117 protein-coding genes and 6 tRNA genes (1 of these 123 running past the window's edge) are annotated in these 115,343 nt (G+C 37.1%); 15 read left to right on the forward strand and 108 right to left on the reverse strand.

Annotation, left to right across the window (positions count from 1 at the left end):
- Positions 1 to 93: 93 nt before the first annotated feature.
- Together EKM64_RS01265 and EKM64_RS01270 are read right to left on the reverse strand one after the other, a co-directional pair.
- Positions 94 to 348, reverse strand: a complete 255-nt coding sequence (locus EKM64_RS01265) for a hypothetical protein (protein WP_125674795.1) — start codon at positions 346 to 348, stop codon at positions 94 to 96.
- Positions 349 to 350: 2 nt separating this feature from the next.
- On the reverse strand, positions 351 to 1,418 hold the full coding sequence (locus tag EKM64_RS01270) for a 2-keto-3-deoxygluconate permease (protein ID WP_125674797.1): 1,068 nt from the start codon (positions 1,416 to 1,418) through the stop codon (positions 351 to 353).
- A 416-nt stretch (positions 1,419 to 1,834) separates the two neighbouring features.
- Between EKM64_RS01270 and EKM64_RS01275 the strand changes: the two genes are divergently transcribed.
- A complete protein-coding gene (locus EKM64_RS01275) occupies positions 1,835 to 3,238 on the forward strand; it encodes an NAD-dependent succinate-semialdehyde dehydrogenase (RefSeq protein WP_125674799.1) in 1,404 nt (467 codons plus the stop codon).
- A gap of 74 nt (positions 3,239 to 3,312) precedes the next feature.
- Positions 3,313 to 4,191: an aldo/keto reductase gene (locus tag EKM64_RS01280; protein ID WP_125674801.1), complete on the forward strand. Its 879-nt coding sequence runs from the start codon at positions 3,313 to 3,315 to the stop codon at positions 4,189 to 4,191.
- A gap of 81 nt (positions 4,192 to 4,272) precedes the next feature.
- Here the strand turns inward: EKM64_RS01280 and phnW are convergent, their stop codons facing one another.
- The 8 genes from phnW to EKM64_RS01320 form a co-directional block, all read right to left on the reverse strand.
- Entirely contained in the window at positions 4,273 to 5,376 is a 1,104-nt protein-coding gene (phnW, locus tag EKM64_RS01285; RefSeq protein WP_125674803.1) for a 2-aminoethylphosphonate--pyruvate transaminase, read from the reverse strand.
- Complete coding sequence (phnX, locus tag EKM64_RS01290; protein WP_125674805.1) at positions 5,366 to 6,169, reverse strand: phosphonoacetaldehyde hydrolase; 804 nt, start codon at positions 6,167 to 6,169, stop codon at positions 5,366 to 5,368. The genes phnW and phnX overlap by 11 nt, the downstream gene beginning before the upstream one ends.
- A 14-nt stretch (positions 6,170 to 6,183) precedes the next feature.
- Positions 6,184 to 7,044: a PhnE/PtxC family ABC transporter permease gene (locus EKM64_RS01295; protein WP_125674808.1), complete on the reverse strand. Its 861-nt coding sequence runs from the start codon at positions 7,042 to 7,044 to the stop codon at positions 6,184 to 6,186.
- A complete protein-coding gene (gene phnE, locus EKM64_RS01300) occupies positions 7,041 to 7,832 on the reverse strand; it encodes a phosphonate ABC transporter, permease protein PhnE (RefSeq protein WP_125674810.1) in 792 nt (263 codons plus the stop codon). Before phnE ends, EKM64_RS01295 begins: the two co-directional genes overlap by 4 nt.
- Positions 7,832 to 8,587 (reverse strand): phosphonate ABC transporter ATP-binding protein, encoded by a 756-nt coding sequence (gene phnC / locus EKM64_RS01305; RefSeq protein ID WP_125674812.1) that lies wholly within the window; start codon positions 8,585 to 8,587, stop codon positions 7,832 to 7,834. The genes phnE and phnC overlap by 1 nt, the downstream gene beginning before the upstream one ends.
- A gap of 10 nt (positions 8,588 to 8,597) precedes the next feature.
- Entirely contained in the window at positions 8,598 to 9,632 is a 1,035-nt protein-coding gene (locus tag EKM64_RS01310) for a phosphate/phosphite/phosphonate ABC transporter substrate-binding protein (RefSeq protein ID WP_125674814.1), read from the reverse strand.
- A gap of 139 nt (positions 9,633 to 9,771) precedes the next feature.
- Entirely contained in the window at positions 9,772 to 11,127 is a 1,356-nt protein-coding gene (locus EKM64_RS01315; RefSeq protein ID WP_125674816.1) for an MFS transporter, read from the reverse strand.
- Positions 11,128 to 11,208: 81 nt separating this feature from the next.
- Positions 11,209 to 13,110 carry an amidase family protein gene (locus EKM64_RS01320; RefSeq protein ID WP_225420920.1) on the reverse strand — a complete coding sequence of 634 codons (1,902 nt, stop codon included), beginning with the start codon at positions 13,108 to 13,110 and terminating at the stop codon, positions 11,209 to 11,211.
- Positions 13,111 to 13,310: 200 nt separating this feature from the next.
- On the opposite strand from EKM64_RS01320, the gene EKM64_RS01325 reads away from it, so the two are divergent.
- A complete protein-coding gene (locus EKM64_RS01325; protein WP_125674818.1) occupies positions 13,311 to 13,973 on the forward strand; it encodes a MarR family winged helix-turn-helix transcriptional regulator in 663 nt (220 codons plus the stop codon).
- 17 nt (positions 13,974 to 13,990) lie between these two features.
- Positions 13,991 to 15,757 carry an ABC transporter ATP-binding protein gene (locus EKM64_RS01330; protein ID WP_125674820.1) on the forward strand — a complete coding sequence of 589 codons (1,767 nt, stop codon included), beginning with the start codon at positions 13,991 to 13,993 and terminating at the stop codon, positions 15,755 to 15,757.
- A 78-nt stretch (positions 15,758 to 15,835) separates the two neighbouring features.
- Here the strand turns inward: EKM64_RS01330 and EKM64_RS01335 are convergent, their stop codons facing one another.
- The 36 genes from EKM64_RS01335 to rpsJ all read right to left on the reverse strand — a co-directional run bounded on the left by EKM64_RS01335 (position 15,836) and on the right by rpsJ (position 34,577).
- Positions 15,836 to 16,417 (reverse strand): SOS response-associated peptidase, encoded by a 582-nt coding sequence (locus tag EKM64_RS01335; RefSeq protein WP_125674822.1) that lies wholly within the window; start codon positions 16,415 to 16,417, stop codon positions 15,836 to 15,838.
- A 106-nt stretch (positions 16,418 to 16,523) separates the two neighbouring features.
- Positions 16,524 to 16,916 carry a 30S ribosomal protein S9 gene (rpsI, locus tag EKM64_RS01340; RefSeq protein ID WP_191988509.1) on the reverse strand — a complete coding sequence of 131 codons (393 nt, stop codon included), beginning with the start codon at positions 16,914 to 16,916 and terminating at the stop codon, positions 16,524 to 16,526.
- A gap of 13 nt (positions 16,917 to 16,929) precedes the next feature.
- Entirely contained in the window at positions 16,930 to 17,373 is a 444-nt protein-coding gene (gene rplM, locus EKM64_RS01345) for a 50S ribosomal protein L13 (protein ID WP_125674826.1), read from the reverse strand.
- 127 nt (positions 17,374 to 17,500) lie between these two features.
- Positions 17,501 to 18,244, reverse strand: coding sequence for a tRNA pseudouridine(38-40) synthase TruA (gene truA, locus EKM64_RS01350; RefSeq protein ID WP_125674828.1), 744 nt, complete (start codon positions 18,242 to 18,244; stop codon positions 17,501 to 17,503).
- On the reverse strand, positions 18,245 to 19,042 hold the full coding sequence (locus EKM64_RS01355) for an energy-coupling factor transporter transmembrane component T family protein (RefSeq protein ID WP_125674830.1): 798 nt from the start codon (positions 19,040 to 19,042) through the stop codon (positions 18,245 to 18,247).
- Positions 19,043 to 19,897, reverse strand: coding sequence for an energy-coupling factor transporter ATPase (locus EKM64_RS01360; RefSeq protein ID WP_125674832.1), 855 nt, complete (start codon positions 19,895 to 19,897; stop codon positions 19,043 to 19,045).
- Positions 19,873 to 20,706, reverse strand: a complete 834-nt coding sequence (locus EKM64_RS01365; RefSeq protein ID WP_125674834.1) for an energy-coupling factor ABC transporter ATP-binding protein — start codon at positions 20,704 to 20,706, stop codon at positions 19,873 to 19,875. Before EKM64_RS01365 ends, EKM64_RS01360 begins: the two co-directional genes overlap by 25 nt.
- Positions 20,707 to 20,894: 188 nt before the next feature.
- Positions 20,895 to 21,275: a 50S ribosomal protein L17 gene (rplQ, locus tag EKM64_RS01370; RefSeq protein WP_125674836.1), complete on the reverse strand. Its 381-nt coding sequence runs from the start codon at positions 21,273 to 21,275 to the stop codon at positions 20,895 to 20,897.
- A 28-nt stretch (positions 21,276 to 21,303) separates the two neighbouring features.
- Complete coding sequence (locus EKM64_RS01375; RefSeq protein ID WP_125674838.1) at positions 21,304 to 22,242, reverse strand: DNA-directed RNA polymerase subunit alpha; 939 nt, start codon at positions 22,240 to 22,242, stop codon at positions 21,304 to 21,306.
- Positions 22,243 to 22,311: 69 nt separating this feature from the next.
- A complete protein-coding gene (rpsK, locus tag EKM64_RS01380; protein ID WP_125674841.1) occupies positions 22,312 to 22,698 on the reverse strand; it encodes a 30S ribosomal protein S11 in 387 nt (128 codons plus the stop codon).
- A gap of 22 nt (positions 22,699 to 22,720) precedes the next feature.
- A complete protein-coding gene (gene rpsM, locus EKM64_RS01385) occupies positions 22,721 to 23,086 on the reverse strand; it encodes a 30S ribosomal protein S13 (protein WP_125674843.1) in 366 nt (121 codons plus the stop codon).
- Positions 23,087 to 23,109: 23 nt separating this feature from the next.
- A complete protein-coding gene (gene rpmJ / locus EKM64_RS01390) occupies positions 23,110 to 23,226 on the reverse strand; it encodes a 50S ribosomal protein L36 (protein ID WP_010018546.1) in 117 nt (38 codons plus the stop codon).
- A gap of 32 nt (positions 23,227 to 23,258) precedes the next feature.
- Positions 23,259 to 23,477, reverse strand: a complete 219-nt coding sequence (infA, locus tag EKM64_RS01395; protein ID WP_010018544.1) for a translation initiation factor IF-1 — start codon at positions 23,475 to 23,477, stop codon at positions 23,259 to 23,261.
- 95 nt (positions 23,478 to 23,572) lie between these two features.
- A complete protein-coding gene (locus EKM64_RS01400; RefSeq protein ID WP_125674845.1) occupies positions 23,573 to 24,226 on the reverse strand; it encodes an adenylate kinase in 654 nt (217 codons plus the stop codon).
- A 14-nt stretch (positions 24,227 to 24,240) separates the two neighbouring features.
- The gene (gene secY / locus EKM64_RS01405; protein WP_125674847.1) at positions 24,241 to 25,536 is read right to left on the reverse strand and encodes a preprotein translocase subunit SecY; all 1,296 of its coding nucleotides are present in this window, start codon (positions 25,534 to 25,536) and stop codon (positions 24,241 to 24,243) included.
- On the reverse strand, positions 25,536 to 25,976 hold the full coding sequence (rplO, locus tag EKM64_RS01410) for a 50S ribosomal protein L15 (RefSeq protein ID WP_125674849.1): 441 nt from the start codon (positions 25,974 to 25,976) through the stop codon (positions 25,536 to 25,538). Before rplO ends, secY begins: the two co-directional genes overlap by 1 nt.
- Before the next feature lie 29 nt (positions 25,977 to 26,005).
- Complete coding sequence (rpmD, locus tag EKM64_RS01415; RefSeq protein ID WP_057766328.1) at positions 26,006 to 26,191, reverse strand: 50S ribosomal protein L30; 186 nt, start codon at positions 26,189 to 26,191, stop codon at positions 26,006 to 26,008.
- 17 nt (positions 26,192 to 26,208) lie between these two features.
- On the reverse strand, positions 26,209 to 26,709 hold the full coding sequence (gene rpsE / locus EKM64_RS01420) for a 30S ribosomal protein S5 (RefSeq protein ID WP_125674851.1): 501 nt from the start codon (positions 26,707 to 26,709) through the stop codon (positions 26,209 to 26,211).
- A gap of 18 nt (positions 26,710 to 26,727) precedes the next feature.
- Complete coding sequence (gene rplR, locus EKM64_RS01425; protein ID WP_125674853.1) at positions 26,728 to 27,084, reverse strand: 50S ribosomal protein L18; 357 nt, start codon at positions 27,082 to 27,084, stop codon at positions 26,728 to 26,730.
- A gap of 26 nt (positions 27,085 to 27,110) precedes the next feature.
- Positions 27,111 to 27,641, reverse strand: coding sequence for a 50S ribosomal protein L6 (gene rplF / locus EKM64_RS01430; protein ID WP_125674855.1), 531 nt, complete (start codon positions 27,639 to 27,641; stop codon positions 27,111 to 27,113).
- Between the two features lie 30 nt (positions 27,642 to 27,671).
- Complete coding sequence (gene rpsH, locus EKM64_RS01435) at positions 27,672 to 28,070, reverse strand: 30S ribosomal protein S8 (RefSeq protein ID WP_125674857.1); 399 nt, start codon at positions 28,068 to 28,070, stop codon at positions 27,672 to 27,674.
- A gap of 25 nt (positions 28,071 to 28,095) precedes the next feature.
- Positions 28,096 to 28,281, reverse strand: coding sequence for a type Z 30S ribosomal protein S14 (locus EKM64_RS01440; RefSeq protein WP_125674859.1), 186 nt, complete (start codon positions 28,279 to 28,281; stop codon positions 28,096 to 28,098).
- Between the two features lie 19 nt (positions 28,282 to 28,300).
- Entirely contained in the window at positions 28,301 to 28,843 is a 543-nt protein-coding gene (gene rplE / locus EKM64_RS01445) for a 50S ribosomal protein L5 (RefSeq protein WP_125674861.1), read from the reverse strand.
- Positions 28,844 to 28,859: 16 nt separating this feature from the next.
- Positions 28,860 to 29,102 (reverse strand): 50S ribosomal protein L24, encoded by a 243-nt coding sequence (gene rplX / locus EKM64_RS01450; protein ID WP_125674863.1) that lies wholly within the window; start codon positions 29,100 to 29,102, stop codon positions 28,860 to 28,862.
- Positions 29,103 to 29,134: 32 nt separating this feature from the next.
- Positions 29,135 to 29,503, reverse strand: coding sequence for a 50S ribosomal protein L14 (gene rplN / locus EKM64_RS01455; RefSeq protein ID WP_057766345.1), 369 nt, complete (start codon positions 29,501 to 29,503; stop codon positions 29,135 to 29,137).
- Between the two features lie 29 nt (positions 29,504 to 29,532).
- On the reverse strand, positions 29,533 to 29,808 hold the full coding sequence (gene rpsQ, locus EKM64_RS01460) for a 30S ribosomal protein S17 (protein WP_125674865.1): 276 nt from the start codon (positions 29,806 to 29,808) through the stop codon (positions 29,533 to 29,535).
- 23 nt (positions 29,809 to 29,831) lie between these two features.
- Positions 29,832 to 30,026, reverse strand: coding sequence for a 50S ribosomal protein L29 (gene rpmC / locus EKM64_RS01465; RefSeq protein ID WP_125674867.1), 195 nt, complete (start codon positions 30,024 to 30,026; stop codon positions 29,832 to 29,834).
- Positions 30,016 to 30,447 (reverse strand): 50S ribosomal protein L16, encoded by a 432-nt coding sequence (gene rplP, locus EKM64_RS01470; protein ID WP_125674869.1) that lies wholly within the window; start codon positions 30,445 to 30,447, stop codon positions 30,016 to 30,018. Before rplP ends, rpmC begins: the two co-directional genes overlap by 11 nt.
- 3 nt (positions 30,448 to 30,450) lie before the next feature.
- On the reverse strand, positions 30,451 to 31,122 hold the full coding sequence (gene rpsC, locus EKM64_RS01475) for a 30S ribosomal protein S3 (protein WP_125674871.1): 672 nt from the start codon (positions 31,120 to 31,122) through the stop codon (positions 30,451 to 30,453).
- Between the two features lie 17 nt (positions 31,123 to 31,139).
- Positions 31,140 to 31,493 carry a 50S ribosomal protein L22 gene (gene rplV / locus EKM64_RS01480; protein ID WP_125674873.1) on the reverse strand — a complete coding sequence of 118 codons (354 nt, stop codon included), beginning with the start codon at positions 31,491 to 31,493 and terminating at the stop codon, positions 31,140 to 31,142.
- Positions 31,494 to 31,513: 20 nt separating this feature from the next.
- Positions 31,514 to 31,792 (reverse strand): 30S ribosomal protein S19, encoded by a 279-nt coding sequence (gene rpsS, locus EKM64_RS01485; RefSeq protein ID WP_125674876.1) that lies wholly within the window; start codon positions 31,790 to 31,792, stop codon positions 31,514 to 31,516.
- Positions 31,793 to 31,826: 34 nt separating this feature from the next.
- A complete protein-coding gene (gene rplB, locus EKM64_RS01490; protein WP_125674878.1) occupies positions 31,827 to 32,660 on the reverse strand; it encodes a 50S ribosomal protein L2 in 834 nt (277 codons plus the stop codon).
- Positions 32,661 to 32,676: 16 nt separating this feature from the next.
- Complete coding sequence (gene rplW, locus EKM64_RS01495) at positions 32,677 to 32,964, reverse strand: 50S ribosomal protein L23 (protein WP_125674880.1); 288 nt, start codon at positions 32,962 to 32,964, stop codon at positions 32,677 to 32,679.
- Entirely contained in the window at positions 32,964 to 33,584 is a 621-nt protein-coding gene (gene rplD, locus EKM64_RS01500; protein WP_125674882.1) for a 50S ribosomal protein L4, read from the reverse strand. The genes rplW and rplD overlap by 1 nt, the downstream gene beginning before the upstream one ends.
- Positions 33,585 to 33,601: 17 nt before the next feature.
- Positions 33,602 to 34,237 (reverse strand): 50S ribosomal protein L3, encoded by a 636-nt coding sequence (gene rplC, locus EKM64_RS01505; protein WP_125593337.1) that lies wholly within the window; start codon positions 34,235 to 34,237, stop codon positions 33,602 to 33,604.
- Between the two features lie 31 nt (positions 34,238 to 34,268).
- Positions 34,269 to 34,577, reverse strand: a complete 309-nt coding sequence (gene rpsJ / locus EKM64_RS01510; protein WP_125593336.1) for a 30S ribosomal protein S10 — start codon at positions 34,575 to 34,577, stop codon at positions 34,269 to 34,271.
- A gap of 289 nt (positions 34,578 to 34,866) precedes the next feature.
- On the opposite strand from rpsJ, the gene EKM64_RS01515 reads away from it, so the two are divergent.
- Positions 34,867 to 36,021, forward strand: coding sequence for a CPBP family intramembrane glutamic endopeptidase (locus EKM64_RS01515; RefSeq protein ID WP_125674884.1), 1,155 nt, complete (start codon positions 34,867 to 34,869; stop codon positions 36,019 to 36,021).
- A gap of 43 nt (positions 36,022 to 36,064) precedes the next feature.
- On the opposite strand, the gene fusA is transcribed toward EKM64_RS01515, so the two are convergent.
- The 3 genes from fusA to rpsL are packed head-to-tail and all read right to left on the reverse strand — an operon-like array spanning position 36,065 to position 39,119.
- On the reverse strand, positions 36,065 to 38,161 hold the full coding sequence (gene fusA, locus EKM64_RS01520; protein ID WP_125674886.1) for an elongation factor G: 2,097 nt from the start codon (positions 38,159 to 38,161) through the stop codon (positions 36,065 to 36,067).
- Positions 38,162 to 38,195: 34 nt separating this feature from the next.
- Positions 38,196 to 38,663 (reverse strand): 30S ribosomal protein S7, encoded by a 468-nt coding sequence (rpsG, locus tag EKM64_RS01525; RefSeq protein ID WP_057766372.1) that lies wholly within the window; start codon positions 38,661 to 38,663, stop codon positions 38,196 to 38,198.
- Between the two features lie 42 nt (positions 38,664 to 38,705).
- Entirely contained in the window at positions 38,706 to 39,119 is a 414-nt protein-coding gene (rpsL, locus tag EKM64_RS01530) for a 30S ribosomal protein S12 (protein ID WP_125593333.1), read from the reverse strand.
- Positions 39,120 to 39,337: 218 nt separating this feature from the next.
- Between rpsL and EKM64_RS11720 the strand changes: the two genes are divergently transcribed.
- Positions 39,338 to 39,997: a prepilin peptidase gene (locus EKM64_RS11720; RefSeq protein WP_125674888.1), complete on the forward strand. Its 660-nt coding sequence runs from the start codon at positions 39,338 to 39,340 to the stop codon at positions 39,995 to 39,997.
- On the opposite strand, the gene EKM64_RS01540 is transcribed toward EKM64_RS11720, so the two are convergent.
- From EKM64_RS01540 to pth, 21 genes are all read right to left on the reverse strand, one after another.
- Complete coding sequence (locus tag EKM64_RS01540; protein WP_125674891.1) at positions 39,983 to 40,801, reverse strand: alpha/beta hydrolase; 819 nt, start codon at positions 40,799 to 40,801, stop codon at positions 39,983 to 39,985. The two genes, EKM64_RS11720 and EKM64_RS01540, sit on opposite strands and share 15 nt — an antisense overlap.
- 78 nt (positions 40,802 to 40,879) lie before the next feature.
- On the reverse strand, positions 40,880 to 44,545 hold the full coding sequence (gene rpoC / locus EKM64_RS01545) for a DNA-directed RNA polymerase subunit beta' (protein WP_125674894.1): 3,666 nt from the start codon (positions 44,543 to 44,545) through the stop codon (positions 40,880 to 40,882).
- Positions 44,546 to 44,598: 53 nt separating this feature from the next.
- Positions 44,599 to 48,177, reverse strand: coding sequence for a DNA-directed RNA polymerase subunit beta (gene rpoB / locus EKM64_RS01550; RefSeq protein WP_125674896.1), 3,579 nt, complete (start codon positions 48,175 to 48,177; stop codon positions 44,599 to 44,601).
- A gap of 245 nt (positions 48,178 to 48,422) precedes the next feature.
- Entirely contained in the window at positions 48,423 to 50,921 is a 2,499-nt protein-coding gene (locus EKM64_RS01555; RefSeq protein WP_125674898.1) for an ATP-dependent Clp protease ATP-binding subunit, read from the reverse strand.
- A 214-nt stretch (positions 50,922 to 51,135) separates the two neighbouring features.
- Positions 51,136 to 51,209 (reverse strand) — tRNA-Pro (locus EKM64_RS01560).
- Between the two features lie 21 nt (positions 51,210 to 51,230).
- Positions 51,231 to 51,302, reverse strand: a tRNA-Gly gene (locus EKM64_RS01565).
- 7 nt (positions 51,303 to 51,309) lie between these two features.
- A tRNA-Thr gene (locus EKM64_RS01570) sits at positions 51,310 to 51,382 on the reverse strand.
- 48 nt (positions 51,383 to 51,430) lie between these two features.
- Positions 51,431 to 51,513: transfer RNA gene (locus EKM64_RS01575), tRNA-Leu, on the reverse strand.
- 30 nt (positions 51,514 to 51,543) lie between these two features.
- Positions 51,544 to 51,616 (reverse strand) — tRNA-Val (locus EKM64_RS01580).
- Between the two features lie 96 nt (positions 51,617 to 51,712).
- A complete protein-coding gene (lysS, locus tag EKM64_RS01585; protein WP_125675234.1) occupies positions 51,713 to 53,203 on the reverse strand; it encodes a lysine--tRNA ligase in 1,491 nt (496 codons plus the stop codon).
- 50 nt (positions 53,204 to 53,253) lie between these two features.
- Complete coding sequence (gene dusB / locus EKM64_RS01590) at positions 53,254 to 54,258, reverse strand: tRNA dihydrouridine synthase DusB (RefSeq protein ID WP_125674900.1); 1,005 nt, start codon at positions 54,256 to 54,258, stop codon at positions 53,254 to 53,256.
- Positions 54,259 to 54,361: 103 nt separating this feature from the next.
- Positions 54,362 to 55,243: an Hsp33 family molecular chaperone HslO gene (hslO, locus tag EKM64_RS01595; protein WP_125674902.1), complete on the reverse strand. Its 882-nt coding sequence runs from the start codon at positions 55,241 to 55,243 to the stop codon at positions 54,362 to 54,364.
- A 53-nt stretch (positions 55,244 to 55,296) separates the two neighbouring features.
- Positions 55,297 to 57,447, reverse strand: coding sequence for an ATP-dependent zinc metalloprotease FtsH (ftsH, locus tag EKM64_RS01600; protein WP_125674904.1), 2,151 nt, complete (start codon positions 57,445 to 57,447; stop codon positions 55,297 to 55,299).
- Positions 57,448 to 57,529: 82 nt separating this feature from the next.
- The gene (hpt, locus tag EKM64_RS01605) at positions 57,530 to 58,075 is read right to left on the reverse strand and encodes a hypoxanthine phosphoribosyltransferase (protein ID WP_125674906.1); all 546 of its coding nucleotides are present in this window, start codon (positions 58,073 to 58,075) and stop codon (positions 57,530 to 57,532) included.
- A 9-nt stretch (positions 58,076 to 58,084) separates the two neighbouring features.
- Entirely contained in the window at positions 58,085 to 59,389 is a 1,305-nt protein-coding gene (gene tilS, locus EKM64_RS01610; protein WP_125674908.1) for a tRNA lysidine(34) synthetase TilS, read from the reverse strand.
- Between the two features lie 68 nt (positions 59,390 to 59,457).
- A complete protein-coding gene (locus tag EKM64_RS01615; protein ID WP_125674910.1) occupies positions 59,458 to 59,856 on the reverse strand; it encodes a S1 domain-containing RNA-binding protein in 399 nt (132 codons plus the stop codon).
- 22 nt (positions 59,857 to 59,878) lie between these two features.
- A complete protein-coding gene (locus tag EKM64_RS01620; RefSeq protein WP_125674912.1) occupies positions 59,879 to 60,271 on the reverse strand; it encodes an FtsB family cell division protein in 393 nt (130 codons plus the stop codon).
- A gap of 93 nt (positions 60,272 to 60,364) precedes the next feature.
- The gene (locus EKM64_RS01625) at positions 60,365 to 60,607 is read right to left on the reverse strand and encodes an RNA-binding S4 domain-containing protein (RefSeq protein ID WP_125674914.1); all 243 of its coding nucleotides are present in this window, start codon (positions 60,605 to 60,607) and stop codon (positions 60,365 to 60,367) included.
- 3 nt (positions 60,608 to 60,610) lie between these two features.
- Positions 60,611 to 62,164, reverse strand: coding sequence for a putative polysaccharide biosynthesis protein (locus tag EKM64_RS01630; protein WP_125674916.1), 1,554 nt, complete (start codon positions 62,162 to 62,164; stop codon positions 60,611 to 60,613).
- On the reverse strand, positions 62,161 to 65,679 hold the full coding sequence (gene mfd / locus EKM64_RS01635) for a transcription-repair coupling factor (RefSeq protein WP_125674918.1): 3,519 nt from the start codon (positions 65,677 to 65,679) through the stop codon (positions 62,161 to 62,163). Before mfd ends, EKM64_RS01630 begins: the two co-directional genes overlap by 4 nt.
- A 205-nt stretch (positions 65,680 to 65,884) precedes the next feature.
- Positions 65,885 to 66,442: an aminoacyl-tRNA hydrolase gene (gene pth, locus EKM64_RS01640; RefSeq protein WP_125674920.1), complete on the reverse strand. Its 558-nt coding sequence runs from the start codon at positions 66,440 to 66,442 to the stop codon at positions 65,885 to 65,887.
- A gap of 143 nt (positions 66,443 to 66,585) precedes the next feature.
- Here pth and EKM64_RS01645 point away from each other — a divergent pair, with 143 nt between their 5' ends.
- Both EKM64_RS01645 and cbpA read left to right on the forward strand, forming a co-directional pair.
- On the forward strand, positions 66,586 to 67,569 hold the full coding sequence (locus EKM64_RS01645; protein ID WP_125674922.1) for an L-lactate dehydrogenase: 984 nt from the start codon (positions 66,586 to 66,588) through the stop codon (positions 67,567 to 67,569).
- A gap of 96 nt (positions 67,570 to 67,665) precedes the next feature.
- Positions 67,666 to 68,328, forward strand: coding sequence for a cyclic di-AMP binding protein CbpA (gene cbpA / locus EKM64_RS01650; protein WP_125674924.1), 663 nt, complete (start codon positions 67,666 to 67,668; stop codon positions 68,326 to 68,328).
- Positions 68,329 to 68,366: 38 nt separating this feature from the next.
- Here the strand turns inward: cbpA and selA are convergent, their stop codons facing one another.
- The 14 genes from selA to prdC form a co-directional block, all read right to left on the reverse strand.
- A complete protein-coding gene (gene selA / locus EKM64_RS01655; RefSeq protein ID WP_125674927.1) occupies positions 68,367 to 69,755 on the reverse strand; it encodes an L-seryl-tRNA(Sec) selenium transferase in 1,389 nt (462 codons plus the stop codon).
- Positions 69,755 to 70,915, reverse strand: a complete 1,161-nt coding sequence (locus EKM64_RS01660) for an aminotransferase class V-fold PLP-dependent enzyme (protein ID WP_125674929.1) — start codon at positions 70,913 to 70,915, stop codon at positions 69,755 to 69,757. The genes selA and EKM64_RS01660 overlap by 1 nt, the downstream gene beginning before the upstream one ends.
- A complete protein-coding gene (selB, locus tag EKM64_RS01665; protein WP_125674931.1) occupies positions 70,915 to 72,825 on the reverse strand; it encodes a selenocysteine-specific translation elongation factor in 1,911 nt (636 codons plus the stop codon). Before selB ends, EKM64_RS01660 begins: the two co-directional genes overlap by 1 nt.
- A gap of 11 nt (positions 72,826 to 72,836) precedes the next feature.
- A complete protein-coding gene (locus tag EKM64_RS01670) occupies positions 72,837 to 73,103 on the reverse strand; it encodes a DUF3343 domain-containing protein (RefSeq protein ID WP_125674933.1) in 267 nt (88 codons plus the stop codon).
- Between the two features lie 13 nt (positions 73,104 to 73,116).
- A complete protein-coding gene (gene yedF / locus EKM64_RS01675) occupies positions 73,117 to 73,710 on the reverse strand; it encodes a sulfurtransferase-like selenium metabolism protein YedF (RefSeq protein WP_125674935.1) in 594 nt (197 codons plus the stop codon).
- A gap of 13 nt (positions 73,711 to 73,723) precedes the next feature.
- Positions 73,724 to 74,746, reverse strand: coding sequence for a selenide, water dikinase SelD (gene selD / locus EKM64_RS01680; RefSeq protein WP_125674937.1), 1,023 nt, complete (start codon positions 74,744 to 74,746; stop codon positions 73,724 to 73,726).
- Positions 74,747 to 74,789: 43 nt separating this feature from the next.
- Positions 74,790 to 75,665 (reverse strand): sulfite exporter TauE/SafE family protein, encoded by an 876-nt coding sequence (locus EKM64_RS01685; protein WP_125674939.1) that lies wholly within the window; start codon positions 75,663 to 75,665, stop codon positions 74,790 to 74,792.
- A 16-nt stretch (positions 75,666 to 75,681) separates the two neighbouring features.
- Positions 75,682 to 76,698 carry a proline racemase family protein gene (locus EKM64_RS01690; protein WP_125674941.1) on the reverse strand — a complete coding sequence of 339 codons (1,017 nt, stop codon included), beginning with the start codon at positions 76,696 to 76,698 and terminating at the stop codon, positions 75,682 to 75,684.
- A gap of 12 nt (positions 76,699 to 76,710) precedes the next feature.
- Entirely contained in the window at positions 76,711 to 77,190 is a 480-nt protein-coding gene (locus EKM64_RS11620) for a glycine/sarcosine/betaine reductase component B subunit (RefSeq protein WP_125674943.1), read from the reverse strand.
- A gap of 11 nt (positions 77,191 to 77,201) precedes the next feature.
- Positions 77,202 to 77,942, reverse strand: coding sequence for a proline reductase cluster protein PrdD (gene prdD, locus EKM64_RS11625; protein ID WP_125674945.1), 741 nt, complete (start codon positions 77,940 to 77,942; stop codon positions 77,202 to 77,204).
- 62 nt (positions 77,943 to 78,004) lie between these two features.
- Complete coding sequence (gene prdB / locus EKM64_RS11630; protein ID WP_125674947.1) at positions 78,005 to 78,730, reverse strand: D-proline reductase (dithiol) protein PrdB; 726 nt, start codon at positions 78,728 to 78,730, stop codon at positions 78,005 to 78,007.
- Positions 78,730 to 79,032: a CBO2463/CBO2479 domain-containing protein gene (locus EKM64_RS01710; protein ID WP_125674949.1), complete on the reverse strand. Its 303-nt coding sequence runs from the start codon at positions 79,030 to 79,032 to the stop codon at positions 78,730 to 78,732. The genes prdB and EKM64_RS01710 overlap by 1 nt, the downstream gene beginning before the upstream one ends.
- Positions 79,033 to 79,051: 19 nt before the next feature.
- The gene (prdA, locus tag EKM64_RS01715) at positions 79,052 to 80,992 is read right to left on the reverse strand and encodes a D-proline reductase (dithiol) proprotein PrdA (protein ID WP_125674951.1); all 1,941 of its coding nucleotides are present in this window, start codon (positions 80,990 to 80,992) and stop codon (positions 79,052 to 79,054) included.
- 23 nt (positions 80,993 to 81,015) lie between these two features.
- A complete protein-coding gene (prdC, locus tag EKM64_RS01720; RefSeq protein WP_191988512.1) occupies positions 81,016 to 82,320 on the reverse strand; it encodes a proline reductase-associated electron transfer protein PrdC in 1,305 nt (434 codons plus the stop codon).
- A 297-nt stretch (positions 82,321 to 82,617) separates the two neighbouring features.
- Here prdC and EKM64_RS11350 point away from each other — a divergent pair.
- Positions 82,618 to 82,714, forward strand: a tRNA-Sec gene (locus EKM64_RS11350).
- A 108-nt stretch (positions 82,715 to 82,822) separates the two neighbouring features.
- Here the strand turns inward: EKM64_RS11350 and alr are convergent.
- The 4 genes from alr to EKM64_RS01740 all read right to left on the reverse strand — a co-directional run bounded on the left by alr (position 82,823) and on the right by EKM64_RS01740 (position 87,397).
- Positions 82,823 to 83,932 carry an alanine racemase gene (alr, locus tag EKM64_RS01725; protein WP_125674952.1) on the reverse strand — a complete coding sequence of 370 codons (1,110 nt, stop codon included), beginning with the start codon at positions 83,930 to 83,932 and terminating at the stop codon, positions 82,823 to 82,825.
- Positions 83,932 to 84,291, reverse strand: coding sequence for a holo-ACP synthase (gene acpS, locus EKM64_RS01730; RefSeq protein ID WP_125674954.1), 360 nt, complete (start codon positions 84,289 to 84,291; stop codon positions 83,932 to 83,934). The genes alr and acpS overlap by 1 nt, the downstream gene beginning before the upstream one ends.
- Positions 84,292 to 84,401: 110 nt before the next feature.
- On the reverse strand, positions 84,402 to 85,952 hold the full coding sequence (locus EKM64_RS01735; protein ID WP_125674956.1) for a DEAD/DEAH box helicase: 1,551 nt from the start codon (positions 85,950 to 85,952) through the stop codon (positions 84,402 to 84,404).
- A gap of 80 nt (positions 85,953 to 86,032) precedes the next feature.
- A complete protein-coding gene (locus EKM64_RS01740; RefSeq protein ID WP_125674958.1) occupies positions 86,033 to 87,397 on the reverse strand; it encodes a UDP-N-acetylmuramoyl-tripeptide--D-alanyl-D-alanine ligase in 1,365 nt (454 codons plus the stop codon).
- Positions 87,398 to 87,485: 88 nt separating this feature from the next.
- Here EKM64_RS01740 and EKM64_RS01745 point away from each other — a divergent pair, with 88 nt between their 5' ends.
- A complete protein-coding gene (locus EKM64_RS01745) occupies positions 87,486 to 88,712 on the forward strand; it encodes a multidrug efflux MFS transporter (RefSeq protein WP_125674960.1) in 1,227 nt (408 codons plus the stop codon).
- Positions 88,713 to 88,738: 26 nt separating this feature from the next.
- Here the strand turns inward: EKM64_RS01745 and EKM64_RS01750 are convergent, their stop codons facing one another.
- From EKM64_RS01750 to EKM64_RS01775, 6 genes are all read right to left on the reverse strand, one after another.
- Positions 88,739 to 88,987, reverse strand: coding sequence for a type B 50S ribosomal protein L31 (locus EKM64_RS01750; RefSeq protein WP_125674962.1), 249 nt, complete (start codon positions 88,985 to 88,987; stop codon positions 88,739 to 88,741).
- A 101-nt stretch (positions 88,988 to 89,088) separates the two neighbouring features.
- Positions 89,089 to 90,582 (reverse strand): ribosomal protection-like ABC-F family protein, encoded by a 1,494-nt coding sequence (gene abc-f, locus EKM64_RS01755; protein ID WP_125674964.1) that lies wholly within the window; start codon positions 90,580 to 90,582, stop codon positions 89,089 to 89,091.
- 240 nt (positions 90,583 to 90,822) lie between these two features.
- Positions 90,823 to 92,097 (reverse strand): UDP-N-acetylglucosamine 1-carboxyvinyltransferase, encoded by a 1,275-nt coding sequence (locus EKM64_RS01760; protein WP_125674966.1) that lies wholly within the window; start codon positions 92,095 to 92,097, stop codon positions 90,823 to 90,825.
- 30 nt (positions 92,098 to 92,127) lie between these two features.
- Complete coding sequence (locus EKM64_RS01765; RefSeq protein WP_125674968.1) at positions 92,128 to 93,741, reverse strand: CTP synthase; 1,614 nt, start codon at positions 93,739 to 93,741, stop codon at positions 92,128 to 92,130.
- Positions 93,742 to 93,907: 166 nt separating this feature from the next.
- On the reverse strand, positions 93,908 to 94,546 hold the full coding sequence (rpoE, locus tag EKM64_RS01770) for a DNA-directed RNA polymerase subunit delta (protein WP_125675238.1): 639 nt from the start codon (positions 94,544 to 94,546) through the stop codon (positions 93,908 to 93,910).
- A 45-nt stretch (positions 94,547 to 94,591) separates the two neighbouring features.
- Complete coding sequence (locus EKM64_RS01775) at positions 94,592 to 95,032, reverse strand: DUF1934 domain-containing protein (protein WP_125674970.1); 441 nt, start codon at positions 95,030 to 95,032, stop codon at positions 94,592 to 94,594.
- 64 nt (positions 95,033 to 95,096) lie between these two features.
- On the opposite strand from EKM64_RS01775, the gene EKM64_RS01780 reads away from it, so the two are divergent.
- From EKM64_RS01780 to mscL, 4 genes are all read left to right on the forward strand, one after another.
- Complete coding sequence (locus EKM64_RS01780) at positions 95,097 to 95,912, forward strand: lipoate--protein ligase family protein (protein ID WP_125674972.1); 816 nt, start codon at positions 95,097 to 95,099, stop codon at positions 95,910 to 95,912.
- Positions 95,909 to 97,243 (forward strand): HD domain-containing protein, encoded by a 1,335-nt coding sequence (locus EKM64_RS01785; RefSeq protein ID WP_225420925.1) that lies wholly within the window; start codon positions 95,909 to 95,911, stop codon positions 97,241 to 97,243. Before EKM64_RS01780 ends, EKM64_RS01785 begins: the two co-directional genes overlap by 4 nt.
- Positions 97,244 to 97,324: 81 nt before the next feature.
- The gene (locus EKM64_RS01790) at positions 97,325 to 99,028 is read left to right on the forward strand and encodes a glycerol-3-phosphate dehydrogenase/oxidase (protein ID WP_125674974.1); all 1,704 of its coding nucleotides are present in this window, start codon (positions 97,325 to 97,327) and stop codon (positions 99,026 to 99,028) included.
- A 116-nt stretch (positions 99,029 to 99,144) separates the two neighbouring features.
- Positions 99,145 to 99,552 carry a large conductance mechanosensitive channel protein MscL gene (mscL, locus tag EKM64_RS01795; protein ID WP_125674976.1) on the forward strand — a complete coding sequence of 136 codons (408 nt, stop codon included), beginning with the start codon at positions 99,145 to 99,147 and terminating at the stop codon, positions 99,550 to 99,552.
- A 171-nt stretch (positions 99,553 to 99,723) separates the two neighbouring features.
- Here the strand turns inward: mscL and gdhA are convergent, their stop codons facing one another.
- From gdhA to EKM64_RS01860, 13 genes are all read right to left on the reverse strand, one after another.
- The gene (gene gdhA, locus EKM64_RS01800; RefSeq protein WP_125674978.1) at positions 99,724 to 101,070 is read right to left on the reverse strand and encodes an NADP-specific glutamate dehydrogenase; all 1,347 of its coding nucleotides are present in this window, start codon (positions 101,068 to 101,070) and stop codon (positions 99,724 to 99,726) included.
- Positions 101,071 to 101,135: 65 nt separating this feature from the next.
- The gene (locus EKM64_RS01805) at positions 101,136 to 102,110 is read right to left on the reverse strand and encodes a ribose-phosphate diphosphokinase (protein WP_125674980.1); all 975 of its coding nucleotides are present in this window, start codon (positions 102,108 to 102,110) and stop codon (positions 101,136 to 101,138) included.
- A 13-nt stretch (positions 102,111 to 102,123) separates the two neighbouring features.
- Positions 102,124 to 103,512 carry a bifunctional UDP-N-acetylglucosamine diphosphorylase/glucosamine-1-phosphate N-acetyltransferase GlmU gene (gene glmU / locus EKM64_RS01810; RefSeq protein ID WP_125674982.1) on the reverse strand — a complete coding sequence of 463 codons (1,389 nt, stop codon included), beginning with the start codon at positions 103,510 to 103,512 and terminating at the stop codon, positions 102,124 to 102,126.
- Positions 103,513 to 103,586: 74 nt separating this feature from the next.
- A complete protein-coding gene (gene purR, locus EKM64_RS01815) occupies positions 103,587 to 104,429 on the reverse strand; it encodes a pur operon repressor (RefSeq protein ID WP_125674984.1) in 843 nt (280 codons plus the stop codon).
- A 168-nt stretch (positions 104,430 to 104,597) separates the two neighbouring features.
- Positions 104,598 to 106,346 (reverse strand): leucine-rich repeat domain-containing protein, encoded by a 1,749-nt coding sequence (locus EKM64_RS01820; protein ID WP_125674986.1) that lies wholly within the window; start codon positions 106,344 to 106,346, stop codon positions 104,598 to 104,600.
- 164 nt (positions 106,347 to 106,510) lie between these two features.
- On the reverse strand, positions 106,511 to 108,268 hold the full coding sequence (locus EKM64_RS01825; protein WP_125674987.1) for an SLAP domain-containing protein: 1,758 nt from the start codon (positions 108,266 to 108,268) through the stop codon (positions 106,511 to 106,513).
- A 191-nt stretch (positions 108,269 to 108,459) separates the two neighbouring features.
- Complete coding sequence (locus tag EKM64_RS01830) at positions 108,460 to 108,729, reverse strand: Veg family protein (protein ID WP_125674989.1); 270 nt, start codon at positions 108,727 to 108,729, stop codon at positions 108,460 to 108,462.
- Between the two features lie 79 nt (positions 108,730 to 108,808).
- On the reverse strand, positions 108,809 to 109,693 hold the full coding sequence (gene rsmA / locus EKM64_RS01835) for a 16S rRNA (adenine(1518)-N(6)/adenine(1519)-N(6))-dimethyltransferase RsmA (protein ID WP_125674991.1): 885 nt from the start codon (positions 109,691 to 109,693) through the stop codon (positions 108,809 to 108,811).
- On the reverse strand, positions 109,680 to 110,252 hold the full coding sequence (gene rnmV / locus EKM64_RS01840) for a ribonuclease M5 (protein WP_125674994.1): 573 nt from the start codon (positions 110,250 to 110,252) through the stop codon (positions 109,680 to 109,682). The genes rsmA and rnmV overlap by 14 nt, the downstream gene beginning before the upstream one ends.
- A 2-nt stretch (positions 110,253 to 110,254) precedes the next feature.
- A complete protein-coding gene (locus tag EKM64_RS01845) occupies positions 110,255 to 111,019 on the reverse strand; it encodes a TatD family hydrolase (protein ID WP_125674996.1) in 765 nt (254 codons plus the stop codon).
- Positions 111,019 to 113,034 (reverse strand): methionine--tRNA ligase, encoded by a 2,016-nt coding sequence (metG, locus tag EKM64_RS01850; RefSeq protein ID WP_125674998.1) that lies wholly within the window; start codon positions 113,032 to 113,034, stop codon positions 111,019 to 111,021. Before metG ends, EKM64_RS01845 begins: the two co-directional genes overlap by 1 nt.
- A gap of 38 nt (positions 113,035 to 113,072) precedes the next feature.
- Positions 113,073 to 113,774 carry an NAD-dependent protein deacylase gene (locus tag EKM64_RS01855; RefSeq protein ID WP_164505274.1) on the reverse strand — a complete coding sequence of 234 codons (702 nt, stop codon included), beginning with the start codon at positions 113,772 to 113,774 and terminating at the stop codon, positions 113,073 to 113,075.
- Between the two features lie 22 nt (positions 113,775 to 113,796).
- Positions 113,797 to 114,753 carry a hypothetical protein gene (locus EKM64_RS01860; protein WP_125675002.1) on the reverse strand — a complete coding sequence of 319 codons (957 nt, stop codon included), beginning with the start codon at positions 114,751 to 114,753 and terminating at the stop codon, positions 113,797 to 113,799.
- A 41-nt stretch (positions 114,754 to 114,794) separates the two neighbouring features.
- Between EKM64_RS01860 and EKM64_RS01865 the strand changes: the two genes are divergently transcribed.
- Positions 114,795 to 115,298: a YbhB/YbcL family Raf kinase inhibitor-like protein gene (locus EKM64_RS01865; protein WP_125675004.1), complete on the forward strand. Its 504-nt coding sequence runs from the start codon at positions 114,795 to 114,797 to the stop codon at positions 115,296 to 115,298.
- Here the strand turns inward: EKM64_RS01865 and EKM64_RS01870 are convergent.
- Positions 115,295 to 115,343, reverse strand: the 3' end of a protein-coding gene (locus EKM64_RS01870; RefSeq protein WP_125675006.1) for a Ppx/GppA phosphatase family protein. 869 nt of this gene lie beyond the right edge of the window; 49 of the gene's 918 nt are visible here — the last part of the coding sequence; its start codon lies beyond the right edge, outside the window; its stop codon occupies positions 115,295 to 115,297. The two genes, EKM64_RS01865 and EKM64_RS01870, sit on opposite strands and share 4 nt — an antisense overlap.

Consider the following 115,343-nt stretch of genomic DNA (forward strand, 5'->3'; position numbering starts at 1 on the left):
TAATTCATCTGTTGAATAATGCTCAATATCCTTAGGACTATGTGTATAATTTGTTTTCATTGAAAATGACATTTGAAATTCCTCCAATATTTTTTAGAAATAAGATAATTCTGATACTTTTTGCATAAGTTCCGACAAGCTCATGTCTTCTACTTTCTTATCTCTTGCTGAATCTAATATATTACCTTCCATACCGTTGAACTTTTCAGCTAAGTAATAAGCAGTTAAATATGCAACCAGCTTATTTTTAGCATTAGCTTCAAATCTTTCTTTGTTGTTTTCAACTGGAATTGAGTCAACAAAATGATAAGCAAATTCTTTTGGATTTAGTATTTGTCTGTCTTCCATAACTAATCTCCTTTTGCAGCTAACTTAGCATCGTCTTTGGCTTTAAGTTCTTCTTCTTCTTTTTTAGCCATAATTGACTCTGCAAATTTACCTTCGTACTTCTTAGGAACAATTGGTAGTCCCTTTCTACGAGCACGTTTTTCCATGTACATTGTTACGATAGGTGTCAAGATCGATGTAACCAAAACACTTGTGGCAACGATGGCTGTAGCTGATGAAGCGGTTGAAGCAAAACTTGGATTTGTTTGAGCAATTGCATATGGAACAGCAACAGCAGCTCCAGCAGTTGAAGAAGCGGCCCATCCAGCAACACCATCTGATCCTGTAAAGAAGCGATCAACAAGTGCCAATACTGAACCTGAAAGAAGAACAACGATAACACCCATGAAAATACCCATGAATCCTGACTTGAAGATCATACCGAAGTTCAAGCTGTAACCCAGTGTAAATGCGAAGAATGGAACCATTGCAGGAACAACTGGTTTGAACATATTTCTAAATGAGTGATCTAGTGAACCTAATGTGATACCAATAGCAAATGGAATCAATGTTGAAACTAATGCTTGCCATGGAAATTGAGCAATCCCGGCAACACCCATTGTAACCATTGTCATAAATGGTCCTGATTCAATACTGATGAATGGGAATCCAGCAGCATCTTCGTCACGGTTAAGTGTTGTCATCAAAGCCATGTACAAACCACCGTTAGTTTCATTAAACGAAGCGATAACAGCCAAAACTGAGAATCCGGCGAATAGTCCTGTGGTAACACCGTGTCTTGGCAAGAAGTGATTAATAATTACACCTAATAATCCGGCTAATAAGACCTTTACAATAAGTAGTGATAAACCTTTTTTAGCAATGTATCCTGTAGACTTCAAGTCAATTGTTGTTCCAACACTAAAGAAGAACATGAACAAGATAACTGAAGTACCTACTAAGAAGTTCCCTGTAAAACCTGGATAGAATTTGTCGATTCCTGGCCATAGAGTATTTGTTAATGTTCCAAGGAATAATGGAACGACCATCATACCACCAGGTATTTTTTCGATGCCTTTTTTGATTTGCATAAAGCTGCCTCCCTCGTGAATTGCTTCACATCTAATTACAAAAAAATATAAGTTTGATAATTTCCAATACAGAAACCGGTTTTCTCTATATCAAATTATATTTATATAGTAACACAGTTTTACATGGTTGCAAGCGTTTACGAAAAATGTAATGTTACAAATAACCTTGTCAGATCAAGGCTGTTCCATAATATGGATACGTACCAATCTACAAATAAGTACTGTTCACTTAATATTGTGATTAGGGTATACCTAATCTAGTTAGTATTTAACTGCTAATTTCACAAATGTAAGAAAAAGACCATTTGCTCAATTATATACAAGCTAAATATCTTGACTTAGAGTACCCTCTAATAGTTAAACTTGTATTTGTAAACGTTTTAAAAGTTTTAAAATTTGAAACTGGAGGAATTACAATGGCTTATCAAACAATCAATCCTTTTACTAATGAGGTTTTAAAAACATATTCTAATGCAACGACCGAAGATATTGAATCTACGTTGACAACAGAACATGCTTTATATAAAAAATGGCGTAACGAACCAGTTGTAAACCGTTCCGCAGTATTGCATAAAATTGCAGATCTTTTGAGAGAAAATGAAGATGAGTTAGGTAAAATAATTGTTGAAGATATGGGGAAACTGTTCAAAGAGGCAGTTGGTGAAGTTGAGTTATGTGCTTTAATTGCTGATTACTTTGCCGATCATTCTGAAGAATTACTTAAACCTACTAAAATTAAATCCGGCGCTGGGGACGCTTGGGTAGAAAAACATTCAACCGGAATCATTATGATGGTTGAACCTTGGAACTTTCCTTACTATCAAATAATGCGCGTATTTGCTCCAAACTTTATGGTTGGGAATCCAATGATTTTAAAACATGCTTCAAACACACCTGGATCAGCCGTTTCGTTTGAAAAAATCATTAATGAAGCTGGCGCTCCTGTCGGTAGTTTAAAGAACTTGTTCCTATCTTATGACCAAGTTTCAGATATCATCGCTGATCCACGCGTTCAAGGTGTTGCTTTGACTGGTTCAGAACGTGGTGGTAAATCGGTTGCCGCAGCAGCTGGACAAAACTTGAAGAAGAATACGATGGAACTTGGTGGTACTGATGCATTTATCGTGCTAGATGATGCTGATTTAAACGAAGTCATGAAAGTCGCACGTAATGTCCGTATCTATAACGCCGGACAAGTATGTACATCTTCTAAACGTTTCATTGTGGCTGATAATCTTTATGATGAATTTGTTGATCGTTTAAGCAAACAATTTGCAGATTTGAAACCAGGAGATCCAATGGATCCTGAAACCACTTTGGCACCAATGTCATCAGCTAGGGCCAAAGAGAAGCTACAAAAACAAGTTGATACTGCAATTGCTGCTGGTGCTAAAGTAGCTTATGGGAATGAACCAATTGATCTACCTGGACAATTCTTCCCTGCAACAATTTTGACTGATATTAAAAAAGATAATCCTGCCTACTCCGAAGAAATGTTTGGACCAGTGGCACATATCTATAAAGTACATAATGATCAAGAAGCAATTGATCTTGCTAATGATTCAAATTACGGACTTGGTGGTATTACATTCTCAGGCAGCAAAGAACATGGTGTAAAAGTTGCCAGTCAAGTTGAAACGGGTATGGAATTCGTTAATACATTTATGTATACATTGCCAGAATTACCATTTGGCGGCGTTAAAAATTCCGGTTATGGACGTGAAATGAGCAATCTAGGATTGGACGCATTTGTTAATGAGCAACTAATTGTTGCCGTAGATAAACCAAACCTAGATAATTTGGCCGGAGGATTATTCTAACAGGACTAGATTTTTTGAAGGCGTTTTCTTTATAATGGAAAGTGCTTTTATAAATTCAGAGGGGGAAACAAAGTATGAGCATTCCGGATATTGAACTAGCTAATGGTGTTAAGATACCTCAAGTAGGTTTGGGTGTATTTCAAATTAGTGACGAAAATGAAGTAGTAAACAGTGTCAAGTGGGCCATTGAGGCCGGCTATCGACATATCGATACTGCAAGTTTTTATGATAATGAAGAAGCAGTTGGTGAAGGAATTATAGCTTCAGGAATAGATCGTTCTAAATTATTTGTTACAACTAAAGTTTGGAACGATATTAGAACATATGACGACACAATGGCCCAATTTCAAAGATCATTAGACAAATTAAAATTAGATTATCTTGATCTTTTATTGATTCACTGGCCAGCTCCTGGTTATGAGGAAACATGGCGTGCTATGGAAGATTTATATAAAGATGGCAAAATTAAAGCCATCGGTGTTTCAAATTTTCAAGACTATCAAATTGAACAATTAATGAAGACAGCAAAAATCAAACCAATGATTGATCAAATTGAGACTCACCCATTTAATCAACAAGATAAAATGCACGAATTCTTAAAGAAAGAAAACATAGTTCATGAAGCATGGAGCCCACTTGGTGGTGGTAAAAACAGTGTTCTTAATAATGAAATAGTTAAGAAAATTGCTGATGTCCACAACAAGTCAGTTGCTCAAGTAGTACTTCGTTGGCATATCCAACGTGGTGAGGTCATTATTCCCAAATCAATCCATCAAAATAGGATTGAACAAAACATCGATATCTTTGATTTTGCATTGACTGATGACGATATGAAAAAAATTGCCACATTAAATGAAGATAAACGTGTTGGTTCAAGTCCTGACAATAAAGAATGGCTTGAAAAATCAAAGGAATTCAATACTCTTGCAGATAGAATCAAAAAAGGACTTTAATTTTTAATTAACATATATACAAAAAGGCGGTCGAAACTCAATTGAGTTTCGACCGCCTTTTATTTAAATCATACTTATTGTTTAAGAAATTTTTTGACTTAAACCTTCAATGACCTTCAAAAGTCTTGTAATATCTTCTGAATAAACTTCACCAATATTTCCAATTCTAAATGTTGGAAGTTCAGATAATTTACCAGGGTAAATTACAAAACCTGATTCCTTTAATTTATCGTAGAAATTTTTGAAATCAAAATCATCATTTGGATATTTAAATGATGTAATGATTGGTGATTGCCATTCCAGGTCAATCAATGGCTTAAAGCCTAACTTCTTCATTCCCTCAGATAATCTTGTTTGATTATCTTGGTAGCGTTCGAAACGTTTTTCAACGCCACCCTCAACTCGTAATTCAATTAATGCTTGTGCAAATGCATGAACTACATGTGTTGGCGAAGTAAATCTCCACTTACCATGATTGGCTTCCATTTCATCATATTGACTAAATAGATCTAATGAAAGAGTTCTTGCAATATCCGCTGTTTCCTTTAATTTTTCTTTATTGGCGATAATAAATGAAAAACCAGGAACACCTTGAATACATTTATTAGTACTACTGATTAAATAGTCTATTTTTAAATCTCCAACAGCGATTGGAATACCACCAAAACTACTCATTGCATCAACAATAGTAATAATTCCTTGCTCGTGAACCCACGGAATAATATCTTCAATTGGATTCAAAATGCCAGTAGTAGTTTCACAATGAATCATTGCAAAATGAGTAATTGCTGGATAACGATTCAACATTTGCTTAACGGATTCAAGAGTAATAGGCTGTTGTTCATCAATTATCAAATCAACATGATCTATCCCATATACATCTGCCATTTGGCCTATTCTCTCACCATACGCACCGTTCATAGCAATCATCAAAACCCCATCATCAGGAATGACTGAACTTATTACTGATTCAACCCCATAAGTCCCGCTACCTTGCATCAAAACAGAAGTATATTTTTCTGAACTAACTTGTGCTATATCAAGTAAAGATCTTCTAATTGTTTGTGTGATACCTTTATAATCTTCATCCCATGTACAATAATCAAATTCCATAGCTCTTTTAACTGTTGAACTAGTGGTCAAAGGACCTGGAGTTAATAATAAATACTTATTTTCATTTTCCATTAGCTATTTTTTCCTCTGATTGATTTAAAAATTTAATTGCTTCTGGTAATTCTGATAGATTATTAATAATAATATCAGCATTTGCGTTAGCAAATTCATTTACAACTCTGTGTCTAATAGCTTCTTTTTCTTCTTCAGATAGAGGATTGAATTCCTGTTCAGAAAGTCCCATCAGGCTACTTCCCTCAACAATTCCAATTGTATTTACACCAGCATTTCTTCCCTCTTCAATGTCGACAAGAGTATCACCAATTTTAATAAGTTCCTTTGGATTACACAACCCAAATTCAGTCATAATCTTCTGGATCATTTTGGCCGAAGGACGACCATCCCCATCAACATCTTCTGAAGTCAAAACTAGTTCCGGACGATAACCCAACTCATAGGCACTATCTTGAACTAATTTCATCATCTCAGGAGTATAACCAGTTGTTGTAGCCACACGAATTTCTTGACCCTTTAAATAATTAAATATCTCAAGTGCATATGGCTTCAATTCTGTTGAATCTCTAACATAATCTAAAAGACACGCTTGAAAATCCTCATATAATTTTCGACGATCTTGAAAATCTGGAAGACGATTATATTCCTTTTCCCACTGTTGAAAAATATCTGGCATTTTTAATAATTTTCCAATATGATCCCACTTAGTGATACCCATATCACGACGGATCTCCTGGTCATTTATTTCAATACCTGCGTCATTGAATGCTGTTTTAAAAGCAATCACTGGTGCCAAACTTCCGTAATCTACGGTAGTTCCAGCCCAATCAAAAACTACTGCTTTAATCATAGTATTTCCTTTCACTACTTAGTTATATACATTTGTCTTAATTTAACGGCAATAAATTCTAGCAATATTGTTACTCCGATAATCAAGTAGACAATAAATCCAACTTCATGGAAATCAAAGCTCATTCCACTAGCCACAAATAATTGATATCCAATTCCACCAGCGCCGGCAGCGGCTCCTACTGCAATCGCATTAGCAAAATTGATCTCTAGTCGAATAAAGGTCCACGATACTAATGATGCAATAATTGTTGGCCAAATTGCTTGGAAAACAATTACCCAAAATTTACTACCTGTTACTTTTAACGCTTCGATAGTCGTTTGATCAATTTCTTCAATACTCTCAGAATATGCCTTTGTCAGATAGGCAATACTGTGAAAACTTAATCCTAAAATTGCGGCATTAGTACCTAAACCACAAACAATAGAGAAAATAAGAACCCACACAATTGTCGGTATTGCCCTAATAATTGCCATAACAACTCTGATAATTGCCCCAAAATAGGCATTAGTTAAATTTCTTGAAGCAATTACTGCAAAAAGGAATCCAATTACCGCACCAATGATTGTTGTCATAATGGCCAGCAATAAACTAATCCCCAATGCTGAAAGTAATGGCATTACACCGTCGCTTCCAGCTCTAGGTTGTAGAAAAATTTGATTCAAAGTCATCATTAATCCATGTATAGCATCGCCAATTTTTACATTAGCAGTATCCAAATGTGTCAAAGTATATCCTGTTACAGAAAGTAGAACAACCATGACTGCATAAATCATTACACGAGACCAATTAAACTTGCGAAGTTTAATCTTTTTCTCTGGTGGTTGTGGCTTTTTATACCCACTAACATTTTGAATATCATCACGGGTTATCATAAAATCACCTTCCGAATCTGGTTGGATAATACTTCTAACACAATAACAACAATTATTATGGCCAAAATTGTCATACCAACGGCATCAAATCGGAAACTTTTGAAATACAGATCAAATATAAATCCGATTCCCGTCCCAGTTAAGATACCAACCAAAGTGGCATCACGAACGTTGTTTTCAATCATATATAATACCCAACTGATTAAACTGGGCATAATTTGTGGTAAAACAGCTTGGAAAATAACTTGGAAATAACTAGCACCGGTAGCTTTTAAAGCCATCATTGTTTCACTAGCCTCATCTTCAATTATTTCCATAAAAGCTCTTATCAAATATCCAACTGTCATCAACAACAGGGCTAGAAAACCTGTAAAATCACTTTGTTTGAAAGAAAAAAGTAAAATCATTGCCCAAGCTACAAGTGGTATATTTCTAAAGAAAGAAGCAATCCCACGTACGATTACATGTACATAATTATTAATTCCAGTGGCTTTGGATCCTAAAATAGCTACAAACAGTGCAATGATAGCTGCCACGACAGTAGAAGAAACGGCCAAGGCGACCGTTTCAATTAACTTTTGCCAGATACGTGGTAAAAGTTCTACTGATTCTGATGTAGGGGAAAAGTTAACACCTAACCAAGTAAAAGCTTTAGGGACAGCGGTAAACCCACTGAAACTATCAAAATTTAAAATCCAACTACTTAATGCATAAATACTTCCAATAACAGCTATTATTACTGTCTGTTTGCGATGTTTTTGAGCCAAAAATTTTATTGGTGAAGACATTATTCAAGCTCCTTTGAAATCGATTGATCATAGAGAGTCTCCAAAATTTCTTCTGAAAGCATACTGGATTCTTCATCAAAAACTAATTTTCCTTGTCGAATACCAACAATACGATCAGCATATTTTTTTGCTAAATTAATTTGATGCAGATTAGCGACGCATATGATATTAAATTCAATCGTAAGTTGTTTCAAAAGGTGCATTACAGTATGTGAAGAAGCTGGATCAAGTGAAGCTATTGGTTCATCACATAAGATAACTTTAGGATGTTGAATCAAAGATCTCGCAATACCAACACGTTGTTTTTGACCACCACTGAGTTCAGAACAACGTTGAAGTGCAAAATCTTTGAGTCCAACTTTATCCAGAAGTTCCAGAGCCTCTTTCTTTTCTTCCTCAGAATAAATTCCGAACATCCCTGCTAATGTTGACTTATATCCTAAACGTCCATGGAGAACATTTTCAATAACAGTCAATCTTTCAACCAAGTTATAGTTTTGAAACACCATTCCGATTTGACGTCGATGCTTACGTAACTGCGATTTATTATCAGATCTAATATCAGATCCATCTAATAAAATTTGACCATCATCATCTTTGATCAATTGATTTAAACTACGTAAAATAGTTGTTTTACCCGCACCTGAAGGACCGATTATGGCCAAGAAGTTACCTGGTTCAACTGAAAAAGAAATATCTGTTAAGGCTGGTTTATCCTTTTGATAACTCTTAGTTAAATGCTTTACTTCTAGCATAGCGTTCCCCTTATTTACCAACCAATTCGTGTGTTGGTTTATACCACTTATCAGTAACCTTTAGAAGGGTTGTTTTAGCACTCTTCTTTTGCCATAGAGTTGCTGTTTTTGAACCTTCTTTACCAAATAACTTATCATTTTCAGTTACGTCTTTTGATGTAAATTTGTCTTCAATAGCCTTACGATCTTTATCACTCATTGCTTTTGTATTAACAACCAATGGACCGTTTTGAACTGGAAGAACTGAGATACTTACTACTTCTTTACCACGGTAATCTGTGAATGGTGCATCAGCATCGGCTTTAACCTTAAATGTTGATCCTACCTTGTCATAACTACCTTCTGAAACATCCATAAATGGTGCTAGATCAATATCATCAAAGGCTGCAACATCAACGTCACCCTTTAATAAGTTAACTGCTGATCCAGGATGTGAATTACCGTAAAGAACTTTATCAAAGAATTTGCCACCTTCAGATAATTCATCTTTGTTCTTCAACTTGAAGTGCTTTTGGATTTCGTCAGTAGGAACTGCAAAACCAGATGTTGAACTTGATGAAACGAATGATATTTTTTCACCCTTGATCTTATCGATGTTAAAGTCACTACCTGACTTGTAAGCATCAACCTTATCCTTAGGAACCATTAGGTAAGAACGGTAACTTGCACCCTTTTCTGTACCATCTTCACCAGATTGGATAAGTAATGGTTGAACTTTAGCATTTTGATGATGTGCTTGAATATATCCATCAGCACCCATGAAAGCTAATTGTGCCTTACCTGAAGAAATTGCTTCAATAGCAACGTTGTAATCCGTTGTCGTTTGGATTTCAACTTTCTTACCAGTTGCTTCATGTAATTGTTTCTTTAATTCCTCACGTGAAGCTGAGAAGTTCTTAGCTGACTCATTTGGATAAAAAACAATTGTTAATTTATCGCTTTTACCGTCAGAGCTAGCGGAGCTTTGGTTTGAGCATCCCGTTACAATTCCAACGAGCAATAACATTAAACCTAAACATACCGTTAATAATCGCCCTTTTTTCATAAATCTAATACCAACTTTCTGTTTCTTTTTAGGAACAGATTAAGGATAACAGGGTCATGTAAATAAATAATTTAGCTTATGTAAAGATTCGTTAAAGTTACAGAAAAAAAGCCAGACATTTTCAGTCTGGCTTTTTTTATTATTTCTTATTATTTGGCAAAAGGAATCCAATACATATTAATGCTAAGATTCCAAAGGCTGCATTGGTCCATAAACCTAACAATGCGCCTAGATTATAATCTTTAAAAGCACTGTATATGCTAGCAGAAATCGATGTTCCAATGGCTCCCCCCAGTGCACTAGCCATTTTATAAATTCCAGCCGCTTCACCTGCCTCAGAATCTGGTGCATTACTCACGGCGGTGTCTGTAGATGGAGTGGCATACAATCCAAATCCCAATCCAAATAATCCATAGCCGATCACTACTAGCATAAAATAATTACTCTCAATCATCGTTAACGACATTAATAAGGCTCCCAAAGTAGAGATTATAGCCCCAAGTATCATGGGCTTCTTGGGCCCGACTTTTTGCAAAAGTTTTTCTCCAACTCGAATCATCAACAAGACTAATACTAAGTAACTGATCGACAAACTTCCCGTTTTAACAGCCGATAATCCTCTGGATTGTTGAACATATGAATTAACAACCAGTAACGTTCCAATCATTGCATTTAGAAGAAAATTTGATATCACGGCTGTTAAATAACTTCTATTAGTAAACAGTTTAAAATCAACAAACTTATTAACAATTTTCTTTTCCAATTTAAAAAATGCTAAACCACTTATTAACAAGACAATTATTAATATTGACCCCATTAAACTGAATTTAAACAACAATCCATTTGAAATCAAAATATTTAGATTCAATACAAAAACTATAAAAACAAACATGCCTAACCAATCAAAAGGCCTTAAATCCCCAGACTCTATTTTTGATTCCGGAGTTTTCCATATTAGAATCCCACTTACAATGGAAAATATAATTGAAATGACAAATACATATTTCCAGCCAAAATTACTATCTACAAACCCACCAAAAAAGGAACATAATCCCGATCCTCCCCATGATCCAATCGACCAATAACTTAGTGCTCGCTGACGAATATCATCATGATAATATTCCTTTATCAAGGCGATTGTTGCCGGCATAATGCATGCGGCTGAGATTCCTTGTAAAATTCGTCCTAAAATAAATAATACTGAGCCATTAGCGATGATCAGTGCTAGTGAACCAATAATATTAAGTACGATTCCCAAATAAGTAGTTCTAACTCTTCCCAATCTATCTGCCAAACCACCGGCTACAACAATAAAAATACCCGAAAAAAGACTAGTAATTGATATCCCCGTATTCAAAATTCCAGATGATATTTGCAGATCAACTTGTACATCCGGTGCCATATTCAATAATGATTGAGCAAAAAGCCAGTAAGTCAATACACTTAAAACTATTCCCAGAAGTAATTTGTTGGTTCCCTGATATTCTTTATCCATTAGTCACCTCAAACATTTCAGATGCAACGTAAGTATACAGAATAATGTAAGCGTGAACAAAGTATATGCAAAAAGAAACCTCTAAAATTCATTTTTCTTAAATTTCAAATATATCACTCCAGAAAAGGCCATAATTCCAACAAAACTTAGGATCGATTTTTTATTACCGGTTTGAGGTAATATTTGATGTTTCATCACAGGTGCTGCAACAGTGGCTCTGTGACTAACTGGTGGAAAGTTTCCCGTCTGATTTTCTTTATTTTGTAGTTTATTTTCTTCAGGAACATTTTTCTTAATAGCCGAAGTTCCGTCATCAACCTGTAATCCAAAAATTGACTCTTTATGTTTTGGTAGTGGCTTATTAATAGGTTTTGGTTTCAAAATAGGTTTAGGACTAGGCTTACTTACAACACTATTATGCGTATTATTTACTACATACTTTTGATTAAATTTATTATTTTTTTCAAATAGATCACCCATTTGCAATAATAATCGATCATTGTTTCTGGCGGCATTGAATTGAATCCCCAATGGTAATCCTGCCGCTGAAACAAACGTTGGCAAACTAATGGCGGGTTCCCCAGTTAAATTTGAGATCTGTGTGAATGGTGAATACGTCAATGCTGGCATCCACTGATCCAATACCAATTTAGTTTTATCCTCCTTGGATAATCCATCCATACTTCTAATGCGTTTTTCTAAACTATCAGTCATCAGCGGATCACCAATTTTTGGTGCCGTTGAAGCTGTGGTAGGAGTAAGGAAAATAGGATATTTTTGATGAAATTGCTGCATTTGCTCTGTCAATTTGTTAACCGAGTCCCAGGCATCCAAAACATCATCTTTACTAATAGACTGACCTAATTGATAAATAGCCCACGTGGTTAAATCAACATCCCCAATTTCCAAGTCTCTTTTCAATTTGTTATTAGCCAAATAATTTATTATTCCTGAAGAACCGGCACCGATAATATCATAATCGTTCATCAATTCCGTTCCATTGATCGGATATTTAACCTCTTCTACTTGATATCCTTGATGCTTCAAGAAATCTACAGCATTTTGGACTGCCCTTTTAGCATCTGCACTAACTGGAGTATTGACTGGGGATTCTGTCGTGTAAGCTATCTTAATTATTTTAGGATCTAATTTAACATCACTAGCTGTTCCATTAGAGAAATCCTCAAATAATTTTTTTGTATCAGACATTGTTTTAGTTTCAGCAAAATGACTTGTTTGATTGTGCTCAGATTTAGAATCAAATTTGGTAACTGCTCGTGATGGCTTAAATCCAATAACTCCATTCCATGAAGCAGGTATTCTAATTGAGCCACCAGAATCACTTCCAGTAGCAACTGGTGCGTATCCTGCTGCGACTCCACTAGCAGAACCACCTGATGAACCACCAGCCTGATATTTAGAATTATATGGGCTACCTGTTGGTCCATATAATTTTGAATCAGTAACATTCTTTATACCCATCTCAGGAAAATTAGTCTGACCAATAACAATAAATCCTTCATCTTGAAACGCCTTAGTTATCCGACTAGTCCCTTGTGTAATAACGTCCTTTTCAAAATACAATCCATTCGTATTACTGCCACCTTTAATCGTATGTCCCAATCCCTTCAATAAAATTGGAACCCCTAAAAATGGTTGTCCAGTATCCTGTATCTCACTCGCCTCTTTTAAGGCATCATCCTTTCTTAAAGTTATCATTGCATGTAAACTACTATCCTGCTTTTCGATCTCTTGATATGCAAATTTAACTAATTGCACACTCGTAACTTTTTTGTTACGAATAGCCTCTGCCAATTGTAATGCTGAGCTGTTCTCATAATCCCTAATAGTAAAACTACTTGTATTTTCGACCGGAGTACTTGTTTGGTCTGCTAGAACAATTTGAGCTGGTGAACCAATGGTGAATAACATCAATAGCAAGATGATTTTTCTTATCTTACTATCCCAAGTATGGTGTTTCATCCTTATACCTCCCTGAATCATATCAACAACATACGTTAGTTAATTTTTATATACAATTCAAAGGCCCTCAAATTGGCGTTTCGACAAACTTACTCAATCTTTTTGAATAAATCGTTTGACAAATGATTCGGTACCGAACTATAATGCTGAGTGAAATAAAGATTCGGTACCGAATCAATTTAAAAAAAGAGGAAACTACAATGAATGAATTAACAAATAGATTAATGAAACAATTAAATTTTGTCAGTCAAGCAGGTAATAACTTTATGCACCAAAATAAACAACGTCTTACTGGACAACAAAGAGTTCTAGCAATTCTACGTTTAGAGGATGGATTAAGTCAAAGCTACTTAGGTGACATTTTAAACCTTCGTCCAAGTTCAATTGCCGAGTTATTGAAAAAGCTTGAACTATCAGACGATATTATTAGAAAAGAGGACGAAAAGGATAAGCGCAATAAGTTAGTTTATTTGACTGAAAAAGGTCAAAAAAAAGCCGACGATAATGCTCATCAAAAGAATGAAGATAGTAACAACGACTTTTTCGCAGGTTTAAATGATGAAGAAAAGGAACAATTTGGAACTTATCTTCAGAAAATATCCGATGGTTGGAGTGAAGAATTTAAACAACAATCATCTCGTTTTGTAGATCCGATGGATCGCATGAAGAATATGCAAAAAGTTCATGCCACCATGATGGAAAAATTTGGTGATGATTGGGAAAACATGTCACCTGATGAAATGCGTAAAGTTATGCACAGAGCTATGCGTGATAGTGAATATTGTGGTCCTCGCGGTGGCCTTATGCCTGGACGTGGAAGAAACTTCCGTCATGATTTTAGACATGGCAAAGAATTTTATTAAAATTTAGAGGTAAAACAATGCACAATCATTCAATGGTAATGGAAGACTTACCAAAGACTAAAGGAAATATGAAAATTAAAGATTTTCTCAAACTTATCAACAGTGTTAATCCTAAAAAAGCCATTTTTATTTTAGGGTTGCTGTTAAGTTTAGTAACTAGTGGTGCAAGTTTAGTCGTACCACAATTGACTAAGGGACTAGTCGATACTAGTAATTTGGCAAAAATAGATGGACGAATGCTTTGGGTTCTAATTTTGGCCTTTGTTGTTCAATTAGGATTTGGAACCATCGGAGGGTTCCTGCTACGTTATGTCGGTGAAAGTGCCGTTAAAACACTTAGAGAAAGACTTTGGAATCATCTTTTAAAATTACCAGTTGGTTATTTTGATGACCACAAATCTGGTGAGAGCAGCTCTCGTTTAGTAAATGATACAACCGTTATAAAAGAGTTGGTGACATCCCAATTCCCTAACTTTATTACTGGCGGAATCCAATTAATCGGATCAATGATTATTCTCTTTTTGATGGATTGGAAAATGGCAGCGATCATGTTCAGTGCCGTGCCAATTTTCGTTTTGATCTTACTTCCTGTTGGACGAATTCTTTCTAAATTAGGTCGTCAATTACAGGCCGCAACTGCTGATTTTAACGCTGATGCTAGTGAGAAACTATCTGAAGTACGCTTGATCAAAGCCAGTAATGGTGAGAATTTTGAGAAATCTACCGGTGGCAACTTTATTAACAAGATATTCACTTTAGGCGTTAAGGATGCCAAAGTTGAAGCTGTATTACAACCTATTATGATGACAGCAATGTTAGGAATATTTGTCGGTATCTTAGGATATGGTGCTGTCAGAGTTTCTGCTGGAACTTTAACAAGTGGCTCATTGGTCGCATTCCTACTGTATCTATTCAACATTATTGCTCCTATAACTAACTTTGCAACCTTCTTCTCACAGGTACAAAAAGCCATGGGATCAACTCAACGTGTTCAAGAAATTCTTAATACTGATCTTGAAACAGTTGAAACTGGTGCAACAATTGATGTTGAAGGTAAATCAATTCAAGCAACTAATCTTTCCTTCAGTTATTCAACTGAACATCCTATTTTAAAAAATGTTTCATTTGAAGCCAAACCCAACACAGTTATCGCTTTTGCAGGGCCTAGTGGTGGCGGTAAATCAACCATTTTCTCCTTACTCGAACGATTCTACGAACCGGATTTTGGAACAATCACTGTTGGTGATACCCAGATTCAAGATATCAACTTAAGTAGTTGGCGTTCTCAAATCGGCTACGTTTCTCAAGACAGTGCTGTTTTTGCCGGCAGTATTCGTGATAATTTACAATACGGTCTTGATGAAAAACTAACTGACGAACAATTATGGCATGGATTGGAACTGGCCTACGCTAATCAGTTTGTCAAAGAATTTCCTGAACAATTAGACACACAAATTGGTGAACGAGGTGTTAAATTGTCAGGTGGTCAAAAGCAACGAATTGCTATTGCACGTGCTTTCTTGCGTGATCCAAAAATTCTAATGCTTGATGAAGCAACAGCTAGTTTGGACTCACAATCGGAAGAAAAAGTTCAACGTGCTTTAGATCAATTAATGGTTGGCAGAACGACTCTTGTAATTGCGCACAGACTATCCACAATTGTTAATGCCGACCAAATCTACTTCATTGAACATGGGAAAGTTACAGGCCATGGAACACACAGTGAATTGATAAATAATCATGAACTATACGCTCAATACGTACAAGAACAAATGGTAAATTAAAAAGTGTACCCAAACATTGTCTGTTTTAAAGTATTAATATAAAAATGACAGTAATCAAAATTGATTACTGTCATTTTTTTAATCTTCAAATTTTGGAAAACCATTTACAGAATTCAATAACGGCATTTGTGATTTCAAAAGATCAAAAGCAAACTTATCATCATATAGCCAAGCTTTTATCTGATTCTTTTTTAAAATCAAAGGCATTCTATCATGAATTTTAACGATAGAATTGTTTGGTTTAGTTGTTAACAGACAACTACAAGGCGACTCATTAAAATAGTCGTAGAAACCAGCAATATACATTGTATCTGGTTTCTTACCATAGTTGAACCAATAACGTTGCTTGTCTGCAGTCCATTCGAAAAACCCCGTTGTAGGATAGACACAGCGGTGTTCCTTAAAGCCTCTAGTAAACATCTGCTTTTGAACAACGGTCTCTGATCTTGCATTAATGATGGATTGCCCAGGTTTAAAACTTGGATATCCCCACTTCATAGCAATGACCTTCACCTGCTGTAATCCTGCGACTATAACTGCTGTTTCATCGGTAGGAAAAATTTCACCAGTTTTAGGATCATATCCCTCTGCCTTGGCCAATTGATAAATTCTTTCTATTTCCGCATTTTCAGTTGGTTGAAACATATAACGCCCACACATAGAAACAGCCTCCTTCATGAATATATTTATACTTTCATTTTACACTTATGAATAAAAAAAACACCCACCAAAAGGTGAGCGTCCAAAGTGTAATATCTGGAATATATTAACGTTTTGAAAATTGTGAAGCTTTACGAGCTTTCTTCAAACCTGGCTTCTTACGTTCCTTCATACGAGGGTCACGTGTTAAGAATCCAGCTGATTTAAGAGTAGGTCTGAAGTCTGGATCAACTTCTAGAAGTGCTCTAGCAATACCATGTCTGATTGCTCCAGCTTGTCCTGAAAAACCACCGCCGTTAACGTTAGCAATAACGTCGTAACTTGCGCCTGTTTCAGTAATATCTAATGGTTGTTTCATATCAGCAATCAAATTGTCAAAAGGAATGTAATCTTTGACATCACGTTTGTTGATAGTAATTTTTCCGTTTCCGGGAACTAATAGAACACGAGCCGTTGAATCTTTACGACGGCCTGTTCCAGCATATGATACTTGTGCCAAAATGTTTTCCTCCTTAAATTAGTTTGTTGATATCCAACTCTTCTGGATTTTGTGCTTGGTTTTTGTGCTCTGGACCTGCATATACATGCAACTTCATGATTTCTTGGCGACCAAGACTGTTCTTAGGTAGCATACCGCGAATTGAGTCTTCAACAAACAACTCAGGTTTTGTTGCTCTCTTTTCGCCGGCACTAATGCTCTTCAAACCACCTGGATGATCTGAGTGAGAATAATAAATTTTTCCCTTGGCTTTTTTACCTGTTAATTTTACTTTATCTGCATTGATGATAATCACATTATCACCTGTATCAACGTTAGGTGTGTAAGTTGGCTTGTTCTTACCTCTAAGAATTGAAGCTACAACTGATGAAAGTCTACCTAAAACGACATCTTCACCATCGATTACATACCATTTACGTTCAACTTCACTTGCTTTTGCTAATGGTGTTGTACGCATAATTTCCTCCAGTTTCTCGTCTGTTTGACACTCAATAAGTTTCCGGGGCTCATCGTGGGGCAAACAATACCAACAACAATAATACTTGGTATTTGCCTATAAGTCAATAATTATCCACAGATAAATTTTAGTAAAATACTTCTTTTAAATAGAGTCCGCTAGCAGGCGCAGTTCCACGTGCCTGTTGACGATCCTTGACTTCGTAAAGTCGCAATAAATCGTGAACATCACGACGTCCATTACCAATCTCTAGCAATGTAGCAACTAAGATCCGGACCATATTATATAGGAAACCATTACCTGTAAATTCAAAGATCAGTTCATTTTGAGATGCATTGTATTGCATACTAGCATTGTAAATAGTTCTAACTTTATTTTCAATCACACCACCAGAAGCCGCGAAACTACTAAAGTCATGTGTTCCTTTCAGATCCTCTAATGCGGACTCGATTCTCTTAAAATCAAGTTTATATGGATAATGTCCTGTGTAAAACCTTTTAAAGGGATCGGTATATTTTCCACAGTCAACACGATATTGATAAGTTTTTCTCTTAACTCCAAAGCGTGCATGGAAAGTTTCATCGACTACTTCAGAGTTTTTAACGATCACATCCAAAGGCATCAACGAATTGATTGCTTTTAACATATTATCGGCTGGAATCTCACCTGGATAGTCAAAGTGGACCACTTGTCCTAGAGCATGTACACCTGCATCGGTACGCCCTGATCCAAAAACATCGATCTGTTTTCCTTTAGTCATTTTAAAAAGAGCCTTTTCCAAGACTCCTTGAACGGTTCTTAATTTAGGTTGTCTTTGAAAGCCATGAAACTTAGCTCCATCATAAGCAACTGTTAATTTATATCTTGTCATCTAATAACTCCGAATAAATAATAGAATAATTGTTATCAACAGCATCACAATAAGCGACATATAATCACGTTTGGACCAGCTAAGGACTCGATACTTACTACGACCCTCACCATCCTTATAACCACGAGACTCCATTGCAATTGCTAAATCATATGCTATCGAAAAGCTGCTGACAAATAGTGGGATCAAAATTGGTACAAACGACTTGATACGTTGCATAATTCCGCCTTCACCAAAGTCCACACCACGAGCTCGTTGTGCATCCATGATTTTCGTTGTTTCATCGATCAATAAAGGAACAAATCTCAAAGCAATCGACAACATCAAAGCCACTTGGGTAACTGGGAATTTAATTACTTTTAATGGCTTTAGGATACTCTCGATCGAATCAGATATTTCAATCGGCGTCGTAGTCAAAGTCAAGAGTGTGGAAATAAATATGATCAGTACAAATCTAATGAAAATATAAGCAGCAATCCTCATACCGTCTGTGGATAAAGTAAAAATTCCCCAATGCCACATTGGATTATCACTAGGCGTAAAGAATAGTTGTAATAAAACTGTGAACAAAATCAGCCACAGCATCGGTCGCAATCCTTTAATAAAGAATCCTAAGTTGATTTTTGAAATATATACTGCAAATAAGACAAATAACAAAAGAAACCCATATGACGCAACGTTATTTGCTAGAAATACAATACCAATAAAATAAAATGTTATTAAAAATTTCCCTCGTGGATCCAGTCGGTAAATTATCGAATCCCCAGGCAAATATCTACCGATTATTAATTTATTCATTTAATCACCATGAACTTGTCGTTTTATTTCAGTTGTTAACTCACTGATTGTAATGGGTAATTGTGGAAAAGAAAAATTCTTTTCAGCTAGTTTCTGTGCAAAAGCAGCACTTCGCGGCAAAGTTAAGATATCATCTGTTAATAAACTTTTATCATTGAAGATATCCTTTGGCTTACCCACAGCTTTAACCTTAGCATCGTGGATAACTACCATTTCTTCCGCATAATTAGCCACATCGTCCATATTATGCGTAATTAGGATAATTGTTCTGCCCTGCTCTTGCAAGTTCTTAAATAGGTCCATAATCTCTTTTCGGCCAACCGGGTCTAATCCGGCTGTTGGTTCATCAAGAATAATGGTTTCCGGTTCACTAGCTAAGACACCAGCAATAGCAACACGACGCATCTGTCCCCCAGATAAGTCAAATGGTGACTTTTCTAAATATTCCTCTCCCAAACCAACTAATTCTATCATTTTATGAGCTGATTTCTTAGCATCAGCCTCTGACATGCCGAAATTCATTGGACCAAACATGATATCTTTTTCCACAGTATCCTCAAATAACTGACTTTCAGGGAACTGAAAAACCATACCAACATTTTTACGCAATGGCTTCAAATTTTTATTGTTTGTTTCCGGAGTAATTTCACGATCGCCAACTAAAATCGTTCCCGAGGTTGGTTTAAGTAACGCATTAATATGACGCACTAAAGTTGACTTACCACTGCCGGTTTTACCAACAATGGCGGTAAACCTCTTATCGTGGATCGTTAACGAGACATCATCCAATCCCAGCCCTTCAAGCGGACTATTTGCTTCATATGATTGAGTTAAATTTTTGAAGATAATTTCCATATGTTTTCAATTAGCTCCTCTTCATTTAAATAGCCCTCAGGCAATTTTAATTCGTCCTTAAGTAAATATGCCACTTGACTTGAAAAAGGCTCCTCTAGTCCATAATTCGTCAATTTATGGCCCATATCGTAAATGGTCTTAGGGGAGGCCTTCTGGACGACTTCTCCGTCCCGTAAAATTACAATTCTTTCGGATAGCTCAGTTTCTTCAATATCGTGAGTAATCGAAATAATAGTCATATTCTGTTCTTCACGTAATTGTTTTACCAAATTTAAGACAGTTTTGCGACCATTAGGATCGAGCATACTTGTCGATTCATCCATAATAATTATCGAAGGCTTGGTCGCTAAAACACCAGCAATCGCAACACGTTGTTTTTGACCACCAGAAAGTGATTGTGGATCACGGGTTTTATAGTCTTGCATATCGACCATTTTAAGTGCTGCATCGACCTCTTTGACCATTTCATCTCTGGGAATACCTTGATTTTCCAATCCAAAGGCAACATCATCTTCAACCGTGGCACCAACAAATTGATGATCTGGATTCTGAAAAACAATTCCAATTTTTGAGCGGATCTCCCAAATATTTTTTTCGTTAACTTCCTGACCATCGACAATAATACTTCCAGTCTCACTTTCGATCAAACCATCGATCAATTTGGCCAAAGTAGATTTTCCACTACCATTTTTGCCAACAATAGATAACCATTCATTACGATAAATATCCAAAGAAAGCCCGTTGATGGCTGGCCTCTTTGCTTCTGGATATGTATATGTAACATCTTTAATTGAGATTATATTTTCCAATTTAGTACCCCTTATAATATGCTAATTCTATCATATCGAAAAAAATACATTTTGGGTAAAAAAAAATCATTCGACAAATTAGTGTCCCTTTTACAAAGGATCTCAGAGATAGACTTGGCATTTGCCATCATCTTAACACTCACTAATTTATCAGAATGACTGATTTTTTATTAATAAACGATTATTAATTAAACTAGTTCAATAATAACCATTGGAGCTGCATCGCCACGGCGAGGTGCAGTCTTCAAAATACGTGTATATCCACCGTTACGATCTTCGTAACGAGGTGCAATATCACTGAACAATTTTTGAAGTGCTGATTGAATAACAACCGCATCATCATCTTCTGTAATATTAGCAACTTCGTTTCTAACGTAAGCAGCAGCTAAACGACGAGCATGTAAGTCGCCACGTTTACCTAAGGTAATCATTTTGTCGGTTGTACGACTGATTTCCTTAGCACGAGTTTCAGTTGTAACAATACGTTCATTAATGATTAAATCAGTAGTTAAATCGCGTAACATTGCTTTTCTTTGAGAACTTGTACGTCCTAATTTACGGTAGCCCATGTCTATACCTCCTGTTTAAATTTAACTTTTAGTCTTCTTGCTTTAATGACAATCCAAGATCAGATAACTTTTCTTTAACTTCAACTAATGACTTACGTCCAAGATTACGAACACGCATCATATCAGCTTCAGATTTTTCAGTAAGCTCTTGCACAGTATTAATACCGGCACGCTTCAAACAATTGTATGAACGAACTGATAGGTCCAATTCTTCAATTGTCATTTCAAGTTTCTTCTCTTTTTGTGTTTCTTCTTTTTCAATCATCATATCAGCGCTCTTAGCTTCTTCTGTAAGGTTCACAAAACTAGTTAAGTGTTCCGTAAGAATTTTAGCAGATAAACTAATAGCTTCTCGTGGTCCAATAGAACCATTTGTCCAGATATCAATGGTCAACTTATCAAAGTCGTTTCTCTTACCCACACGAGTGTTTTCAACCTGGTAGTTAACCTTATCTACTGGAGTAAATATTGAGTCAACTGGTAAAACACCGATAGGTGTTTCGTCGGTTTTATTTTGTTCTGCAGGAGTATATCCACGACCATTTTTAATAGTTAATTGCATTTGGAAATGTCCACCCTCGGAAACAGTACAAATAAATTGTTCTGGGTCAAGGATCTCTAAATCATCATCAGCTTTAATATCTTTAGCTGTAACAGTGGCTGGGCCGACTACGTCAACTTCAGCTTTAAGTCCGTCTTCAGCATGAGATTTCAAGTTTAACTTTTTAACGTTAAGCACAATTTGTGTAACGTCTTCAATTACACCATCAATAGCTGTGAATTCATGCAATACGCCATCTATTTGAATGTCTGATACCGCTGTACCAGGTAATGATGCAAGCAAAACTCTACGTAGAGAGTTTCCAAGTGTTGTACCATATCCTCTTTCCAACGGTTCGATTATATATTTACCATAGTCACTACTCTCTTCGACAGCAGTGATCGTTGGCTTTTCAAATTCGATCATTCGGTTAGTTCCCCTTTCAAAACGAAATGTGTGTAGCTTAGTTCATATGGGTATAAAACCAAAACCATTCTATACACGACGACGCTTTGGAGGACGTGAACCATTATGTGGAACTGGTGTAACGTCACGAATTGCTGTAATTTCCAATCCAGTAGATTGTAATGAACGAATTGCAGCTTCACGACCTGAACCAGGACCTTTAACAGCTACTTCAACTGTTTTCATACCTTGTTCCATTGATTCTTTAGCAGCAGCTTCACCAGCCATTTGTGCAGCAAATGGTGTTGATTTACGGCTTCCTTTGAATCCTAATGCACCAGCTGATGACCATGAAACAGCGTTTCCGTTGACATCAGTGATCATAACTAGAGTGTTATTGAAAGTAGAGTGGATATGTGCAACTCCGGCTTCAATATGTTTCTTAGTACGGCGTTTACGACCTTTGTTTTGTGCCATGAATTAACCTCCTATCTTATAATTACTTCTTCTTACCCGCGATAGATACTTTCTTACCCTTACGAGTTCTTGCATTATTCTTTGTGTTTTGACCTCTAACGGGCAATCCACGTCTGTGTCTCATACCACGATATGAGCCAATTTCTTGTAGTCTCTTGATATTCATGCTTACTTCACGACGTAAGTCACCTTCAACACGTACTTTGTCAACTTCTGCACGGATCTTGTCTTCTTGATCAGGAGTTAAATCTCTTGTACGAACGTCTTCGGAAACGTCAGCATCTTTAAGCACTTTTTGAGCTGTTGTATTACCAATACCAAAAATGTATGTTAAGGCAATAACGATTCTCTTATCACGAGGTAAATCTACACCTGCTATACGAGCCATTAATTGCACCTCCTATATTTATATTATCCTTGTCTTTGTTTGTGTTTTGGATCTGCAGAGCAAATAACCATGACGCGTCCACGTCTCTTGATTACCTTACAATGCTCACACATAGGTTTAACGGATGGTCTTACTTTCATGTTGGAACCTCCATTCCATTAAAAATGAATTATTATCTGTATCTATATGTAATTCTTCCCTTGGTTAAATCATAAGGGGATAATTCCACGGTAACCTTGTCACCGGGCAAAATTCTGATATAGTGCATACGGATTTTACCTGATACATGAGCCAATACTGTTGCCCCATTTTCAAGTTTTACCTTAAACATTGCATTAGGCAATGTTTCTGAAATTGTACCTTCTACTTCAATGACATCTTCTTTTGCCAAAGACATTAACCTCCATCGGGATGAAATTCGCCTGCATATACCGCGAAATTATACAATAATTTTTTAGTTATGTAAACAATTCAAAGTAAAAAGTTTTACAGACTTTGTAAAACTTTCTTCACTTCGTTATAAACTTCATCTATTTCTTGTTCACCATTGACCTTATATAACAAGCTTAACTTGTCATAAAAATCAATTAATGGTGTATTCATTTCAATATTAACTTTTAATCTATTCTTTACAGTTTCTGGTTTATCATCTTCACGTTGATAGAATTCGTGTCCGCCACAGACGTCACATGTTCCTTCAACCTTTGTAGGATTATAAATTTTATGATAAGTTGCTCCACATTTAGAACAAATATATCTTCCAGATAAACGATCAACTAATGATTCAGGCTTTACATCAATATAGATGACAGCATCTATTGGTTTGTTTACATTCTTTGCAATTGTCTGTAAAGCATTTGCCTGTTCAAGAGTTCTCGGAAATCCATCAAGCATATATCCATTCTTTTGAACGTCATCTTTAGCCAAACGCTCTTCAACAATAGCTTCGGTAACGTCGTCAGGAACTAACTCACCTTTGTCCATAAAACCCTTGGCCTTTAGACCAACTTCGGTTTCATCAGCCATTGCTTGTCTAAACATATCACCAGTTGAAATATGAACTACATTAAAATCTTCAACAATTTTTTCAGCTTGAGTACCTTTACCAGCTCCGGGTAAACCCATCAATACGATATTCATTGTCACATCTCCTATTATCTAATAAACCCAACGTATTCACGCTTCATTAATAGACCTCTTAATTGACGATCCATTTCCAATGCTACACCAACTATAATCAATAAACTTGTACCACCAAGTCCGATGGACTGAGGTAAGCCAAAAAGATTAGCGGCTAGTAATGGAAGCAATGAAACCAATCCTAAGAATACTGAACCAACAGTTGACAACTTCATCAAAATGCTTGACATGAACTTAATTGTTTCATTGCCAGGCCAGACACCAGGGATATAAGCCCCTTGCTTCTGTAAGTTTTCTGCGAGTTTTTCAGGATTTACTTGAACAAATGCATAGAAGAATGTGAATAACACAATCAGCAATGTGTATAGCAGGGATCCTGTTGTTGTCTGCATACTGAATATATTTGTTAATACTTGATACCATGTATCCTCACTGTGATTTGCCTGAAACGCCATCAAAATTGTTTGAGGTGTAACGATAAATGAACTAGCAAAGATAACGGGAATAACACCAGCAACGTTAACTTTCAACGGTAGAAAACTTTCACTACCACTTCCGGCTGCACGTCTTGTATATTGAATTGGAACTCTTCTGTTAGCTTGTTGTACATATGTAACAAATTGTACAACGATCAGAACAGCTATAACCAATCCAACCATGAATGCAATATTCTTAACTAAGTCAGCGGAACTTGAGTTGATCACGTTGTCACGGTAAATTTGGTAAACTCCGTTAGGGAATCTAGCAATAATACCGGCAAAGATGATAACAGAAACTCCGTTACCTAATCCTTTATCGGTGATTTGTTCACCAATCCAAGTAAGCAACATTGTACCACCGGTCAAAATAACACCAATAGTAGCAAATGATTGAATATTAGGAGATTTTACAAGTCCTAAACCACTAAGTTGATTAAACCCAGCAGTAATTCCGATTGATTGAACAAAACCTAAAACAATCGTCAAATATCTCGTTACTTGATTTAGTTTTCTACGACCGACCTCACCTTGTTTACTCCACTCAACAAACTTTGGAACGATGTCCATCTGCAAAAGTTGAACAACAATTTGTGCGGTGATAAATGGTGAAACACCCATTGAGAAAATAGAATAATTTGCAAGACCACCACCGGTAACAGTATCTAGTAGGGGAACTAACCCTGAAGAACTAACCTTGTCCATTGCCGCAGCATTGACCCCAGGTACCGTAATTTGTGATCCCAAACGATAGATAACAAGTAACAACAAGGTAAAGAGGATCTTTTGACGGATCTCCTTCACCTTTAGAGCATCTTTGATAGTTTTAAGCATTAGATCACCTCTACAGTTCCACCAGCAGCTTCAATTGCTTTTTTAGCAGCTTCAGAAACTTTTGTAACTTTAACTGTTAATTTAGCACTAACTTCTCCGTTAGCAAGTAATTTAACTCCGTTGAATTGTTTCTTAACAATTCCAGCTTCTTTTAATGTATCAACATTAACATCAGCACCGTCATTAAATTTGCTTAAATCTTTAAGGTTTACAATAGCGTATTCCTTGCGATTGATATTCTTGAATCCACGCTTTGGCATACGACGGAACAATGGCATTTGTCCACCTTCAAAACCAATACGTGTTTTACCACCTGATCTAGCTAATTGACCTTTTTGTCCACGACCAGCAGTTTTACCTTGGCCACTTGAAGTACCACGACCTAGACGCTTTCTTGAGTGTCTTGAGCCAGCACTTGGCTTAAGTTCGTTTAGTTCCATTCTTGCACCTCCTAATCTTTTAAAATTTATTAATCTTTAACTTCTTCAACGCTAACTAGATGAGCGATTTTTAATACAGCACCACGGATAGCAGGATCGTCCGGCTTAACAACTGAGCTATTGACTCTTCCGAGCCCTAGTTCTTTAACAATTGTACGTTGAGCAGGAAGGCGGTGAGCTGCACTTCTAATAAGAGTAATCTTAAGTTTAGCCATAATTACGCACCTTTCTTTTAGTTAAGCAATTCTTGGGCTGAAATTCCGCGCATCTCAGAAACGCTTTCAGCTGTCTTAATTTCTTTTAATCCTTCGATTGTTGCACGAATAACATTGATTGGTGTATTTCTACCAAGTGACTTACTTGTAATATCACCAACACCAGCTAATTCGAGAACGGCACGAACAGCACCACCGGCTGCAATACCAGAACCTTCGACAGCAGGCTTCAACATAATTCTACCAGCACCGAATCTACCAATAACTTCGTGAGGAATAGTTGAACCAACCATAGGAACATTAATTAAGTTCTTTTTGGCATCTTCAACAGCCTTACGAATGGCTTCGGGAACTTCTTGAGCTTTACCAGTTCCGAATCCAACGTGACCAGCTTTGTCACCAACGATTACGATAGCAGCAAAACGTAGACGGCGTCCACCTTTAACAACCTTTGTGACACGGTTGATTGAGACAACGCGATCTTCTAATTCCATTTGAGATGGATCGATATATGTCATAAATTTGGTTTCCTCCTTCTAGAATTTTAGCCCATTTTCACGAGCTGCTTCAGCAAGACTTTGTACACGACCATGGTAGATATATCCGCCACGATCAAAGACAACTTCACTGACTTTAGCATCTTGTGCTCTTTTGGCAACTAATGCACCAACGGTTGAAGCTTCATCAACTTTAGAACCGTCTTTTACCTCTTTATCAAGAGATGAGGCACTTGCTAGCGTTACACCCTTTACGTCATCAATTACTTGAGCGTAAATGTTTTTATTAGAACGGAAAACGTTTAAGCGTGGGCGCTCAGCAGTACCAGAAATCTTGGCACGCACACGTTTTTGGCGCTTTTGACGTGCTTTATTTTTATCTGGTTTAGAAATCACAATTTTCACCTCATACTAATTATTTACTATTTACCAGTTTTACCTTCTTTACGACGAACGTATTCATCAACATAACGAATACCTTTACCCTTATATGGTTCTGGGGGACGTACGTCGCGGATAATGGCAGCAAATTGGCCAACCCTTTGTTTACTGATACCAGAAATATTGATTTCAGTATTTGAAGGTGATTCAATCTTGATGCCCTTAGGTGCATCCATAACTACAGGATGTGAGAAACCAACAGAAAGTGTTAGTGTGTCACCCTTAACTTGTGCACGGTAACCAACACCTCTAAGTTCAAGCTTCTTTTCGAAACCTTCAGTAACACCAAGAACCATGTTGTTAAGGTTTGAACGCATTGTTCCGTGAAGGGCTTTATCATTATCACTTTCACGATCGAACTTAGCTTCGTTACCTTCAAGAGTTAACTTGATTTTTGGTTCAAAATGTCTTGTTAATTCACCCTTAGGGCCTTTAACAGTAATATCTTCATCTTTTTTAGTAATTGTAACTCCTTCAGGGATTTCAATTACTTTATAACCGATACGACTCAAATTCGTGCACCTCCTTATCTTTTAAAAATTTTACCAAATATATGCAAGAACTTCGCCACCAACACGTTGTGCTCGGGCTTGTTTGTCAGTTACAACACCTTTTGATGTTGAAAGGATAGCAATACCTAATCCATTAAGGACCTTAGGTACATTATCTGAATCTACATAACTACGTAAACCGGGTCTTGAAATACGTTTCAAACCAGTAATTACACGTTGTTGATCCTTACCATACTTTAAGACGATACGAATAACATTTTGTTTGTTATCTTCAATGATTTCGTAATCTTTGATAAATCCTTCATTCTTCAAGATCTCTGTCATGCTCTTCTTAATGTTTGAAGCAGGAACTTCTAGAGACTCATGTTTAACCATATTTGCGTTACGGATTCTTGTAAGAAAATCCGCAATAGGATCTGTCATGACCATTTATTTTACCTCCTCTTTTAATATCTTACCAACTAGCTTTTCTCATGCCAGGAATTTGACCTTTATGGGCCAATTCGCGAAGGCAAACACGGCAAAGCTTGAACTTACGATATACAGAATGTGGACGACCACAACGTTCGCAACGTGTGTACTCTTGTGAAGAGAACTTAGCAGGTCTGTGATTACGTACTACTTGAGACTTCTTAGCCATTGAATTTGACCTCCATTAATTATTTTGAAAATGGCATTCCTAATTGTGATAATAATTCACGTGATTCTTCATCGGTGTCAGCTGTTGTAACAATAACGATGTCCAATCCACGAATTTTGTTAACCTTATCATAATCGATTTCTGGGAAAACCAATTGTTCTTTAATACCTAGTGTATAGTTACCACGACCATCGAATGAACGAGTACCTACACCGTGAAAATCACGAACACGAGGTAAAGCGATATTAATTAACTTGTCAAGGAAGTCATACATACGGTCACCACGAAGTGTAACCTTAGCACCGATTGACATACCTTCACGTAATCTGAATCCGGCGATAGATTTCTTAGCCTTTGTGATCAAAGGTTTTTGACCAGATATAAGACCTAATTCTTCTACTGCTTCATCAAGATTCTTTGAGTTAGCAATAGCATCACCAACACCCATGTTTAAAACGATCTTGTCAATCTTTGGTGTTTGCATGTTAGATGTGTAATTGAATTTTTCCATCATTGATGGTGTAATTTCTTTTACATACATTTCTTTTAATGCATTAGCCATTTAGTTTTCTCCTTTCTTACTTGTCTTCTTTATCAGACGATTTCTTTACAACTTTTACGTTAGTTACGCTAATAGCTTTCTCAACATCAGCGATTCCGCCTTGAGGTTGTGTATTGCTTGGCTTTGAATGCTTCTTAACGACATTCACACCTGCAACGATAACTTTGTTTTCACGTGGCAAAGCCTTTTTAACTACGCCTTGTGTACCTTTGCTATCACCGGCAATAACGACAACATTGTCTCCAGTTTTTACAAACACTATTCAGCACCTCCTGAATTATATTGATCTTTTTATAGAACTTCTGGTGCTAATGATACGATCTTCATAAAATCATTATCACGTAATTCACGAGCAACAGGTCCGAAAATACGAGTTCCTCTAGGTGTCTTATCAGCGTTAATAATAACCGCAGCATTTTCATCAAATCTGATGTAAGAACCATCTGTACGGTGAGCACCGGATACAGTTCTTACGATAACTGCCTTAACGACGTCACCCTTTTTAACAACGCCACCTGGTGTTGCTTGTTTAACAGTAGCAACAATAACATCTCCGATGTTAGCTGTCTTACGGTTTGAACCACCAAGAACTTTAATAGTTAGAATTTCACGAGCTCCAGAGTTATCTGCAACTTTTAGACGACTTTCTTGTTGAATCACTTCTTGGTCCTCCTCTCATCAGTTTTAAACTAGATAATAACTGCTTTCTCGACGATATCTAATAAACGGAAGCGCTTTGTCTTTGACAAAGGTCGAGTTTCCATGATACGTACAACATCGTTAACCTTAGCTTCGTTATTCTCATCTTGAACGTAGTACTTCTTTGAATATCTTACACGCTTCTTATAAACTGGATGCTTCTTGTATGTTTCAACAACAACAACAATTGTCTTGTCCATCTTATCTGAAACAACGCGTCCTTGATATACTTTACGACTGTTACGGTCTTCTTGTTTTTCGCTCAACTTGATATCTCCCTTCCTGTTTATTATTTATCGTTGTTCTGTTGGTTTTGAACAGTTCTTAATCTTGCAATGTTCTTTCTAACAGCATTTAAACGAGCTGTATTTTCCAATTGGCCTGTGGCTTGTTGGAAGCGCAAGTTGAAAAGTTCTTCTTTATATTCTTTAACTTTATCTTGTAATTGAGCAGCAGTTAGCTCTTTGATTTCACTAGCCTTCATCAGCGCCACCTACTTCCTCACGTTTTACAAACTTTGTTCTAACTGGCAATTTGTGAGATGCAAGTCTCAAGGCTTCACGAGCAACTTCTTCAGGAACTCCACCGATTTCAAACAAGATTTTCTCACGTTTTACTGGGGCAACCCAACCTGCAGGTGCACCCTTACCAGAACCCATACGAACTCCAACACCCTTAGCGGTGTATGATTTATGAGGGAAGATTTTAATCCAAACCTTACCACCACGCTTCATGTAACGAGTCATAGCAACACGGGCTGCTTCAATTTGTCTATTAGTGATCCAGCTTGAATCGAGTGCTTTCAAACCATATTCACCAAAGGCAACACTTTTACCACCCTTAGCTTCTCCGCGCATCTTTCCACGGAATTCACGACGGTGTTTTACACGTTTTGGTACTAGCATAGATTATTCTCCTTTCTCTTCGTTTTTTGCATCTTTATGTACTGGCTTGGCTGGTAGGATTTCACCACGGTAGATCCAAGTTTTAACACCTAAATTACCATATGTAGTAGCAGCTTCTACCCATGCGTAGTCAATATCTGCACGCAATGTATGTAGAGGGACTGTTCCTTCTGTATGCCATTCTCTACGAGCCATATCGGCACCGTTTAGACGACCAGAAATTTGAACTTTAATACCTTTAGCACCTGCACGTCTTGTACGTTGAACGGCTTGACGTTGTGCGCGTCTGAATGCGATACGAGCTTCTAGTTGACGAGCAATGTTCTCACCAACAAGTTTTGCATCTAAATCAGGCTTCTTAATTTCAATAATATTAATGTGAATGTTTCTGTTAACTAGCTTATTTAGTTCATTACGTAATTTTTCAACTTCTGAACCACCCTTACCGATAACCATTCCTGGTTTTGCGGTATGAATTGAAACAGTAACGTTCTTTGCAGTACGTTCGATTTCAATTCTTGAAACGGAAGCATTTGAAAGTTTATCTTCAATATACTTACGAATTCTAAGGTCTTCATGTAAAAATGTTGAAAAGTCTTTTTCTGCGTACCATTTTGCATCCCAGTCGCGAATAACGCCGACACGGAATCCAACTGGATTAATCTTCTGACCCACTCAAATTACCTCCAATACTAATTTTTTTCACTTACTACAACAGTGATACTACTTGTTCTCTTATTGATTGGTGATGCTGAACCCTTAGCTCTTGGGCGGAAACGCTTCAAAGTTGGTCCTTCATTAACGAATGCTTCGCTAACAAATAGGTTTTGGGCATCTAAATCAAAGTTATGTTCTGCATTTGCAATTGCTGACTTAAGAGCTTTAGCAATAATTGGAGAGCCTGCTCTTGGTGTGAATTGCAACATTGCAAGTGCCTCAGCAGCATTCTTGCCTCTTATTAAATCAATAACAAGGCGAGCTTTGCGAGGTGCAATACGAACATTTTTTACTCTGGCTGTTGCAGATGTAATTTCTTGTTCTGCCATCTTTTAAGTCTCCCTTCTTATTACTTCTTTGTCTTCTTATCGTCTGTACCATGACCATGGAATGTACGTGTAGGTACAAATTCACCTAACTTGTGTCCAACCATGTCTTCTTGGATGTAAACTGGAACATGCTTACGACCATCATGAACTGCGATTGTATATCCTACGAAATTAGGAAAAATTGTTGAACGTCTTGACCATGTCTTGATAACTGACTTCTTGTCAGAATCTGCTTGTGCTTCGATCTTTTTCATCAAATGTGCATCAGCAAATGGTCCTTTTTTTAAACTACGACTCATCTTATGTCCTCCTTATATTATTCTAATGAAATAATTACTTACCTTTTCTATGACGAATGATAAGCTTTTCAGATTTGGCATGTGATGAACGAGTCTTCTTACCTAAGGTCTTCTTACCCCATGGTGACATTGGTGATGGATGACCGATAGGAGCTTTACCTTCACCACCACCGTGTGGGTGATCGTTAGGGTTCATAACTGAACCACGAACTGTAGGTCTGAATCCTTGCCAGCGTTTACGACCAGCTTTACCAATCTTGATCAATTCGTGTTGTTCATTTCCGATAGCACCGACAGAAGCACGGCATTTAGAAAGAATCATACGAACTTCACCTGAAGGTAAACGAAGTAATGAATACTTACCATCTCTACCAAGCAATTGAATTGATGTACCAGCAGAACGGCCTAGTTGACCACCCTTACCGGGTTTTAATTCAACGTTGTGAAGAATTGTACCAACTGGAATATTTTCTAGTGGAAGTGCGTTACCTGGTTTGATATCTGCATCGACACCTGATTCGATAACTTGTCCAACTTCTAGACCCTTAGGAGCTAAGATATATGACTTAACACCATCTGAGTAGTGTAGTAAAGCAATATTAGCTGTACGGTTAGGATCATATTCAATTGACTTAACTGTAGCTTTAACACCGTCTTTTAATCGTTTGAAATCGATAATACGGTATTTTTGTTTGTGACCACCGCCACGATGACGTACTGTAATATGACCGTATGAATTACGACCAGCTGTATGGTTTTGTGACTCTAACAGTGTCTTTTCAGGAGTTGTCTTAGTGATCTCCGCAAAGTCAGAACCAGTCATATTACGACGACCGTTTGTGGTTGGTTTATACTTGATAATCGCCATTATTTGACCTCCTTATTTATTCTTCATCAAAAATCTTAATTTCATCTGAATCATCTGTAAGAGTAATGATAGCCTTACGACGTTTTGCTGTTAAACCAACATAACGACCTTGGCGCTTCTTCTTACCAGAAACATTCATAATATTTACTTTTTTAACCTTAACACCGAAAATTTCTTCAATGGCTTGTCTTACAAGTACCTTGTTTGCGTCAACAGCTACATCAAATGTGTATTTCTTGTCGCTCATGGCGTCCATTGAACTTTCAGTGATAACTGGGCGAATAATTACGTCTCTTGCGCTCATTATCCAAGCACCTCCTCAATCTTAGAAAGTGCTGCTTTTGTAACAACTAACTTATTGGCGTTAATAACGTCAAGTACGTTTACACCTTCTGGTGCTACAACTTTAACTTTCTCAATGTTTCTTGCAGATAAAGCAACGTTGTCATTACCATCTTCGACAACTACAAGAGCTTTGTCAGCACCTACTTTATTAAGTAATTGTGCAAAGTTCTTTGTACTTGGTTTGTCGTATGAAATTGAGTCAATAACGATTAGGTTACCGTCAGCAGCTTTTTGTGAAAGTACAGACTTCAATGCCAAACGGCTAACTTTTCTAGGAAGACGATATGAATAAGATCTTGGTGTAGGGCCGAATACGACACCACCACCTACCCATTGAGGGGATCTGATGGAACCTTGACGAGCACGTCCAGTTCCCTTTTGGCGCCATGGTTTCTTACCACCACCACGAACTTCAGAGCGGTTTTTAACATCATGTGTACCTTGTCTTAATGAGGCACGTTGCATAATAACTGCATCTGTAACTACGTTGTCGTTTGGTTCGATACCAAAGATTGAATCATTTGCTTCTACAGTACCGTTCTCAGCACCGCTATCTTTATAAGCTGTGATTTTTGTCATAACTCATTTCCTCCTTCCTATTTTTGATTAGCTTTAACAGCTGTTTGAATTTTAACTAATGAATTGTTTGCTCCGGGTACATTACCCTTGATCATAATTGCATTACGTTCAGCATCAACTTTTACAATTGCAAGATTTTGTGTTGTAACACGGTTGTTACCCATACGTCCTGGTAGCATCTTACCCTTGAAAACACGGTTAATGATGGCACCCATTGAACCGGGCACACGGTGATATCTAGAACCGTGAGTTTCTGGTCCACGAGCTTGTCCAAATCTCTTAATGTTACCTTGGAAACCGTGTCCTTTTGAAATACCTGTAACGTCGACAATATCACCTGAATTAAATGTGTCAGCTTTAACTTCTCCACCTAATTCGTAATCTCCCATTTCAACATCGCGGAATTCGCGAATGTAATGTTTAGGAGTTGTGTTTGCCTTTTCTGCATGACCTTTGGCAGGTTTGTTCGTCAATACTTCACGACGATCTTCCAAACCTAATTGAACAGCCTCATAACCATCAGTTTCAACTGTTTTAACTTGCATAACAACGTTTGGTTCAGCTTCAATAACTGTAACTGGAACAAGTTCGCCGTTATCAGTGAAAATCTGAGTCATTCCGACTTTTTTACCAAGAATTCCTTTTCTGGCCATGTTTGCACCTCCAATAATTTATTTTTAATAATTATAATTTAATTTCAATATCCACACCAGATGGGAGATCCAACTTCATAAGTGAATCTACCGTCTTTGGTGATGGGTTAACAATGTCAATAAGTCTCTTATGTGTACGCATTTCGAATTGTTCTCTAGAATCCTTATGCTTATGTGGTGAACTCAACACTGTATATAGTGAACGTTCTGTAGGCAATGGAATTGGACCTGAAATTGTTGCTCCAGTTCTTTTTGCTGTTTCCACAATTTTATCAGCTGATTGATCTAGAATACGATGCTCATAAGCCTTTAAACGAATGCGAATTTTTTGACTTGCCATGGGGTTACCTCCTTTTTCTCTCTTTCAAGATGACCGGCTCCGTGAAAATATCCGCCAACCCTGCCGTGGCAAAGCGGCCGGGTGTGTCGCAACCTTTCACTTCTAAGCCGTCGATATTTATTTAAATACCAATGGGCACATACTTCTTTTTGAAATAAGCACTTTTATAATAATACACGATTATTTTGTCCTTTTCAAGGCAATTAACAATATTAACTCGAAAATTTTCTTCAGATAATTTTATATAAAACTATGCGATAATTAGTGCGTCAAAGAAAAGGAGGCTTTCATGTCCTATCCTATCAAAGCAATTTCAAGTTTAATCTTTAGGATTCAAATTTTCATCAACGGTTTTATTGCTTTAGGTTTTGGAATTCAGCAGCATAAAATCGGGCTCTTTATCCTTGTACTATTAAATCTTCTGGCTTTGCTCATTCCAGTTGATTCTAATAGGAAGAAACTGGTCAAAATAAATCGTTGCTTTCAAATAATATTTCAAGCAATCTTTATTCCAGTCAGTATTTCTTTCTTGATTCAGTCTACTATTTATAACTGGAATTCCGAATTGATCATTTTTCTCTTAATTTACGCGATCATCATGTACATTCCTTACACCGTCGTCTTAATTGCTGAAATAAAAACTAAAACTATGCAGGTGATTATTACACTTTTTCTTTTCGTGTTTAACGGACTGAGCTCTCTTGACGTAATGACTATGGATACAAGCATCGTCAATAATCCAATAATCAAAGTTCTATCAAACTCGTCGTTTCTTGGTGCACTGATCTTTATGACAATTATCCTCATCGCTATGTATGCTTGGGATTATCAATTACCTAAAATTGTACTTGCTCGACAAAGTAATTTAAAAGTTTTGATTGCTCTTGGGATCTTCAGTATTTGGTTCACCATTTGGAATGGGTTTGGCTCTGGAACTAATTTGCTAAACCTCTTTATTTCATATGATTTTCATGCTCACTTTACGGCTACAAATATTTTAAGTGGTTTGGAGGCAGGTATTGCTGAAGAGTTGACCTTTCGTTTTGCTATACTAACGATTCTATTGTCTGTGTTTAAAAACAGTCGGTTCAAAGTTTACTATGGAGTTTTCTTAAGTAGTTTGTTATTTGGTCTGATTCATCTGCCTAATACCAGTGTTGGACAAAGTATCAACAATACGATCCTGCAGGTCTTATTCGCAATTGCCTTAGGAGCGTTCTTATCTTCTATCTATCTGTATACTGATTGGTTCTTTGGTCCCGTCATCATTCATTCGTTGATTGATATTTTTGCTTTTGCTTCATCAGGAAGTCAAATTATGACTGGCAAAGTAACCATCGATGATTATTTCTATTCTATTATAGAAGCATTGATATTTATAATAATTTCCCTATTTTTATTAAAATCCGTTAAAAATAGAAATAAATTTAATTTCCATTTTTAGACACAAAAAAACAACCTGAATTTTTCAGGTTGTTTTTTAATAACTATTCTTCTGGGTTTCCGCCATTCTTCTTGATAATATCAGCTTGAATTGACTTAGGAACTTTTTCGTAATGGTCAAATACCATTGTGAAAGTACCACGGCCTTGTGTAGCTGAACGAAGTGTTGTAGCGTAACCGAACATTTCTGAAAGTGGAACGAACGAGTTAACGAGTTGAGCGTTACCACGAGCTTCCATACCTTCAACACGTCCACGACGAGCAGTAATTTGTCCCATAACATCACCAAGATATTCTTCTGGAGCAACAACTTCAACCTTCATAATAGGTTCAAGAATTACCGCACCAGCTGACTTAGCAGCGTTACGTAAAGCGATTGAAGCAGCGATCTTGAAGGCAGCTTCTGATGAATCGACTTCGTGATATGAACCATCATATAACTTAGCCTTAACATCGATCAATGGATATCCGGCAAGAACACCATTTTCCATTGATTCCTTCAAACCTTGTTCAACTGAAGGAATGTATTCACGAGGAACAACACCACCGACGATGGCATCTTCGAACTCGAAACCTTTTCCTTCTTCGTTTGGTGTAAATTCAACCCAAACATCACCATATTGACCTTTACCACCTGATTGACGAACGAACTTACCTTGAGCACTTGTTGGTTGTGTAAATGTTTCACGATAAGCAACTTGTGGCTCACCAACTTTACATGCAACCTTGAACTCACGTTTCATACGGTCAACCATGATATCCAAGTGAAGTTCACCCATACCAGAGATAAGAGTTTCACCTGTTTCAGGATTTGTTTCAGCTTGGAAAGTAGGATCTTCTTCAGATAGTTTTTGGATAGCAATATCCATCTTGTCTCTATCTTCCTTTGAATCAGGTTCGATAGAAACTTGGATAACTGGATCTGGAATATCCAATGATTCAAGAATCAATGGATCATCAGGATCAGTTAGTGAATCACCAGTTGTAGTATTCTTCAAACCGATAACAGCAGCGATATCACCTGAGAATACTTCTGGGATTTCCTTACGGTGGTTAGAATGCATTTGTAGCAAACGACCAACACGTTCACGCTTGTCTTTAGAAGCGTTCAATACATATGAGCCAGATTCCAATGTCCCTCTATATACACGGATGTATGTTAGACGACCAACGAATGGGTCAGTAGCAATCTTAAATGCTAATCCAGCAAATGGTTTGCTGTCATCAGCCATAAGTTCTACTTGGCTCTCATCTTTAGGATCTGTGGCATTGTATGGACGAACTTCAAGTGGTGAAGGTAAGTAATCAACAACAGCATCCATTAACATTTGAACACCCTTATTCTTGAAGGCAGAACCTGCAAGAACTGGGAAGAATTTCAAAGCAATAGTAGCTTTTCTGATTGCTGTACGTAGTTCATCATTACTGATTTCAGCACCATCAAGGTATTTCTCCATGATGTCATCATCAACGTCAGCAACTGATTCAACTAATTCAGCACGTTTTTCTTTAGCTTTTTCTAGATATTCATCAGGAACATCAACTGTATCCCACTTTGTACCTAATTCATCTTCGTCATATAAATCGGCTTTCATTTCGATCAAGTCGATAACACCTTCGAAGTTATCTTCAGCACCGATAGGCATTTGCACAGCATGTGCATTAGCATTTAATCTATCATGAAGTGTTTGTACTGAGTAGTCAAAGTTAGCACCGATTTTATCCATCTTGTTAACAAAGACAATACGTGGAACACTGTAGTTTGTAGCTTGACGCCAAACATTTTCAGTTTGAGGTTCAACACCTGATTGAGCATCAAGAACTGTAATAGAACCATCTAGAACACGTAGTGAACGTTCAACTTCCATTGTGAAGTCAACGTGTCCTGGGGTATCAATAATATTGATACGGTTACCCTTCCATTCAGCAGTTGTAGCGGCTGATGTAATAGTAATACCACGTTCTTGTTCTTGAGCCATCCAGTCCATTTGTGAAGCACCATCATGTGTTTCACCAATTTTATGAATTTTACCGGTATAGTACAAAATACGTTCTGTTGTAGTTGTCTTACCAGCATCAATATGAGCCATGATACCAATGTTACGGGTATCTTCTAATGGGAATTCACGTTTATTAGCCATTAAAACTTAGTTCTCCTTTCAAATATACTAGATTCTACCAACGATAATGAGCAAATGCACGGTTAGCATCGGCCATCTTATGTGTATCTTCACGTTTCTTAACAGCTGCACCTGTATTGTTAGCTGCATCCATAATTTCGTTTGCTAGACGTTCGTCCATTGTGTGTTCACCACGTAAACGAGCATAACTAACGATCCAACGTAGACCTAGTGTTGTACGACGATCTGGACGTACTTCGATAGGGATTTGATAGTTAGAACCACCGATACGGCGAGCCTTAACTTCAAGAACTGGCATAACATTGTTCATTGCTTCTTCGAACACGTCCAATGGTTCGTTACCAGTTTTGTCTTTGATGATATCAAATGAGCGATATAAGATTGATGAGGCAGTTCCTCTCTTACCATCGTACATCAAGTGATTAATTAAACGAGTTACTAATTTTGAGTTATACATTGGATCTGGCAAAACATCGCGTTTTGGAGCTCTACCTTTACGCATATTAAATTCCTCCGTTATTACGTTATTATTTCTTAATTGTTATTATTTCTTGGGCTTCTTTGCACCATATTTTGAACGACTTTGCATACGTCCATCAACACCGGCAGTATCTAAAGCACCACGAACAACGTGATAACGAACACCAGGTAGATCTTTAACACGGCCACCACGGACAAGAACAACACTATGCTCTTGTAAGTTATGTCCAACACCTGGAATGTATGCTGTAACTTCAATAAGATTTGAAAGTCTAACACGAGCATACTTACGTAAAGCTGAGTTAGGCTTTTTAGGTGTCATTGTTCCGACACGAGTTGCAACACCACGTTTTTGTGGGGCTGGGTTCTTTGTAGCAACTTTCTTCATACTGTTGTAACCGAAGTTTAAGGCAGGTGAATTTGACTTCGAACTGACTGACTTACGGCCTTTACGAACTAATTGATTAATTGTAGGCATTAAAAGTTTCCTCCTAAAAATTTAAGTACACACATCCAGGTGGTTCACAATTTTGGAAAAATAATAAACCACGTTAGTGGTGTACATTATGAGCTTATATTCATAAACAATTTACCTTGCTGCCAATAAAAGCACGTCTACTAGAATATCATCTAAAAATGACTATGTCAATGCAACTTGGGGATGATTTACGTAATTTCTTTTTGAGGTGATAAAAGATGAATTATATTTTCAACTTTCTAATTTTTACGTTCGGAACTAGTATAGTGTCCTTTTTAACAGTAATTGCTCATGAATATCCTCATATTGACCCAATTAGACGTTCACAATGTGATAGTTGTCAAAGGACTTTGCACTGGTTTGAAATAATTCCGATCTGGAGTTATCTAATAGCTAAAGGTAATTGTAAAACTTGTAATAAGCCAATTGATAAATTCTATCCGCTAACTGAAATGGTTGGTGGACTCTTTTTGCTGGTGGCTTCGTTAACACACCAAAATCTCACTTTCGTAACATCACTCTTTACTGTCCTTACCCTTTTGGCATTCAGTGATCACTTCTTTGGTTACGTTTATTTGTCCAGCTACCTGCTGTTTGTTCCCATAATAATTCTTAACATTCAGCACTTATATTTTATCCCAGCTTTGATAGTTTATACACTACTAATGTTACTTAATTACTTATATGAAGGTATTGGCTCAGGAGATATTGAAATATTAACAATCCTAGCAATACTAGTTGGTTTTGATTCGATTTTAAAAATAATCCTGCTAGCCTGCTTCCTATGTCTGGTCAATTTCTATCTCACTTATAATAGTAAATTTAGATTCATCCCTTACATAACTATATCTACAGCCATAATTCTAATTCTTAGGTAGAATGTTTCTGACCTTCAACCAGTTGATACATAACTCCCACCAATTTGCATTAGCAAAATTTACATTATCTTCATTGCCTGGCTCTTGAGTAACATAAGTTGCCAACGATGATCCGTGACCGCCTGAAGCAAATAAATGTAATTCATATGGTATCTTCAAGAGTTCCATTTTTTGAGAATAAACGAATGAGTTCATAACGGGAACCGTTTGATCTGTGACGGTTTGCCAAATAAATGTTGGCTTAGAATCCTGTGTTAAATGTTCTTGCGCCTGCCAATAAAAGATATCTGGACTGATTTTCATAGCCCAATCCTCTTCAGGCCATCCTAATGTCAGATCAATAACCGGATACCCAATGATATTAGCCGTTGGTTGGACCATTATTTCTTCGTCAAAAATTTTGGCTCGAGTCTTTTCGTTGGTCATTAACGTATTAAAGTTAGCGACAATGTGACTTCCCGCGGAGAACCCAACTAACAAAACTTTATCCAAATCGATATTATGCATATCGGCCTGATCCTTGACCCAGTTCAATAAAGTGGCAAGCTCTTGTAAAACCAACGGATAAACTGGTCGCTCGTCAGATATCAATGGATAATCAAAAACGATTGCATGTATTCCCTCTGAAGCAAACTTCAAAGCTATCGGTTGTGCTTCACGTCCAGCAATAAATTTATATGCTCCACCAGGACAGATTATTGCTAAAGGTTTTTTAGGTTCATTTTCATAGTCCCCCAGCGGATCTAACCAATAAGTTTCAATTTCAAATTTACTATTCTTAAATTCAAGCTGTTGCTTAGCCATATTTTTCTCCTTTTGTTCACTAAAAAAATAGCACATTTAGGGTATAAAAAAAAGACAACCGTTTGGTTGTCTTTTTAACTATTTACCGGGATGTGTTGCATCTTCGGCTTTCATTTGAGCTTCAATATCAGAAATCGTATATGCTCCATTGATTGAATTATCAGCCATAGGACCAGTCTTCTTTGGTTCCATGTGGTTGTACTTAGCCATACCAGTACCAGCAGGAATAAGTTTACCAATGATAACATTCTCTTTAAGTCCAAGAAGTGGATCATTCTTACCTCTGATAGATGCATCAGTAAGAACTCTCGTTGTTTCCTGGAAGGAAGCAGCTGACAAGAAACTGTTTGTTTCAAGTGAAGCTTTAGTAATACCAAGCAATACTGGACGACCAGTTGCAGGAATACCACCGTTAAACAATGTTTCACGGTTGTGATCTGTAAATTGGGAAATATCCATTAATTGACCAGGTAAGACATCTGTATCACCAGGGTCAAGAATTCTGATTTTACGTAGCATTTGTCTGATCATAACCTCGAAATGCTTATCAGAAATATCAACACCTTGCATACGGTAAACCTTTTGAACTTCAGCAAGTAAGTAATTTTCTGTTGTTTGAACATTTGTAACTTTGACCAATTCCTTAGGATCAATTGAACCTTGTGTCAACTTACCACCACGGTCAACATGGTCACCTTCGGCGACCGCAACACTTGATGTATAAGGAACACTATAAGATCTAGTATCAATTAAACCTTCGACAGTGATTTCTTTAGTACGTTCAGCAGGATTCTCATCGATAGCAGTAATAGTACCGTCAACCTCAGAAATAACTGCAAGACCTTTAGGGTTTCTAGCTTCAACGATTTCTTGAACACGAGGAAGTCCTTGTGTAATATCGTCACCACCAGCAACACCACCGGTATGGAAGTTACGCATAGTAAGCTGTGTACCTGGTTCACCGATTGATTGAGCAGCAACAGTACCAACTGCCTCACCAATTTCAACTTCTTCACCAGTAGCAAGGTTTCTACCGTAACACTTCTTACATACACCATGTTTTGTATCACATGTAAATGCTGAACGAATTGTTACTTCTTTAACACCTGCATCAACGATCTTTTGAGCTAAGGTTTCATCCATAAGTACTCCACGAGCAGCTAGAACTTCACCAGTTTCAGGATCCTTGACGGTCTTTTGTGTATAACGTCCAACTAGACGGTCATACAATGGTTCGATCATATCTGTACCTTCCATAATTGAACTTACTAGAAGTCCACGGTCAGTACCACAATCTTCTTCACGTACGATAACATCTTGAGCAACATCAACTAGACGACGTGTTAAATAACCTGAGTTGGCGGTCTTCAAGGCTGTATCGGTCATACCTTTACGGGCACCGTGAGTTGACATGAACATTTCCAAAACAGATAGGCCTTCACGGAAGTTTGAAATAACAGGGATTTCCATCATACCACCATTAGGGGCGGCCATAAGTCCACGCATACCAGCAAGCTGTGTAAAGTTTGAGATATTACCACGGGCACCTGAATCAGACATCATTGAGATAGGGTTTGTTGGATCAAAGGAATCGATCAATAATTGTTGAATTTCATCCTTAGTATCGTTCCAAACACTGATAACACGGTCATGTCGTTCTTCATCAGTGATAAGTCCACGACGGAATTGCTTAGAAATTGAAGCAACTTGTTTGTGGGCCTTTTCGACGATTTCAGGCTTTTCAGTTAAGTTAGGAACATCGGTAACACCAACTGTTAGTCCAGAAAGTGTACAGATTGTATAACCTAATTCCTTCATATCATCAAGTAATGAAGATGTTCTTTGAACACGGTATGTCTTAAAGATTTGGGCAATGATATCACTCAAGTAACCACTCTTCAATGGATCAACAAGTTCCATTTCATCAAGTTTATCTTGAATGTTCTCACCTTTCTCCAAGAAATACTTATCAGGAACACCATTTGTCAAATTATCATCAGTAGGTTCATTCAAGTATGGGAAATCTTCCGGAAGAATTTCGTTAAAGATTACTTTACCAACACTTGTAACTATGATTTTATTTCTTTGATCATCACTAAATGGTTTATTTGGCATTGAGTCAACAGCTAAACCAATTCTTGTATGGTAATGTACATCACCATTTAGAAGTGCAGTTTGTACTTCATTGGCATCAGTAAAGATCTTACCTTCGCCAGTCATATGTCTTGTTTCAATTGTTAAGTAGTAGTTACCCAAAACAACATCCTGTGATGGTGTAACGATAGGTTTACCATCTTTAGGAGCAAGAATATGGTGAGCAGCAAGCATTAACATACGTGCTTCAGCTTGAGCTTCATCTGATAGAGGAACGTGGACAGCCATCTGATCCCCATCAAAATCGGCATTATAAGCTTCACATGCTAGTGGGTGAAGACGGATCGACTTACCATCAACTAAAACAGGTTCAAAGGCTTGGATACCAAGTCTATGAAGTGTAGGAGCACGGTTAAGTAGAACTGGACGTTCTTTGATTACATCTTCAAGTACATCCCAGATATCGTCATCTTGACGATCAATCTTTCTTCTAGCATTTTTAACGTTTGAAGCAATCTCACGTTTAACTAATTCATGCATTACGAATGGTTTGAACAATTCCAAAGCCATTTCACGAGGCAATCCACATTGATAGAACTTCAATGTAGGACCAACATCGATAACTGAACGTCCTGAATAATCAACACGTTTACCAAGTAAGTTTTGACGGAAACGTCCTTGCTTACCTTTAAGCATATGTGAAAGTGACTTCAATGGACGGTTACCAGGTCCTGTAACAGGACGGCCACGACGACCATTATCGATCAACGCATCAACAGCTTCTTGAAGCATTCTCTTTTCATTTTGAACAATAATATTTGGAGCATGAAGATCCAACAATCTCTTCAAACGATTATTACGGTTGATAACACGACGGTACAAATCATTCAAATCAGATGTGGCAAAACGGCCACCTTCTAGTTGAACCATTGGTCTTAAATCAGGTGGGATAACAGGAATTGCTTCCATTACCATCCACTCCGGTTTGTTACCAGACTTAGCAAAAGCACTAAGAATGTCCAAACGTCTAATTGCGCGTGTACGCTTTTGACCTTGAGCAGTTTTAAGAGTTTCACGTAATTCTTTAATCTCTGTCTTCGAATCAACTTGGCTAAGTAAATCTCTGATACCTTCAGCACCCATCTTAGCAACGAACTTGTTACCAAATTCTTCACGTTTCTTACGATATTCAGATTCTGTTAGTAAAGTTCTCTTCTCTAGGTCTGTATCACCTGGGTCGATAACTACGTATGAAGCAAAGTAAATTACTTCTTCAAGATTTCTAGGACTCATGTCCAAGACAAGACCCATACGTGATGGGATTCCCTTGAAGTACCATATATGTGTAACTGGTGCAGCTAATTCGATGTGAGCCATACGTTCACGACGAACCTTTGAACGAGTAACTTCAACACCACAACGGTCACAAACAATACCCTTATAACGGATACGTTTGTATTTACCACAGGCACATTCCCAGTCTTTAGTTGGTCCAAAAATTCTTTCATCGAATAGACCATCTTTTTCTGGTTTCAAAGTACGGTAGTTGATTGTTTCAGGCTTCTTAACTTCTCCATAAGACCAGCTACGAATCTTGTCAGGAGATGCTAAACCTATTTGCATACTTTCAAATTTATTAACGTCTATCAAAAGGTATCCTCCCTAATCACTATTTTGACTAGTTTTCTGATTTTGTACGTGAGTCAGCAGTTGTATCTTGTGATTCTTCCAATGGCTTCTTCTTCTGCACGTTTTTCTTCTTGTTGTTTTGCGAGTTTAGATAGTGCGTCAATACTTACAGTATCATCGTCTTCATCCATATCTCTAAGTTCGATCTCTTTATTGTGAGAGTCAAGAACCTTCATATCAAGACCTAAGGCTTGTAATTCTTTAACAAGAACACGGAATGATTCTGGAACACCTGGCTTAGGAATACTTTCACCCTTAACAATAGCTTCATAAGTCTTTACACGACCTACGATATCATCTGACTTGTATGTCAAAATTTCTTGTAGAGTATAAGCGGCACCATAGGCTTCAAGAGCCCAAACTTCCATTTCACCAAATCTCTGTCCACCAAATTGTGCTTTACCACCAAGTGGTTGTTGAGTAACTAGTGAGTAAGGTCCGATTGAACGAGCATGAAGTTTATCATCAACCATGTGAGCTAGTTTCATATAGTACATAACACCAACAGATACACGGTTCTTGAATGGTTCACCAGTACGGCCATCATAAAGTGTTGACTTACCATCTGAATCCATATCAGCTTCTTTAACGATATCCCAAAGTTCATCATCTTGAACACCATCAAAAACAGGTGTTGCAACGTGAATTCCAAGTTTTCTAGCGGCCATTCCTAAGTGAAGATCAAGTACTTGTCCGATATTCATACGAGATGGAACACCCATTGGGTTCAAAAGAATATCAACTGGTGTACCGTCTGGCATATAAGGCATATCTTCTTGAGGAACAACAATTGAAACAGTACCTTTGTTACCATGACGTCCGGCCATCTTATCACCAACTTGGATCTTACGTTTCTGAGTGATATAGACACGAACCATCATATTAACACCAGGATCTAATTCATCTCCAGCTTCACGAGTGAAGACCTTAACATCTTGAATAATTCCGCCACCACCATGTGGTACGCGAAGTGATGTGTCACGAACTTCACGAGCTTTTTCACCAAAGATAGCATGTAGCAATCTCTCTTCAGCTGATAATTCTGTAACACCCTTAGGAGTTACTTTACCAACTAAGATGTCACCATCACGAACTTCAGCACCAATACGAATAATACCAAACTCATCAAGATCCTTAAGTGATTCTTCACCAACATTAGGGATTTCACGAGTGATTTCCTCAGGTCCAAGTTTTGTATCACGTGCTTCTGATTCATACTCTTCAATATGAATTGAAGTATAAGCATCTTCACGAACTAATTTTTCTGAAAGAACGATAGCATCTTCGTAGTTATACATATTCCATGTCATAAATGCGATCAATGGATTTTGTCCAAGAGCTAATTCACCATTTTCCATAGCAGGACCATCAGCGATAATATCGCCGGCCTTAACTTCCTCACCCTTGCGAGCAATAGGTCTTTGGTTATAACTCTTACCATTATTTGAACGACGGAATTTAGTTACTTTATATTCATCAGTTGTGCCATCATCATTACGTTTAACGATAATCTTTCTAGCATCAACATATTCAATAACACCATCATTCTTAGCGATAAGTGCGGCACCAGAATCATGAGCAGCAATATATTCCATACTTGTACCAACAAGTGGTGCATGTGGATTGACCAAAGGAACTGCCTGACGTTGCATGTTAGCACCCATCAAAGCACGGTTCGAGTCATCATTTTCCAAGAAAGGAATACATGCTGTAGCAACAGAAACTACTTGTTTAGGAGAAACGTCCATGTAATCGACTTTTTCTGGTGTAGTTTCAATATTGTCATCTTTTTTACGAGCCAAAATTGTGCTGTCAGAGAAACTACCATCTTCTTCAAGTTTAGTATTAGCCTGAGCAACAACATAGTTATCTTCTTCGTCAGCAGTTAAATAATCAATTTTATTTGTAACCTTATGTGTATCCCATGAAACACGACGATATGGTGTTTCAATGAAACCATATTCATTGATAATAGCGTAACTGGCCAAATTATTGATAAGTCCGATATTAGGTCCTTCAGGAGTTTCGATAGGACACATACGGCCATAGTGAGTATAGTGAACGTCACGAACTTCATATCCAGCACGATCACGAGTCAAACCACCAGGTCCAAGAGCAGATAGACGACGCTTGTGTTCTAGTTCTCCAAGTGGGTTTGTCTGATCCATGAACTGTGACAATTGTGATGAACCGAAGAATTCCTTGATTGAAGCAACAACTGGTCTAATGTTGATCAATTGTTGTGGTGTAACAGTTGCTGAGTCTTGAATAGACATTCTTTCACGTACAACACGTTCCATACGTGATAAACCAATACGGAATTGGTTTTGAAGTAATTCACCGACTGAACGAATACGACGGTTACCCAAGTGATCAATATCATCAGTGTTACCAATATCTTCTTTAAGGTTCAAGAAGTAGTTGATACCAGCCAAGATATCGGCAGGTGTAATAACACGAAGCTTGGCATCAATATGACCATTACCGATCATATTAACAACTTTTTCGTTATCAGCTTCTGAATAAACTTTAATTATTTGAACTGTAATTGGATCTGTCAATACACCTTCATCAGATGGTTGAAGAGTAACAGTCTTGAAATCTTCACGTTTAAGGTATGGACTCAATTTGTTCATAGCTTCACGGTCAAGAACTGTATCTTTAGCCAAGATAACTTCACCTGTATCAGGATCAGCAAGTGTTTCAGCCAATGTCTTGTTCAATAGTCTTGTCTTTATGTTGAGCTTCTTGTTGACCTTGTAACGACCAACTGAGGCCATATCATATCTACGTGGGTCAAAGAATCTAGCATAGAGCAATGAACGAGATGAATCAGCCGTCTTAGGTTCGCCAGGACGGAGTCGTTCATAAATATCCTTCAACGCTTCTTCAACACGAGAATCACTTGTATCTTTATGAACATCTTTTTCAAGAGTTAAATTCAAAGTATCATTTTCACCAAAGATATCAAGAATTTCAGAATCAGCACCAAAACCTAATGATCTGATCAACTCAGAAATAGGTAATTTTCTAGTTCTATCGATTCTAACGTATCCTAAACCTTTAGCATCTGTTTCAAATTCTAACCAGGCACCACGGTTAGGAATAACTGTTGTACCAAAGTTGATACGCCCATTTTTGTCAGTATCTGAATTATAGTAAATACCAGGTGAACGTACTAATTGAGAAACAATAACACGTTCGGCACCATTAATAATAAAAGTACCTTGTTCTGTCATGATTGGAAAATCGCCAAAGAAAACATCTTGAGTTTTGATCTCGCCTGTTTCATGGTTAGTTAATTTCAACGTGACATGCAATGGTGCTGAAAAGTTAGCATCATGTTGTCTTGCTTCTTCAACTGTGTATTTAGGTTCCAATAGTTTGTAATCAACGTACTCTAATGAAAGATTTCCACCGAAATCATCAATAGGCATAACGTCATCAAACATATCCTTAAGTCCTTCATCTAAGAACCAGTTATAGGAATTTGTTTGAATGTCTATTAAATTTGGCAGTGGAAGTACTTCCTTGATCTTTGCATAACTACGACGAACACGGTGTGCACCATAATTAACGTTATGATAAGTCAAATTTTTCACCTCAACATATAATTTGTTCAAACGCAGGCCGAATATTACATTTTCGTTACAAATTGCAAGAAAACGTTTTTATTACCTGTTTTTAGGCAAAAAAAAACCAAAAATAGAATCTTAAATTCTACTTTTGCTTTTTCTATACGGCATAGCCACGGACAATAGATCGTGACTTACGTTTTGAACTTTGAATCTCACAAGAAATAATACTACCTATAAATAATAATGTCAATAGATAGAGATTAATGTGCAAGTGATTTTTCATTCTTCTTCTTCTTTTCTTCCGAAACCGTCACGGTCAATTTACCTTGTTTAGAACCGACTTTGATTGTGTCACCTTCGCCTACTTTGTTCATAAGCAACAGTTCACTGACTGGATCTTCGATCTCTCTTTGAATCGTTCTTCTCATTGGACGAGCACCATACTCTGGATTGTAACCATCTTTAACCAGATCGCTATAAGCCGCTGGTGAGATAACAAGTTCGATCTTACGATCTTCAAGACGTTTTCTCAAGTTTCCGCTCATGATCTTAGCAATAGCTTTTAATTGGTCACGGTCTAATGACTTGAAGACAATCGTTTCATCAATGCGGTTCAAGAATTCTGGTCTAAAGAATTTCTTCAATTCTGTATTGATACGATCCTGCATTTCCTTGTAATCATCTTGAACATCTTTGGCGCCAAATCCAACGGACTTGTCTTCTTGTAATGCACGTGCACCCAAGTTAGAAGTCATGATAATAATCGTATTACGAAAATCAACTTTACGTCCTTTAGCATCAGTTAAGATACCATCGTCAAGAACTTGCAATAAGATATTGAAAACATCTGGATGGGCTTTTTCAACTTCATCAAGCAAAATAACTGAGTAAGGTTCATTTCTAACTTTCTCAGTCAACTGACCACCGTCATCAAAGCCAACATAACCAGGTGCTGAACCGATCAATTTAGAAGTACTGTATTGTTCCATGTATTCTGACATATCCACACGGATCAGATTATCCTCTGAACCGAACATAACTTCAGCAATTGATTTAGCAAGCTCAGTCTTACCAACACCAGTAGGTCCTAAGAACATAAACGAACCAATCGGTCTATCTGGATCTTTCATACCACTTCTAGCACGACGAATCGCACGAGAGATAGCACTAATGGCAGTATTTTGTCCGATAACACGCTTATGAAGTTCTTTCTCAAGATTCAAGAGACGCTCACTTTCTTTACGAGTGATCTGTTTAACCGGAACACCAGTCCATTCAGCAATAATTTCGGCAATATCACTAACTTTAACAACTGGTTGTTTTGCATGACCGGTTTCTTTAGACTCTTTTAATTCGGCGATTTTCTCTTGAAGGTCTTGTTCCTTCTCACGTATCTTAGCGGCCTTTTCAAAGTCTTGATCTAAGATGGCATTATTCTTATCATCGATCAACTTCATCGATTGGCTAGTCAAATCATCCAAATCATTATGTTTAGAAACATTGTGAATTCTTACTTTGGCGGAAGCCTCATCAACTAAATCGATTGCCTTGTCTGGCAAGAAACGGTTTGTCAAATAACGTGTTGAAAGTTTAACTGCGGCTTCAATAGCTTCATCTGAAATGATCAGGCCATGATGTTGTTCATATCTGGGACGGAGTCCCTTTAGAATTTCAACGGATTCTTCTTCAGTTGGTTCTTCAACGACAATCTTAGCAAAACGACGTTCCAAAGCACTATCTTTTTCAATATACTTTTGGTATTCGTTTAGGGTCGTGGCACCGATCAATTGCAATTCACCACGAGCTAAGGCTGGTTTCAAAATATTTGAGGCATCAATAGCACCTTCAGCACCACCAGCACCAATCAAAGTATGTAATTCATCAATAAATAAAATAACATGTTTGTCTTTATAAATTTCTTCAATGATCTTCTTTAAACGATCTTCAAACTCTCCACGATACTTTGTACCAGCTACTAATGAGCCCATATCAAGCATCATGATACGTTTATTTTGCATATCAAGCGGAACTTCTTTTTTAACAATATAACTAGCTAGGCCTTCAGCGATGGCGGTTTTACCAACCCCTGGTTCACCTACTAGTACTGGATTATTTTTAGTTCTACGACTAAGAATCTGAATGGTTCTCTCGACTTCTTTTTTTCGACCGATCACAGGATCAATTTGATTATCAGCCGCGATCTTAGTTAAATCACGTGCCAATGAATCAAGTGTAGGTGTGCCTGCTGGTTGTTTCTTCTTGCGATTAGCATTAGCCATATTAGCGGCCATGCCACGAGGGCCACTTTTAGTTGACATCCCCATTTTGGTAAGAAGTAAATTTTTTGTCTTAGTTAGGCTTAATCCTAAATTAGTTAAAATTCGGTTTGCTAAATTATCAGTATCGTCTAAAATGGCCAATAAAATATGCTCTGTTCCAATACGACTAGTATTGTATTGATCAGAAACATCTTGTGAATTAGACAGGATCTTCTGTCCCTTAGGAGAATATGGGAGGTAAATGCCTTTGGCGGTATTAGATGAGACATCTCCGTAACCAGTTAGATGTTCGATTTCTTCTTCAACATCGCGTTCACTAACGGCGAGATCTCTCAAAGTAATACCGGCAATACCATCGTTCTCCATAGTTAATCCTAGAAGAATATGTTCAGTTCCAACAGCATTGTGATGAAATGTTTTAGCCTGCTCTTGAGCCAAAACAAGTGCGTTCTTCGCGCTTTCGGTAAATACTTTGTCCATTTTAACTACCTCGACTTATAAATTTCTTGGTGTAGAAAGTATAATTCTGTTGTGTAAAAATGCAAGTGATTTAGCTCATAGGGTAATTAAGCATTTCGTCTGCTTACATTTCTTAACTACTATTATTACATATTTATTCGGAATCACATTAATAATCAGCACAAATAAAAGAGATCATCGACTTCGATAAGAAGTGATGATCTCTTTTATCAAATCGGGAAAACAAGATTTGAACTTGCGACCTCTACGTTCCGAACGTAGCGCTCTACCAAGCTGAGCTATTTCCCGATTTAACTGTATTATCAATGAAGCGGAAGACGGGATTCGAACCCGCGACCCCCACCATGGCAAGGTGATGTTCTACCACTGAACTACTTCCGCATAATAATGCCGACTAGAGGATTCGAACCTCCGACCCCCTGTTTACAAGACAGATGCTCTGCCAACTGAGCTAAGTCGGCATCAAGTGACGCGTTTTAAAAATCGACTTCAATATTTTAAATATCGAATACGGGTGAAAGGACTTGAACCTTCATGTCCACTGGACACTAGAACCTAAATCTAGCGCGTCTGCCAATTCCGCCACACCCGCAAAACATGAACCCACTAAGCTTACGCTTAATGGAGGATACAGGGATCGAACCTGTGACCTCCTGCTTGTAAGGCAGATGCTCTCCCAGCTGAGCTAATCCTCCATGTCGTGCTCTGTTTCAACAACTATATTAGTATACCTAAAAACAACAAAAAAAGTCAACGAATTTTCGTTAACTTTTTTATTTTTTTATATTCAATTATTCTGGATTATTACTATTGTCTTCTGGTTTCATAGTTGGGAACAAGACAACATCACGAATTGTTGGTGCATCTGTAAGTAACATAACAAGACGATCAATACCAATACCTAGTCCACCTGTTGGAGGCATACCGTATTCTAGGGCTTCAACGTAATCTTTATCGATACCTTCGGCTTCGTCATTACCTTCATTTCTTTCAGCAACTTGAGCTTCAAATCTTTCACGTTGATCAATCGGATCATTCAATTCAGTAAAGGCATTACCATATTCATGACCTAATATGTAAACTTCAAAACGGTCTACGAATCTTGGATCTTTCTTATTCTTCTTAGCTAAAGGAGAAACTTCGATTGGATAACCATAAATGAATGTTGGTTCTTTGATATTTTCTTCAACAAAAGTTTCAAAGAACTCATTAATAATATGACCGACTTTCCAATATTGTTCGTAGTGCACGTTATTTTCATCAGCGAGTTTACGAGCTTCATCAATTGTCATTTCCTGAGTGAAGTCGATACCAGTCTTTTCTTGGATAGCAGAAACCATAGAGATTCGCTTGAAAGGTTTGCCAAGATCAACATCTTCACCTTGATAAGTAATTTGCGTTGTTCCAAGTGCCTTTTGAGCGGCATGTCTAAAGATACCTTCTGTTTCATCCATAACATCGTTGAAATCAAAGTATGCAGCATATGTTTCAAGTGATGTAAATTCAGGACTATGCTGTGTATCTAATCCTTCATTACGGAAAACACGTCCAATTTCATAGACACGTTCAAATCCACCAACAACTAATCTCTTCAAAGGTAGTTCCAACGCGATTCTGAGATACATGTCTTCATCCAAAGCATTGTAGTGGGCGATAAATGGCTTAGCATTGGCACCACCAGCTTGAGCATTCAAAGTTGGTGTTTCAACTTCAAGGAAGTCCTCACCATCTAAATACTCACGGACAGCTGAAATGATTTTTGAACGTTTCTTGAAACGATCAAAACTATCTTCATTAGCAATCAAGTCAAGATATCTTTGACGATATTTTTGTTCAACATTTGTTAAACCATGGAATTTATCTGGTAGTGGACGGAGTGACTTAGCTAGCATAGTTACCTTAGTAGCTTTAACAGTCAATTCACCCATATCAGTCTTCATAACGTGGCCTTCAATACCTAGATGATCACCGATATCAGCACGTTTGAAAATATGGTAGTTTTCTTCCCCTACCTCATCTTTACGTACATAGATTTGAATCTTGCCGCTTCTATCTTTAATGTCAGCGAAGCCAACTTTACCTTTACCACGTTTGGTCATCATACGACCAGCAATGATTACAGGTGTGTTTTGTTCTTCAAGGACCTCTTTGTCCTCTTCGTTATACTTGCCGTGAAGTTCTTCTGTTAAATCAGTTCTGACAAAGCGTGAACCATATGGATCTACACCTTCATCATATAATTCAGCCAATTTTTCACGTCGAACTCTTAGCTGATCATTCATTTCTTTTCCTTGCTTATTTTTTTGGTTTCCCAAACTGTTCTCCCCCGTTTCTATGAAAATCTGGCAGATCTTGCTTCTCGCTTTTCAGCACTTTCAACAAAACCGTCTAATATATCAAATACTTCTTTCATGGTACCAACTTGCATGACCTTAGCGCGGGTTCTTACAGCATGTGGAATACCTTTTAGATAGTATGCTGCTTGTTGACGAAATTCTGGTACGCCAACATGCTCACCCTTTAAGTCTACCAAACGTTCCAGTTGAAGTTTAGCTATATTAATTTTTTCTCTAGTTGTCGGATCAGGAATTATTTCTCCTGTTTCAATATAACGCTCCATTGCGCTCAATTTCCAGAAGTTTCCCAAAACTGCACGTCCGACCATAGCAGCATCTGCACCAACATCTTCGAGCATTGTTTTAACATCTTGAGGCGTCCTGATATCACCATTTCCCATAAAAGGAATCGTTAATTTTTGAGCAACCTCGTGCAAGATATCCCAGTTGGCACGACCTTGATAGAATTGTTTACGTGTTCTACCATGCATGGCGACGGCGGCAGCACCACCTTCTTGAGCAGCCAAAGCATTTTCAACTGCATAAAGATGATCGTCATCCCAACCAGTTCTCATTTTAATCGTTAATGGTTTATCAATAGCTGAACTAACTTCTTTAACAACGTTATAGATCTTATCAGGATCTAGTAACCATCTGGATCCGGCATCATTCTTAACAACTTTGTTAACCGGACATCCCATGTTGATATCAATAATATCAGCCGCGGTATTCTCAGAAACAAATTTAGCAGCTTCCACAAGAGATTCCTTGCTACCACCAAATAATTGAATGCTAACTGGATGTTCTTTAGAATCAATAAACAGCATATCCAACGTTTTATTATTATGATACTTAATGCCTTGATCACTGACCATTTCGCAGACAACTAGCCCAGCACCAAATTCACGAGCTGTCAGTCTAAATGACGCATTAGTAATACCGGCCATTGGCGCTACGACAAGCTGATTAGGAATCGTTACGTCTCCTATTTTCCATTTCATATTGTCTACCTCTATGTTTTTTAAGTAAAAATTCTACCTAAAAAGCATTCTTTAATTACAACTTGCAATAATAACAAATTTTCGACTTAGATGGCAAACATGATTACTTCTTTTCTGCAATAATCTCTTTCAGATCTGCTTCTGAAAATTGATATTTGTTGTTACAGAATTTACAGACCGCTTCTGCACCATGGTTCTCATCGATCATAGCTTGGAGTTCGTCATCTGATAAAGTGGCTAAAGATTTAGAGAACTTATCTTTCGAACAATCACACTTAAAAGCAATTGGCATTGTATCAAGAATTTTCATCTCGACACCATTCATCAATTTACTCAATACCTCTTCATTAGTTAGTCCTTCATTTAATAGAGTTGATAAATTGGGAATCACTTTAAGGTTATTTTCTATTTTTGTAATGTCATCGTCATTGGCACCGGGGAGAGTTTGAATTAGGAAACCTCCAGCAGCACCGACAGTTTCATTCGGCTGCACAAAAACTGAAACTCCAATAGCTGACGGGATCTGTTCTGACTTTGCCATATAATATGTAAAATCGGCACCAATTTCACCGGAAACAATTGGAACTTGACCTGTAAAAGGATCTTTCATATGAAGATCTTTAGTAATGCTTAAAGTTCCGTTTGTACCAACAGCACCTTTAACATCAATATGATGATCATCATTTAGTGGCAAACTAATATGTGGATTTTGAATATATCCTTTTACATTTCCCTTTGCATTGGCGTCAACTACAATTGCTCCAGCGGGACCATCCGCAACAACTCTACTTGTTAAGACCTCATCTTCTTTAAGTGTTGAAGTAGCAACCAGGATTGAGCCAATCATTGTACGACCTAGTGCAGCCGTAGAATTAGACCAAGTATCATGTCTCTTTTGAGCCTCAGCAATTGTATCAGTTGCATTGATTACATAAACTCTGAATTTTCCATCTTTAGAAACTGATTTTGTTAATGTATCTGTCATCGTATTCTCCTATATTTTTAGTTCAAAAAAGCGACTCAAACGAGTCGCTTCTTTTATTTATCCTGTGTATCGTCATGATCATTTTGATCATTTGATTCATCAGTATTTGATTTATCGTCGCTAGGACTGTCGTCATCTTTCTTTTCTGAAGGGAATTCGGTATCAGTGTTACCGGATTTTTCTTTAGGATCGTCAGATTTTTGTTTGGCAGCATCTTTAGCTTCAACAGCACGCTTAGCTTGTTCGAAAGTAGCAGCACTTTCACTTGGAAATTCTTCTTTCAAGTCACCATCAGGCATCTTACCTGTATCGAATAAACTCAAGATTTCCTTTTCATCAAGTGTTTCATACTTGAGCAATGCTTCGGCAATCAATTTATGTTGTTCACGATGATCCTCGATGATTTCACGAGCTTGTTCATGACCTTCATCAAGGAAACGTTTAACTTCTTGATCAATTGCATTAGCAGTACTTTCTGAATATGAAGGCTCGGCACGGTAACTTCCGCCACCAAATGGTTGACCGTTCTTTTCAAGTTGAACTTGGCCTAGACGATCAGTCATACCATACTCAGTAACCATTGTACGAGCAATTTGAGTGGCTTGCTCAAAGTCATTTGAAGCCCCTGATGATTGCGAGCCAAAGATAATTTCTTCGGCTGTACGACCACCAAGCAAACCAGCAATTTGTTCAGTTAATTCTTTCTTAGTAATTAAGTTTTGATCATCCTTTGGAAGCATGATGGCGTAACCACCAGCCTTACCACGTGGAACGATCGTAACTTTTCTAACAACACGTGAATCGTTTAAAACCAATCCAATAAGAGCATGCCCGGCCTCATGATAAGCAACCATATGGCGTTCTTTATCAGAAATGACACGATTCTTCTTAGCTGGTCCAGCAATAACACGGTCTTCAGCTTCATCAATATCAGATGGATCGATCTTTTGCTTACCACGTCTAGCAGCAACTAGGGCAGCTTCATTAAGTAAGTTTTCAAGATCGGCACCAACGAAACCTGGAGTTTGTTGAGCGATAACCTTTAGATCAACATCATCTGTAAATGGTTTATTTGTAGCATGAACTTTAAGAATAGCTTCACGTCCCTTAACATCTGGACGGCCAACTAATATCTTACGATCAAAACGACCTGGACGTAGCAAGGCGGGATCAAGTACATCAGAACGGTTAGTAGCGGCCATAACGATGACACCTTCATTACCTGTAAATCCATCCATTTCGATCAATAATTGGTTAAGTGTTTGTTCACGTTCATCATTACCACCACCGGTACCAGAACCACGTTGACGACCAACGGCATCAATTTCATCAATAAAGATAATTGATGGAGCATCTTTTTTGGCATTCTCAAACAAGTCACGAACACGAGATGCACCAACACCGACGAACATTTCAACGAAGTCAGAACCAGAGATTGAATAGAATGGAACTTTAGCTTCACCAGCTACAGCCTTAGCAAGTAAAGTTTTACCAGTACCAGGGGGTCCTTCAAGTAATACACCTGATGGGATCCTAGCACCAAGCGATACGAACTTTCTTGGATCTTTTAAGAACTCAACAACCTCAACAAGTTCTTGCTTTTCCTCTTCAGCACCAGCGACATCAGAGAATCTAACTTTGTTCTTTTTAGGATCTTCAGGTTTAACTTTGGATTTACCAAAGTTCATAACTCGGTTGGATCCTCCACCTTGTCCACCTCGACCCATCATTGCAAAGATGATGAAGAAGAAGAGAAGGAATGGTAAGACTAAGGTTAGAATCAATGAAATCCATTGTGAGGATTGTGATTTAGGAGCAGCAGTCGTCTTAACACTCTTAGCTTCCGCTGCGTTATTGATTCGTTTTAAAGTATCATTGTTAGGCAATACAGTAGAAGTAAATTGTGTTACTTCAGATGTTGTCGTTGATTGCCTACGACTAAATAGAGAAACTGATTTAGTAGCCGAAGTCTTCTGAGCTTTCTTGTATTCACCAGTTACTTGATAAGCTCCACCGACAGGCTCAATTTTAAAACTCTTAACTTTTCCTTTGTTAAGTTGAGTAATAAATTGATCTTGACTAAGCGTTTTAGATTGATCTGAGGATTGACCACCAGCAAACCAACTTGCTGCAAGCACCAAAACAACAAAGAGCAAGATATAAAACAGGCTATTATTGATTAACCTATTTCGATTGTTTTTCATACATTTCCTCCTAATTAATTAGACGCTACATATTGTAACATTGGTTGATATTAACGCAATAATAATTATACCGCTATCCTAATTATTTTGTTGAATAAACCTCTGGGCTCAAAACGCCGACATAAGGCAGGTTACGGTAATGTTCATCGAAGTCCATTCCATACCCTACAACGAAGGCATCTGGTATCTGAGCACCAACATAATCAACATGGACATGTTTGATTCTTCTAGCCGGTTTATCTAAGAATGAAACGATCCTAATGGACTTAGCGTTACGAGTCTTAAATAACTCGATCAAACGATCTAATGTATAGCCAGTGTCGATGATATCTTCGACGATAACCACATCACGACCGCTCAATGGTGTATCCAAATCCTTAATGATTCTAACTTCACCAGTAGTTGATGTGTTTTCACCACCATAACTGGAAACGTCCATGAAGTCATATTCCATTGGAATATCAATATTCTTAACTAGATCCATCATGAACATCGCGGCACCACGTAAGATACAAACAAACAAGGGATTCTTGTCAGCATAGTCTTTGGTCAATTCTTTACCTAGTCGAATATTTGTTTCCTCGATTTTTTCTTGCGATACTAGAACCCTTTCGATATCTGAATTCATTTCCTTACCTCACCTAAAGTCTATTTTGAAACCATAATTATCTTGTTTAAAATAATCGCTTATATTATAGATTTTTTCAACCCATACTATCTGATTATCAAATAATAAAATAATTGAATGATCTCTTTGATACTCAGGAACCTTCTTATTAATGAATCGTTTACTTAATTTCTGATGGCGATTATTATCTAAAGTTAATTTATCACCTGCCTGTCTTGTTCGCAGCATAATTTGCTCAGGAATTTTGTTAACTACAATATCCGCTTCTGAAACTGGAACACGTTTTACAACTAAATTATACCCATTTATTTTGACCGTTTGATTGACTTGAATCAATTTTTTTAAATTTATTATGGATTCCGATTTTCGAATTATAAATTGTTCATATGATCTCTGAAAAATCCAATTATCCTCTAAATTAACAGACGCATTAGGATGATTATTATCGATCACATCTATTATTTGATCGATCTGTTTATTGCTGACTGAGATGGGTAATTTTCGAGTAAAAAAACTTCCCCAAAATAACGTTTGCTGATTATGATCCAAAACCTTTACCGGTGTTAACTTACCAGACAGATTGTGTATATCCATTTGTTGTTCTATCTGGAAAAATTTATCAATAGCTAAATCAATCAAAGCATTCAACTGCTGATCAAATAAATTAAAGTGTGACAGGACCTGACCATTTTCCTCTTCTAACTCTGGAAAAATATTATTCCGCAATCGGTTCCGCATAGTAACGTTTTCAAAATTAGTCTCATCTTGAACGTATTTGATCTGTCTTGTCTTAGCGTATGTCTTCAAATCAGCTTTACTAAATTGCAATAATGGCCTAACTAGTTGTCCTACTGTAAAATTACGTCTTTGTTTAAGACTTGTGACCTCAAAAATATTTCCTGAACGGATCATCTTCATCAAAATATTCTCTGCCAAATCATTGGCGTGATGTGCCGTCAATAATGTATCGTAATTATCACGTTTCATTATTTGAGCAAAGAAGTCATAACGAAATTTGCGACCAGCTGCTTCCATACCGATATCACTCGGATGATTTTCCCACTTAGTTGTATAGAATTTAAAATCATGTTTCTGGCAAAAAGCTCTTAAGAACTCAACTTCGTCAACACTACTAGGTCGCAAGTCGTGATCAACATTGATGACGCCAAAATCCTTGTTAGGAAAAAGCTTACTAACTATTGTTAACAAGACCATTGAATCTACACCGCCAGAAACAGCGATCAAAACTCGTTTGGCCTGATACTTTTGTAAAACTTTCTTTACTGCTCCGATCAATTCATTTTCTATTCTCATACTGTCCTTCTTAAATATTAAAAAGCGCCTCGCCTACGACTTGTAAACGAAACGCTTTTTTAATTGATTTAGCTTCTACGGCCGCCACGGCCACCGCGTTTACCTTCAGTATTTTTACGAATGGTAGTCATTCTCTCTTCACTTTGTTTCATGAAGTCAGACATCATATCATCAAAATTTTCTACCACCGGTTTATGTTGCGGTTTCTTTTCAAAGTGACGCTTAGGTCTTGGTCTGTCACTGGCTTGCTTAATGGATAATGCAATCTTATGATCCTTTTCATTAAGAACCAAAACTTTTACAGTATCACCGACCTTTAGGACATCGTGAATATCTTTAACGTATCCATCAGCTACTTCACTGATGTGTACCATTCCACTTTGTCCTTCACCTAGATCAACGAATGCTCCAAAATTTGTAATTCCAGTAACTTTACCTTCTGCTTTGGATCCTACTTCAACTGTCATCTAAATAAAAAAATCCCTTTCCCTATTTTTGAAAAGTATTAGCTGAGTCTGGCAAATTATAAATCTGTTCACCAGGTTTTGAATACATATACTTCTCACGAATATATTTCTCTAGATAGCTCTTATTATTAAGTTGTGACTTTTCGATCTTCAAATCATGTTTAGTTGCTTTCTGTTTACTCAATTTTGCTTGACTAACTTCAATGTTGCCAACTGTTTTTGAATAAGCTTGATGAGCACTAATTATTTGAAATCCTAGTACACAAATCACTAATGCAAAAACAATTCCAATTGCCGCCAATCGGCGCCTATGAATTTTTTGAACATAGCTACTTCGACCAGTATTTTTGGAATTATTTATTTGTTTCGGTTTTAAAACTGAGACATTAGAGTTAGCTAATTTATGTACTTCCATGCTACTACTCCCCTAGAAATTAATACATTGAGTATACCAATTTTGGGCCTTGATTTGAACCGTTTTCTTAGCTTTTTAATCTAATCTCAACATTTAGTCAATTTCTTCATACATCTCTTCTGAATCGCTCTTTTTAGTTGTTTCTTTGATGTTAAGAATTCTAACTTTCATAGTTCTTTCACCAAAGTGCATTTCCAAAACATCCCCAACTGAGACATCAGTTGATGATTTAGCTACACGATCATTGACCGTAGCACGTCCGTTGTCAGCAAATTCCTTGGCAACGGTTCTTCTTTTAATAATACGACTTACTTTTAGAAATTTATCTAATCTCATTTTTCACTCAATCCTCATAATTTTTATTAATAATTTCCCCATTGGCAGTATCCGCCACTCTGATTTATCCAAAATATTTAGTATTTTCGATAAGTACAAATAGATAATTATGCCCACTGGGATCAATACTAAGCTTATTAAAATACTGTTTACTCGTGTTAAAAACAAATAATGATTAATAAACTTCTCTAACGTTCTAACGCATAAGGCCATAAATAGACCTGATGATAACACCTTGAGCGTGAATTTGCGACCGATCAGCAATATTCCTCGATCCTTTGAGTAAATAATCAATAGACCACTTAAAATTATTAATTCACTCAAGACCGTTGCTAGCGCTGCCCCGACGATACTAAAATGCGGTATCAATAAAATATTAAGCACGACTTTTGCTACTAGTGATACTAAGAATATTAACAGTTTAACTAGATTTTTTTCATTATCACTGCTCGTAACAGCTATCATCAGGTTAATCCCTGAAACAATGACGATCGACATCATATAAACACCTAAGGCAAATGATCCATCTGAATTGGTGAACAGCATCGTGTTAACAACTGGCATCAAAGAGACCAATCCGGCTGTTTCTGCTGTAGCTAACCACAAACAAACACGCATCATCTTACCGATCAACTGCCTATTCATATCAAATTTATCCGACTTTAATTGCGGCATGATCGTCGAAACAAATGACAATGAAATAACAATACCTAATTGGATCAGTGGTTGTGCTCGGTCAAAGACACCTTTTAAGATTTCTGCTTCAGCTAGTTGGTGTCCGGACCTCATCAATAAACGCAACATCGAAAACGAATCAATGAACTGATAAAAAATCGTCACACCCGTAAAGATGATTATCAAAACAATCTCTAATCCCAAACCTTTTTCAAATTTCAGGTCTGATGGCTGATTACTTTTAACAAATGGGTGCCTAATTAACATTGCGACTCCTAAAACTGCTACCGCAAACAATCCACCGATAAAGGCACCGCTATTAGCAATCGTACCCATCTGATATTCGTTAAGCATCCCTTTGCCAAATAGCATCGCCGCTCCTATGATCACAATGATCCTGACCAGCTGTTCTGATATTTGTGAGATGGCACTAGGTTCCATGATCAATTCACTCTGAAAATATCCTCGTAAACTCGCTTCAAACGGAATCAACAAAAAGGTTAACGAAACCGCCCGAATTTCATGATACAAATTAATATCACCCATAAAAAATGCTAATTTTCGAGATGAACCCCACAGTAAGATGGTTATTAAAATACATATCGCCGTCAGCAGTCCAAAAATATTACGCATCAATCTACTTTTAGCAAACTCACTATTTTGCTGTGCAAAAATTTTTGAGATTATTACTGGTAATCCTGATAATGCTAAGACAGAAAATATCCCATAGATGGGATAAACCTGTTGATAAATGAAATAGCCCCGATCCCCAACAATGTTTTGCAAAGGTATTCGATAAATTGCACTCAATAACTCCGATAACAATGAGGCAATAGTCAGAATCCAAGTCCCCTGTATGGCTCTTGAGGTTTCTTTTCTCATTCTTCTGTTTTAACTTTCTTTAATTTATCAAATTCTTCGGCCATCTTCTGGGCAAAAGTATCAAACTGCTTGAACCACTCACCCTTTTTGACGCTACCAGAATCCAACGTTATCTTAAATTCATCATTATTATTATGAACTGTCGCCTTCATAGTTGTATTACCTAAGAATTTGAACACTAGATCACCGGTCAAGTAATCATTAGCTTTTTTTGCAAATTTAATATTTATCATGCCATTTCTCATCACAACACTGTTAATAAGTGATTCATCCAATGAGGTTTTCAACAAACTAATATCTAATAAGTTTTGAACCTCAACTGGATACTCACCAAACCGATCCAATAATTCTGAGCGAACCTCTTGATAATTCTCCTCTGAGTCGATCTGACGGATACGTTTATACAATTCGACCTTTTGACGCTCATCACTGATATAAGTTTTAGGTATATAGGCCTCTAATTCCAAATTCACTTCGGCATTAGTCTTTTCAGATTTAGTATGACCGCGTTTTTTAGCCACAGCGTCATTTAACATCTGTGTATAAAGATCAAATCCAACCGAATCAATGAATCCATGCTGCTGTTTACCAAGTAAATTCCCAGCACCACGAATCGATAAATCTCGCATAGCAATTTTGAATCCTGAACCAAGTTCAGTAAAGTTCTTGATTGCCTCAAGACGCTGCTCGCCCACTTCTGTCAAAACCTTGTTAGGTTTGTACATCAAATAGGCATACGCAACCCGATTGGAACGACCAACACGTCCACGGATCTGATAAAGTTGTGACAATCCATAACGATCCGAGTTCTCCACGATCAAAGTATTGGTGTTTGGCATATCAACACCCGTTTCAATGATCGTTGTGGTTACCAAAACATCGTAGTCGCCATTTAAATAATCAGAAATGACCCCTTCCATTTGTGTTTCAGTCATCCGACCATGTGCCGTAGCGATCCTAGCCTCCGGCACTAAAGCCTGCAATTGATTGGCAACTTGCTCCATGTCTTCAACTCGATTGTGCAAGTAAAAGACCTGACCACCACGTTCCATCTCTCGCTTAATAGCGCTGGCTATAACCTGATAGTTTTGCTCCATGACATATGTTTGAACTGGATAACGATTACTTGGTGCCGTTTCGATCAACGATAAATCACGCACACCGAGCATCGACATATTCAAAGTTCTAGGGATCGGTGTTGCGGTCAATGTTAAAACATCTACATTAGCTTTTAATTGCTTAATTTTTTCCTTATGTTTAACACCAAAACGCTGTTCCTCATCAATAATAAGTAAACCAATATCATGGAACCTCACGTCTTTTGATAACAAACGATGTGTCCCTACAACAATATCAAGTTCGCCTTTTTCCATTCTTTCGACAATTTCTTTACTCTGCTTACGTGTCTGGAATCTGGACAAAACACCAATTTCGACTGGGAAACCTTCAAATCGATCTTTCATCGTTTCAAAATGTTGTTGAGCTAACAAAGTCGTTGGCACTAAGAAAATAACCTGTTTACCGGCTTCGACCGCTTTAAAAGCTGCTCTTAAGGCAACTTCAGTCTTACCAAACCCAACATCTCCAACTAATAAACGGTCCATAGGATGATCTTTTTCCATATCTCGTTTGATCTCATCTGTTGAACGTAATTGATCCGGCGTTTCTGGATACGGAAAAGCATTGTCAAAATCGTGTTGCATTTCATCATCTTTAGGGAAAGCAAAACCCTTAGCAGATTCACGTTGAGCATATAGGTCTATCAAATCATCAGCAATATCTTCGATACTAGATTGTACTTTACGCTTTGTCTTTTGCCATTCATTTCCGCCAAGTTTATTGACTCGTGGAGACTTACCTTCTGCGGAAACATATTTCTGTACCATATCAAGTTGCGATACAGGAATAAATAATCTACCATCATCCCGATATTCGATCGTGATGTAGTCTTGATGTTTTCCATCGACTTCCATTGTCTGCATGCCGATAAATTTACCAACACCATGATTAACATGAACAACATAGTCGCCCGGTTTTAACTCGCTATAACTCTTCAAACGTTCCGCATTAGCTAAAGTCTGATGACGTCTGCGTTTAGGTTGCTTATTAAACAGTTCTTTTTCTGTGACAATGGCAACTTTTTCTTCAGGTATTTCAAAGCCCAATCCCAAACGAGCGTTCATGATCTGTGTCTGGTGTTCGATAACTTTATCATCCGTTAAAGTAGCCTTAATACCAAAGTCGACCAAAGTATTGTTAATGGCAGAAATTCTTTTCTCATTACTGATTAGTAATAAAACGGTGTAACCCTGTTTTTGCCAACGTTCCACCTCTGATTTTAGTAGTGGCATTTGACTAAAGAATTGCTGCATACTTCTAACTGGAACATTTTCTAATTGATTTAAACGGATATGTCCCATACCTTGTTGAAAGGCTGATAAGTATACTTGCGGATTCTTGTTATCCTTCAAAATATCAATGAAATCTTGACGAATTGTCTGTTCAGGTAAGCTTTTCCCAAATTCCAATTGACTAGCTAACCACGACTGATTATCAGCTAAGTTATCTTTAGACTGCTCAAGTAGACGGTTATATTCATTGAAGATAATCAAGTCATCATCATTCAAGTAATCTAGCAAGCTACTTGGTTCATCATTTAAATAATTGATGATACTGCCAATGTTGTCAGGACGCATATTCTCAGATAGTTCTTCAATGATTTGTCCAAAGGCTGTCTGCAAATTATCTTTAGTATCTTTATCCGCTGCTTTTATTTGCTTGTCAAAGCTCTTATTTAACTTCTTTAATCCAACCTGGATCTGTTCGTCTGTTATTACTCGATCATTCGCAGGCGATAAATTAATACTGTCTAGTTCTTCCAAACTACGTTGTGTTTCAGCATCGAAGAATTTGATTTTCTCAACTTGATTACCAAAAAAATCAATTCTAATTGGATTATCGACATTCAATGGATAGATATCGACAATATCACCACGGATCGCAAAGTCACCGGGTTTAGCAACTAATTTATCCTTGTTATAACCCATTTGAACGAAAGTACTGTTCAAACCTTCTAGGTCATATTCAAGATTTTTTGTAATATTTAACTGTGCCGCTTTAAACAATTCTTTATCTGATAAAGCATATTCCAAACCGGCAACTGACGTAACGACAATACCTGGTTGATCACTGATCAGAAAATCCAGAGAATCTAATCGTTGACTCAATTCATCTGGTGAACTGGTAGCAATCTCAGTTGAAATGGCTTCTTCAACCGGAAAAATATGTACGTGCTCGCCATCGAGCAAATTTAAGTCATCATATGTTTTATTAGCGTGGAAATTAGTATTCTCCACCATTAATATTTTTTTATTTGTTTCTTTTAATGATTCCAGCACAAAAAGGGAAATTGTTGAGCCCGTTAAACCAGTTAGCATATTCTTGGTTGCTGGTTTAATTTGGCTAATAAATTTCCCTAAATCTAACTTTTTAGCAATAAAATCTATTAAGTTCAATTTTGACCCCTTTGTTGTGAGAGTAATTTAGCTACTATTATTTCCGAAAGTGATGGAGCTTTTTTAAATCGGATTTAGCCCTCTGATTTAAACGAGCTCCGGAGGAACAACTTCTTGTGCTTGCTACGTACAATGAATATGACATAGACCGTCATTTTCATTGTTCTAGGCAATGCTCAGAAGCTGAACGTCCCTCCTGCGCTCTCTAATTATATTTATTCATCAATTGATCAAAGCTATCTCCAGCAACCCAATCTTTAACGGCATCAGCTGCTTTATCAATTCCAGCTAAAGCAACTGGTTCGTTATCTTTTGAAAATGGTGTTAAAACCCAATTTACAACGGTTTGTTTTTGAGGATGCTGAATACCTATCTTAATCCGATTGAAATCTTTTGTACCAACAGATGAAATTATACTCTTAATTCCGTTATGACCACCTGCTGAACCCTTGGCGCGTAATCTCACTTTACCAATTGGCATATCTAGGTCATCGTGAATGACCATAATTTCATCTGGTTGAATTTGATAATAACCCATCAAGAATTTAACTGCCCTTCCCGACTCGTTCATGAAAGTTAATGGTTTGACTAAAAATACTGTCTCATTTTCAACTTTGAATTTACAATATTCTGCTTCAAAGTCCTTTTTCATTTGTGTTTGACCATATTCATCCATTAATTTGTCAATCGTCATAAAACCCATGTTATGTTTTGTGCGATCATACTTTTTTCCGGGATTTCCTAAACCAACGATTAATTTCATATCAATACCTCATTTCGAACTTCAATTATATCATTTTAAAAGTAGTTAATTTTTACTTTTTTTACAATGCCCCTGTTTATTTTCATGCTTTATTTGTATAATTGTAAGCGGAACATATTTATTTTGAAGGGATGATATTTAATATGACGACTCCAACAAACGAAAAGAATCATCAAAAAGTACTTCTAGTCGGTGACGGCGCTGTAGGCTCAACATTTGCTTACGCTATGACACTACAAGGTATTGCACAAGAATTAGTTATCTGTGATATCGCTAAAGATAAGATTAAGGGTGACGCAATGGATCTTGCTGATGCACTTCCATTCTCATTCCCTAAGAATATTCACGCTGGTGAATACTCAGATGCTAAAGACGCTGATCTTGTTGTTATCACTGCTGGTGCACCACAAAAACCAGGTGAAACAAGACTTGACCTTGTTAACAAAAACCTTAACATCTTGAAAACAATTGTTGATCCAATTGTTGACTCAGGATTCAATGGTATCTTCTTGATTGCCGCAAATCCAGTTGATATCTTGACATACGCTACTTGGAAACTTTCAGGTTTCCCTAAGGAACGTGTAATTGGTTCAGGTACATCACTAGATACTGCTAGATTACAAAAATTCGTTGGTGAAGAATTAGGAATTGACCCTCGTTCAGTTAACGGATATATCATGGGTGAACACGGTGATTCAGAATTTGCTGCTTGGTCACATCTATCAATCGGTGGCGTAACAATGGCCGAATGGATGGAACAACATCCAGAAGTAACACAAGCTACTCTTGATGGAATTTACAAGAAGGTTGTTAACGCAGCTTATGACATTATCAATACTAAGGGTGCTACATTCTATGGTATCGGTACTGCTCTTGCAAGAATTTCAAAAGCCTTGCTAAGTGATGAGAACACAGTTCTTCCACTATCAAATATGATGACTGGTCAATATGGTATCTCTGATATTTATATTGGTTCACCTGCTATCATCAACCGTAAAGGTCTAAAACAAATCATTGAAGTTCCATTAAATGATGAAGAATCAAAACAAATGAAACAATCAGCTGCAGAACTTACAAAGATTCTTAAAGATGGTTTTGAAGCTACAGGTATCAAGGGTCGTCAATAATCCTTAATATTGATAAAAGAATGCTTAGGCATTCTTTTTTTTTGTGAAAATTTACTGTATCATTGTTTTCATATAGTTGGATTGGATGTGAAATATATGTTAGTTAAGTCATTAGTACTTAAAAAAGATAAATTAGTTACAGTAAAAGAAACTGTCACACTTGAAGAAGCGTTGAAAGTCCTTGAGGAATCAGGTTTTAGGTGTGTTCCTATCCTAGATGAAAGCGGTCAAATATTTAGGGGAAATATTTATAAAATGCACATCTACCGTCATAAATCACGTGGAGGCGATATGAGTCTTCCCGTCACAACTTTGATGAAGAATGCTACCAAGACAATCAATGTTGATTCTCCATTCTTCAAAGTCTTCTTTAATATCAAGGATCTTCCTTACATTGCTGTTTTGGATGAATCAAATATGTTTTACGGAATTTTGACTCATGCCAGCCTTTTGACAATGTTGTCTGATGCTTGGAATTTGGAAGTCAGCAGTTATGTTCTAACCGTTAGTTCAACTGGCGAACGTGGTGATTTGGCGAAAATGTTAAAAATCATTGCTAAATACGTATCAATTTCAGGTTGTATCACACTTGATGCCAAGACAAATGAAGTTGTTAGAAGAAATCTTTTCACCTTGCCCGCTGAAACAACAATCGATGATTTGAAAAATATCATCACTCGTTTAGAGAAAAAGAGCTTTATAGTTTCAGAAATCGATGATCTGAATTCTGGAAAAATTTTAGATAAACACACGTTATAAAAAAAGAGGTCAGCTAGAAAACTAGCTGATCTCTTTTTTTATTTTTTTATCTCATTCAAATCCGTAATGATCTTATCAAATTCTGGATCATCAATTGTTCTAATATCAAATAAAATACTTTCATCATGAACTCTCGAAATCAGTGGATATTTAGCATACTTCAAAAGCTTATCCAACTTCACAACTGGAATATCAGACTCAAGACTAAGAAGGTATGTTGGCAATTTAACATCTGGGAATGACCCTCCACCAACGACTGTATCTCCGGCCACTATTTCAGCATCGAATGAAGTCTTTTCTTTTATTAGCGACAACAAGTTTTCAGCACGTTCTTTCAACTTATCCTCACTAACAGTTAAAGCATTCAAGACCGGTATTTCAGTCATAGCTTTTTCTGGATCACGATAAATTTTCAAAGTTTCAGTTAAAGCGGCTAAGGTCATCTTATCAACACGCAAGGCTCTCAATAACTGATTATGTTTCAATTTATCGATGTACTTTTGTTTACCTGCAATAATACCGGCTTGTGGTCCACCAAGTAATTTATCCCCTGAGAACATTACCAAATCACAGTTTTGTAATTCTTGACTGATAGTTGGCTCTCTACCTAGACCATATTCGGATAGATCAAGCATCAAACCACTTCCTAGATCATTCATAAGTGGTAAATCATACTTTTCAGCTAGCTTCTTTAATTCTCTAGAATCAGGAGTTTCAGTAAAGCCGATAACTTTATAATTACTTGTATGAACAATCAAGAAACCACCGGTATTCTCATTAATGGCATTTTCATAGTCACGTAAATGGGTCTTGTTAGTTGTCCCCACTTCATGCAATATTCCACCAGTTGAGGTGATAATATCAGGAACTCTAAACGAACCGCCAATTTCAACTAATTGACCACGAGAAGTGATGATTTCTTTATTACCAAAGAAAGTACTCAAGACTAACATTACGGCTGCGGCATTATTGTTAACAACAATAGCATCATCAGCTCCTGTCAATTCACTAACTAATTTACCGATAGCTTTGTACCGATCACCACGTTCTCCTAAAGTAATGTCATATTCCAAGTTAGTTGCATTACTAGCAATGGCATCGATAGCCACACGAGCCGAGTCAGCCAATTTAGCACGACCTAAATTAGTGTGGAGAATTACTCCCGTAGCATTGATAACTGGTTGCAATTCCAAAACTCGATCATCCTCGATCTTACCTAAAAAATCTTGATACATGCAGTCAATCGACACTTCACCAGCATCAGTTATATCACCACTCAAAATTGATTGACGAGCATCTTCAATCGCTTCTTGAACCAAATTTTTCAGTTCATTAGCACCGACTGTTTTTGACAGTTCCGATATCTTATCGGAATTTAGCAAATCATTAACTGATGGTAAACTTCTGAATAGCTTTTTTTGATCCATTAGAGTCCCCTTCTATAAATATCCATAAATTCTTTGATTGCCTTTAGGAAAATATCAACTTCTTCATCTTTATTAAAACTAGACAGTGAGATCCTAACGATACCTTGTTCTACTGTGCCATATCTTTCATGAACTCTTGGTGCACAGTGAGCTCCAGGCCTAGTAGCAATTTGATAGTTATCCCAAAGCCACTGACCGACTTCAGCAGAGTCAATATCACCAATATTAAATCCAACTGTACCAGTTATTTCAGCATTAAGTGGGGTATAGATTTTGATTTCCGGGTATTGTTGTAAAGTTTCCATAATTCTCGAAACAAGACCATTAATATAATTTTTAATATTATCAATACCTTTTTTATTTACATAATCAATACCCGCTGATAGACCAACGATTCCAGGCACATTCATTGTTCCCGCTTCAAGGCGTGTTGGGAAGAACTTAGGCATACTTGTGTTGAAAGAATCAATTCCAGTTCCACCGCTCTTTAATGGTTCAATTTCGATTGGTTTTCTAAAACAGATTCCACCAATACCTTGTGGTCCATACAATGATTTATGACCAGTAAAACAAAGCACATCAATTTTATCTCTTTGAATATCGATGTCTTCAACTCCAGCTGTTTGAGCAGCATCAACGATCAACAATAGATCGTGTTTCTGACAAAATTCACTGATCTGCTTGATCGGCAAAACATAGCCAGTTACGTTTGATGCATTATTACAGACAACAGCCTTAGTATTGGGTTTCAAGTACTTTTCAAAATCTTCAACACAAAGCAACCCAGTTTCTTTATCAAAAGTTACATAGTCAACGTCAACATTTCGTTTCTCTTTTAATTGAGCCAAAGGTCTCAAAACAGAATTGTGCTCGTAATCAGTTGTGATGACGTGGTCACCTTCTCTAAGGATACCCTTTAAAACTGTATTAAGGCTCTCAGTGACATTAGTAGTAAATGTGACTAAATCATTGGATGGAACATTAAACAGTTTCACAAGCTTATCTCTAGTCTGATTAACGACAACCCCACTGTTAACACTGAATTCAGATGAATCACGACCGGGATTACCATAAAGACCGCTTACCAAAACATTTGAAACACTCTCTCCGACTTCTTTGGGTTTAATTGCAGTAGTTGCAGCATTATCAAAATAGATCATTACAATTCCTTCTTTGCCAAAATTCTCATATTTTCTTTCCTACGAGTAATTCCTAACTTGTCCATATACTCAAGTGTCATCATTCCATACTTACGACTAGCTCCAGTTAGATCTCTAAACTCAGCCAAAGTCATCGTTTCATTTTCTTTCAAATAATCGACGACCTTTTTTGACACTTCGTCAAAAGCTGACTTCAGCATAACGTTCTTTTCACCTAAGCGAAAGACCTCTTCACCTTCGATAGCTTTAAGTACTTCTTCCTTAGTCTTATCAGATCCAATTAGATCATCAAAGTTAGGTGGCATCAATGGTGATTTATTCAACTCGTTAATAATTTCATCATGGGCCTTTTGTTGATACTTGTTATATTTGACTTCAAAGTCACCAGCGGAGATCAGTGATCCTAAAATATTGATCTGTCCTAATTCGGCCATCTTCTTTAAGATTTTTTCCATTATCTTACTATCATCGACCGAAATTTTGAACTTAGTGATCAATTCTTCCTTAGGCATACCTTTTTGCAGGCGATTCTTCTTATGATAATTCCAAAGTGTGTCGAGAATTTCTTTATCAAAATCTTCTAGTTTAGATTTTTTGATGATCAAACCAGATATCTTCACGATTTCTTTTTGTTTTACCAAATCACTGACCATCTTTTGAACATCATCATTGGATAAGTTTAAATAGTCTGCCAATTCAGGGATCTTTGATCCTAAAGCACTCGAATTATCAAGAAAATCTAAAACGATTTGTTCTTGATTACCGGATGCTTTGACTGATAATTGCTTCAATACCTTTTCATTAAAACGACGATGCTTGTCTGGATTAGGATCAAGCACACTACCGCCACCGATCAAAACCATAGGTGAATATGTCCGTAAGATATAACGATCACCCTTTTTGACGGCAACTGGTTCTTCCAAACGAAGTTGGAGATAGTTATCCTTATCAGCATCAATTTGTTCGATACCTAAAGGAACGACTCGAGCAATGATCTCACGTGCTCCTAAATAAACTCGAACACGAGTCCATAACCCTAGTAAATTTGCATCTTTATCCGGCAACATCTTGTAGTCAACATCAAGCATCCATGTTTTCTTGATATTGTCAGGGATCGTCAAAACATCCCCCCGTCGAATTTCAGATGTTTTCAGATTCGTCAAATTGATAGCTGTTCTTGTTCCGGGTTCAGCGCGCTTTACATTGCGATCGTGAACTTGGATATTTCTTATTTTAGTTTGTTTGCCGCTAGGAAAAGCCTCCAGGGTCATGTCGGTAGTCAATTCACCTTCAAGGAGAGTTCCGGTAACGATCGTCCCAAATCCCTTGATAGAAAATGAACGGTCAACATTGATCCTTGGAATGCCATTGATCTTAGGTTTTTCGATGTTTTCAACTTTCTCATCCATAACCTTGATCAATTCTTTCATACCAGTACCACTGATAGCATCAACACCTAGGATCGGTGCGTCGATATTGTGCTTGTCCAAGAAGTCTTTAACATCTTCTGTAACTAACTCTTTCATCTCTGCATCGACTGTGTCAATTTTACTCAAAACAACAATATAATTGTCGATTCCAAGCAATGACATGATGTCAACGTGCTCAATTGTCTGAGGCATAATGCCTTCGGCAGCATCAACAACTAAGAGGACTAAGTCGATTCCACTAAGTCCTGCAATCATATTTTTTAGAAATTTCTCGTGACCAGGGACATCAACGATACCTACTTGTTCATGATTCGGTAAATCGAAAAAAGCGAAGCCCAAGTTAATGGTTAGGCCTCGCTTTTTTTCTGCTTCTGTGGAATCAGTATCGATTCCTGTCAAAGCTTTGATTAAAGTAGTTTTACCGTGATCAACATGTCCTGCAGTCGCTATAATTATTTGATCTTGACCTATTGTTTCCATGATAACTCCTTTTAATCGTCTAATTCATAAGTAATTCTAACACCCACACGTGTTCCCACATAGATGTTTTGAAAATGCAGATCTTCATCAGTTAAAAGTTTCAAAATAGCATCTTTATCTGAATAATTGAATCTGACACTCATACCACATCCAGCCGAAATCTTTCCAGGTGTCGAAATTATGCTGGTTTCAAACTCTTGTTTACTCTTTAAAAGTTCGTTTGTTGCAATCGCCTGGTGGGTAGTCGAAAATGTCAATAATCCAAATTTTGTTTCCATTTTATCTTAGCCTCTAATCTGGTCTTACGATACGATTCTGTTGTCTCATCATTTCAACAATGCTGAACATATTGGTAATGGTACCTACAGCTAACTTATCTTTTAAGTTGAAGTAGTCGAGACATGCTCCACATCCCATAACTTTGACGCCAGCTTCTTCGAGAGCCTTCAAGTCTGTTAAATAATCTGATCCTTCAACAAGTAATTTTACACCACCGTTATAACAAAGGATCTTATCAGGTAGAACATCTTGTTCAGTTAATGAAGATACGAACCCATGTAAGAGATTCTTACCAAGAGTATCGTCTCCATGCCCCATGATATCTGTATTGATCACAACGATATATGAACTGCCTTGGTCATTGAGGGAAGAACTTTCGGCTTGATCATGTGATTTTTCAGTTTTTTTCAGTGTGACAGTGAACTGATTATTATCACCTTTTTTAACATCATAGTCGTAGCTCTTTTGGTCAGCTAACTTCTTAAGATTTTGAGGTGCCATATCGTCGTCTACTAAAATTTCAACTTCATCAGTTTCTTTTAAAGCTCTTTTTGCCATAATAATTGGTGCTGGACAAACCTTATCTAACGCATTAATTTTTTTCAAAATTACACTCTCCTTATTTAACTACGATCTCTGAATCACCCTTCGGTACAATCTTACCAATTTTTGCACTGGGAAGCTCTAATTGGTTTAATTTGTCTAATATTTCATCAGTATATTTTGGATCTACACTGAACATCAAACCGCCTGATGTCTGGGGATCAAACAGAATTTCTTCAAGTGCAGGATCATCGAAAGTGAAATCGATCTTGCCATCTAAGAAGATACGATTACGTTGGCCACCACCTGTTACTAATAGCTCTTCAGCACAATCATATGCAGCGGGGATCATTGGAATATTAGTTGAGTCTAGCTCAGCCGTATATTCGTCATGTAAAAATTCATTTAAGTGACCTAAGAGGCCAAATCCTGTGATATCAGTACATGCTGTAACAGGATAATCTCTAATAATTTCAGCAGCGTATTTATTTAATGTTGTCATACTCTTTATGGCTTCATTAAACTCCTCTTCACCAATTTGCTCAGCTCCGTATGCAGTCGTGACAATACCAACGCCCAAAGGCTTGGTTAAAATCAGATCATCACCTAATTTACACGTATCATTTCTCAAAACCTTTTTAGGTGAAACGATTCCGTTAACTGAAAGCCCGTACTTTGGACGATGATCTTGGATGGAATGACCACCTGCCAAGAAGCCACCGGCTTCAGTTACTTTCTCAAGTCCGCCTTTTAAGATCTTGTGTAAAATAGATTGATTCATTTCCTCAGGGAAACCGACGATATTCAAAGCTGAAACTACTGAACCACCCATTGCCCAAACATCACTAAGAGCATTAGTAGCAGCAATTTGCCCGAATAGATACGGATCACTTACCATTGAAGGGAAGAAATCAATTGTTTGAATAATTGCAGTGTCATCATTTATTTTTAAAATAGCAGCATCATCTGTTGTTTCAAAATCAACCATTACGTTTGGTTTTTTATCTTGATGTAGATCCTTTAAAATATTCTCTAATTTACCAGGACCAAGTTTAGCATTACATCCACCGCAAACAATTAATCTATCAGCTGTATCCATAATAATCCCCTCCATATAATTTAATAAAACCTCAATTTAATAACTAAGCTGTTTCTTTTTGTTTCAAACCTTGATAAAGCATTGATAAACCAGTATATGTAACCACTACGATAATTAGCCATGTTAGAACTGTCAAATCAAGACTCTTAACAAACATAACGGCAATAACAACACCGACAATACCACCAATTGTGATACCTAAACTACCACGTCTGTTGTAGTCTCCTGATTTAACGAATTCTCTACTTGCAACTGGCATAAGTACAGCACATGAAGCCATCATGATAGGGAACGCAACTAGTGGATTCATTCCTAACATATAAACCAAAGCCATACATGGTGCGTACAAACCAACACCGGCCGTCATAAGTGCACCCAAGAAAAAGTTAATAACAATGGCAATAACTAGGCTAGTGCCATGAAGTCCAAGGGCCGTATTACCAGCACCTAAAGCATTAATAAATCCGACTTGTTTCAATAACATCAAAATGGCTGTTAAGAATAGTGCAATACCCATAATGATTCTAATGATTTTCTCATTGAATTTAGTCATAACTTTAGAACCAATAAATGATCCAACTGCAGCTGCGGCAACCATTGATAACAATGTTGTACCTTCCATTTTAATGGCATTGATAAATAAGAATGCCTCAGTGATAACTGGAATTGTACAGGCAACTGTAAGTGTACCTGGAATCAATTTATCTGATTTCAAATACTTTGTAACTTTTAATAGCAACGTGGTAGGTGCATAGCTTCCGATACCTAAAGCATCTAAAAAGTTTGTAATTGCGCCAATTCCTGCTGCGACGGCAATATTTCCGTCATTTTCATGTCTATGCTTGTAGTAATCGGTAAAAAATATAATAGAAAAGTAGACCAATACTACTGCTAAAATAATTTGTACAATTAAAACCACGGTGTCTCCTCCTCTACTACTTCAGTTCGAAACCTTTTGACAATGGGTCTGTTGGGTCGAACATAAAATTATTAAATCCTGTGATCCAGGCTGAACCAGTAACTTCTGGAATTACTGCTGGTAGTCCGCCTTCTTCTACTTCCTTAACTACACGGCCGTAGAATTTTGTTTCAAGGATACTTTCATAAACGAATTTTTCGTCAATATCAAGTTCTCCTCTAGCATGTAATGTAGCCATCTTAGCACTTGTACCAGTACCACAAGGTGAGCGGTCCACTTGTCCGTCACCAAAGACAACAACGTTTTGATATGTTGATTCTTCATCCTTTGGTTCGCCATACATTTCAACTAAATCAACTGTCTTAATGTAGTCCAAAGTTGGATGTTGAATTTCAACTTGATCATTAACTGCATGTAAGATCTTCATACCTACATCAGCTAATTTTTGTGAATTGCTTGCTTCGATTTTTTCGTTAATTTCTGAAACTGGTAAAATTGCGAAGAAACTTCCACCAAATGAGATGTCCAAAGTGATTTCCCCAATATCAGGAACATTAACTTTAACGTCTTTTTTGTATAGGAATGAAGGTACATTTTGGAACGAAACGCTTTCTACTTGTAGGCCTTCTTTTAAATGTGCAACAGCGTGAACTAAACCAGCTGGTGTGTCTAAGACAACCTTCTTTTCAGTTGCGCCTGGTTCAACATCAACCATACCTGTTTCAACAATAGCTGTAACAGCAGCAATTGTGTTGTGACCACACATATTTAAGTAACCACCAGTATCCATAAAGACAATACCAAAGTCAGCTTCTGGATTACATGGTTCAAGTAAGAAAGCACCGAACATTTCATGATGGCCACGTGGCTCTAACATGAGTGATGTTCTAATATCATCATAATTATCGATCAAATACTGCTTCTTTTCAGCGATTGTATTACCAATAAGCTTTGGAATACCACCAGTAACAATTCTAGCCGCTTCTCCAGCTGTATGTGAATCGATTGCAGTCATGCTTCTACTAAATTGCATTATGTTTCCCTCCTATTTTGTAACTTGTCCATCTTTTCTCATTTTTAATTTTAATAGTCCCAACGCCTTATGAGCGTCTTTTTCATTAAGATTATTATCACCAACAATTTCGGTTTCAGTTCCACTTTTTGATTTATTAATATCTAATACAAATTTTGTGTGTTCGCTCTCGACCACAAATCCCGCTTGTTTACCAATAAACTTCAGCCCAACGATACTGATACCTTTGTCACCGATCTCAGTCATAGTATTAATGAAATCCACATCGGAATTTCCCCAACCATCAGCTGAAATAATAGCTCCGTTAGTACGCATAGCCTCGAGCCAAAAAGCAGTTCTTCGACCTACCAGATTCTTTAGATAATTATCTTGGGGTGTTCCCACAAGGATAACTCCTTGAAAATCTACATCAGGGTCGCTTGCTACAACTCTGACTAGTGGATCATGGAAATGATGCATAGTTGTTTCTTTTGTTGAAGGTCCAATACCCATTTTGCTACCTCCTAAACTAAGGCATGAATAGCACCATCGCGGTATTCATTCGCAGAAAGTAGAATGGGCATATTGTCCATATCAATAATGGATATACCTTTTTCAATACCGCCTGGCTCTTTTGCAAAAACCATGTTGTCGTACATGGCACCTTGTCCAGCTACTTCTTTTACGATAGCAACTTTCGGTTTACCCGGATGTTTAATATCTTCATATTCAAAGCTTTCAGCGGCATTGCGGCCGTTCATAACTTTTAATTCTTCTCTGATCGGTTGTAGAAATTGATCAGCACTATTAAACACCATTTCACAGGTTTTACGATTGAACTCAAAGTCCGATTTCAAAGTCACATCAATTAAGATGATCTTATCATCAGAACTAGGGGTACCATCTGTATCAAATTTAATTTTTTCATCAAGATAGCCATCTGAAGAACCAAATTCATGCAATTGCACACCAGTTTCATCAGCACCGGTCAATATTACACTGACACCAGTCAATGTATTCGACATGCCATACCCAATATTACCCAAAACCTTTGTAGAGATTGGGATAACATCCATAATTGTATTTATTTTAAAATGGCAATCCTTGGGATCAACTATTTTGATCTCAATGGATTTTAGCCGATCGTCAATATCAAATAATGGATGATCTGGTATTTCCATGCTGGTATTTGTTATATGATACTTTGGCCCAATTGTGACATCTTGCATTGAAAATGCATTTATAGTTAGAGTATTTTTATTCATTTGAAAATCCCCTTACTAACAATAAAAGGAGGGAATATATATACCCTCCTTTTATGGTCAAACTAGACCTTAGCTATATATTCATATGGTAAAGGCACAATTTTTCCTGGTGAATCAAGAATTTCAAGTTGCTTCAAAGTGTCCTTAACAATGCCATGTTGCATTTCAACATTGTGAGGTTCACCGGCATTAGCACCCATTGGTACACGAGGAGCAGTTGCTCTAGGTGAACCACTTTGACGTACTACTGGAGGTAATGCGGCAATTAAAATTGTAGGAATCCCAACGGATTCGATTGCTCTCTGCACGATCACGGCAGATCTATGACAAGTTCCTCAACCGGCAGTCATAATTACGGCATCAACATCTTCAGCCTTTAATTTTTTAGCAATTTCTGGACCAGTTTTATCTGTAAAGGCTTCGATGTCACCACCACCACCCATGAAACCATACTCAGTGGGAGCTAGACCTTTAATGAAGCCTTCATCTGCAAGTTCACGTAATCTATCGATTGGGAACATACAGTTAATATCTTTATTAACATCACTGTTATCGTAACCACCATGTGATACCATTAAATCTTCCGCTTTTGTATCCCAAGGGATCTCACGGTAAGTTGTATCACCAGCTAAATTAAATCTTTTATCACTTTTTAGATGAACACCAGCAGCAGTAGCAATTCCGATCTTCATATCTTTCAGCTTCTTTGTAACAGGTGCCCAAACAGGCTGAGGTGTGATAGGAACATAAATCTCTGACTGTAAGCCATCATACTTCTTTAAGGACATTATTCTTCCTTCCTTTCCTTAGTACGCTGTTTTATCTCAACTTGATGTTTTTTATAATCATCAATAGCTTTAACGTAATCTGCATTCGGGGTTTCGGATAGGACTTCGGGATAGGACATTAAGAATCCTACTTCATGGCCAATTTGTGGCTCATGTTCAGAAATCAACATTCTCTTAGGTATTTTGAGAGTACCTAATCTTCCCTTTAATTCAATCATGACACCTGCATCTGTAACTTCTGAAATGATTCCTTCAAAAAGTCGTTCTGTAGATGCGTAATTTAATAAATCGTAATTATCCATACCAGTTACCCTTCATTCATTATTCTTTTTCGTAGATTTCAAGTCTCTTTTTGCTCTTTGGCAATGATTGCTCATTTGGAGCTCTGTCGATCTTGATTCCATCATGTTCTTCGATAACCTTAAGGTTATTTTCCTTAACATTTGGATTCCACTTACGTTCAGCTTTTTCAATCTTACCGCCAGCCATCTTTGTTTCCAACATAGCTAGAGCTCTGATTGCATCTTCTTGACATAATGTGTTATTCTCAAGAATTTCATTTTCAATACCTTGAGCAGATTTGTTATTATCAACCATTGCGTCCATGTACTTGTTACCAACAACAAGAGCACCTTGAACGGCACAGTATGACATACCAACAACTGGAACGCCTCTTGAACCAATTTGTTCTAGATGTGATGCAAAGTCAATATGGTTGTTACCAAATCCTTCAGTTGTAACAATAGCACCATCAAGGTCCATTGCTTCAACTGTCATTCCAAGTCTATTTGAAACGTAGAATTTCTCAGTATTTGCTTGTGGTGAACCAACAAACAATACACCTACTAAGTCAATATCTTCGTCGTCCATAGCAGCTTTAACCATTGGTTCACGCCAGTAGTGACGAGACATTTCCTTAGAAGCAGGTCCAATACATGTCAAAGCGTGGATACCACCATCTAATACTTCAAGAGGTGATAGCATGATTGGTAAGTTACCAAGGTCAACGTTAGGTTTAGCACCTAATGTACCGACAGGTTCTACGGGCATGATTAAGTTATCGTGCATAGCACCTTGTCCCATGATTTCCTTAACAATAACAACACGCTTTTGTTTTGGATGACGTACTTGTTTGAGCTCATCTTTCTTAGTAATAAGACTAGCATCAGCCTTCTTAAGAGCTTCTCTGATTTCTTGAGTAATAACATCAGCGGCTTTATGGGAAGCCAAAGGACCTACACGTTCCATGTTACGTCCTGCTTCAATTGTTACTTGAGCTTTAATTAGGATTTCGCCTTTATCTGGAGAACCAGGGCGACCCCACATAATATTCTTGTTCATTTCACCTTCAGATGATCCGAATTCACCAATTTGAACTCCGTTTTCATCTGTACCAGTTAACATAAAGACAGCTCCATCGATTACACGTGTAACACCTGTACCGATTTCTCCTTCAGTCTTTGTAGCAATTGGTTGAACATCCATGATTGTTTCACTATATTTGTCATAATCGTCAGGTGTAATGATGTCTAAAGTCATATCTTTAACGATATCTTGAGTTTCAACAGCTTCTTCACACAAGTCTTTAGGTGTTCTAATAGTCAATGTTGTACCATTGATCTCTGTCTTGTCGCCAAATTCAACTTTGTCGATTTGAACATGATCACGTTCTAGCTCTCTGATAACTTTAGCTTCTACTTCGTCATCGTCTGATGAAGCATCTGCTGAGTCATTTGAAGCTGTAGCAACGGCGGCATTGCTGTCAGCTGCTAATTTAGCTTCACTTTGAGCTGCTGGTGCAGCTGATACTGCTGAGGCCATAGGAACTTCTAAATGAATTCCTTTACCTTCTGCAATATCGATCTTGATTGTTCCATTAGAAGTACTTGTAACAGAAGCTGGTGCAACTGTTGTTGGTGCAGTATTCACGTCTTCAGTAGCTACAGGTGCATTGTCTGCATCTGAACTATCATCATCAGTTGATGCGTCATCACTATCGTCATCCATTGATTGAATATTTTCAACATTTGCAGGTGTTAAAGGAATAAGTGCATCTGTTGTTTCACTCAATTTTGCGCCTAGTACTTGACCAATCTTTAAAACATCATCTGGTAATTCTAGAAGTCCGGAATCAACGTAGTCATCAAATAATGATGGATCTTCCAAATTTGGTGCTTCGATAGTAATTCCGCCCTCTGCTCTACAGCATAGGACAGCTGGGTCATTAATATGATCCATGGCTGTTTCTTTAGTTATAGACATATCCTGTCTACCTCCCTTGAAAATTACTTAGATTGAAAATCAGATGGAAGTTTACGATATAGTCTATGACCTGCTGCTCTTAAAACGTGATCTGTAGAATGATAAACTGAAACTCCTACACGAGGAGCTACACCGGTTACGGTGTTTGTTCAATCCTGACATGTACCAGTCAAAATTGATTCAGCTCCCTCTTTCTTCATTCCAAGGACTGCATCAGCCTGTCCAGGACAAATTCCTGGAAGACTACAACGATATCTTCCATTTACTAAAACCATTCTCTTACAACGGCGGAAAGATACTACTTTTCCACCCATTTTATCAACTATTTCACGAAGACGAGGTTCCTGTCCACCGCACTCACATTCAAGAATACCGAACTTCTTACCATGAGTATCGGGGTATGGCATTGCTACTAAGAATCCACTTGTTGTCTTTGTAACAGGTGTATCTTCACTTCCAGTATGTCCAGTAAATGGACCACCAACTGTGATATCACCATGTGGATTAACGTAACCACCAGATGCATCGATAAAGTGTTTAGCTGACAATCCGATCGGAATATTCTCGTATACAGTCGATTGTTCCTTAACTCTTCCGTCAACGGTAATATCTTTATCAATAACAGGTTTTCTCAATTCAATAGCCTCAACAATTCTTTTAACTGTCTCAACGTTTTGAATAATTGCATTTGCCTTGATAGGTAATTCGCCTGGTTTAAGAACTATGTCGAGTAATTGTCTGACAATTACTCTTTCATCACCAGCTGGGTACATATTAGTCAAGAATTTAACTTGAATATTTGGTTCATTCTTGCAAGCTTTACCAAGTGCAAGTACTGCAGCATGGTGAATCTTCTTGATTGCAATGTAACCAACCTTAGCTCCTGTAATTTCTAGTAAGTATTTAACTCCACGGACAATTTCTTCTGGATAACGTTCTTCAACCTCAGTATTATGACAAAATAGAGGTTCACATTCAGCGGCATTAACGATTAAATAACCGCCGGGAATCTTATTTGAAAGTTTAACTGCTGTTGGGAATCCAGCACCACCAGCACCTACGACACCGGCATTTTCAATTGCCTTTAGATAATCATCAGTTTCAGGAAGTTTGACATAGTCTTCCATGTCTTGTTCCTCGTCGGGATCCAAAATGATTCTGTCATCCTCAACGGCTGTGACTGTTCCTGTTAGACTACTATGAATATTAGCACCTAATCCATTAGGTTCTGCAATAAGTTCCCCTCGCAAAACATGTTGGCCTACTTCGACAATTGGCTTATCGGGTGCACCAACGTGTTGCTTTAGTAAATATGTGACTTTTTCCATCATTTCACCTCCCTCCAAATATGATAGCGAAATATTGTTGACGTTTTCATTCGCAAGTTCATAGTATCACAAAATATTCATAATTTTAATAGCAATTTCGATATTTATTTAAAATAAAAAATCACTTGACACACTACCAATATACCTTTCTTTGTAGTATACTGTCCGATTACATCTGTTAACACAATCAATCACAATGTGACGAAATTATATACAAATGGAATATCCATTAATCCCGCACAGGATTTTTTTAAATGCCACATTGAATATTGAATTTTTTATGATATCATTGTTTCTGGGAGTGGATAGGTTCTGGTGTTCCTTCTAGTCTTCAAAACTAGTATGAGGGGTTAGTAGCTTCTTGGGTGGGTTCGATTCCCACACATTCCCGCCAGAGAATATAAATTGAATTGTTCACAATTCAAACTAAAAATGTACTGTAGGAATATTCCTACAGCAAAAAAGGATGATGCTTAGGCATCATCCTTTTTTGATTTTCGGATTATTTATAAATCCGAGGTAGCCGATCTGTCAAACAGCAGAGAATCTCATAGTTAATGGTATCAGCGTATTTGGCCGCATCAGTAGCGGTTATCTGTTCATTACCATCCTTACCGATCAAAGTAACTTTAGTTCCAACTGGTAATTTCTTAGGCAAACGGACCATAAACTGATCCATACAGATACGTCCAACGATTTGGCATCTCTCGCCATTGATCAAAATATCGTATCCTTGCATCCTTCTCAACCAGCCGTCAGCATATCCAATTGGTACCGTACCTATCCATTCTGGTTTGTCACTAGTATAGGTAGCTCCATAACCAACTTTTTCACCCTTTGCGATTTCTTTAACAAAGACTAGCTCTGAATGAAGACTCAATGCAGGCCTTAACTCAAAAGGAACTTCAGGAATATCAGTTCCTGATGGATTCAATCCGTATAGACCAATACCAAAACGCACCATGTTAATAGCCAAATCTTGATGCCACAAGGCAGTGGCAGTATTAGCACAATGAACATATTTGAAATCTAGTGGTAGGTCTGACTTCAATTCCTTAAAACGTGCAACCTGTTTCAAGAAATACGTTTTGTCAGGATTATCAGCCGTAGCAAAGTGTGTAAACAGTCCTTCTGGTACAAATTTATCAGGATTGTCTTTGATATAGTTGCAGGCCTCAATCAAATCATCCTTATTACGGAAGCCGATTCGACCCATACCACTGTCGACACCAATATGGATCTTCAAATTAGAAACATTTTCGTTAGCTGCTTGCTCTAACCAATCTAATGAACCGATCGTCAAAGAAATATCATTGTTAGCTGCTAAAATTGCATGTTGTACTGGAGTAATACTCAAAACTAGGATAGGAACTTTAATCCCTGAATTACGTATCTCTAGGGCTTCATCTAATGTTGTCACACAGAGTCCAGAGGCTCCATATTCAACTTCTGCATGTGCTACTCTAACAAGTCCATGACCATAAGCATTCGCCTTTACAACGGCAAATACTGCCGTTCCCTTAGGAACGTTATTGATCTCACTTTGTAAATTATGTTTTAAATTATCTAGGCTCACTTCAACGTAGGCAGGTCTATGTGTTGATGGTAACATTAATTATCCTCCTCTAGAATTACTTCCGTGATCACTAATTCATCCGTATCTGAAATGGAAATGAATATTCTACCATAAAAAACATCTGTTTTGATGTAAGGCTGACCTGATTCGTGATTAAGGATACTTAAATCGTGAAAACCAATCTTGCCCAGACCTGTACCCATAGCTTTAGTAAAAGCTTCTTTAGCAGAAAAGCGACCTGTTAAATAGGTCATTTTGGCCTTCTCAGTTTTTTTGGTATTAAATATTTCAAATTCTTCAGACGTAAGAATCTTATCTGCAAACTTTGGTAAACGTTTGTAGATGTTCCTTACTCGCTCAATTTCGGCAATGTCTACTCCCAATCCTTTTATCATCTATCATTCTCCATCATTTTTTCTCAAAAAAAGACAAAGTAAAATTAATTACCTTGTCCCCTCGTAATACTTATTATAAATCATTTTATTGTATTTCTACATTCTCAAGCTTAGATTGTTGTTCTAATCTTAAATGACTTCTTTGATTGACCTTGTTTCTTCTTGTTGCCACCGTTGCCATTGCTGCCGTGACGTTTGTCACTGCTTGCATGGCTTGAGTGTCCACCACGATGATCATCATGTCTTCTTGAACGATGTTCGTCACGGCCGCCACGGTAATTACCGCCGCCGTTTCCACGATGACGTCTTCCATGACCAGACTTGTTATGACTAACTTTCCTTGATGGAAGTGGTCTCTCAGGCGCAATCTTAACTGGAACACTCTCAGCATCTTTGATCATGTCATTCAAGAGTACTTTGACAAGATCTTCAGCTGAATACTCACCTAATAATTCTGTAACGATGTCGTCGAAACGATCCATCTTATTATGAGTTAAAGTATCTTTAATTTCATCTTTAACAGATTCCATTTGACCCTTTAGAACATCATTATCTGAAGGTGGAGCAAGTGGTGTCATGCGCTTCTTAGTAAGATTTTCGATTGTACGTAAGTAACTCATTTCGTTTGGTGTAACAAATGTTACAGAGACACCTGAGTGTCCGGCACGACCTGTACGTCCAATACGATGAACATAGCTGTCAGGATCTTGAGGAATATCATAGTTATAAACATGTGATACACCAGAAATATCAAGTCCACGGGCAGCCACATCAGTAGCTACTAAGTAGTCTAATTTTCCAGATTTGAACTTACGCAAAACGCTAGTTCTTTTATCTTGTGACAAGTCACCATGAATACCTTCTGCATTATATCCACGTGCTTGCAAACCTCTTGTCAATTCGTCAACACGACGTTTTGTACGTCCGAAGATCAATGCAAGTTCTGGAGCCTGTACATCGAAGATACGTGTCATAAGGTCAAACTTCTCAAAGTCACGAGCCTTAACAAAGTATTGATCGATATTGTCAGCTGTTAATTCTTTTGACTTAATCTTAACAACTTTTGGATCTGTCATAAATTTGTCAGCAATCTTCATGATTGGCTTAGGCATTGTAGCTGAGAACAACAATGTTTGATGTTCATGAGGAACATTAGAAAGGATACTTTCGATATCCTCAACAAATCCCATGTCCAACATTTCATCGGCTTCATCTAAAACAACCGTCTTTACATTTGCTAACTTAACCGTGTGACGGTTAATGTGGTCAAGTAAACGACCTGGTGTACCAACAAGAACGTTAGGGTGATTCTTTAAAGAACGAATCTGTCTTCTAATGTCAGAGCCACCATATACTGATTGAACTCTAACTTTTTTCTTACTACCTAATTTGTATAACTCTTCTTGAGTTTGAATAGCTAACTCTCTTGTAGGTGAAATAATTAAGGCATGAATGTCACTTGAAGCCGTGTCTACTGCATCCAAGATAGGAAGTCCAAAGGCAGCTGTCTTACCTGTACCTGTTTGGGCTTGTCCAATTACGTCATCACCAGCTAATACTAGTGGAATAGTTTGTGCTTGGATGGGGGTTGTTTCTTCGAACCCGGCTTCATCAACAGCACTTAATAGTTTTGAATCTAAATTTAATTCGTTAAATTTCACAAAAATCCTCCAAGTTAAAACACGATAAAATCACAGACGTTTACTTTATCACGTTTCTCTATCATTCTCAAATGGCAAACTTAAATTAACGCATGTAAAACGTTTTCTAAATGGATTCCATGACTTGCTTTTAATAATAATGTGTCACTTGAGTTTAATTCTTTCTTTATATCATCAGTTAATTTATCTAACTGATCTTTTTGATACCAATTCAAATCGTCTGAACTGTATTTTACAGCCAGCTTGTCGGCCAAGAATTTCATATAGTCGCCGACCAAATATACTTTGGCAAAATCGTCTGAATTTATATAGTTTGCCAATGATTCGTGTAGTTCCCTAGAAGCATCGCCTAACTCTAAAATATCACCCAGTACAAGGATTCTTCTTCCTTCTGTTGGAATATTCTTGAGGTTGCTCAAAACTTCGATCACAGCGGTTGGATTAGAATTATAAACGTCACTCAAAATATCAGCACCGTTACTTGCTTTCAACCACTCAGTTCTATTTTCTGTTACATAAAGGTTCCTTAGAGCCTTCTGCATTGCTTCTGGTTTAATATGTGATTCTAGTCCAACCAATAATGCTGCAAGTGCGTTATTCACGTTATAATCGCCCATCATTGGAATTGTAAATTCAATCTCTGGCCAAAGATTAGTTTTGAAGCTCGTAGAATTTTTACCAGCATTTATTTCAGTTGCATAAAGGGTCTCATCATTCTTGCGTCCGAAAGTATACTTGCGTTGCTCAACATTTTTTGCCCGTTCTCTAAGTAAGGGTTCATCCCCGTTATATATGAATCTTCCATCTTCTTGCAAGTGTGAAACAATTTCCATCTTGGCATCAGCAATTTTGTCTCTAGTACCGAAAAATTCGATATGAGCTTCCCCAATCATCGTTATAACTGAAATATCAGGATTAGCTAAACTGCTTAGGTGTTCGATTTGGCCAGTACGATCCATACCCATCTCTACTACTAATACTTCAGTATTGATAGGCATATTCAAAATCGTATATGGAACACCGATTTCATTGTTAAAACTCTTCTGGGTCCTGGCAACGTTGTTGTTTGTTTCTAAGACACTAGCAATCATATCTTTTGTAGTCGTCTTACCATTGCTACCAGTTACTGCTATAACCTTAGGATTAACTTTTGCGAGATAGTATTTAGCCAAAGTATCAAAAGCTTCAGAAACATCCTTAACCACGACATAAGGAATATCATGATTGGGAATCTCGTGATCACTTTGCCATATTGTAGCATGCACACCATTCTCGATTGCACTGTTGATAAAATCATGACCGTCGCGCTCTCCTTTTAATGGAAAGAACAAGTCGCCAGCTTCAGCTTTACGGCTATCAAAGCAGACCCCGGTAACGTCAATATCAGCAATATCGTCAACATCTAATTTTAAAGCAGAATAAACTTCTTTTAACTTCATTTTCATGAAAAGAATTCCCCAATTCTAAAAAAATATTTAATACTGTTCATATAAAAAGAGTATACTAAAATACTTAGAAAGGACTTGATGTACTATGACTTCCCAGACAAAAGATAAACCACAGAGTAACAACTATTGGAAAAGAAATCTAAAAGTTCTCTGGTTTAGTACTTTCATGACCGGAATCGGCTTCAGTATGATTACACCCTTTATGCCATTATACATTAATCAACTAGGCAATTTAACCAAAAGCCAACTTGTGATCTGGAATGGTATGGCCTTCTCAGCGACCTTCTTAGTCATGGCGATTGCCTCTCCAATTTGGGGGAAGATTGCCGATCGTAAAGGTAGAAAATTAATGCTGATCCGTGCCGCCTTAGGAATGTCGATTGTGATCTTCTTACAAGCATTCGTCACCGCACCTTGGCAATTAGTCGCTTTAAGACTACTTCAAGGTGTCTTCTCTGGGTTCGTTAGTAACGCTAGTACCTTGATCGCATCAACTGCACCAAGATCCGAAAGCGGCAAAGCACTCGGTACCTTAAATACTGGTGTTATCTCTGGTACCTTACTAGGACCACTTGCGGGTGGTGTGATCGCACAATACCTAGGTTTTAGAATTCCATTTATGGTTACTGGATCACTGTTATTCACAGCCTTTATCCTCGTAGTCATTTTTATAAAGGAAGACTTTAAACCTGTTACTAAAGATGAAGAAGCCAGTACATCTGAAATCTTCCACAAATCTAAAAATCCAAACTTGATCCTGGCAATGTTCGTTACAACCATGATCATCCAGATGTCCAATAATTCAATCAATCCGATCATCAGTCTGTATGTTAAGCAATTGATGCATGGATCAGACAAAGTCACCCTCATTGCGGGAGTGATAGCTGCCATGCCCGGAATTGCCAATGTCATCGCTGCGCCAAGGTTTGGTGCTCTAGGCGATAAAATCGGTACAGAAAAGATTTTGATCGGTGGTTTGCTATTTGCCGTTATCGTATATATCCCACAAGCCTTCGTCACAAATGTTTGGCAACTAGGTATGTTGAGATTTTTAGTCGGTGTTTCTGATGCCTGTCTATTTCCACAAGTTCAGACTATTCTGGCAAAGAACTCTGATACGAAATATACCGGACGAATCTTTGGATACAATGCTTCATTTCAGGCTGCCGGAAATGTCTGCGGACCATTGATAGGTTCCTACATCTCCAGTATCCTAAGCTACTCTGCTGTATTCATAAGTACAAGTATCTTGGCCTTGATCAACTTCAGTTGGGTATTTTCACACATGAAGTCAAAAAAAACTAAAAAATAAAAGCCTTCCCGAGAAAGGATGGCTTTTTATTTGTTTTGCAAACCATATTTCTTGTTGAAACGGTCGATACGTCCATCTGCTTGAGCAAACTTTTGTTTACCAGTGTAGAAAGGATGTGAGTCTGATGAGATTTCAACACGAATTAGTGGATATTCGTTACCTTCGAAGTCTGTTGTTTCATTTGATTCAACTGTTGAACCAGCTAAGAACTTCTTACCTGTTGATGAGTCCATGAATACGACTTGATGGTAATCTGGATGAATTCCTGTTTTCATTCTATGTCGCTCCTTTGCCCTAAATCTTTTGCAGAAATAGAGATTAAATTTACTAACGGTGTTTAATGTTATCATGGATAGCAATAATATTCAATATAATTCTAGTTTTCCAATATTATTTTTTGATCAGATATTTCATCGATCAAGTCTTTATCATGGTCGATCAGCAGCATCGTTGGATGCTGTTTTTTTATTGCATCGACAATTTGCTGACGAGTGATAACGTCTAAAAAATTCAACGGCTCATCCCACAAATATAAATTTGCTTCTTGAGATAAACTGATTGCCAATGCGACCTTTCGTCTCTGACCTTGGCTCATACTTTCAACTGGTTGATCAAATAGATTTCTTTCAAATCCTAACTTACGCAAATTAGAAAAAATCATTTCTGGATCGATTTTCCTTTCCTCAGCAAGTTGTCTGATCTCACCAGTTAACTCATCTTCCTGAGCCAAATAAGATATTTTAATATTATTGGCGATCTTCAGTTCACCATTCTGCTTAAATGGTTGCTTAATACCTAAAATTTGTTTGAAGATGGTCGTCTTACCGATACCATTACGTCCGACTAATGAAACCACTTGATTAATCGGCACTTTGAAACTAGTTACTGGTGTCTTTAATTCATCATGGACTAATTCCAAGTTATCGACAACTACAAGGTTTTTAGGATGCGATACTGCTTGATAATTAAGTTTGATCGGTTCTTCGATCTCGATATTTTTAAGCAAGCCTTGTTTCTTTTCGATCTCCGAATCAACACGTTTAGAAACTGTCTTAGCTTTCTTCATCATCTTGGCAGCTTTGTGACTAATAAACCCCTTGTCGAGGTTAACTTTTTGTAAGCCAGTTTTATTCTTCTGCTTTTCAGATTGATTGGACCAATTTTCTCGTTTGACGGCTGTCTCATGCAGTCTTGAAATATCTTTTTGTAATTGTTCCTTTTCTTCTAACTGAGACGCATCTTGCCGACTCTTCTCTTGTTCCCAAACATCAAAGTTTCCTTTATAGATATCAATATTTTGACGATTGATCGAAATGACATGATCAATAACTTCATTCAAAAAGGTTTTATCGTGACTGATAACGATAAATCCTTGTTTACTCTTTAGATAATCAGCGACGACCTTACGTCCCTCAATATCCAAATGGTTGGTTGGTTCGTCGATCAATTGAAAGCCATAGTCATCAATAAATAGAATCGCCAGCAAAACTTTGGTCTGTTCTCCTGGACTAAGGGTCGAAAAGTCTTGCTCTAAAATGTCCGTTTTGGCTTGTAGTTTATCTAACTCCACTTCAATCTTCCAAAGATCGTAATCTTCCAAATCAGTCAATTCTTTGACGATTTCTACTGTGGGTCGATTTTTATCTGTGACGTCTTGTGGATAGTAATAGAAATTCAAGTTGGAAACAATCTTGCCCTGATATGGTAATTTACCTAATAAAATTTTCATCAAGGTTGTCTTACCACGGCCATTACGACCAATCAAACCTAGTTTCCAACTTTCATCTATTTGTAGATTAAGCGAATCAAACAAGTTGTCCACCATTTGATCATATTTATAACTCATATTTTCTATTTGAATAGTTCCCATATAGCATGCACTCCTTTGTGCATTTGACCAATTTTATTTCAACAAAAAAGAACGCTACATAAACAGCGTTCTTCCGTTTTAAATATTACAGGAAGGCGCAGTTGTAGAAATAAAGTCGAAGTCAAATTACACAGTTATTTTGTATAATTTAAAATTTCAACTTAATTTCTCAACGGCTGCACTCCCTTTCTTGTTTTAATCTAGAAATAAATTTACCAACATAATATTAATTTGTCAATATTAAATTAAATCATCTGTCCCGACTAATGCGACATCTGCTGATAAAGCACGTAATTTTTTAACAACCTGATCATATCCACGAAGAATATTTTCAGCGTTGTTTATCACAGTTTGACCATCAGCAACTAATCCAGCAATCATCAAGCAAGCTCCAGCGCGGATTTCTTCAGCTGATACCTCGGCACCTTGTAAGTGTGCTCCACCCCTAACCAAGATCAAATCATCTTCACTAGTGATATTAGCACCCATTTTATTCAATTCCGTAATATGTTTAACTCGCTTAGGATAAATGGTATCTATCACCATTGCTTCACCACTTGCTTGCATCAATAACGGCGTTATAGGCTGTTGCAGATCCGTCGCAAAACCTGGATATGGCATCGTTTTAATATTAACCGACTTTAGATTAGTTGCTTCTTTTACATAAATACTGTCTTCACCAATATCTAAGTTTACGCCCATTTCATCAAGCTTAGCGATAAAAGCATCCAAATGTTCGCTGATAATATTCTTTACTAAAATCCCACCACCATTGGCTGCAGCTAAGCTCAAATAGGTTCCTGCTTCAATGCGATCGGGAATAATTGTATGAGCATTATTTGAACGAAGGCTATCTACACCTTCAATTCGGATAGTTTCAGTACCTACACCACGGATCACTGCTCCCATGTTGTTCAAAAAAGTTGCTAAGTCAATAATCTCTGGTTCTTTTGCTGCATTTTCGATCACGGTTGTTCCTTTGGCCTTTACGGCTGCCAAAATAACATTGATAGTTGCACCAACTGAAACCATGTCTAAGAAAATCTTAGCGCCCTTCAAACCGCCGTTTGGAGTCGTAATAATGATTTGTCCATGTTTATTTTCAACATGTGCCCCAAGTGCTTCAAAGCCTTTGATATGTTGATCAATAGGACGAGGTCCAATGTCATCCCCACCGGGGAAACCTACCACTGCTTTGCCAAAACGGCCTAACATGGCACCCATAAAGTAGTATGAAGCACGCAAACTACTTACTTTACCGCTAGGCAATTCCGCAAAATGAATCTGTGTCGGATCAATCTTTAATACATCATCTTCCATTGAAGAAGAAACGTTCATATCCTGTAAAATTGAACGTAAGTTTTTAACATCTCTAATTTGTGGCACTGAATCTAATACCACAGGAGTATCTGACAAAATTGCGGCTGGGATAAGCGCTACTGTGCTATTCTTAGCGCCTCCGATCGTAACTTCACCTGATAACTTTTTCCCACCATTTATTACAAGTTTTTGCATAAGCTTTTCCCTAACTATTATTGACTAATACTACATATTTTCTTCATCAAGACCAGATGCAGCGCCGATAAACGCCTTGAATAATCCCTCTGGCTTTGTTGGTCTGGATAGGAATTCAGGATGATATTGCACAGCAATGTGAAACTTGTTTTCTGGGATCTCGATAATTTCTACCAAACGATTGTCAGGTGAAACACCAGAGAAACTTAGTCCAAGATCTTCAAATTGTTTGCGATAATCATTATTAAATTCATATCTGTGTCTGTGTCTTTCTTGGATAACTGATTGATTGCCATAAGCTTCAGCAGTCTTTGTACCTGGTTTTAATTTACATGGGTAAGCGCCCAAACGTAATGTACCACCACGGTTTTCAAGATCTTTCTTGTCAGCCATGATATCAATGATCTTATTGTCACCGTCAGCATCAACTTCACCAGTTGTGGCATCGGAAATACCGGCAACGTTTCTAGCAAATTCAATACTTGCCATCTGCATACCTAAACAAATTCCAAAGAATGGAACATCGTTTTCACGGGCATACTTAATGGTTGTGATCATTCCTTCTAGTCCGCGACTACCAAAACCGCCAGGTACTAGAAGACCATCAGCATCCTTTAGAAGTTCAGCAACGTTATCTTCTGTTATTTCGTCGGCTGAGATCTTCTTTAATTCTATATCAGTATTATATACATATCCAGCAGAACGAAGTGCTTCTGTAACAGAAATATAAGCATCTTGTAACTTTGTGTACTTACCGACCAAAGTAATCTTTGTAGTATGTTTCAAATTATGGACACGATTTACCAACTTGTTCCAGTTGCCCATGTCAGCTTCTTTAGTATTCAAGTGCAAGTAACGACATACAATATCATCAAAATCTTGTGCTTGAAGGTTCAAAGGAATATCGTAAAGTGATTCAGCATCACGTGATTCAATAACAGCTTCTGAATCAACATCACAGAATGATGCAATCTTGTCTTTCATACTTTGTGGCATTTCTTGTTCTGTACGAACAACCAAAATATTAGGTTGGATTCCGATACCACGTAGTTCTTTAACACTGTGTTGTGTTGGCTTAGTCTTCATTTCACCAGCAGCTCTTAAATATGGAACTAAAGAAGTATGGATGTAGACGACATTTTCTGAACCAACTTCTGACTTCATTTGACGCAATGCTTCAAGATATGGAAGTGATTCGATATCACCTACAGTACCACCGACTTCTGTAATGATTACATCTGAGTCTGTAGTAGTAGCAGCACGCATAATTTTTTGTTTGATCATATCTGTAATATGTGGAATAACCTGTACAGTAGCACCGTTATAATCACCACGACGTTCACGACGAATTACTTCAGAATAAATCTTTCCGGTTGTAACGTTGGAATACTTATTAAGATCATTATCGATAAATCTTTCATAGTGCCCAAGGTCAAGATCGGTTTCTGTACCATCGTTTGTTACATAAACTTCACCGTGTTGATAAGGACTCATAGTTCCTGGGTCCACATTGATATAAGGGTCAAATTTTTGCATCGTTACCTTAAGTCCGCGATTTTTTAATAATCTACCGAGGGATGCAGCAACGATACCCTTGCCAAGAGATGAAACAACTCCACCTGTAATAAAAATATATTTAGTCATATTTTCCTCCACATACTATTGCTATTTTTGAAAGGGATTTCTTAAATAAAAATAAAAAAGTCCCCTATTCACACTGAACAGGGAACTTGTAATTAGACAATCTAATAGAGCCCAAACATTATAATACTGTTATATAACTCAATCGTCAAACTTTTAATCTATAAATTTAGATGTCATCGTTTTCATCATCGTCATCGTCGTCGTCATCATCGTCTTCTTCGTTTAAGTCGATGTCTGCATCAGCGTCGTCACTGTCAAATTCAGTTAATTGACCTTCAATACCATCATCTAGACCTGTATCCTTTTCATCATCACTGTCATCATCAACAGCTAAATCAGAATTGGTGAATTTAGATAAGTCAGGACCACTTGTTGTGTCTTCACCCTCGTCATCGTCATCCATTTCATTTACTTCTAGATCACTATCGTAGTCAATTACGTCGTCATCCTCATCATCATCACTCAAGAAAGCGTTAACCTTTTGAGCTGCCTTGTGAGTATTTTCAGTTCCGTTATCCTCAGGATGATTAACTTCCTCATCAACAGAATCAAATGGATACCATTCACGCAATCCCCAGACATTTTCTCCAAGCGAGAGAAAACTGCCGTCATTATTCAAATCGGTATAAAATTGTGGAAGACCTTCTTTAATCTGATCATCAGTCTTACCTAAATAATCTTGAATTTTATTAACAATGTTAGAGAAGTTCATAGCTTCTTTGTTATTATTATCAAGGATTTCGTAGGCTACCTCAATTAGAGAAAGCTCCTCTTTATTTTGATTCTTGAATTTTTCAAGTTCCAAACGGTACACGTCCTTTCGCAGCGTCTTACTACTAATCATATCTAGCTACGCCTTAAAAATCAATCTAAACTTATAATTTCCTACTATATTATTATCGTAAATCAAGTCATAATCAATGTTTATTTTTCCTGAAAGCGGTCTATCGAGAATTTCTACTTGAGAATTTCTTGTAAAAGTCTGCAATGGCATGATTCCATACTCTGTTTGCAGATGTCCGCTATTATGTTCTTGATTCGTGAAATATAGTAATGAAGCCAAGTTTGTAGCTTCAGCAACACGCTTTAAATGAATCTCTCCGTTATCAGCGACCTTTACCATTATTTTAGCTTGATCGTTGTTTTCAAGTTTTTCGTTAAAGCGTAAATAAGTTGAACTTCCAACACGAGTTAATTTACCAAGTTCGGAAATTCTAGTATGCGTCAATTCCCCTGCTTGAGAAACCTCCATATTCAACTCTACATTTACATCTAAACTATTATTTTCCAATATATAGCGCCTCTACATGATAAAATTAAAATAACAATTATATTTAGAAGAAGTGATCCCGTCAATGAACAATACAATATTATTATACGACCAACAAATACAAAAAGATGAAGAAATGCTCAATCCATTTGCAGATACTGGAGCCATTTTGCGTTTTGTTTCCGAAAGCAAAATGCCAGTGGCCCATTTCTGGACGACACCGCCAACTGTAATTCTAGGACTGCAAGACCAACGTTTAAGTAATCTTCAAGGTGGACTAAAAAGTTTAGCCGACAAAGATTATATCTACTATGTTCGCAATTCAGGTGGTCTCGGAGTCGTAACAGATGACGGGATCTTAAATTTCACGTTATTTTTACCTGATAAAAACAATATCACAATTGACCAAGCATATGAAGAAATGCACAAAATAATGCAACATGCTTTTTCAAAAGATATTGTTACTGGTACGATCGAGCGCTCTTATTGTCCAGGAACTTATGATTTAAGTATCAATGATAAAAAGATCGCCGGTATTTCTCAACGACGTTCTGGCGATGGTGTGGCGATCATGGCCTATATCAGTATCACTGGTAATCAAAAGAAGCGTTCTCAACTCATGAAAGATTTTTATGAGATAAGTGATTATCCCGTCAACGAAAAAATCGGCTTTCCTAAGATAGATATTCACTGCATGGAAGGTCTTGATAGTTTACTGAATCAAGATTTAACGATCGACATGGCTAAGAAAAAAATTCTCGATACGATCGAACAAACATATACGATCGATCGTTCGCAATTCAATATCGTTCAAAAATCAGTTCCTTATCTCGACGCTTATCAGCAAACAATGGAAGACTTGATCTACAAAAACAATAAATTAGCGGAGGTCAATGAATGAAAATTCAAATGTTGCCAAGAGAAAAGGTCTTTCGTGACCCGATCCACAATTACATCCATGTTCAACACAAAGTTATCTTAGATTTGATCAATACTAAAGAATTTCAACGCCTGCGACGTATCAAACAATTGGGTACATCGTCATTTACTTTTCAAGGTGCTGAACATTCTCGTTTCACACACTGTATGGGTGTCTATGAAATTACTCGTCAGATCTGTGACAACTTTCAAAGAAATTACCCATCAAAAGAATCCGGCGATGGTCTTTGGAACGACGATGAGAGAATCGTTGCACTATGTGCTGCTTTATTACACGATTTAGGTCATGGTCCCTACTCCCATACCTTTGAACATATCTTTGATACTGATCACGAAATGTGGACTCAAAAAATTATCACTTCACCAGAAACGGAGATCAATCAGATCTTAAAACAAGTCTCTGATGATTTCCCTGAAAAAGTGGCTAGTGTTATCGACCATACCTATCCTAATCCACAAGTTGTACAAATGATCTCTAGTCAAATTGATGCCGATCGCATGGATTACTTATTACGTGATGCTTACTTTACTGGAACTAAATACGGTATGTTTGATCTTACAAGAATTTTACGTGTCATGCGTCCTTATAATAAAGGAATTGCCTTTGACAATGACGGTATGCACGCGGTCGAAGATTATGTGCTATGTCGTTTCCAAATGTACCAACAAATATATTTTCATCCCGTATCACGTGGTATGGAAGTTGTTTTAACTAAGTTATTGCAACGTGCAAAAGATCTATATGAACACAACCAAATGAATGGCTTTGAAATGCCCAGCCTGCTAGTTCCCTTCTTTACTGGTAACGTCAGTATCAACGACTATCTATCACTTGATGATGGAATTTTAAATACCTACTTTACGCTCTGGCAAAATTATCCGGATGAGATCCTCAAAGATCTTGCATACCGATTCTTAAGTCGTAAACCATTTAAGTCGGCCCAATACAATTCTGATACCAAAGAAAAATTACCTGAATTGGCTGATTTAGTTGAGAGTGCTGGTTTTGATAAAGATTATTACACAGCCATCAACACTAGTTTTGATTTGCCATATGATATTTACAATCCCAGACAGCACAAACGTAAAACTCAAATTGAGATCATGCAAGATGATGGTTCCTTGATTGAACTTTCAACGATTAGCCGTTTAGTCAATGCTCTAACTGGAAAGATCAGTGGAGATGAAAGATTCTATTTTCCTAAATCCATGATAGTAGAACATTCAAACGATATCTTTAGTGACCATTATCGAGCATTTAAAGGTCATATCCATAACGATATGATCGTTTAATTTTATTTCAGTTTGAAACGCTTTCAACTTTTGGCTTATTTTAATAGAATGTAATTATAATCTTCAAGGAGGAGCTTATTTATGAAAGAATTTTCAAATACGACTCGAATCGATAATTTGAAATCTATGCAAGATCAAGAATTAGATCTTTTGGTCATTGGTGGCGGAATAACTGGTAGTGGTATTGCCCTTGACGCCCAGACCCGTGGTCTCAAAACTGGACTCTTGGAAATGCGTGATTTTGCTTCTGGTACTTCTAGCCGTTCAACTAAATTAGTTCACGGCGGCTTGCGTTATTTGAAACAAGCAGCAATTAATGAAGTTCATGAAGTTGGGAGTGAACGTGCCATTGTTTATAACAATGCTCCACAGATCACTACTCCCTTAAAAATGATGCTCCCCTTTTATTATGGTGGAACATTTGGACCATTCACCACTTCGATCGGTTTAGATGTTTATGACCGTTTAGCTCAAGTAAAGTCGTCTGAACGTAAATATATGCTTGATCCCAAAAAGACTTTAGAGAGAGAACCATATATCAAAGGTGAAAATCTCAAAGGTTCAGGTGTCTATGTCGAATATCGTACTGACGACGCTAGACTAACTTTGGAAGTGGTTAAGAAAGCTAATGAAGAAGGTTCCTTGATTGCTAATTACACCAAAGTAACTGGATTATTATACGACAGTCAAAACAAAGTCTGTGGGGTCATATTCAAAGATTTAATTTCCGGTACTACTGGTGAAATATTCGCCAAAAAAATTGTTAATGCCTGCGGACCTTGGGTCGATGAGATCAGAGAAATGGATGGTTCAAATGTCGGCAAACACTTGCATCTAACAAAAGGTATCCATTTAGTTATTGATCACGAGAAATTTCCGATTTCAAACTCCATTTATTTCGATACACCATTCCACGATAATAGAATGATGTTTGCCATCCCTCGTGAAGGTAAAACTTACATTGGAACAACTGATACGACTTGGAATGAAGATCCTAAAGAACCAGATATCACAGTTAGAGATGTCACCTATATTCTAGCTGCTGCCAATCAGATGTTCGATCTTCCGCAAGCATTGACACCAGAAGATGTTGAATCTGGTTGGTCAGGCGTTCGTCCTTTGATCCAAGAGGAAGGTAAGTCACCTTCTGAAATATCTCGTAAAGATGAAATATTCCAGTCAAATTCCAATCTACTTTCAATTGCTGGCGGCAAACTAACTGGTTATCGTAAAATGGCTGAAAAAATTGTCGATCTCGTAGCACATCAATTAGATGATGAGGGCGACTATGAATATAAACCCGTTCAGACAGAGAATTTAACTCTATCAGGTGGTGATGTTGGCGGTGATTCAGGCTGGTTATCATTCTACGATAAAATGGCTCAAGAAGGTGTCGTAAACTATGATCTCGAACGTGAAGAAGCTGAACAACTGGTTCAAAGATATGGATCAAATATTTTAACCGTTTATAAACTTCTATCAAAAGATGCCTCAAAGGATAATTTACCTAGGATCGATTGGGCAATGTTACAGTATGGACTTCAATTTGAAATGGTTGAACATCCTATCGACTATCTTTTACGTCGCAGCAGCCAAATGTTATTTGATATTGAACACGAAAAAGAAATCCAGGCACCTGTTATCGACTACATGTCCGATTTTTATCATTGGGATGTTGACACAAAGCAAGCTATGACTGATGAAGCAAACAAGAAATTACACCTCACTGAATTACGTGATGTTAAAAATGCATACAAAGAACATATCGCAAAAATTACTGAATAAATAAATTTAAATAAAATTCTGATTACATCCCCTTTTAAAAACTTAAAAATATAGTAAAGTTGTTGTTGTACTTTTAATCAACAATAAAGTAACAACGAAGAAGGAGATTGCGCGACATGTTCAAGGAATTTCAAGAATTCATTTCTCGTGGTAGTGTTGTTGACCTTGCTGTTGGTGTTATCGTCGGTGCAGCTTTTAATAGTTTAGTATCGGCTTTGACTACCTATATTCTTAATCCATTGATCGGTCTATTTATTGGTCAAATTGACCTAACAGATATGAAATTTCAATTTTTAGGCGCAACATTTCTAATTGGTGACTTCATAAATGCCCTCATCAACTTTTTGATCATTATGTTTGTGATCTTTATGATCGTCAAATTAATGAACAAAATGCGTCGTGATGGTTCAAGAAGTAAATTTGACGAAAACGTCGAAGAAACTGATCCACAACTAGAATATTTGCAACAGATCCGTGATTTATTAAGATATCAACAACGAAACGACCATAATAGAAGATATTAGAACAAAACAAGATAGTGGAACAAAACATGTTCAACTTTCAAGTATTAAAAAGAGGCACTGTAATCCAAAATTGGATTACAGTGCCTCTTTATTTTAAGCGGAAAAAGTTTTGCTTTAACATACGTTTATGCCACAAGCTTGAGAAATATTGTGATTATGTTAAAGCTATTTTTATACTAACCCTTGTTGATACATGGCACGGGCGACCTTTTCAAATCCGGCAATATTAGCACCAGCTTGATAGTCGTCACCAAGATCATACTCTTTAGCAGCTTGGGCCGATTTAGCATAGATACTTTCCATGATATTTTTCAGTAACTTATCTACCTCTTCAAAAGTCCATGCTAATCTTTCACTGTTTTGACTCATTTCCAAGGCAGATACAGCAACACCACCAGCGTTAGCGGCCTTCCCTGGGGCATAAATGATCTTATGCTTCTTATAAGTTGTAATTGCTTCAGGTGTACTTGGCATATTCGCACCTTCAGCAACGTACTTAACGCCATTAACTGCCATCAAACCAGCTTGTTTTTCGTTGATTTCATTTTGTGTAGCACATGGTAAAGCAATATCATAATTAATATCCAGATCCCAGACTGAATCTAATGAATATGTAGCAGTTTCAACACGTTTAACATATTCGCTGATACGTCCACGTTCGACTTCTTTGATTTGCTTGATAACATCAAGATCAATTCCGTTAGGATCAAAAATACAACCATCAGAATCTGACATGGTTACAACTTTGGCACCCAATTCAGTAGCTTTTTGCAAAGCATAGATAGCCACATTACCTGATCCAGATATTTTAATTTTCTTACCAGCCAACTTATCACTTTGTCCATTCAACAAAGCATTAAGATAATAAATCAAACCAAAACCAGTCGCCTCAGTTCTGGCCAAACTACCACCATAATCTAGTCCCTTGCCAGTTAAAATACCTGGTTTTGAGCCATTAAGACGTTTGTATTGTCCATAAAGAAAGCCAATCTCACGTCCACCAACACCAATATCACCAGCAGGAACATCAAGATCTGGGCCGATATACTTTTGCAATTCGGTCATAAAGCTTTGACAAAAACGCATGATCTCAGAATCTGATTTACCTTTAGAATTGAAATCACTACCACCTTTACCTCCACCTATAGGAAGTCCAGTTAAACTATTTTTGAAGATCTGCTCAAACCCTAAGAATTTAACGATACTCAAGTTAACGCTAGGATGTAATCTCAATCCACCCTTGTAAGGTCCAATAGTTGAATTATATTGAACACGAAAGCCACGATTTACTTTAAAAGAACCATCATCTGCTTGCCAAGGAATTCTAAATTGAAATACTCGTTCTGGTTCGATCAATGATCCAAGAATATTACGTTTAATATATTCTGGATGACGTTCTAAAACTGGTTTTAAATTATCCAAAACTTCAAAGGCAGCTTCTTTAAATTCAATTTGATTTGGATCTCTTTGTTCGATCGTATTTTTTAGATCTTCAAGATATGTATTGACTTCTTCCATGTATGTTCCCTACCTTTATTCATTTTAGTTAGCAAAAAAGAACGGAAAAATTCCGTTCTTTTAATCTAGTTACGTTTGAAACGTGTATCAAATAATGGACTAACTGGTTCATTTTCATGAATACGGCGAATTGCATCACCGATTAATGGTCCAACTGAAACTTGTACCATCTTATCGATTATTCTGTCTTTTGGTAGATTAATTGAATCTGTAACGATCAATTGCTTAATTGGTGAAGCTTCAATTCTTTCAATAGCTGGGCCAGAAAGGATCGGATGTGTACAACATGCATAAACTTCAGTAGCACCAGCATCGATCAATGCTTGTGATGCTAAAGAAATTGTACCAGCTGTATCGATCATATCATCAATAATGATGGCACGTTTGCCTTTGACATTACCAATAATATTCATAACTTCAGCCACATTAGCACGAGGTCTTCTCTTATCAATAATAGCAATCGGTGTCTTCAAAAATTCAGCAAGTTTTCTGGCACGTGTAACACCACCATGATCGGGTGAAACGACTACGGCGCCCTCTTCTAAATGATTTGATAAGAAATAATCGGCCAATAATGGAGCACCCATCAAATGATCAACAGGAATATCAAAGAATCCTTGAATTTGTGCAGCATGGAGATCAAGCGCAAGAACTCTGTCGGCTCCGGCACGTTGTAGCATGTTAGCGACTAATTTAGCAGTGATAGGTTCACGTGAACGTGACTTTCTATCTTGTCTTGCATAACCATAGTATGGAATAACAACATTGATAACATGAGCTGAAGCACGCTTTAAGGCGTCGATCATGATCAACAATTCCATCAAGTTATCGTTAACTGGAGCTGAAGTTGATTGAACTAGGAACACTTCCGCACCACGAATACTTTCTTCAATATTGATTTGAATTTCACCGTCACTAAAACGTGTAACGGATGACTTACCTAAAGGAAGTCCAACTTCCTCAGCAATTTTCTCCGCTAGAGGTTTGTTCGAATTCAATGCAAAAATTTTAATCGGTCTATCACTCATTTGATATGACATTAATCTTCCACCCTTATTTCCAATCTTCACTATTTGATAGTGGTAATCTGTTCCAAAAATCTTCTTTGTTTGTTTGACGCTGTCTTGCTATTGCCATGGCATGCTTAGGAATGTCACTAGTAATGGTTGAACCAGCAGCAATAAATGAATGGTCTGCCATTTCAACCGGAGCGATAATATTAGAATTGCTGCCGATGAATGAATGGTTGCCAATATTACTGTGCCACTTCTTAACACCATCATAATTAACAAAGACGACTCCACAGCCAACGTTAATATCGGTTCCTAATGTAGCATCACCAACATAAGTTAGATGTCCTACTTTAGTACGATCACCGATTTTAGCATTCTTCACTTCACAAAAATTACCAATATGAACATCTTGTCCAATTTCTGCTTTAGGACGTAAGTGAGAATTAGGACCCAAATCACTGCCTTTATGCATAATTGCACTTTCAACAGTGGAACTAATGATCTTAACGTTATCTTCAATTGTAGCATCTTCAAGTCTAGAACCTGAACCGATCAAACAATCGGAACCGATCTTTGTCTGACCAGAGATCTTAACATTTGGTTCAATAACTGTATCGTTACCTATTTTTACACCGTAATCAATGTAAGTATTATCAGGATCAACTAATGTCACACCATCACGCATGTGTACTTCATTAATTCTCTTACGCATTAATTTTTCGGCCTCTGACAAAGCGATCCGATCATTAACCCCAATTGATTGACTAAAGTCATTCATTTGGTAGGCAGCAACTTTTTTACCTTGTTCTTTGAGGATGGACGCAACATCTGGTAAATAGTATTCACCTTGAGCATTATTATTCTTTACTTCATGTAAACTCTTGAATAACAATTCATTATCAAAGCAATAAATCCCAGTGTTAACTTCATGTATTTCTTTTTCTGCTTCTGTTGCATCTCTTTCTTCGACGATTTTAGAAACACTGCCATCGTCTTCACGAACGATTCTTCCATAACTGAAAGGTTCATCTGCAGCAGCAGTCAAAATTGTAGCTGCTGCATGTTCTTTTTCGTGGTAGTTAAATAGGTTTTCAAAAGTTTCGGCTGTGAATAATGGTGTATCGCCACTAACAACAAGCGTCATTCCCTTTTTAGTACCCAAATCTTTTTCAGTCTGCAAAACTGCATGAGCTGTTCCAAGTTGTTCCTTTTGTAGAACATAGTTTGTACGGTCTTTTAAAAGATCTTCAACTTTTTCAGCACCAGTACCGATCACAGTTTCAATCAAGTCAGGTTTTAATTGCTCAACTTGTGTCATCACATGATCAACCATTGCCTTACCAGCAACTGGTTGCAAAACTTTATAAAGCTTAGACTTCATTCTTGTGCCTTTACCGGCCGCAAGAATTATTACATAACGATTTGACATCGGAAACTCCTTTTCAGTCATTCAAATATCCTTATATATAATAGCATTTTTATTCCATTATGCTCAATTAGGATTTACTCAAAATAACTGAAATCGGTTTTAGTCAAGTAGTCGCCCGGTTCAATCCTAATTATTTTATTATTTGTATCGATATTTTCAACTTTAAAAATTGAAGTAACATTCTTATCTCGTAATTCTTGATCCATTTTAATATTTTCCGCAAAAACAGTTGCTCCAACAAAAATTGCATTGAATTCAGATATCAGACTGCGCATACCATTGATCGTACCGCCGCCTTTCATGAAATCATCAACTACTAAAACTCTGGAACCTTCATCTAAGCTACGTTTAGATAACTCCATTTTTTCAATTCTATCTGATGAACCAGACGCATAGTTGACACTAATAGTCGATCCTTCAGTTATTTTAGAATCACGTCTAACAATAACAAACGGAATATTCAAAAAGCTGGCAACACTTTGAGCAATTGGAATTCCCTTAGTAGCGACGGTCATGACCACATCAATAGAACTTTGCGAATATTGAGTAGCAATCATACGACCGATCGTTCTCAACAAGTTTGGTTCCGCTAATAGATCCGTTAAGTATAGATAACCCCCTGGTAAAATACGACTAGGCTCAACCAGGCGCTTAGAAGTTTCTTCAATAAACTCGGTTGCTTCTCGCTTAGAAATACCAGGTGTGAATATTACTCCACCACCAGCACCAGGCAATGTTTCCAAAACTCCGATCCCTCTGATCATAAATGTTCTTCTTAAAATCCCCAGATCTTCCGAAATGGACGACTTAGCTGATTCAAAGCGTTTAGCAAAAAATGCTAAAGAAATAAGCGTATGTGGGCGTTCTAATAAGTAGCGTGTCATGTCGATTAAACGTTCGCTTCTTCGTGTTTTCATCTTTTTTCTCCTCAAAAACGTGTTCTATTTAAAATTATAATGTAAATAATGCACTAATTCACTTATTTTCCATCAATTAATTAAGTTTTTCAAGAACTTTCGGAGAATTTTACGAATAAAAAAAGTCTGTAAAAATTAAATTACAATTTTTACAGACTTGATAGAGTTTTAATTAAGAGTAACTTGACTTGCTGGTACCCATTCATTAGTCGAAACCCGATACATTGTCTCTCCATTGATCGTTGCTGTTTTATCAGTTAAAAATGCTGAATTTGCAGCTAAACCACGATCCGATTTATTACCATTATCACGATACAGTGTGGCATCCGAATTAATCGTCAGTACACCACTAACGGGTGTAATTTCTAAGATCTGATCAGCCGCTACCCATTCATTGGTAGAGACACGATACTGTTTAACACCATTTATATATGTATAACGATCCGATTGCCAGTCAGTTGTTTGTGCCAACCCACGGTTTGAACTGTTACCACTCAGATTAGACAGGGTTTTGATTGAGTCTGAATTAGTTTGTATTATTCCTGAATACTCAAAATATTCTGAAACATCGCTTTCTTTGACCCACTCATCATCGCCTACTTGATAGTATGCCACACCATCAACAACACTCTTCTTAGTAGTAGTAAAATCTGTCACACCACTGAGAACTTTGTCAGAGGTCTTATTACCATTAGCATCATAAATTGCAATTGAATCGGTTTTCTTACTAGTTAGTAACATTTCGTCAATTTCTGATACGTCACCAGTGTTTGATCCATTATTATTGTCGCCTGAATTGTTACCACCAGTGTTGTTGTCTTTTTCTACTGTAACTTCTGCAGTACCAGTTAACCCTGGATAATCTTTGGATGTATAAGTTACCCAATATAAACCTTCTGTACTTGTGTCCAGATCATCAGTGTTAACATCAAAATCATCAATTGTTAATTCGCCATTAAAAGGATCCGTTGCACTTTCAAATCCAAGTTCATTATTCCAAGTGTCGCCAACCTTCATAGAAACTAGTTTTGTCGTCACATTACCATCACCAATTACATATGGTTGAGTAACGGTCATTTTAACTACTTGATCCTTTCCGTTACTGTTAACTGTCTCATTGAAATTAATTGTTAAAGTATCACTGTCTGTAATATTTGAAACTGAAACAACATTTGAATCATTATCCACTCCAACCTCGGCATTACTACCCCTAATACTTGCCGTTGCATCAGAGATCGTTCCACCAGAACTTAGATAATCGTTTAAATCTATCTTAAAATTATTCTTACTTAATTCTTTCGAATCTTCAGTTATTGTTTGTGGTGACATAACTAATATTGCAACAGTTGGTATACTATCTAAAGTACTAAAATCAGTTATATGATTTTGTGCAATTTGTAAATCAGATAAATTTGTCAATGATTTTAGCGGTGAAATATCACTAATGTTATCTGATTGCATATGAAGATAAGTTAAACCATTCATATTTTCCAAAGGACTTAAATCTGTCAAATTTGGATTATTATTTATCGACAAACGTGTCAGATTCAAGTCTTTCAATGGTGTCAAATCGGTTATTTTATTGAATCCTAAATCTAATTTTGTGATATTTGTTGCATATTGTAATCCGGAAATGTCTGTAATTCCCTTCATTACCAATTCTAATCCTAAACCAGGTGGATCAGATAATTCGCTAAGACTTTCCTTTGTTACTTCACTAGTATCCGAAAAATACCCCGTTGAAACCAGTGCAGTTTTTAGGCTTTCAGAAATACCATCTGCATCAACATCATCACTTGATGTTTTAGCTGTACTACTCACAGTGGCAGCCTGAATAATTGGTACGTTGATTATCGAACTTGTTAAAAGTGCTCCTGCAGCAAGTCCCACAGCAATCAAGTTTATACTTTTCTTCATGTCTATATGTCCTACTTTCTCACGTGATTACGTTTTCATAAATTATATTATACAGATAAATATCAGTTTGACTTATCAATATATTTAAATATATTTTTCGGATTTCGGTCTCAAGGAAATTTTAGCTATAAAAAACATCTCAAAATGAGCTGCTTTTTCTTATATTAATTTAAGGTAACCTGACTGGCCGCTACCCATTCATTAGTCGATACCCGATACATTGTTTCCCCATTGATCATAGCTGTTTTATCAGTTACAAATGTTGAATTCTCGGCTAATCCACGATCGGATTTCTGCCCATTGTCGCGGTAAAGCTGTGCCTTTGAATTAATTGTCAGTACACCTCTAACCGGTGTTATTTCAAGCGTTTGATCAGCCGCTACCCATTCGTTTGTCGAAACTCGATAACTCTTATTTCCGTTAATATAACTATAGCGATCGGCCTGCCAGTCTGATGTTTTAGCTAAACCACGATTTGAACTATCACCATTTAGATTAGAGAGTTTCTTGATAGAATCAGAATTTGTCTGAACCGTTCCTGAATATTCGAAGTATTCTGAAACATCACTTTCTTTGACCCATTCGTTGTCACTAACTTGATAGTATGTTACGCCGTCAACATCACTTTTTTTGGTCGTCGTAAAATCCGTTACACCATCTAACGTTTTATCAGATATCTTATTTCCATTCTCATCATAAATTGTAATTGAATCAGTTTTTTTACTGGTTAGTAACATTTCATCAATTTCTGTTACATCTCCAGTATTTGATCCCGAATTATTTCCACCACCTGATTTATTTTCTACAGTAACGTCTGCAGTGGAGGTTATTTCCGGATTATCTTTGGCAGTATAAGTAACTTCATACTTTCCTACTTTGGAAGTATCTAGTTCACTTGTATCAACATCAAAATCAGATACTTCTAATTTATTCCCTGAGGTATCAATTGCTTGAACAAATCCAAGACCGTCATTCCACTTGTCGCCGACTTTCATAGTTACCGATTTTGTTTTAACACCACCGATTGTGTAATCTTGAAAAACTACTTTATTAAGTTTGTAATTAGTCCCATTGAATTCAAAATTTTCATTAAATCCAGACGCTAATGTTCCACTACCACTAATATTGGTTACATCAATTTTTCCCGTAGAGTTATCTATTGCAACATCCCCATTTTCATCTCCATTACCATCGATTGAATATGTTAATCCTACTTCAGATACTGTTCCATCAGGATTTGTATACTTATTCAAGTCAAAACTGAGTTTATTCTCACTTAGATTTATTGGTGTTTCAAAAAATGACTGTTGACTTTCTAAATCAATTGTTGTGTCCTTTAAATTTCTTAAAGACGTTAAATCCATAATGTGATTATCTTTTATTATTAATTCTTTTAAATTAATCATTTTACTAATTGGAGAAATATCGGATATTTCACAATTTGATATTTCAAGCGAAGTTAAATTTTTCATATTCGATAATGGTGACCAATTTGTAATACTTTTATTAGCATGTAGATTTAAAGTTTTTACATTAGAATCTTTTAGTGGGGATAGATCCTTAATATCATTTGTTCCTAACTCAATTCTATCTGCTTTTTTTATATACTGTATACCTGAGATATTGGTTATCTTGCTACTTGATAAACCCACATAGGATTGACCATCGATATATGTTCCCCAGTTATCATATTCACTCAGGCTTGTAGGTGTTATATCACTCTCATCGTCAAAATATTCACCTTTAACTAAAGCTGATTTAAGATCTTCCGAAATTCCATTCTCATCAACATCATCACTTGATGTCTTACTTGCGCTATTTTCCACAGTAGCGGCTTGAATACTCGGTATATTGACCATTGAACTTGTCAGAAGCATTCCAACGGAAAGGCTAGTAGCAATCAAACTTATACTTTTTTTCATGTCTCCACGTCCTATTTATCATTTTTATAATTCAACAAATTGTATTATACATGATGTTTAAACATATCTATAGTCAGAATATGTAATTTAATTTTATAATATTCGGTCTCAAGGAATTATATAGCACGATTGTTTATAAAATTAGACAAAAAAAAGAGGATCACATTTCGTGATCCTCTGTAAGGAGCGATTTATTCGGCGTCAGCCTCTACTTCTTCAGCTTCATCGCTATCGAAAGTAATATCGATAGACTTAGTAAGTAAATCGGCATAACTATATGAAACTCTCTCAAACGAGTTTTCATTTTGGTCTAAGTCGACTACAAATACTGAATGGAAAGTTTCAGCTAAAGTACCCTTGCGACGAACAACCTTCTTACGACCTGCTTGTGCTACAACCGTTAGACCTTCACCTAAATGTTCATCTAAACGGCTCTTAATTGTCTTCAATGACGTTGGCATATTATAATCACTCCTTAGGAGTGCCATTCTACCACGTATTTGCATAATAATCAATACTTAGTTATAATAGCAAGTTTGATTACATTACTTTTTTGAGTTCAACGGATAGTTGTTTAAACTGTTCAATGGATACTTGCTCTCCACGAGCATTTTCAGCAATATTACACTTGTCAAAAACAATTTTGATCTTGGATCTATTTTCATCAGTTCGGCCTTGCCAGTTAAGCAAATTATTCATCAAATTCTTACGCTTATGAGCAAATGATGAGCGAATCAACTTATGAAAATATTCAGGATCTTCAATGTCATATTTGTCACTTGGAATTCTGTCCAAAACGGCTACTGCCGAATCAACCTTTGGACGTGGAATAAATGATTTAGCACTAACGATACGATCAATTCTGGCCGTCATTTTAGTTTGAACAGCAATTGTTAATGAACCATATTCACGATGGCCTGGATCTGCAGTCACACGTTCGGCAACTTCCTTTTGCATCATCAAAACTAATGATTGGAAAGGATAGTCACTGTTGATCAAGTTCAGCATGATAGGTGTCGTTATATAATAAGGCAAATTAGCAACTACTTTAATAGTTTTACCTTCCAAACTATGTTCTTTAACAAATTCATCTAAATCAACCTTCAAAATATCTTCATTAAAAACTTCAATATTATCATAGTAACTTAGTGTATCTTCCAAAATTGGTATCAAGGTTTCATCGATCTCAAAAGCGTAAACTTGTTCGGCAACTTGAGCTAATTTTTCAGTTAAGGCTCCAATACCAGGTCCGATCTCGATTGCTATTTCATCAGATTGTAATCCACTTGCATCAACGATATCGTCAAGGACTTTCTCGTTAGTCAAAAAGTTCTGACCTAAGCTCTTCTTAGCCCGCAATTTATACTTGCGCATAATATCATTAGTACGAATTGGATCAGAAATGCTTAATCTACTTTGAGTCATGTGAACTCCCTTTATCAAATTTTTTAACTGCCGCCATCAAATCGTCTGGAGCAACATTGAACATATTCAGACGATTTAAGAACTGCTTAGCATTAGTGTAGCCAATTTTCAATTCTAATCCAACAAATTCGCGGCGTTTGGACGAAGCGGCATCCCCCGACAAACCAAGATCGATCATATCGTCATTAGTATATTCATCTTTAAGCTCTTTAGTGGAATAAACATTCGCTAGGGCTTTTTTTATATCCTCATCACGAGCATGTTCAATTCCCAAACTGCCGTCGCTTTTCTTAGGAACCGCTTTACTTCTAGGCAAAAAGGCTTGTTTAGCATTCGGAACAACCTTTTGAATGATTGTCCTCAAACGATTTCCATTGAAATCAGGATCAGTAAAGATAATGACGCCACGATCCATCTGAGCCTTTTTTATTCGTTGAATTATTTCTTCATTTAAAGCTGATCCTCGTGTTTCAATCGTATCAACTTCACCTAAACAATCCTTTAGACGGTTAGTATCGGACTTACCTTCTACTACAATAATTTCTTTTATTTTTTTCATATTTAATCTATTCTATAAACTTTTCTGGCATTCTCAAATGTATGCTTAGCAACTTCATCTGGCCCTATATCTTTATATTTAGCAATAGCATCAACTACAAAACGAGTATATCCTGGTTCATTTTGATGTCCACGATATGGTGTGGGTGCTAAATAAGGTGCATCAGTTTCTACAAGTAAACGATCCAATGGTGTATGTTTAGCAGATTCATGAACTTCAGGTGCATTCTTAAAAGAAACGACACCGCTATAAGAAATCATCAAACCAAGATCTAAAAATTTATTTAACCAATTTAGATCACCATTAAAACTGTGCATGATAATACCAGATTTCGACATATCATGATTCTTCAAAATGTTGTACATGTCAGAAAAAGCATCCCGACAGTGGATAGATACCGGCATATCATACTGTTGTGCTATATCCAATTGTTGAATCAATACTTTTTGCTGCTCTTTGTGACTAGGGTTTTCTGGCCAATGATAATCCAAACCAATTTCACCAATAGCCACAACTTCAGATAACTTCAACTGATTGATCAATTGAGACTCGTTATATTCTTTTACAAATTCCGGATGCCAACCAATGACAGCGTGCAATGGTTTGTAATTTTGTGCTAAACGGATGGCTTCAATATTCAATTCTTCATTTGAACCAATAATGGCCATCTCGTCAACATCAAGCTCCTTGGCACGATCAATGTATTCTTGAGTTTTGCCTGCGAAAGCTTCGTCATTTAAATGTGTATGCGAATCAAAAATTTGCATTAGCTTAAAACAGCTCCATTTTTATGTGAATTATCAACAATTGCTAATTGTACGTCGTCGCCTTTTTCAGTTGAAAGAAGCATACCATTGCTCCATTCACCGCGGATCTTTCTTGGTTTCAAGTTAACAACTGCGATAACCTTCTTACCGATCAATTCTTTAAAGTTTGGATAGAATTCGTAGATACTTGAAAGGATCTGACGATCAATGCCTGAACCATCGTCCAACTTGAATTGTAATAACTTATCAGCATTTTCAGCACGTTTAACATCCAAGATCTCACAGACGACCATCTTAACTTTAGCAAAGTCATCGTATTCAATTTCTTTTGGATAGTTATCTTTACTTTCTTCTTGAGCCTTTTTCTTAGCAGCTGCAGATTTACTCATCTTACCGGACCCATTCTTAGCTTGCTCTTCGGCCATCTTGTCTTTGATATATTTAACTTCTTCTTTAACATCAAGACGTGGGAAAATTGGTTCTGGTTTATCGGTTACAGTACGACCAACGACAGTCTTACCAAATTCAACCGCAGCATCATTTTCAAAGTTCAAACCAAGTTGTGCGAAGATCTTGTATGGTGATTGTGTCATAACTGGACTGATCAACACGGCGATCAAACGCAGTGATTCAGCTAGATGACCAAGGACCGATTGTAATTCAGCCTTCTTGTCATCATCTTTTGCCAAGACCCAAGGTTTTGTTTCATCAATATATTTATTAGCCCGACTGATGAAGGCCCAAACACTAGCAAGTGCTTCAGGGAATTCAAACTTATCCATATGCTCACGGTAATCTTTGATAGTATCGCTAGCAGTCTTTTCTAAGTCTTTGTCAAAGTCAGTTAATGTATCGATTGAAATAATTTTGCCACCGTCATATTTATTGATCATTGAAACAGTTCTGTTCAAAAGATTTCCTAAATCATTGGCTAGATCATAATTGATACGATCAACATAATCTTCTGGAGTGAAGACACCATCATTTCCAAATGGCATTGCACGCATCAAATAATAACGCAATGAATCTAATCCATAACGTGAAACAAGCATTTCTGGATAGACCACGTTTCCTTTAGACTTAGACATCTTACCGTCTTTCATCAATAACCAGCCATGTCCAAAGACTTGTTTTGGCAAGTCGATATCTAGTGCCATCAAAATAATTGGCCAATAGATAGTATGGAAACGAACGATTTCCTTACCAACAAATTGAACATTTGCTGGCCAGTACTTCTTGAATAGCGAATCATCTTCGCCCATGTAACCTAGAGCTGTAATATAGTTAAGTAAAGCATCGACCCAAACATAAACAACATGCTTAGGGTCACTAGGAATTGGTACACCCCATTTGAAAGTAGTTCTTGAAACAGCTAGATCTTCCAAACCTGGTTTGATAAAATTATTGACCATTTCATTCTTACGGATCTCTGGTTCGATGAATGTTGGATTGTCTTCGTAATACTTCAATAGACGATCAGCATATTTACTCATCTTGAAGAAATATGAAGGTTCTTTAACTAATTGAACTTCATGACCTGATGGGGCCAGTCCACCAATAACTTTGCCGTTATCATCACGGTAAACTTCTGCCAATTGTGATTCTGTGAAGTATTCTTCATCATCAACTGAGTACCAACCAGTATATTCACCTAAATAAATATCGCCTTGCTTGATCAAACGTTCAATAATTTTTTGAACGGCCTTAACATGATAATCATCAGTAGTTCTGATAAATTTATCATTTGAGATTTCCAAATATTTCCAAAGTTTTTTGATATCACTAGCCATCATGTCAACATATTCTTGCGGTTGCATGTTTTTAGCTTCAGCCTTTTGTTCGATCTTTAGACCGTGTTCATCAGTTCCTGTTAGGAAGAAAACGTCGTAACCTTCATTACGTTTATAACGTGCCAAAGTGTCAGCGGCGATAGTTGTATAGGAATTTCCAATCGTTAATTTACCTGAGGGGTAATAGATTGGAGTTGTAATATAAAAAGTTTTCTTATCAGTCATGTATCTTAAATCCTCCAGAGAATCATTAATAATTTCGTTTAAAGCTGTTTAAAGACATTTACTGCATCGTCAGCAATCGAAAGATCGGCTTCTGAAACATCTAAATCAGATTTGTTAACGACTACTAATTTTGTATTTTCCTTACGATAACGCAATAATCCAGCAAAAGGATATACCTTTAGACTGGTTCCGACAACTACGATCAGATCAGCATCGGATATTGCTTTTTGTGCTCCCATTAAATTGATAGGATTAACACTTTCACCATATAAAACAGTTGTACCTGGACGAATAACACCATTATCCTCATGATGTCTGCCGTCTTTTAGATAGTATTTATAGTCAAACTCTTTACCACAAGTTAAGCAGTGAATATTATCATATAAATTACCATGAAATTCTATGACATTTTTAGCTCCAGCCTTAGTGTGCAGCATATCCACATTTTGCGTTACAATCATACCCTTTTGATTGCTTATATCGGCCATCTTCTTATGAATAATATTTGGTTTGGCATCAGGATAGTAAAGATTTTCCACAGTAAAATCATGGAAAGCATCCGGATGATTGACCAAATTATCGTGACTCAACATGTATTCTGGAGTCGTCTCAAAACTTCCTGTACGATAAATCCCACCTTTTGAACGATAATCAGGAATCCCTGAGGGAACTGATACACCTGCTCCAGTCAAAAAAGTAACGAACTTCGCTTTCTCGATCAAATCCTTGAGTTCTGTAATTTCGTCTGACATAAAAAACCTCCTATCTAATTAGATAATGTACGCCATTACTTTCAAACGTTTCTTGAACTGTCTGTTGATAATATTTTTGATAAAATTCTGGTTCAACTTTATTAGGATCGATATCTAATGAAGCAACACTTTGACCATCATTAATTCCTAATAAGACAAAGGCCTTTTCATTATATCTGCGATCAGTAAAGTTAGAATGCTTGATTTGATAAACTTGGTTTAAAGTTAAACGCAATTGACGTTCTGAAACCACTGGTGTGATATTCAAGAATTCATGATAATGCATTCCTTCAAAACCATTTGAGATGATCACATCATTGTAATCTTCCAATAAACGAATCAAAGCTCGACGAGACTGGAAGTTTGATGTTAAATCATTATCATCCAAGACATCTGACAACTTCTTAGCATATTTAAATGAAGTTGGATATTCTTCCTTCAAAGAATAATCTTTAGTGTGTTCGCCAAATACCATTGCATCAAAAATCAATAATGTTCTGAAAAATCTCATGTTTGCTGGATCGATCTCAACCCCCGGATCAAGTGCTTCTTTAATACCATCCAAGTATTTCATCTTAACATCATGCGTATAAGTGCCATCTTCAGTTTGTTTTTTAACTATTAAGGCATGCTCTAATGTTTCTTGTAATGAATTAGCAGTCGAAATTATTCGACCATCAACCTCATTGTGACCACTAGTAACAGCATTATAAATTTTAGGACCATCTGACAATTCGATTTCAACATGGTATAACTCATGCGCCAAAACAAAATCACGATAGACCTCGTTGGTAACGACAACGTCGATCTCTTTGTCTTTGATCTCATGGCTTGCTTGGTCTAAGGTCAAAGCTTTTTGGTCTTTATAATCAGAACTTAGAACAACTTTTTTGTTGCTGGATTGTTCAATCCTGTCAATTTGTTCTAAGATATTACTAGATATACTTTTTCTTTCTATCTTTTCCATCAATAATTACCTCTTTTATCCCAAGTTAAGGAGAATATAATATGAAAATAAATGTTGCGTTAGTTGATGGTCTATTGCCTGATAAATACGGTAAATATGCCGAAAAAGAAACTATTAAAAATGGGAAACCGTTAATCAGTTTCCCAATTAATTTAGAGGACATACCTCAAAATGCAAAGAGTTTAGCACTAACCTTCACTGATCCTGATTCGATCCCTGTTTGTGGTTTCGAATGGATTCACTGGACGGCAGCAAACATCCCTCTTGTTAAAGCAATTCCTGAAAATTACAGTCAAACAGCTTCTGAATCAGTCATTCAAGGTAAAAACAGTTCTGCTAGCCCACTGCTTGATAGAATTGACAAGCATGCAGTTGGCTACAATGGACCCTTTCCACCTGATAAAACTCATGATTACATCTTAAAAGTTTACGCACTAGATACTGAACTAAATCTTTCCACCGGATTTTGGATGAATGAATTACTCCATAGTATGGAAAATCACATCATTCAAAGTTCTGAAATAACATTACCTAGCCGTGCCTAACCTTGACGATCCATTTTATGGAAATAGTCAAATACATAACCCTCA

Origin of the sequence: Companilactobacillus keshanensis (assembly GCF_003946205.1) — a bacterium.
Taxonomy (GTDB): domain Bacteria; phylum Bacillota; class Bacilli; order Lactobacillales; family Lactobacillaceae; genus Companilactobacillus; species Companilactobacillus keshanensis.

Coding starts and splice junctions, on each gene's coding strand:
- rplC (WP_125593337.1), bottom strand. CDS start 34,237: ATGGCCAGAAAAGGAATTCTTGGTAAAAAAGTCGGAATGACTCAGATT.
- rplE (WP_125674861.1), bottom strand. CDS start 28,843: ATGGCTAATGCATTAAAAGAAATGTATGTAAAAGAAATTACACCATCA.
- rplW (WP_125674880.1), bottom strand. CDS start 32,964: ATGAGCGCAAGAGACGTAATTATTCGCCCAGTTATCACTGAAAGTTCA.
- EKM64_RS01615 (WP_125674910.1), bottom strand. CDS start 59,856: ATGACAGTTGAAGTAGGATCCAAAGCAGAAGGTAAAGTTACTGGAATT.
- rpsM (WP_125674843.1), bottom strand. CDS start 23,086: ATGGCTCGTATAGCAGGTGTAGATTTACCTCGTGATAAGAGAATCGTT.
- rplP (WP_125674869.1), bottom strand. CDS start 30,447: ATGCTAGTACCAAAACGTGTAAAACACCGTCGTGAATTCCGTGGAAAG.
- prdA (WP_125674951.1), bottom strand. CDS start 80,992: ATGTCTATAACTAAAGAAACAGCCATGGATCATATTAATGACCCAGCT.
- dusB (WP_125674900.1), bottom strand. CDS start 54,258: ATGAAATGGAAAATAGGAGACGTAACGATTCCTAATCAGCTTGTCGTA.
- hpt (WP_125674906.1), bottom strand. CDS start 58,075: ATGAATTCAGATATCGAAAGGGTTCTAGTATCGCAAGAAAAAATCGAG.
- EKM64_RS01310 (WP_125674814.1), bottom strand. CDS start 9,632: ATGAAAAAAGGGCGATTATTAACGGTATGTTTAGGTTTAATGTTATTG.
- mscL (WP_125674976.1), top strand. CDS start 99,145: ATGTTCAAGGAATTTCAAGAATTCATTTCTCGTGGTAGTGTTGTTGAC.
- EKM64_RS01690 (WP_125674941.1), bottom strand. CDS start 76,698: ATGCAATTTAGTAGAAGCATGACTGCAATCGATTCACATACAGCTGGA.
- fusA (WP_125674886.1), bottom strand. CDS start 38,161: ATGGCTAATAAACGTGAATTCCCATTAGAAGATACCCGTAACATTGGT.
- phnX (WP_125674805.1), bottom strand. CDS start 6,169: ATGATTAAAGCAGTAGTTTTTGATTGGGCTGGAACTACCGTAGATTAC.
- EKM64_RS01335 (WP_125674822.1), bottom strand. CDS start 16,417: ATGTGTGGGCGTTATATGTTTCAACCAACTGAAAATGCGGAAATAGAA.
- EKM64_RS01750 (WP_125674962.1), bottom strand. CDS start 88,987: ATGAAAACAGGAATTCATCCAGATTACCATCAAGTCGTATTCATGGAC.
- rplQ (WP_125674836.1), bottom strand. CDS start 21,275: ATGGGCTACCGTAAATTAGGACGTACAAGTTCTCAAAGAAAAGCAATG.
- EKM64_RS01830 (WP_125674989.1), bottom strand. CDS start 108,729: ATGCCAACGTCATTGAAGACAATTAAGAGCCGTTTAGATGAACATTTA.
- EKM64_RS01780 (WP_125674972.1), top strand. CDS start 95,097: ATGAACAATACAATATTATTATACGACCAACAAATACAAAAAGATGAA.
- EKM64_RS01790 (WP_125674974.1), top strand. CDS start 97,325: ATGAAAGAATTTTCAAATACGACTCGAATCGATAATTTGAAATCTATG.
- EKM64_RS01860 (WP_125675002.1), bottom strand. CDS start 114,753: ATGGAAAAGATAGAAAGAAAAAGTATATCTAGTAATATCTTAGAACAA.
- EKM64_RS01295 (WP_125674808.1), bottom strand. CDS start 7,044: ATGATAACCCGTGATGATATTCAAAATGTTAGTGGGTATAAAAAGCCA.
- rpsG (WP_057766372.1), bottom strand. CDS start 38,663: ATGCGTAAAGGTAGAGCTCCAAAACGCGATGTTTTGCCAGATCCAATG.
- rpmJ (WP_010018546.1), bottom strand. CDS start 23,226: ATGAAAGTAAGACCATCCGTTAAACCTATGTGTGAGCATTGTAAGGTA.
- EKM64_RS01760 (WP_125674966.1), bottom strand. CDS start 92,097: ATGCAAAAACTTGTAATAAATGGTGGGAAAAAGTTATCAGGTGAAGTT.
- EKM64_RS01320 (WP_225420920.1), bottom strand. CDS start 13,110: ATGAAACACCATACTTGGGATAGTAAGATAAGAAAAATCATCTTGCTA.
- rpsH (WP_125674857.1), bottom strand. CDS start 28,070: ATGGTCATGACAGATCCTATTGCGGATTTTCTTACAAGAATCCGTAAC.
- rpmD (WP_057766328.1), bottom strand. CDS start 26,191: ATGGCTAAACTTAAGATTACTCTTATTAGAAGTGCAGCTCACCGCCTT.
- gdhA (WP_125674978.1), bottom strand. CDS start 101,070: ATGGAAGAAGTCAATACATATCTTGAAGATCTAAAAAATACGATCGAA.
- EKM64_RS01660 (WP_125674929.1), bottom strand. CDS start 70,915: ATGATCTATTTTGATAATGCTGCAACTACTGCAATTAAACCCAAAGAA.
- rpsL (WP_125593333.1), bottom strand. CDS start 39,119: ATGCCTACAATTAATCAATTAGTTCGTAAAGGCCGTAAGTCAGTCAGT.
- alr (WP_125674952.1), bottom strand. CDS start 83,932: ATGTTACCATCAACACATAGACCTGCCTACGTTGAAGTGAGCCTAGAT.
- rnmV (WP_125674994.1), bottom strand. CDS start 110,252: ATGAAAAAAATAAAAGAAATTATTGTAGTAGAAGGTAAGTCCGATACT.
- hslO (WP_125674902.1), bottom strand. CDS start 55,243: ATGACAGATACATTAACAAAATCAGTTTCTAAAGATGGAAAATTCAGA.
- tilS (WP_125674908.1), bottom strand. CDS start 59,389: ATGAGAATAGAAAATGAATTGATCGGAGCAGTAAAGAAAGTTTTACAA.
- EKM64_RS01360 (WP_125674832.1), bottom strand. CDS start 19,897: ATGGAAATTATCTTCAAAAATTTAACTCAATCATATGAAGCAAATAGT.
- secY (WP_125674847.1), bottom strand. CDS start 25,536: ATGCTTAAAACTATCAAAGATGCTCTAAAGGTGAAGGAGATCCGTCAA.
- EKM64_RS01620 (WP_125674912.1), bottom strand. CDS start 60,271: ATGGAAGTACATAAATTAGCTAACTCTAATGTCTCAGTTTTAAAACCG.
- rpsK (WP_125674841.1), bottom strand. CDS start 22,698: ATGGCACAAAACAAAGGTCGTAAACGCCGTACTAAGAAACATATTGAA.
- EKM64_RS11720 (WP_125674888.1), top strand. CDS start 39,338: ATGAATTATATTTTCAACTTTCTAATTTTTACGTTCGGAACTAGTATA.
- EKM64_RS01785 (WP_225420925.1), top strand. CDS start 95,909: ATGAAAATTCAAATGTTGCCAAGAGAAAAGGTCTTTCGTGACCCGATC.
- truA (WP_125674828.1), bottom strand. CDS start 18,244: ATGACAAGATATAAATTAACAGTTGCTTATGATGGAGCTAAGTTTCAT.
- selB (WP_125674931.1), bottom strand. CDS start 72,825: ATGGAAACAATAGGTCAAGATCAAATAATTATAGCGACTGCAGGACAT.
- EKM64_RS11620 (WP_125674943.1), bottom strand. CDS start 77,190: ATGGGTATTGGACCTTCAACAAAAGAAACAACTATGCATCATTTCCAT.
- EKM64_RS01280 (WP_125674801.1), top strand. CDS start 3,313: ATGAGCATTCCGGATATTGAACTAGCTAATGGTGTTAAGATACCTCAA.
- EKM64_RS01375 (WP_125674838.1), bottom strand. CDS start 22,242: ATGATCGAATTTGAAAAGCCAACGATCACTGCTGTCGAAGAGAGTAGT.
- rplB (WP_125674878.1), bottom strand. CDS start 32,660: ATGGCGATTATCAAGTATAAACCAACCACAAACGGTCGTCGTAATATG.
- EKM64_RS01820 (WP_125674986.1), bottom strand. CDS start 106,346: ATGAAGAAAAGTATAAACTTGATTGCTGTGGGACTTGCTGCAGGAGCA.
- selD (WP_125674937.1), bottom strand. CDS start 74,746: ATGGATACAGCTGATAGATTAATTGTTTGCGGTGGATGTAATGCTAAA.
- EKM64_RS01805 (WP_125674980.1), bottom strand. CDS start 102,110: ATGTCATATCAAATGAGTGATAGACCGATTAAAATTTTTGCATTGAAT.
- pth (WP_125674920.1), bottom strand. CDS start 66,442: ATGAAATTAATCGTTGGTTTAGGAAATCCCGGAAAAAAGTATGATCGC.
- phnW (WP_125674803.1), bottom strand. CDS start 5,376: ATGGAAAATGAAAATAAGTATTTATTATTAACTCCAGGTCCTTTGACC.
- EKM64_RS01265 (WP_125674795.1), bottom strand. CDS start 348: ATGGAAGACAGACAAATACTAAATCCAAAAGAATTTGCTTATCATTTT.
- EKM64_RS01670 (WP_125674933.1), bottom strand. CDS start 73,103: ATGGAAACAAAATTTGGATTATTGACATTTTCGACTACCCACCAGGCG.
- rpsJ (WP_125593336.1), bottom strand. CDS start 34,577: ATGGCAAGTCAAAAAATTCGCATTCGTTTAAAGGCTTATGAGCATCGT.
- EKM64_RS01540 (WP_125674891.1), bottom strand. CDS start 40,801: ATGGCTAAGCAACAGCTTGAATTTAAGAATAGTAAATTTGAAATTGAA.
- rplV (WP_125674873.1), bottom strand. CDS start 31,493: ATGGCAGAACAAGAAATTACATCTGCAACAGCCAGAGTAAAAAATGTT.
- EKM64_RS01645 (WP_125674922.1), top strand. CDS start 66,586: ATGACGACTCCAACAAACGAAAAGAATCATCAAAAAGTACTTCTAGTC.
- EKM64_RS01865 (WP_125675004.1), top strand. CDS start 114,795: ATGAAAATAAATGTTGCGTTAGTTGATGGTCTATTGCCTGATAAATAC.
- lysS (WP_125675234.1), bottom strand. CDS start 53,203: ATGAATGATCAGCTAAGAGTTCGACGTGAAAAATTGGCTGAATTATAT.
- EKM64_RS01625 (WP_125674914.1), bottom strand. CDS start 60,607: ATGAGATTAGATAAATTTCTAAAAGTAAGTCGTATTATTAAAAGAAGA.
- acpS (WP_125674954.1), bottom strand. CDS start 84,291: ATGATAAAAGGATTGGGAGTAGACATTGCCGAAATTGAGCGAGTAAGG.
- EKM64_RS01555 (WP_125674898.1), bottom strand. CDS start 50,921: ATGGACAAAGTATTTACCGAAAGCGCGAAGAACGCACTTGTTTTGGCT.
- EKM64_RS01270 (WP_125674797.1), bottom strand. CDS start 1,418: ATGCAAATCAAAAAAGGCATCGAAAAAATACCTGGTGGTATGATGGTC.
- EKM64_RS01515 (WP_125674884.1), top strand. CDS start 34,867: ATGTCCTATCCTATCAAAGCAATTTCAAGTTTAATCTTTAGGATTCAA.
- prdD (WP_125674945.1), bottom strand. CDS start 77,942: ATGAATAAAAATACTCTAACTATAAATGCATTTTCAATGCAAGATGTC.
- rpsE (WP_125674851.1), bottom strand. CDS start 26,709: ATGACATATATCGATCCATCTCAAATGGAATTAGAAGATCGCGTTGTC.
- rpsS (WP_125674876.1), bottom strand. CDS start 31,792: ATGAGTCGTAGTTTAAAAAAAGGACCATTTGCTGATGCACATTTGATG.
- rplM (WP_125674826.1), bottom strand. CDS start 17,373: ATGCGTACAACACCATTAGCAAAAGCAAGTGAAGTTGAACGTAAATGG.
- rsmA (WP_125674991.1), bottom strand. CDS start 109,693: ATGACTCAAAGTAGATTAAGCATTTCTGATCCAATTCGTACTAATGAT.
- EKM64_RS01325 (WP_125674818.1), top strand. CDS start 13,311: ATGAATGAATTAACAAATAGATTAATGAAACAATTAAATTTTGTCAGT.
- purR (WP_125674984.1), bottom strand. CDS start 104,429: ATGAAAACACGAAGAAGCGAACGTTTAATCGACATGACACGCTACTTA.
- glmU (WP_125674982.1), bottom strand. CDS start 103,512: ATGTCAAATCGTTATGTAATAATTCTTGCGGCCGGTAAAGGCACAAGA.
- EKM64_RS01275 (WP_125674799.1), top strand. CDS start 1,835: ATGGCTTATCAAACAATCAATCCTTTTACTAATGAGGTTTTAAAAACA.
- EKM64_RS01630 (WP_125674916.1), bottom strand. CDS start 62,164: ATGAGAAAAGAAACCTCAAGAGCCATACAGGGGACTTGGATTCTGACT.
- EKM64_RS01355 (WP_125674830.1), bottom strand. CDS start 19,042: ATGAATAAATTAATAATCGGTAGATATTTGCCTGGGGATTCGATAATT.
- EKM64_RS01745 (WP_125674960.1), top strand. CDS start 87,486: ATGACTTCCCAGACAAAAGATAAACCACAGAGTAACAACTATTGGAAA.
- rplO (WP_125674849.1), bottom strand. CDS start 25,976: ATGGAACTAAACGAACTTAAGCCAAGTGCTGGCTCAAGACACTCAAGA.
- phnC (WP_125674812.1), bottom strand. CDS start 8,587: ATGCTAGAAGTAAAGCATTTAACTAAGAGTTATCAAAAGGATAAACCA.
- EKM64_RS01330 (WP_125674820.1), top strand. CDS start 13,991: ATGCACAATCATTCAATGGTAATGGAAGACTTACCAAAGACTAAAGGA.
- EKM64_RS01315 (WP_125674816.1), bottom strand. CDS start 11,127: ATGGATAAAGAATATCAGGGAACCAACAAATTACTTCTGGGAATAGTT.
- EKM64_RS01740 (WP_125674958.1), bottom strand. CDS start 87,397: ATGAAAATGAAGTTAAAAGAAGTTTATTCTGCTTTAAAATTAGATGTT.
- cbpA (WP_125674924.1), top strand. CDS start 67,666: ATGTTAGTTAAGTCATTAGTACTTAAAAAAGATAAATTAGTTACAGTA.
- abc-f (WP_125674964.1), bottom strand. CDS start 90,582: ATGGGAACTATTCAAATAGAAAATATGAGTTATAAATATGATCAAATG.
- EKM64_RS01765 (WP_125674968.1), bottom strand. CDS start 93,741: ATGACTAAATATATTTTTATTACAGGTGGAGTTGTTTCATCTCTTGGC.
- rpmC (WP_125674867.1), bottom strand. CDS start 30,026: ATGAAGGCTAGTGAAATCAAAGAGCTAACTGCTGCTCAATTACAAGAT.
- EKM64_RS01400 (WP_125674845.1), bottom strand. CDS start 24,226: ATGAATATCGTATTGATGGGTTTACCCGGAGCTGGTAAAGGTACTCAA.
- EKM64_RS01710 (WP_125674949.1), bottom strand. CDS start 79,032: ATGGATAATTACGATTTATTAAATTACGCATCTACAGAACGACTTTTT.
- selA (WP_125674927.1), bottom strand. CDS start 69,755: ATGGATCAAAAAAAGCTATTCAGAAGTTTACCATCAGTTAATGATTTG.
- EKM64_RS01825 (WP_125674987.1), bottom strand. CDS start 108,268: ATGAAAAAAAGTATAAGTTTGATTGCTACTAGCCTTTCCGTTGGAATG.
- ftsH (WP_125674904.1), bottom strand. CDS start 57,447: ATGAAAAACAATCGAAATAGGTTAATCAATAATAGCCTGTTTTATATC.
- metG (WP_125674998.1), bottom strand. CDS start 113,034: ATGACTGATAAGAAAACTTTTTATATTACAACTCCAATCTATTACCCC.
- EKM64_RS01845 (WP_125674996.1), bottom strand. CDS start 111,019: ATGCAAATTTTTGATTCGCATACACATTTAAATGACGAAGCTTTCGCA.
- phnE (WP_125674810.1), bottom strand. CDS start 7,832: ATGTCTTCACCAATAAAATTTTTGGCTCAAAAACATCGCAAACAGACA.
- rplD (WP_125674882.1), bottom strand. CDS start 33,584: ATGACAAAAATCACAGCTTATAAAGATAGCGGTGCTGAGAACGGTACT.
- EKM64_RS01440 (WP_125674859.1), bottom strand. CDS start 28,281: ATGGCTAAGAAGTCTCAAGTAGTACGTAATCACAGACCTGCTAAGTTC.